Raw genomic sequence first — 88971 nt, 5'->3', positions numbered from 1 at the left:
CCCCGCCGCGACATCCCGAGGACAGACGATGACCAGTCCTTCCGGCCACGCCGACGACCCCCGACCCGCTGCGGTCCCCCTGCGCCCCCACCGATGGAGCGACGCGGTTCGCAGTCGGCTCCTGCCATGGGCGCACAGCTACCGGCGCAGCGGGCCGGCCCTCCTGCGCGTCAGCGTCGGGATCGTCTTCTGCTGGTTCGGAGTCCTCAAGTTCTTTCCCGGCGCCAGCGCGGCGGAGACCGTCGCCGCCAAGGCCATGGCCGAGCTCACGCTCGGACTGATCCCCGACGGCCTGTGCCTGCCCTTGCTCGCGTTACTCGAGACGGCCATCGGCGCGTGCCTGTTCACCGGCCGGCTGCTGCGCACCGCCCTGACCGCCTTCTTCTGTCATATGGCCGGGGTCTTCGCATCGCTCATCCTCCTGGCCGGCGACATGTGGCACACCTTCGGTCTCGTCCCCACCCTCGAAGGCCAGTACGTCATCAAGAACATCGTCCTCATCACCGCAGGCCTCTTCATCGCCGCCGACCACCTCACCCGGTGAACCCGCAGCCTCATCACCCGACCGCACACAGCACCCACCAGGAGCCCGCGTGGGCAGCACCATCACCCTGCACAACGTCGCCAAGACCTACCCCGGCGGCCGGCCGGCCCTGCGGCACCTCTCCCTGAGTGTCGCGGCCGGCGAATTCCTCGTCCTGCTCGGCCCGTCCGGCTGCGGCAAGTCCACGCTCCTGCGAATGATCGCCGGACTCGAGGCCATCACCGAGGGTGAACTCCACCTCAACGGAAGCCTTGCCAACGACCTCGATCCCAGCGAACGCGACACAGCAATGATCTTCCAGAGCTTCGCCCTCTACCCGAACATGACCGCCGCGGAGAACATCGCCTTCCCCCTGGCCGTGCAGAAACAGGACCCTGCTCGGGTCTCCCAGCGCGTCGAATCCGAAGCGCACGCCCTCGGGATCAGCCACCTCATGAACCGCCTGCCCAGCCGCCTGTCCGGCGGCGAGCGACAGCGCGTGGCCATGGGCCGTGCCACCGTCCGGCAACCCTCGGTCTTCCTCCTGGACGAACCACTTTCAAGCCTCGACGCAAGACTGCGCACCCGCCTGCGCATGGAGATCCTCTCCACCGTCCGCAGGAGTGGCGCGACGACGATCTACGTGACCCACGACCAGGCGGAAGCCATGGCCCTGGGCGACCGCGTAGCAGTCCTGCGAGACGGCATCCTCCAGCAGGTCGACACACCCCGAGCCCTCTACGCCCTGCCGGCCAACGCCTTCGTCGCCTCCTTCGTCGGCACACCACGCATCAGCCTCATCCACGGCACCGTCTACGCCCCCATCGACGGCGCCATGGCCATCAGCCTCGGTGCCCAGCAACTCAGCCTTCCCATGCCCCTGTCACCCGACCACCAGATGCTCCGCGTCATGCAAGGAAGCCCCCTCTTGATCGGACTGCGCCCCGAAGCAGTCCGCATCGCGGAACACACAAAGGCCGCCCCCTTCGAACGCCCCCTGACCGGCATCGTCGCGCACGTCGAATTCCAGGGACACGAGACCCTCCTCCACCTCACGGTGGGAGGGCGGCCCGCCGACGTACCGGACCAGACGGTGCCCGAACCCTCTCCCCGGCCGATCCGCGGGGGTGCCGCAGGCCTCGCACGCCGGCTCGTCCAACGCGCCGCCGACCTCTCACCGTGGCACTGCCGCCCCGCAGGACCGCACCACCCACCGGCCACGGCCGTACCCGCCAGAGCCAGCGGTGAACTCGTCGTCCGCGCCCACAACGGCAGCTTCCACCAGCGTGGTCAGCACCTGCCGCTCCTCATCGATGTCCGCAACCTCTTCGTCTTCGACGCCCACGGCGAGCGAGTCAGCCCCGACCCCACCCACATACCTGACCTGTAGGAAGGTGCCGGTGTCGAGGAGCGCCCGGCTGGGACGCGTCTCTCGGATTCGACGTTCCCGGGGCGGCGAGCCGCGGAACGCCGCCAACGCCCTCGCCCGGCATGCCGTGCTCTACCCCGCCGATGACGAGCTCGACGAATCCAGGGTCGACGGCAGCAGGGAGGGCGTCGCGAGAGGCGTGGTGATCGGCGGTGCCACCATGACCGCCGTCTCGGTCGGCGCCATCACCGAGCGCATCCGCGCGCGGATGGGAGACCGAGCGTCACGCCGTCACCTCAGCGTCCTACGGGTCGCACGCCGCGCCGAGTGAGGCAGGCGAGACGGTCCGCGGCCCGGTGACCTGGGCCTGGTCGGCCACTACCGCACAGCTGTCGTCGAGGCCATCCAGGCGAAGGCCGAACACCGCGAGCCGAAGCTCTTGGGCGAAGAAGCCGCACCAGCTGGAAGGTCGCCGTGCTCCCCCACCACAGCGGACCGTCCCCATGAGAACGAAGCTCTCAGCGCGGCAAGAGCGTCCGCGCCGAACACTCGCCCCCGTAGACCCGCCGCCGCAACTCTCCGTATCGCGCAGGCTCAGCGGGTCTCGTACCGGTCCTGCGCCTCGAGCACGTCGTCGGCGTATCGGGCGGCCCACGCGCCCATCGCCCGCATCGGCGTGAGCAATGCCGTGCCGGCCTCGGTCAGGGCGTAGTCGACGCGCGGCGGGGCTTCGGCGTACGCGTGGCGCTCGACGAGGCCGTTGTACTCCAGCCGTCGCAGCGCCTCGTTGAGAACCTTCGGGCTTATCCCGCCGATCCGCGCCACCAGCGCGCGCGGCCGCATCGGGCCGGTCACCCCGAGCGTGAAGACCACGACGCTGTCCCAGCGGTTCGCCAGTACCTCGAAGGCGACGCGCGCCCGACAGTCCGCCGTGTACGCGAGGTCCGGCAGGCCCCCGGCCGGATCGGTCGACTTCTCCATGCCGCCCATTCTGCCGCCGCCGATGGACACCAGACGGTGCGCATCGGCGTCCGTAGCGTGGGACCACCGAACGGAACGAGCAGGACGAGACAGTGACGAGAAGGAACACACGATGATGCGCATAGGCGTACTGGGTACGGGGGGCATGGCGGCGGCACTGGGCGGTGCGTGGGTACGCGCCGGGCACGAGGTGTTCATCGGCGGGCGGAACCCGGCCGCGGCCGAGGCGCTCGCCGGGCGGCTCGGAGCGGCCGGACACGGCACGCCCACGCAGGCCGCGGAGTACGGGGAGGTGGTGCTCCTCGCCGTCCCGGCCGGGGCGGCGCCGGCGCTGGCCCGGGAGCACGCCGGAGCCCTGGCAGGGCGAACGGTCGTGGACTGCACCAACCCGCTGGCGCCCGGCCCCGGCGGGGTGATGCTGACGACCGGCGCCGGGGAGAGCGTGGCCGGCCTGATCGGGACGGCGGCGCCCGGAGCGCACGTGGTGAAGGCCTTCAACGTGGCCCACGTGAGCATGTGGCACCACCCGGCGGGCGCCTTCGGCCCGATCCCACCCGCGGTGCCGTTCTGCGCGGACGACCCGGGAGCGGCCGAACACGTCACGGAGCTGATCACCGGGATGGGATGGAGCCCGATGCCGGCGGGCGGCCTGGACCGGGCCGCGTACGTGGAGGCCACGGCCGCGTTCGTGATCGGCGTGTGGTGGGCGGGAGGCTCACCGGCCCTGGCCTTCCCGGAACCCCCACAGGCCGCGTAGGGCCTGGTGCGAAGCTGGCTGAGGAGGCAGTCGCATCCGCCCCCGTCGCTACCCCGGATACGGCCGCGATGCAGGGTGGCAGCGATGGGACAACAGGCACGACGGGCCGCGGGGACGCATTCCTTCACGGATCTGCTCCGGCATCCGAGTCGCCTGATCGAGCAGCTCACAGGGGACGCTCGGCATCGGGGTGAGCAGCGGCGGCGCGCGGTTCGACGGTCTCGTACGCGGTGGCCACCGTTTCCGGCAGGGGCCACCACTTCTGAATGCTGCCGCAGCGTCGCCAGTGATGTGGCAGCCGTTTCGCCGCAGTGAGGAGGTCAGTCGGCTTCGCCGCCCGCCAGGATCACATCGCGTCCCACAAGCACCTCGCCGTAGGCCGGGTTGTTGGCAGCCGCCCCGGAAAGCGTTCGCCCCCGCGGGCCACCCGGGCGCTGTACTTTCCGCAATGTGACGTGCTTGGACTCCGTGCCGGGCCGTTCGAAAGGGCCGGCACGCGTGGGCCCTCCCCTGCCTCGGTGCCCCACGCACAGGGCGAACGGCCCGCGAAGGGCACCCTCGGCATGGCTGTTGCAATCGTCGCCGCGATTCCGTGCGCCACTGTCATGTGCCCCTTCTGTACATCGCAGAGACCGCCGGAAGGTCACCGCCTGACACGGGCTGGGTGCTGGGAAGTACCGGGATTCAGTAGGGCAGCCGGGTCGAGGGAACCAAGCGGAAGTGCACTCTCCGGGGACGAGGGCTTCGCTACGGGCCCCGCAGAGTGCACGCCGCTGGTGCCTGCTGACGGTGGAGTTGGCTACACGCCGGAGGAGGGCGCCTCCTTCAGGACATCGACGGCCCGGCGGAGAGTGATGGCTTCGGTGTAGATGACGGTGCCCGGCGTGATGAGGCCCGAGTCGCCGCCGTTGGGGCGTATCTGGACGGTGCGCTCGCCGAGGTAGGTGTATGTCTCGGGGTCGAAGACCCACTCAGTACGGGCGCCCGAGGTCTCGTCCAGGCGGGCGACTGCGATGCCCCGGCGGCCGATGGCGTCCACCGCGTTCTCGACCTGGACGACGCCGGGGATCTTGGCGGCGGCCTTGAACAGGGCGGTGTTCAGTTCGGCGGGCGGGAGGGTCTCGCCGAGCATGTCGCCGATGGTGGTGAAGGCCTGCTGGTCGGGGCTGTTCCCCATCCCCTCGGTCTCCTTGTAGATCTTCGCGAGGAGGACGTCGGGGTCGGTCGGCAGGGTGGCGAGGTAGTCGTACGTCGGAGCGTTGAGGGAGGCCGGTTCGCTCGTGCCCTTCTCGTTGGTGCGGTCGAGCTTCTCGCCTCCGGGCGGGGAGACGGCCGGGTCGATGAGCCAGCCCTCCGTGCCGTCGGTGGAGTTCCAGATCTGGCGGCGGTGGATGCCGTCGCTGGCCAGAGTGGTCTTGTCACCCACCGTCTTCTCGTAGGTGTTGCCGACCTTGCTCTCGATGTAGATGTACTGGCCCGGGTTGACCTTCGCCAGGGGCTTCTTGGAGGAGGCGAGGGAGATCCGGTCCAGGAGCTGCGGGAGGCCCGCGCTGGTGCCGGTTCCGATCGTCGTGGTGAGAGGCGGCCCGGCGACCGGTTCCTTGCCGGCGTCGCCGCCGGTGAAGGTGACGGCGCCCGCGGCGAGAACGGCCAGCGTGCACGCGGCGGCGGGCAGGATGATCAGAGGACGCAGGAGCCTGCGGCGGGCGGGCGCGGCGGCGGGAGTGGGCGTGGTGGCAGCCTCGGCCCGGGTGTCCTGCTGGATGAAGGTCATGAGTTCTTCCTTGTGGAAGGCGTGGCGGTCCGCAGGGAGGTCGGCTTCCTCGAAGAACAGCAGGTGCTCGCCCTCGTGCCCTTCATCAGGGGTGCGGCGGGAGTCGCTCGGACGGGGCTGACGCATGTTCACCGGGTTCCTTCCTGTGCGGACCGGGCCGCGATCGTGCGGTTGCCTCTTATCTGTCGGTGAACCGGCCGGGGTTCCCGGAATTCGTCGCGAAGTTGCGCGTCGGCGAGTTTCCTCAGCTTCTTGCGGGCTCGCGAGAGCCGGGAGCGCACCGTTCCGACCGGGATGTCGAGGACCTGCGCGGCTGTGACGTAATCCAGGCCCTGCCACAGACACAGGCTCAGGACCTCCCGTTCGGTGCGCCGCAGTCCCGCGAGCGCGCTTACGGTGGCGGCCAGGTGCTGGCGGTCGTCCAAGCGCCCGGCCACGTCGTCGGCATGGTCGGCGACCACTGCCTCTCCCCTGATCCCCGCGGCGGCCGCCGTCGCCGCGGCCGCGGCCTTGTACCGTCGGTCGCCGCGCGACTGGGCGCGCACCAGGTTGGTGGCGATGCCCAACAGCCACGGGCGCACGCTCCCGCCCTCCGCCTGGAGGCGCAGGCGGCTGCGCCATGCCTCCATGAAGGTCGCCGACACGATGTCCTCGGCGGCCGCCCAGTCGGCGGTCAGCCGGTAGGCGTGGTTGTAGACGGTTCTCGCGTACTCGTCGAAGAGTTCCGCGAACGCCTGCGGATCCCCGGCTCTGATGCGCGCGCGCATGGTTGTCATCACCTCAGTCAGCTGTCGGTCCGAGGGCCCGAGTTCCCGAGACCTACGTCACATCCCGACCCGGCAAGGACGTCCGGGTGAAGAGAGACCGACGAATCCCTGGCCGGTGAGCGGGCGACCGATCCGTGCGATGACCCTTGGAGAGCTGATCCACGCCCGCCACGCGGACGCCGGGTTCCGGTTACCCGGCGCTGTGGTCGACCGCGGCGAGGAACGACCGTACGCATGCGGCGAAGGCGTCGGGCTGGTCGTGGTGCACGACATGTCCGGCCGGCAGTTCGACGAGACGGATCGGTCGCCTCGCCGCCATGTCGCGGGCGTGGGCGGCCGACAGTTCGTCGCTGCGCGTGCCCCGGATCAGCAGGGTCGGGCAGCGAACGCTCGTCCAGTCGTGCCCATGGTCGCCGGACAGTGCTTGCTGGGACCGGACCGTGTCGGCCGCGTCGAAGGAGAACCCCCAGCCTTCCGCTCGTTCCCTGAAGGTCCGCTCCAGGTACGGCGCGGCCGCACCCAGGGCCTCGACGAGCCCCTCTCGGGTCGGGACGCGGTCGGGCAGTTTCCTCGCGAAGGTCAGGTCGATGTCGCAGACCGCTCCGATGTCCTCGACGATGAGCGCGGAGACGCGGTCGGGATGCCGGGCGGCGAACTGGTAGGCGTTCACGCCACCCAGGGAATGACCGAGCAGGGCGACCTCCGCCGCCCCGAGGTGGTCGAGGAGGGCCGTGATGTCGCCGACGTAGCCGCCGCGCTCGTAGTCGGCGGCCCGATCGGACTCGCCGTGCCCCCGCTGGTCGAGCGCGATCACACGCCGCGAGGCACCCAGCCGTTCGGCCAGCGGGGCGAAGTCCGCGCCCTCGCTGAAGTGCCCGTGCAGAGCGATCAGAACCGGGCCCGGCCCGCCGAAATCAAGGTAGGAGAGTCTGCGCCCGTTCACCTCGAAGCTGCTCCGTACACGGTCGTCCATGGCCGGCGAGTCTACGTGATCACGCATGCGCGGCAGCTCCGAGACGAGTCCCGCTGCGCCGCCGACAAGTCAGCGAGCTCAGTGGCCGTGGACGGGAAGGGCGGTGGCGGCCGACGGCACTCGGCCAACCAGGGTGAGCTCGTCCACGGACACACGCGGAGCCTGTACGTCTCGGGGCAGACGGCGATGAGTGCCGAGGGCGTGCCCTTGCACGACGGTGACGTGGCGGCGCAACTGGCCCTGTGCGTCGACAATCTGGAGGCCCTGCTCGGCGAGGCGGGCATGTCACTCGCGAACCTCGTCCGGCTCAACGTCTACACGACCGACGTCGATCTGCTGTCCCCGCACTACGGGGTGCTGGCGGGCCGGTCGGGCGCCGCCCCGGTGGCATCGGCCACCGCCATGCTCGGGGTGACGCGGCTGGCGATCCCCGGCCAGATGGTCGAGCTGGAGGGCACCGCCGTCGCGTGACGGCCCCCGCCCCCGCTTCCTGACGGCGGATTTCGTTGGCCGGGCCGGGGACGTGCCGGTTAGCATCCGGCGATGTCAACGCCCTGGGACCACACTGTCGACGACGCGCTGCGTGGGGCCGACGCCGGTCGGCTGTCCAGCCGTCTCGACGCACGGCTGTGCCCCCCGGCTGTCTTCGGGCGGCTCATCCGGCACGAGGATCCCCGCCTGCGGCACCTGGGGCTGCTTCTCCTGGAGGAGCGGCTCACGGGGGGAGGCAACGGCGGCGACACCAACGGCGGCGGCGACGAGCAGGAGACGGCCGAGCTCGCGCGACTGCTGCCGACAACGTTGGAGGGGCCGCCTGAGGTGCTGCTCGTCCTGGCTCGCCTCCACGCCCGCCTGGGTCCTCATCTGCGAGAGCCCCACCGGCCGTCGTGGCGTACGGCCGAGATGCCGGAGCGGGTACGGGTCGCCTGGCTGCAGGCCGATCTCGTGAACGACCCGACGGTGATCCGGCGTGAGCCTCCGGGTGAACTGCTGTACCAGGCCGTGCAGGAGACGACCATCCACGGGGCACACAAGCCTCAGCGCCTCGTGCAGGAGCTGGTGGACAGCGGTGACCCGGTGCTGCAGGCGGCGGGGCTGCGGCTGGCCCGGCAGGGACTGCACGCCGGACTGCTGGCGCCCGCACGGGTGCGCGGCCATCTGATCGGCCTGCTCGGTGCTGACGGCTCCGACGTCGTCGCTGCCGCGCTGGCCGAACTCGGAGAACCCTGGGCGGCGCTGGACCCCGTACCGCCAGGACGCCTGGCCCCCTTCCTCGCCGCCGGTCCGGCGGCGGCGAGGCCCGGGACGGCCGACGCGGCCCTGGGGGCCGCGGCCCGACACGGGCACCGGGGCCTGCTGTGGCAGGTCGTCGAGGATCCGGACCTGCCGCCGTCGCTGCGCCGGCGGGGGATGGAGCTGCTCGGCGACCTGGCGGACTGGGTCGACATCGGGCCGGTCACCACTCTCGCGGCACAGGACCCGCTGTTGTTCGGCGGCCCGGCGCTGGCGTGCCTGCGCGGGCTCCACCGGCGTGGCCACTTTCCGGGCGAGCAGCACGTCCCGTCCCTCATCGGCGCGGCCTTGGCCGATCACTCGATTCCGGTCCACGAGGTCGCGACGGTCCTGTTCACCTGCCGCGATGCGATGTTCCGCGTACTGCTGGACGCACCGGCCGACGATCCGAGCTGGCCCCGGCGGCTCGCGCTCCTGGTCGCTCTCGCGGACCAAGGATCGGCGGATCTCCCCATCGGCGACGCGATAGAACGCATCCTTCCCTCGGCACCCCGCCCCGAGCCCTTCCTCCGCGCGATCCGCGAGCTGCGCCACGCGCCGGCCGAGGCCGCCGTCCTCGCCCTCCTTGCGTCGTCCCCGACGGCGGCGCTGGAGGCCCTGGAAGCCATCGGCGGGGACCGGACGGTGGCGGCGCTGAGCGATGGACTCGGTCTCGGACTCCACCTCGGGCTCGACCTCGGGCTCGACCTCGTGACGGACGAGGGCCCGAGCACGGGCTCCGTTACGGGCGTGATCGCGCCGCACCTCCGCGCGGTACGACACAGGGCCCTTGAACTGCTGTGGCATCTGACCGAGGACCCGGCGCAGCGGCGTCGCCTGCTCGCCCGCCTCGATCCCACCGACCTGCCGGCCCGCGTCGCGGCGGACCTCGGAGGGCCGGACGAGCGGGAACTGGCCCTCCTGACGACCCATCTGGACCCGGACGAACCGGTGGCTGCACTGCGCCGTCTGGCCACCCACGGCGGCTCCGGCACCCTTCCGGTCGTCACGGACCTGCTCCTGCGCATCGTGGCGAAGGTTGCGGCGACCCGGGAGCCCGGCGCGGCCGCCGTGCCGCCCGACGGCGGGCGGCCGGCCGGGGAGCCGGTGGTGCCCCAGGAGGTTCTGGACGCCCTCCACGGCCTCGGGCGGCATCTTCACGCGCGGAGACGTATCAGACCGTCCTGCCTGCTCGACGCGGAGAGCGCGGAAGAGGCCGGACACGCACTTGTCGCGACCCTGGCCCTGGACCTGCTAGACCGCCCCGATCTGTCGGACGGCGAGCAGGCGGTCCTCCTCGAAGTCCTGCTCAGAGCGCCGTACGCGCGTACCCGTGCGCGGATCCACCGCTTTCTGCGGCACCGCGACCGGCACGTGCGCAAACACGTGATCGCGCTGCTCGCCCGGGACGCCACCGGGGACGACGCGCAGGCCCTGTCGGCGTCCCTGATCGCGCTGGTCTCCGCCCGCCGGGACATCCAGACCGTCCGGCAGGCGCTGCTCGCCCTCGGCCATGCGGGAGCCCACTGGGCTGCGCCCACGATCGCCGCCTGCCTTGGCCACCCGAACATGAACGTCAAGAAGACCGCCGCCGAGGTCCTGGCCCGCGCGGGAACGCCCGCCGCGGTGCCGGCCCTCCTCTTCCGGCTCGGGCACGACGACAACCCCGGCCTGCGCCGCAGTCTGGTCAAGTCGTTGCGCGCCATCCTCGGCGAGGCGTACCCGGCGGCCGTGCTCGCCGCCGCCGAACGCCCCACCCTCGAACTACCCGCACGCCCAGAACGCACCGAACGCACCGAACGCACCGAACGAGCCAAGCGAGCCAAGCGAGCCAAGCGAGCCGAACGCACCGACCGAGCCAGCGGGGAACGCCATGCGGGCCGCACCCGCGAGCTGCTGCTGGAAGGGCTCGACCGGGCCCTGTCGGCACGGTCGGTCCTCGCCCTGGAGGAGCAGGGGTCACCGGTCGTACCGACCCTGCTCGCCCTGGTGGCGGCCGGCCGCGTCGGCCTGGCCGCCGGGACGGTCGAGGACCTGTGGCCCGCCATGGCCGGACACGGCATCACCCGGCCCGCCGCAGCCGGTCCGACCGCACATGCCGAAGCGGCCCGCGACCTCACGATGCTGACGGTGGACGGCTGGCATCCGGCCGTCGCCCTTCGCCTCGCCGGAGGGGACGAACTCCCGCACCCCTCCCGACTCCGGGCCCTGCGGCCGATGCTGCCGGACTGGCTCCGCCTGGCCGAGGCCGAACCCACCGCCCGGAGCCGCGTAGTGCGCCTCGCGCTCCGGCTCTGCCCCCTCCCCTGGACCTCCGGGGAGCTGACGTCCTTCGCCCGCCATACCGGCGTCCTGCTCGACGGACTCGCCGAAGCCTCGTCGCCCGGAGACCGGCACGCCCTCCTGGCGGCGCTCGAAGCGGTCGCGCCGACCCTGACCCCGTTCGAGAAACAGACCGCCACCGACGCGGTACGCGCCCTCTCCCCCGCACCCGCCGGACACCGGTCCACGCTGACGCTGCTCCGCGCCCTGGACGCCGTGCTGGTGCGCGCCGACCTCGAACGGGCCCTCGCCTCGGCCCGGCTGGACGCCGACCCCCGGCAGGCCGAGACCGCCGTACTGCGCGAGGCGTTCACCCCCGCGGATCCGCCTTCGGACGGGGCCGAGCCCGCAAAGGAGTCCCGGATGTGGCGCGCCGCGCTGGACGCCGCCGTACACACAACGGCCGCCTTGGACGCCTTCCGACGCGCCCCCCACGACGGCACAACGCCTCCCTCCCGGGAACGCCTCGACGCACTGATCGACGCCTACGCCTCGGCCGGCCGGGAGGTCCGTCGCGCCCTCATCGACTGGATGACGGCCCTCCAGCCCCTCGACGTACCGCCGTGGACGCTCACCGAGACCGCCCAGGTCTCCCCGGACTCCCCCTCCCCCACCGGGGCGCCCCGCCCGCGGACCGTGCATGACGACGACCTCGACCAGCCCCGTTCCCGCGCGCTGCGGGACCGACTGCTGGCCATGTTGGGGGCCTCGGCTCGGGACCGCCGGCAAGCGGCCGCCCTGCTGCTCGCGGAATGGCCCGAGCCGGAGGCCGGGCTCCCCGTACTCCGCGCGTACCTCCATGGACACGTCGAGATGCCCGGCACCCCGAAGCCGGCCCGCTTGCTCGGCGCGCTCGACGAGGCAGAGCTCCGCGCGGACGGCGTCCGCCACGACAGGGTGGCCCTTCTGGCGGCCAAGGTCGCCCCGGAGACGCTCGCACGGCTCGTGCCCCTGCTGCTGGACTGGTGGGAACACGACCCGCCGGCCGACAGCGCCGCGGCCGGCCGGGCGCTGCTCGCGTTGCCCGCCGACACTCTGGCGGAACGGCTCGGCGACCGCCTCGACGCCGGCGCGTGGGGATTCCTCGACCTCCTCGTGGACCGCCCCCTCTTGCGCACCCCCGCACTGACGCGGACCTGCCTACGGCTGCGTGCCGAGGGACGCGACGACCTCGCCGGCCGGCTGCTCCTCGTCGAGGGACCGCTGCGCCCACCGGCCTCCGCTCGGCAGGAGGAGGTCGCGTCAGCGGCGCTCCGAGCCCGTACGGCGGCGGCCTCTTCGACGTCTACGGCGTCCCGGGCAAGCTCGCCGCCGACCCGGGAGGAACTGTTCCAGCTGGCCCGTACCGGAGACCCCGTCCAGATCGGCCAAGCACTGACACGACTGTGCGAGGAGGACGGCGGTCCGATCGCCCACCGAGGCCATGGCCCGGCGTCGGACGAAGACCCAGGGCTGCGCGAACTGATCGGCGCATTGCTGCTCCACCCCCGGCCCGGAGTACGCCTGCGCGCTCACCGCGCCTCGCGGGCCGTGCTGGACCGACAGACCTACCTGCACCACACGTCGATCCTGCTGCGGGACTCCGAGCCGAGCGTCGTACGTACGGCGATCCGCACGCTGTGCCACGCCGGCTGGACGCCCGCGATCCCCGCCGTGACCAACCTGCTCGAGCACTCCCACCCTGCCGTACGCAAGGCCGCGGCCCAGGGACTGGTCGACATAGGAGCGCGGGCCGTCCCCGCTCTCCGGCATTCCGCCGTCCGCGCCCGTCCCGACAAGCGGAATCTGTACACGGACGTCCTCACGCAGATCACCGCCACGAGCACGACGACCGATGCCGGGTAGCAGCGCCGAGATCCGACCACCGGCTGCGGGGACCGTCCTCTCTCCGCGCCATCGTCACCGTCGCCGTCACGGACGGATGGCTGACGGGGACACCGCCGTCCCACCGGACAGGGGCCCCGCACCTTTGGCCACGGGTATTCTGCGGCGATGTCGAATCAGTCAGTGGCGGCGGGAGTCGGTCTCGCCGGTGTGATGGCGCACTGCGGCGGAAGCCCGTTGCGCGCCGTGGAGCTTCTGGTGGGGGCCATAGCCTCGGCGCCGGAGGCTCCGGAACCCTATGAGGCCCTCGCCGAGTTGTGGCAGGGCCGACGCTCGGAACTCGCGGAGAGCCTCGCGGAGGGCTGCTCCTTGAGCGCTGTGCCGGCGCAGGCGTACTTCTTCTTCCTCGATGGAGACATGGACGACGCGGCCATGGCCCTGGGATCCGTCACGGGCGTGCGGCCTGACGTGGCGTGGGGGGCCGCACCCTGGTTCGGTGATGCGCGCTTCCTCGGGACGGTGAGTGCCGAGGCGCTGGCCGAGGCGTGTCTGCGGACGTTGGACTACGGCCTGGACCTGGACACCGACGCGATGCGAGAGCGGTTCACGCCCTGGTTCCATGCCCTGGACGTGGTGTCCGCACGGCATCCCGTACCGGAGTCGCTGGCCGCCATGGCCCGGCTGCCCCGGGCCTGCGGCCGGTACGAGCTGTCCTTCGCTCTGTGCGACCGCGCCGATGCCGTCGATCGGGTCATGTGGACCGCCGTCGCGCGGGCGACCACCTGGCGCGTGATGGGCGACCTGGACCAGGCTGCCGCGGCCCTCGAAGGCGCCGTGCTCCTGGACCCCGCCAACTGGTCCCTCTACCTGGACCTGGCGGACGTGCGCGCCGAGCAGGGCGACTTCGCGGCGGCCGCGAGCCTCGTGGAGCAGGGCATGGCGTACGAGCCTCGCGAAGTGTCCCTGCGCGCGGCGGGCGCCGCCTACCGCGCACGCCTGACCGGCTCGTGCGACGATCTGCGAGCGCTGATCGCCCTGGCTCCGGAGCTTGCGAACACGACCTACCGGAACCAGCTGATCGACTACGCATGCGCAGGGCCGAAGCTGCCTCCGGAACTCGTCGCAGAGGCGCACCGCATCCGTACGAACTGAACGGCTGGCGAGCCAACCGGTGCCAGAGCAGCAGGCGTTCGGAAGAAGCACACCGAGCGAGTGCCCCGGCTCTCCGGTCTTCCTACAGCGCACGACGGGGATGCGCGCGCACCCGTACGAGTCCTACCTCTGCTTCGTGATGTCCTGGACCTCCTGCGCGATGTCCTCCAGCACGGCCTTCGGGTCGGCGGAGGGCGCGACGGCCTTGCCGATGTTCCGCTTGATGGTGTTGCTGACCTGCAACCAGGACGGTTCGTTGACCGGGTAGAGCTCGGCGCTGCGCAGGGCGTTCAGGAACTGCGCGCCGCTCGGGTCCGCCGCCGCGTCCTTGGATGCCTGGCTGGCGGTCACCGTCGAGGGCAACAGGTGGTAGCGGCCGGCGAATTCGTTGAGGTTCTTGTCCTGGTACACGAATTCCAGGAAGGAGGCGACCAGGTCACGGTTGTCGTCGTGCTTGAAGGCCATCATCCAGTCGGCGACGCCCGCCGACGGCAAGGCCTGTCCGTCCCTCAGTGTGTCCGACACCGGCATGCTGAGGGTGCCGACCTTCATTCCCTTGGCCCTCGCCTGGTGGAGGAGTGAGGGGTAGCCGTTGAGCATGCCGACGTCTCCGCGCAGAAAGGCGGCGAAGGCGTCCTGCCGGTTGAGCTGGGCCGGCGGAACGGGACCGGTCAGGCCGGGGTCGACCAGGTTGTCCTTGATCCAGCGGAACGTCTGCGTGTTCTGCTCGCTCGCGATGCTGTAGCCGCCACTGCCGCCGGCGTACCCGCCGCCGTTGCTCAGTTCCCAGATCAGGGCTTCGGCGTGCGCCTCCTCGGGCCCGAGCGGCAAGGCGTACGGGTAGACCACGTTCTCCTTCTTGAGCGCCTCGGCCGCGTCCTTCAGGTCCGACCACGTCTTCGGCGGCTCCGCTCCGGCCCTGTCGAACAGCTCCTCGTTGTAGAAGAGCAGTCGGCTGCTGGCGACGAAGGGCAGACCGTAGAGGGTGTTGTCCACAGAACCGGCCTCCGCGAGCGGCCGCAGGAAGTTCGCCTCGGCCCTGATCGACAGCAGGTCGCTGGCAGCGTAGAGGCGGCCCTCCGCCGCGAAGTCGGAGTACGCGCCCATCAGCGCCACGTCCGGGGCGTTGCCCTCCTTGACCAAACGGGTGACCTCGCGGTCGACATCGGCCCACGGGTAGAGGGTGACCTCGACCTTCTTGCCGGGGTGGGCGGCGCTGAAGGCTGCGGTCAGCTTGTCCCAGTACGCCTTGGAGCTGGTCGCCGGGCTGTCGCCGTACTCGGCGGCCACCATGCGCAGCGTCGTCCCGTCACCGCTCTCGGACGAGCCGCAGGCGGCGAGAAGGGAGCCCAGCAGTCCGAGTGCGGCCACGGAGGCGGTGGCGCCGAGAATTCTTGGTCGCACGGATCGTTCCTCTTGATCTTTTGAACAGTACGTCCGGAATTCTCTCCCGGCGCGGGACGAATTGCGCCCCTGGCTCGAAGATTGTGGCCATTTCTCCAACTGCGTGGCTCACGAATGGTGTTTTCTTATATGCCGACGCCGTCGGTCCCTCCGCCCGTGGAGCCCCAAGCGGCTCGACGCGACTCCCTGACGGGCAGGCGGGCCCTTGCAGGTACCGGGGCCAACGCTCTCGGTACCCGGCTGCTTTTTCCGTTCGACTACCAGCTCTCGACGATGTCAGGCCACCGGGAGCGCTCTTCTGTTTCGACGTACTCGCTCATTTTGCAGCCATCCTCAGGGCATGAACGGTGCGAGCATTCAGCCACGACAAAATCGCGTCGCTCACGCTCAGCGGGTCATCGGATTCCTATGCGCCGATCTCGTACCGGCCATGATCCCCGACGTACCGCAGCGCCTCGGGCGTGCCGTCTTCCAGGGCCGCTCCGCACAGTCCGGCCGCCGCCGGGGCGTGACGCCGTACCGCCCGCGCCCACCCCCGTGGGTTCCAGGACCAGGTGACCGAAGAGCGGCATCGGGAATGGCTCATCTTCGTACTGTGCGGACTCGCGACCCTCGTTAGCCTGCCGTCGCACAGTCTTCACAGGGGGAGGGATCATGCAGGTCACTGAACGGCGTCGGCACGCCGGAATAGTGCGACGCACCTTCTCGGCGCTCAGGCGTCCCATGGTGAGAAGCGCGGCGACCGTCGCCGCTCTCGCCGTCGGGTCGATCTCTCTGGTGGGCTTGGGCTCGCCCGCGTACGCGGCCACCACATGCGGATCCCCGGTCTCCAAGCAGCTGGTCGCGCACATGGACTTCAATTACAGCTTCAACGTCAGCCAGGTGCAGTATTGTCCGATCTGGAAGTCGAACACGCCCGTCTACAACAACCCGTACAACTCCAGGCAGCTCGTGGGCAACCTCGTGATCGCCGGCAGCAGCAACTGGTTCGTCTGCCGCTCGAGCAGCCACACGGACCCCTATTCGGCGCACGGGTACAGCACGAGGGACTGGGCGATCACCATGGCCGACAACGGGCGATGGGGTTGGGTACCGGCGGTCTACTTCGGCGGGTCCGAGAACTACTGGGCGGGTCTGCGACAGTGCACGACGTACGAGTACCCGTAACCCTCACCGCCGTGGCGTAGTCCGACGGCCCGTCGCGAAGGCAGGGACGTCATGGCCGCCCCATCGTCCGAGAAGGGGTGCGATCACGTGCGGAATCTGCATAGCCTGTGATCAGAACCCCAGGGGGGCTCCTGGAGGTGCTGATGCCCGGTCGTCCTGTCTGGTCCGGAGCGGTGTCGTTCGGCCTGGTCACGATCCCGGTGAAGCTGGAGCCTGCGTCCGAGTCGCACGGCATCTCCTTCAACCAGGTCCATGTGAAGGACGGCGGCCGGATCCGCTACCGCAAGGTGTGCGACATCGACGGCAAAGAGCTCTCCCAGGACGAGATCGGCAAGGGCTACGAGGTCAGCAAGGACAACGTCATCCCGATCTCCGACGACGAGCTGGCGCAGATGCCGCTGCCGACGGCGAAGGCCATCGACATCGTCGCGTTCGTCGACCGGGACAGCATCGACCCGATCCAGCTCGGCGACGGAAACTACTACCTCCGGGCCGACGGCCAGGTCGCGGCCAAGCCGTACGTCCTGCTCCGCAAGGCGCTGGAGCGCACCGACAAGGTGGCCATCGCGAAGTTCGCCCTCCGCGGCCGGGAACGGCTCGGGATGCTGCGGATCAAAGGTGACGCGTTGCTGCTGAACTCGATGCACTGGCCGGACGAGATCCGCTCCTCCGAGCCCGTCGCCCCCGACGAGGTGCAGCTGACCGAGCAGGAGATCGAAGGCGCGCTCGCGCTGCTGGAGACGATGAGCAACGAGCACCTGGACGAGCTGGAGCTGATCGACCACTACCGCGAAGCGCTCGTCGAGGTCATCGACGCCAAGGCCGAACACCGCGAACCGAAGCCCATGGGCGAGGAAGCCGCGCCGGCCGGAAAGGTCGTCGACCTCATGGCCGCACTCGAAGCGTCCGTCGCCAAGGCGAAGGAGTCCCGGGGCGAGACCACCGCCGGCGGGGACGCGACCGTCCACGAGATGCCGAAGCCGAAGAAGAAGGCGACCGCCAAGAAGACGACCGCCAAGAAAGCGCCTGCCAAGAAGACCGCCGCCAAGAAGACCGCAACGCGAAAGCGCTCCGCCTGAGTCACTCCAGGCGGGGGTGAGGTACGTATACGGCGATCACGGGACTGGCCCACCCTGGCGGCAGCATGTCATCGGGCTGCAAAGAGCCCACGCGAGTCGTCAGTTCTTGGCGTTGGGGCAGGACCTCAGAGCCGGCATGGGTGGTGTGAGTCGTCCCGAGCCGGGAAGCCGCTGGTCATGACAGTGATGGCTGACCTTCGGGACGCGGACCGCTCTCTGACCAGACGAGCTATTTCGTGGGAGTCGCCCTGGGTGCGGCGTGTTCTTCCGGCGGTGGAGGAGGCTGCTGAGCACACCAAGCTGTGGTGGGCGGCGGCCGTGGTCATGGCCGCCGCCGGGGGATGGCGCGGCCGGACGGCTGCCGCCGCGGGAGTGGGCGGGATGGCGGTGGCGCAAGTGCTGTCCAACGGGATCGCCAAGCAGCTGTACCAGCGGCGTCGCCCGCCCGAGGAATGGGTCCCGGCCGAAGATCTCGAGGACCGCCCCGACAGCTCCTCCTTTCCGTCCGGACACACGGCCGCCGCGTTCGCCTTCACCGGTGCCGTCGCACCGGTATGGCCTGCGGCGGGCGTCCTCTGCGCGGTGCCCGCGGTGCTGGTGGCCGCGGAACGCGTGCACAGCGGTGCGCACTACCCCTCCGACGTGGCCGTCGGCGGAGCAATCGGCTTGGCAGCGGCCGCACTGGTGCGGGCCGCGCCGCGCCTGCTGTGGCGGCACGCGCTGTAAGGCCTGGTTTTGCGTAGGGCGCCTCGCGAATCCCCGGCTGACACGAGGGCGTGGACGCGGTCACGGTGGGTTCTGATGTGGGGAGCGGGGCGGCTCGGCGTCCGCGTCGCCCCCGCTTCACCCCTGCTTCGTGCTGTTCGTGTCCAGCATCGGCGGCGGCAGCGCGCCCGGCGAGGCGGTGCGGTCGGTCTCATCCTGCACGAGCAGGGAAAGAAGGGAGGCCACGGTCAGCCCCGCTTCGGCGGGATGACGCAGCACCTTGTCCGGCTGTATGCGATACGTGTTGCTGCGCCCGTCGCGGGTGTGGGAGAGGTAACCATCCTGCTCAAGATCAGAAATGATCCGCTGAACGGCACGCTCCGTGAGCCGACAGTGGGCAGCGATGTCGCGGATCCGGACGTTCGGGTTGTCGGCAATCGCCGCCAGCACGCGCGCATGGTTGGTGACGAACGTCCAACCGGTGTGAGGTTCAGGCACTCCGATCATGCCGATCATTCTACGGAGCACCCTTGCCGGATGCTAATTACGTGACATACTTTTCGTGTATCAGGAAGCAGGAACCTGTGGGTAAGCCATGGAGGGATCAAAGGTGTCTTCGGAAGCGACCGTCACACCTCGGCGCACGAGCAACGCCGACGGGCGCAGAGAGGAGACGATCCCGCCGACCGGAGGGCACGTGGACGGAGCAGCGGTGGAGCAGTACGAGCGGCACGGCGCCTGGGTCGTCGTCGCGCGGGGCTCCTACGACATGGACTCGATCACCCCCCTGGCGACAGCGCTGGAAACCGCAGCTCAGACGCACCGGAAGATAGTCCTGGACGCCTCGGGCATCACCTTCGCGGACTCGACGTTCCTGAATCTGCTGATCCTCACCCACCGCATGACCGACATGCGCGTGGCCGCGCCGACGCATCAGGTCCAGCGCATCCTCGAGCTCACGGGAGTCGACACCGTTCTGACGGTGCGAGCAACGGTGGAGGACGCCGCCGGCTGCTGACAGCCGCGACCCCTGACCCAGTTCCGAGCACCGGCTCCGAACGCTCGCGTCCCGCTCTCCTCCCCAGGCCGCCGCGATGACGAGTCCCGCCGGCCGGGACGCGCACAACGGTTGGCGCACCTTCCACGTTTCCGAGGAAGGGCGGCAGACGACCGCAGCGGCCGCCCTGCGGGCTTGTCGGGAGCGACCGCCCACCCGGTGTCACCTCGGCCGCTTCTCCTCCCTCGTTCGAGGGGTTCCCTCGGCGAGGCCCGCCGGACGCGCGAGGCTTTGCGGGAGGGTGGCCTCATGATCCACACCCAGGTCGATACCGTGCGCTTTGCCACCTCGACGGCACGGCGCACGACCGCGCTCGTCGCGGCCACCGCCCTCGCATCACTCCTCGCCGCCCCCGTCGGCGCCCACGCGGCCCAAGCGCAGCTCAGGGGCACCGCGCCCTCCTGCGTCAAGCGGGATGTCATCAAGCACGAGAACTACGTGAAGGTCACCAACGGGTGCGACGAGACGATGCACCTGAAGGTCGTCATCGACTGGGGCCCCGACTCGCGCTGCCTGACATATCAGCCGCGACAGTCGTGGGAGTGGAACTGGGGGCGCGGTTCGTACGGCAAGGTCGTCACCTGCTGAGCCCGGCCGCCCGCGCCAGCGCCGGGCCCCTTAGGCGATAGCTCTTGGCCGCGCTCTGAAGCCCTGGCGGTCGTTCTCGCTGGACTACGCGGCGCCCGCCGCTGCCAGTGCCGCGACCGGCAGGAGCAGAATCCACTGCGGCAGGCGGAGCAGGGGGCGGGGCCAGCCGACGGACAGCGTGACGACCAGGAAGGCCGCCGCGTACGCGAGGAAGTGCGCGGCCACGAACCACGCCACCAGGCCCGCACCCGCCGTTCCGTCCCTCAACGCGAGGTAGAGGAGAGCGAGTCCGGAGAGCACGAGGTCGACGCTCACCATGTGCCAGACGGCGTGCAGGACACGCTTGGGTTCGTCCGCGAGCCCGCAGGACAGTAGCGGGCGCACCACATCGCGGTGCCCGGCGACGATGTGGACCGCGGCCACGCCGAGCGCGGTCACCCCTGCCGCGAGAAGCCAGCCGTTCATCGGACCTCGATTCCTTTGGCCACGACAGCGGCCAGCAGTGCGGCCAGCTGCGGGGCAGGGTGCTCCCCGACCAGACCCACGTGGAAGAACACGGCCCCCGCCAGCGTGTCCAGGACCAGGTCCACGGGCGTTTCGGCCGCGATCTCCCCGCGCACCACGGCGCGTTCGAAGACGACCAGCAGCCGTTCCTTCGACGGGGCCAGGAAGTCGCCACGGATGCGCGCCTTCAGTTCCGGATCGGCCGCGAAGTCGGCGAGCAACCCCGGCAGTGCCGCCGCGGCGGCAGGCGCGCGAAACTCGTCCACCAGGCCCTGCAGCAGCACGGTCAGGTCCCCGGCCAGTGTTCCGCTGTCCGGAGGCGGGACATCGTCGGTGGTCGTGAAGACCGCCTCGAAGACCAACTCCGGCTTGCCCGCCCACCGCCGATAGATCGTGTCCTTGCCGACACCCGCCCGCGCGGCCACGGCCCCGATCGACGTCGCCGCATAGCCGACCTCGACCACCAGCTCTGCCGTCGCACTGATGATCGCCGAGTGCGATCGCGGATCCCTGGGGCGCCCTCTGGAGGACGGAGTGGAACTCATGGCATTTACCTTACGGGTCGACCCGTAAGGTAAACAAGGGGCCGACGGAGGGCGGTCGCTTCGTGGCGTCGAAGCCCGAGTTCGGATCGTGGGGGTCATGACTCCCACTGGTCGCAGTACTCGATGTGGATTTCACGTGCGTCGCCGAGGATGCCGGCGTTTGAGTGCAGCTGGGTGCAAAAATGCGGGTAGCCCGGATGGACGGGGACGTGCCCGGGGCCATGGCGGGCGACGTCGAAGAAGTGCTGGGCGGTGTCTTTGAACACCTTCGCACTGCCTGTCATGAACAGGGTCTCCGCGTGGAGATGCTGGTGAAACAGATCCCGGTTCTCCTGGTAGTGCCGTGCGGCGGGGTCAGCGGCTTCGCCGGCATGTTCGGGGCCAGTCAGCGTCACGGTCTGCGGACGGCCCCGGCCGAGTCGCCCTCGCACTTCTTTCCAGCGCGACGGCGCGAACTGCAGGGAGTGGTGCATCAGCACGAGATCAAGCTGCCGCGTACCCTCGTTCGGCGCCTCTCGGGACGGGGGCCGGTTGGCCCGCATCGGCAGGTGGACCAGGGAGCGCGGCGAAGAAGCCGCGAGCTTCCACAGCCCGCCGATTCGCTGGGCGGCGTCCTGATCGAGGTACGCGTCCAAGTGTCGATCGCAGTCGATGAGCACCGCGTGTGTGAGGGGCCGGGCTGGTCGTATGACCTTGAACTCCGTGGAGCCGAGGCGTGCTTGGTGGATGGTGAGGGGTAGCTTCATCGGTTCTCCGGGTAATGGCGGCTGCCACGGGCGGCGCAAAAGGCCGAGTCTTCGGCTGATGCCTTCTGCGATGGGGCGGGGGCCTGGAAGGTTTGCCGTACCTTCGCGAGAGGCGCGTGCCCATCATCGATCCAGCCAGGCGAGGGTTCGAGGCGAGGCCCTGTTGCGAGGTCCGAGCCTACGAGGGTCGAAAGAGCGGCGGTATCCAATTTCTCCTACGAGCCGACGAGGAGGTCTGCGCCTTCCGCGCCTCGGATGGAGACAGGTTCGAGCTGTTGGAGGCTGGGCGGCGCAGGCGCTTCGAAGCGCGCGGGGCGGTTGCCTCAGGACTGGTGGACGCAGCCGCGATGCTCATCGGCCCCTCCCGTACCCCTTCTGTCTGATCGTCAGCGTCCGCCCTGGCCGACCCGGTGGCGGCCCTCAACCCGGTTTCAGGCACCGGGCGATGGCCCCCGTTTGCGTCTGCAGTCGCCACCACGAGAGGTCGATTAGCTCACCGACGAACACAGGAAAATCTATGTCGGTGAGAGTAGACATTGGGTGGCGCCGTCGCTATGGTTTCTCTCGTAGCCCAGAGAGACAGCAGGGCCCGGCAGGGATGAACTGCCGGGCAGCAGTACCGCAGTAACAGTAAGCAGAGCGGTTCGGTGGTGGAGTCTCGAAGCCAGGGTTGTTGCAGGGCGGCGACGGGACTGACGACCGGACCGGGTGGCCCGCAGTGATCAGGGGCCGCCGCGAGCAGTACCGCAGTTGCTGCAGTGGCAGTACCTCGGTGAAGGCGTCGGGCTGCGGACGCGCGCACCGGGTGAGCAGCAATTCGATCAGCGAGGAAGAACGGAGGGACCCGCGCCATCAGGATCGCCCGGGCGGAAGCCTTGGGCCCGGGTACCGCAGGACATCGATAGTGAGGTGGTCTCCGGTCAGGCATCCGCGATCCCCGCACTCCCGACAGCAGCCAGGTCGAGCGCGCGGACTCAGAAGGCCGGCGCAGTATCAGGGTCGGCAGATGGTGTAGCAGTTCCTTCGGGGCCCTGGTGCCGTATGGCACCGGGGCCCCTCCATGCACTCGCCAGCGGTCTCACCGAGGACCACTCCGCTCACTTCACGGGCCGGGCCGTCGACATGCTCGAGGCACGCGCCACCGCACGCCGGGGTCCAGCGCCGCGCCCTCCCGTGGCCACAGTCGAGCTTCTGGCGGGAATTGCTCGAACGGTGTGGAGGGGCTGTTGTACTGCGCGTATGGCAGATCACAAGCAGTGCACGGTGGTCCGGACCGGGCAGTACGAGGGACTTCAGGGCGGCACGTTCGGCGCGGGCATCAGTGCCCAGTCGGCGGGCGCGGAGCGGCTGTGTCTCCACCGCCTGGTCATGCCCGCCGGGACCAGAGGCCGTCCTCACCTGCACGAGGGGCACGAGTCGGCCATCTTCATCCAGTCCGGTCAGGTCGAGGTCTGGCACGGAGAGGGGCTGACCGAGCACGTGACGCTGCGGGCGGGCGACTACATCCACATCCCGGCGGACACCCCGCACATGCCGGTGAACACCGGCGCGGACGACATGGTGTGCCTGGTCGCGCGGACCGATCCCGACGAGCAGGAGGGCGTCCGACTCCTCGACCTCCCGGTGTGGTTGGAGTCCAGGGTCGGCCCGCTTGCCGTCGGCGTCGGATGAATCGAACGCCGGCATCCTCGGCGTGGTGGCAGAGGGATCGGCCGACCCCTCCCCCGGCCCGCCGCCTCGCCGAGGACCCTCATCGAACCCCGGCCCCCAGCTTCCTGACGTCGAGGTTCTCCTGCGGTCGCTCCCCCGCCGTCTACGTCCGTAAGACGGCCGAGGCGCGAAGAGCCCGGGGCGCGGACTGTGTGTCCGCGCCCCGAGAGTTCAGGACGTGGCGCAGGCAGCACCGTTGAGGGTGAAGGCGGCCGGGGACGGGTTCGTCGCACCCTTGGTTCCGATGAAGCCAACGGTGACGGAACCGGAAGGGGCGATGGTGGCGGTGTAGGAGGCGGGCGTCACCGCGACCGTGCTGCCTGTCTGCGCGGCGGTGCCGCCCCAGGCCTGGGCGACGGTCTGACCGGCGGCGAAGGAGAAGCCGAGCGTCCAGCCGTTGACGGGGGTGGTGCCGGTGTTCCGCACGACGATCTCGCCCTGGAAACCGCCCGGCCAGTCGCCGACCACCCGGTAGCCGACGGCGCAGCTTGCGCCGGGGACGGGGGTGCCCTTGTCGGTGGTGACATCGATGGAGGCGGAGCGGGCGGAACGGTTCCCCGCCGCGTCTCGGGCGTAGACGGCGAAGGTGTACGTGGTGTCGGCGATGAGGCCCCTCACGGTGGCCCCGGCAGTGGTGGTGGAAGCGACCGGGGCCTCTGTGGTGCCGCTGACTCGGACGATGTCGTAGCCCGTGACTCCGGTGTCGTCGGTGGCTGCCGGCCAGGTCAGGGTGGCGGAGTCGGCGGTGACGTCGGTGGCCGAGGGTGCGCCGGGGGCGGTCGGGGGCTGGGTGTCCTGAGTGCCGCCGCCGAAGACGGTGGCCTCCCGAGAGGTCTGGGCGATGCCGTTCTCGCCGTGGAAGATCCGCTCACCCCAGCCGCTGAGGCGGCTCGGGTCGAAGTCGATGGCGAGGTCGAGGACAGGGTCGGTGTTCCCACTCCAGGACCACGCGAGGTAGCCGAGGCGGAGCTCCTCGGCCGCGGCCATCATGGTGTCCTCGTCGGGGTCGCCCCACTGGTCGGCGGGTCCGCCGAACTCACCGATGAGAATCGGGAGCCGAGCCGCGGCGAACGCCCCCAGGTAGTCCCGGATCTCCTGCGCGGTGTCGAAGACGCTGTACATGTGGATGGAGAAGACCAGGTTGCCGGTGGTGTCGGCGGCGTACACGGACTGCGCCTGGGCCTTCATGACGCCTTGCCAGTCCTGGCCCCAGTTGGGCGCGTCCACCATGATCGCGTGCGCGAATCCGGCGGCACGCAGCTTCTTCACGGCGGCGATGGTGGGGGCGGTCCAGCCGGCCGGGTCGGCGTTGCCCCACGGCTCGTTGCCGATGTTGACGATGATGTAGTCCTCCTGGCCGGCGAGGACGCCCTTCAGGCCGATCCAGTAGTCGGCCGCCTGGTCGAGGGTTCCGGCGGCCGCCTCCTCGCCGTATCCGGTGGTGTCGTGGACCTCCAGGACGCAGATCAGCCGGTTGGCCTTGCAGTCGGCGACGACCGACTGGACGTCGGCGGGGCTGTTCGCGGACCAGCGGTGGCCGCTGGCGAGCACGACCCGGACGCTGTTGGCCCCGAGGGCCTTGATGTCGCCAAGCGACTGGGTCTCGCCCGGATACCAGGTGTGGGCGTGATTGACGCCCCGCATCACGAAGTCGTTGCCGTTCGCCTCCAGCAGCCGTCCGTCGCTGACGTGGAGTCCTGTCGCCACGGCGTCGGCGGTCCGTGCCTGGGCGGTGGCCGCCCCGAGGAGGACGTACGCGAGCAGGGTCGCGATCCCCGTCACGAGGGCGAGGACGGCATGGGGCAGGGGCGCTGCTCGGGTATTCACGGGGCCTCCAGTCGACGGGTGCTGCTGTGGTGTGGGAGCGCTCCCATACAAGTCAGCGCGACGCGGGGGCGTCAAGACCCGGGGCCGCAACTTCGTTCCACGACGGCCTATTTGACGAGCAGTCAGGCATCCGAAACTGCCCGGCATGCCGACATGTCCGGTGCGGGCCCGACGTGCGAACCAAGCCCGACGCACGACACGATCCATGGCCGATCCAGCGCGGCCGTGAAGGGTGAGGCGTTGCGAGGCCGCACCCTTCACCGGCTTCCTCAGAGTCGAAGGGGCTCAGGCCGCGAGAGGAGTGCCGGGGTCGGTCTCGCACGTCCGCAACCCCGTTACGTAGTTGAGCTGCGGACCGTAACCCGCGAAGGTCGCCGACGCTCCAGGCTCGATGACACGGCAGGGGGCGACCTGACCGTCCGCGTACTCGACTGCGACGGCGACCGTGAGGGCACAGCCGTTGACGACCGAGGTGTAGCGCCAGCTCGCGTAGTACTGCACGCACTCAGGAGGCGCGGACGAGGCTGCCGCTTGGGCGGATGAGGCGACGGTCAGAGGAGCCAGCAGGCCGAGCGCAACCGCGGCACCGAGGGCGACGAAGCGCGATGTGCGCGCCGTGAGGGTCAGGTTTGTCATGCATCCATCCTGACGACCATGGAAGAACTTGCGCAAACCAATGAATGACTTTTCAGCCATGGAACGTCGTCGCCGACAAAACTGCACGTCAGATGCCGATGAAGACTCGCTTTTGCTTGCAAGGCCTTGCAGTCTGGTAGCAAATCGCTCGACTGGACGGGAGGAACAGTGACCGCGCTGACCTCACTCCAGGCCCCAGGCTGACCGAAGACGGACTCACCGCGGTGCTGGGGCGGCGGCGTCCGCCCTGTGGCTGACAGAAGCGCCCCGACAGACCGTCCCTTGCCACGAGAGGCGGTCAGCTACTGGCGCCGTCTTCGTGCGGGCGGTGACAGGACGAGTGCGCAGGTCGATGGCACGGTGCGGCGTGGCGCACGAATGCGCCAGAGCGGGGCGCGGGCCTTGTCCTCCGGCTGGGGTGGGCAGCGCGCAGGAATAGCGTCACTGTCGCCGACCATCCGGAGGGCCGACAGTGCCGGCTTACGCTTCCGCCGGGTCAGAACCGGCACAGTCGCCACGAAGGACCTCATCAACCCTTGGCGCCGACCTTGCACCCGACGGCCGGCCGATCAAGGTGGTGCAATCAGTGGTGCCATCACAGTTGGCGGCCGGTGACGTCGCCGCCAGGATCGTCGGCCAGCGTGACGGACGTGGCGATTCGCTTCCCGACCGGTTCACGGTGGACCGCGAAGGTCTGACTCACCGCCATGACGATCTCCAGGCCATGCTGCCCGATGCGGCTCGGGTCGGGCCCCAGGATCGCCGGCGGCGTGGGATTGCTGTCCCATACGCTCACCTCGATGGCGCCGCCATCGACGGTCAGGGTCAGCAGGCACGGGCCGGGCGCGTACTTCCGGGCGTTGGTCACCAGCTCGCTGACCACGAGCTGCACCATCCCCATCGCACGCGCGGACACCGGCAGCCCGTGCACGGCTTGCACGTCAGCAAGAAAACGACCGGCCAGATCGCGGGCTGCGGCGATGTCCTCGCTGCCCTCGAAGGCCCCGGTCACCGAGATGTCGTCACTCATCAGCATCGGTTGCCGGTGCTCGCCGTGCGCTGTCTGTTCCATGTCCATACCCGATCCGCCCCCGTGCCCGCGCGTCTGCCGCGTCCCGCTTACCCCAAAAACCTGCTCTCATTCCCACCGAAAGCCTGCGGGCTCGAAAAGCGCCTACCTGCGCTGGCCGGCTGTACGAGCAGAGAGGGGCATCCGTACGCGACACGACCCGCGGCCCAGCCGCGGCCGAGGTCAGTGACGGCGTCGGACATCAAGACGCTCGGCCGAAGCGTCGGGGCGGGGCGCGGTGTGGTGGCGTTCCACAGGGAGCTGCCGGGCGGCTGATGATGCCGGAACCGCGCCGCTCGCACCGGTCGGCCGTTGCCGGCTCTTCAGCGGGGGACTTTGAGGTCAGACGGAGTCTCTCCGGCTGTGGAGCGACATGCGGAAAGCACCGGGCCGCGGGGGAGGCGAACTTCATCGCCTCCCCCGCGGCCCGGTGCGAACGTCAGACGCAGCGTCCGTCCATCCAGTCGGTGAGGCCCGGCGTCCACGAGGTGGCCAGGCGGGTCGCATCGGCGTCCAGCGCCCGCTGCCAGGAGGCGTAGTTGCCGGAGGCCGGCGGGGGCGGCTCCTGCCAGTCGACGACGTCGTACCAGTCGGGCAAACCGGTGAGGGCCGCGGAGAGGCCTGCGGCGCTGACCCGGCTCCGGAGCACCGGATCCAGGTCCTTGTCACCTGTGTAGATCATGATCTCCTGGGACGCGATGCGCTCCGCGATCGGTGCGAGCACCTCGTTCCAGGCCGTCTCCCGGATCGACGAGTCGCTGCTGAGGAGAGACACCTTCGTTTCCGGCTTCACCTCCACCAGCACGACCATGCCGAGGGCCTTGGCGCTGTCGAGCCACTCGCGGAACGTGTACACGGTCTCACCCGTGTAAGGGCCGCGCGTGATGGTGCGTCCATTGAGCGGGTTCGTCCCGCTCGCCCACGAGAGCTCCGAGATGGGATCGGACGATCCGGTCAGCCCGTAGGTGGTGTTGTTGTGCCACATCACGGCCTTGGCGCCGTTCTTGGTCAGCCGCAGATCGGCCTCCACCCCGGCCGCGCCCCAGCTCTTCTCCTGGGCGAGGCCCCTGGGGTGGTTCGCTGCACGGATCTGGTCTTCTTGCCAGCCTCCCGGCTCTTGGGGCCACCCGCCGTGCCCGAACACCGCGGGACAGTAGGGCAGCAGGGTGGGGCTGGTGTACCCCTCCATCATGTGGACCTGGCTGAAGGTCCAGTTGCCGGGCTCGGACTCCCAGCTGTGCAGGGGACTGTTGAGGGCACCGTCGGACTTGGCGGTGAAGGTGATCGTCTTCACCCGTCCGTCGGCGTAGCCGTAGAGAGTGGCCAGGTCGTCGCGGCCGTCCCCGTTGAAGTCACCGGTGACGATCTTCATACGCGAACGATCGTACGATCCCACAGGGAGGGCCAGCATGTCCCGCCGCGCGCCGAACGTTCCGTCCGTGCCGAGACGGAAGCCGATCACCGCGTCGTGTCCGTCCGCGTAGTCGTACCAGGCAGCCAGTTCGTCACGGCCGTCACCGTCGAAGTCGCCCGCGTGCAGACTCGCCTGCCGGAACGTCCAGCCCGTGGACTCCCAGCCGTGCACGGGCTCGGCGAATCCGCCATCGGTCCGCCCGGCCCAGTACAACAGTTTCACACTGCCGTCCCGGTACCCGTACAGCGCCGCGAGGTCGGCACGACCATCCCCGTTGAAGTCACCGGTGGCGAACTTCATGCGATTGACGTGCCAGCCATCCCCCGGGGCCCGCTGGAAGGAGGAGAAGTGCGCGCCGAAACCGCCGTCCGGGCGGGCGAGCATCGTGAAGAGTTTGTCGCTGCCGTCTCCGTAGGCGTACCAGACGGCGACGTCGTCACGGCCGTCCCCGTTGAAGTCGCCGGCCTGGGCGGTCATGGCGTCGAAATTCCAGTTGCCCGGCGCCGCGGTCCAGGAATGAAGAGGACCCGCGAAGCTGCCGTCTCCACGGCCGAGCCAGGTCAGCAGGGTGACCCGACCGTCCTCGTAACCGTAGAAGGCCGCGAGGTCGCCCACACCGTCCCCGTTGAAGTCGCCGGTGAGGCGCTTCATGTTCTCGACCCAGTAGTTGCCCGCGGGGGTCTCCCAGCCCAGCCCGGGCGCGGCGAAAGCGCCGTTTGAGCCCGCGAGGAAGGTACGTACGGCGTCGTGCCCGTCCGCGTAGTCGTACCAGGCGGCCAGATCGCTGCGGCCGTCACCGTTGTAGTCGTGACGGGCACCGGTGCCGGCCAGCCGGACGCCGGTGCCCGGTTCGGCCGCCTCCATGGTCGGCGCATCCGCCGTGCCGGCGAATGCCGTGGCCGCCCCTGCCGGTTGCCCCGGCGCGGCGGTCGCGCTACCGGCGCCCGTGGACAGGCCGAGCAGCGCGAAGCACAGCGCGGCCGAGCCCACTGCTATGGAAGGTCTCCTCATCCAGCTCTTCACATCCCTTGCCGTCGAACGAGAGAAATGCACCCCTCGGCGGGGGTGCATGGGGAGCGAGCCTCGCCCGGCCGGATCGTTCATCTCGCCACAGCCATGGCAAAGACGACGACCGAGCCTGCGGGGCCGTCGATCATTAGATCATTCAAAATCCTTCTCTGAACTGCTATTTCAATTGGCTCGGTGGCCTGCGGAGCGTGGCAGGGAGCGTTCAGCGGCTGGTGCCGCATGAGTTGTTGGAGCTGTTCCAGCGGGTGGTTCCGAAGGCGCCGTCACGGCACCAAGGTGGTGGCCGGCGTCGGCATGGTGACCCGTGAGGTGCCGGCCGCGCTCGTGTTCGTGGCGAACTCGTAAGCAGCTGCGCTTCGGTGCCGGTCGTAGCCTGGGGCGTACCGGCTCCGGAGCCCGCAGGCGGGAGAAGCGAACCGACACAGGCAACAGCCGCGTCCCATGCCGACGGGGCAGGGCGCTGCTGCGCCTTGCCGGCGCCGAGACATCTGCTCGTGCGTGTATCGATTCGCCGGACAGTTCAACAGACAGACAGCCACTACGTCAGTGAGACCCGGAGTCAGCCTCCCGAACGACGCCCGGCACATCCTCACTGTCAGACCCAGAGGTAAGAATGAGCGGCATGACGAAGACCGGGGCGGACTACGCATGGTTCGAGAACGACTTTCCAGACATCGCCGAGGCGTACTGCTTCACCCTGGTGCGGGGCCTGTCACCGACTGAGCTGATCCTCCGGCTCGAAGGACGTGAGGAGGCGCCCTTGCAGGGCATAGCCGCGGTCGTCGATGCCACCTTCGCCCAGTACGAGCTCGGGGATGGCGACCGTCAGCTGGTCGCCATGACGACCGTCGGCCCTTGGACGCTTCTGATCGAGGCCAACGGCTACCTCGGGGTCACCGAAGAACGAGCGCTTCCGGCCTCCGCCGGTACGAGCTGGATCTCTCACTTCGTCAACATCAATGCCGTCGGCACGTTTTTCTGGGCCGAGGACCAGGCCCTGCGTCTTTGCTTCGACCCCATGTTCCCTGAGGAGCGGTGGGGCACCACACCCGACGAACTCCTCGACGTCATGGTTCGTATCGGCTTCCACGTCGATGACGACGCACCTGAATCCGAGACGGACCTTTCCTCACCAGCCGCCTTCGCTCTGGCGGAACACCTCACCGGCGTCGCCATCACCCCCGAGCTGCTCCAGGACACGACCTTCACCTGTGCCACCGTGCAGATTCGATGATCTCGTCCGCCTTCCTCGGCTGCCGCCTCAAACCGGCGCCGACCAGGGCGAAGCAGCCTCCGGTCGCCAGGGCCGTAGCCTGGGTGCGGGGTCTTCCGTTCACTGGGCGCCGGCGACTTGTGCTTGCCGTGGCTTGCGGAGTCACATGCCACGGTCCGGACCTCTCCACGGCTCCGGACGTTCGTCGGCGCTCATCGGGAGCCTGAGCAGCTCTACCTGACCTGGGTAGAAAGCCGAGCTGTTGGGGCCGGCCATGTCTTCGCCGACGAGGTAGCGGTAGAGCCACTCGGCGAAGCTCATGTCGTACCGTGCCCAGCCACCCTCCCCGTCCTCGACCAGGAGCCACGGGGCGTTGCCGTACGCCGCGACGAGGAAGAGTGTTTCGCCCCGATCGGTACCGGCGATCGGCCACAGTCCGTCGCGGGTGCCGAAGCTCAGTTCCGCGAGCCCGCACAGCACGCGCGGGTCCTCGTCCGGGTCGAGGTCCTCCCAGGGCACCTCGGACCAGGCGCGGACCTTGGCCCGTATCGACTGGCCAAGGTTCCAGCGTTCGGTCCCGGGGTGGTTTAGGTACAGGTGGCCGTTGAGCTTGATGGGAGCGTAGGCGTCTACGAGGGTCCGATAGTCGGACGGGAGCCGGAATCCGAGTTCCGTGTGGAGCTGTTCCCAGGCGGCCGGCTCCGCGTAGCGGTTCTGGGCTGGACCGAGCATCGCCATGGCCGCGGTCAGGTAGTCGGTCACAGCGTTCCTCAGTGGTGTACGAGCCCGTCTCGGAGCGAGCGGCACGAACGGCCTCGGGCAGGGTGCCTCGGATACGGCGTGCATCATTTCGGTTCGGAGGCACTGAGTCGGCCAGTGCGGCAGCCCGCCTTGGGCTGCAGGCTATGACAACCCGATCGGTGCTGCCCTCAGCGGGTGACCGTGGAGCTCCTCGCAGCCTTCTTCGTCCCACCAGAGATCACCTTGAGTGGTGAGGTAGGGATGCAGCCCGCGGACGTCACCACCTTGGTCGAGCGCGTGCGCCACTGCGTGGAGAAGGCTCGCCAGACCGGGCCATGAGTCGGTGAAGTCGCCGCCACCGCTGTGGCCCGCCCAGCCGAGGCGGCCCGCGTGCGGGCCAGGACGTTGGTCGATCACATGGACCCCGCCGTCGGCGCTCTCGGCCCAGGGAACCCAGAGCGGCTGCCACCAAGGCTCGTCCTCCCAGGATCGACGGGACAGGCCGTCGTTCTCCGCGGCGACCTGCATGCACATCTGCCAACGATCCACGATGTCGCTCACCGTGAGCGGTGACTGCTCCGGCAGGAAGGTCGACCAGGCACTTGCTCCGTTATGGCATCTCAAAGACTCAACGAGATCGCTGGGGAACGGGATGCCGAGAAGCCGCTCCGCCTGCTGAATCTCGCCCTGTGTCGCCGGTGGATTGAGCCGTGCGAAATCGGACGGCGCGTGGGTCGCCAGCCATGCGGAGATCCGGCGCCAGGCTTCCGACGGAGACGAGATGTTCTGGACCATGACGCCATCCTGCCCGAGGCGTGTGACAAGGCGGATCGGACTGCGCCTGCGGCGAGCGCGTGCGCACCGCGGACAGCGCCGCTCACGCTCGTACGACTACTTGCACGAGGCCCGGCAGGGCAAACAGACGTAGACGTACGAGGTCTTGCCGTAGCTCAAGCCAGGGATACGCACGATCCGGCCGCCGCGCCATTTCGCGACCCGTTCGTCCTCGCGCGGGAATTCGGTCCCGCTGACTGACTCCGTGGCCGTCCCCTCCCCCTGCACGCGGATGGCGCGCGAGACCCCACTCGACGGACGGGGCGAAAGCCGCTTGCAGGGGTGCCCAGGGGGTCTCCCCGCGGTGCTACGAGAGGTCGGCAGCATGCTGCCGCAGGAAGGCTCCGGCGTGAGCGGCGGCCTCTTCCTTCGTCGCGTACCAGATGCCGTCCTGGGCGGCGCCGCGCGTCTCGTCCGCGCCTTCGCCCGCCCAGGCCCAGCCACCGGACCGCGGGTCCTGCACCAGTTCGGCTGTGCCGCCGAAGAGTTCGAGCACCGCGCCCGCCCGAGCCGACGCGGACGCGGGGCGAGGGACCGCGTCCGGCCACTTCTTGCGCGCGCCCTGGCGGGTGATGCCCCAGACCGCGCCGATCTGCTCGTAGCTCGCGCCGTAGGAGCCCGCTGCGGCCGCCGCGATCGCCGTCAGCCGTTTGACCTCCGTGTCCACCACCTTCCAGGCGGCGAGGACGGACAGGGTCACATCAACCAAATCCGCGTCCCATATGCGGGCCGCGGGCCGCCCGGACTCGCGGGCGCGAATGGATACCGCGTGCGAGGTGGCAGTCCTCGGCACGGTGCCGGCGGAAGCCGGACAGGATCCGGTTGCGCTCACCACCGCGTGTCGGTTCGTCAGCGGTCGATCGGGAGCACGCGGTCCAGGCCGCTCTCGCGCAGGATCTGCCGGATGGTGCCATCCAAGGTGCTCGCCGCGTCGATGACGGTTTCCAGGGCCTCGGGCAGCAGGTCCTTTTCCCGGTACCAGTCGCGAAGGTGGTCGGCGGTGACCTGCTTGCGGCACTCGGCATCGGGCTTCGTCGCGTGCCGCAGCACCGTCTGCACGTAGGGGACGTGGAGGTAGTAGCAGCGCGAGACACCGCGGTGGGCGCGCACCAGGTTTTGGAGCATAGTGCCGTAGCGGTCGGCGTACAGGATGCCCTCCACAACGACGTGGAAGCCGTGGTCCAGGGCGTAGCGGGCGGTGAGGTCGATCAGCCCGATGTTCGCGGCCCCGGGCCGGTCGTGTTCGCGCAGCACGATCCGGCGCAGGTTGTCCTGGCCGACGATCGCGAGATTGCGGCCGAACCTCTCTCGCAGCCCGGCCGCGACGGACGACTTCCCCGAGGCGCTGTTGCCGCGGACCACGATCAGGCGCGTGTCCTGCGTTCCCACGGCGCCCGGGACACTCTCGGTCATGCGCCGCCGATCTCGCGGCTCAGGTACATCCGGGTCTCGTTGAAGTGGTCCCAGTCCATCACCAGGCGGAAGCGCTGATGCGCCTCCAGCCTTTCAACCTCCGCCGGCTCCTGCCCGCGCCGCACCCGGGCGTCGCCGGACTCCACGAGCTCCGTGAGGGCGAGCCGGACATCGTCGGCATCCTGGCCCGTGGCGACCGCCAGGCGGTCGAGCGAGGTGAGGACCTCCTGCGGTCCGCCCAGCCCGTCGACCAGGTGCGTGATGAGCCTGTCGACGAGCGGGCCGATGCGCATCGACCAGCGGATCCAGTCGAGCCGCTCGGTGAGTTCGGCGTCCAGGGGCAGCAGGTCTTCGGGCAGCGGCAGTGCGGCGGGCATCGACCATTCGGTGCCGTCCGGCCCCTCCTCGCGGCGCGCCAGGCCCCAGGTCAGGTAGAGCTCGGACAGATCCCGGACGGTCGTCGGCACCGGGAAGCCGGCGGCTGCGAGCATGGCGCCGAAGTTCTTCCAGCGGTCGGCTTCGAATGCCTCACGTCCCTCCGGCGCGTCCTCGTAGTCCCATTCCTCGTCGGGCCACGAGAAGGTGAGCGCGCTGTCGAGGTCGCCCCCGAACATCCTCCAGTGGCCGTCGAAGGCCTCCTGCAGGAGGTCGTCCAGGGAGCCGGTGAAGCCGGGCTGGCTCGCGGTGCCGATCAGCATCGTCAGTGGGAAGCCCTGGCGGGGCAGGACGTGGTCCCAGCCGGAGGCCCACCAGTCGTTGTGCATCGCCAAGTCCCGGCGCGGCCCGGGCACAGGCGCGTTCTCAGTCATCCGTAGCTCTTCCTCAAAGAGGCGACCGAACGCTGGCAGCGTACGCACTGTGGTGCGCCGAGGCTCTCGAAAACGTCCGATCATGCCTGATGGTGGTACGCGACGACGCATGCATGAATCGCGACGACGCCGACAAGGTCGTGAAGCATGGCCCCGCTTGGTCAGCGCGCTGTCGTGCGATCAGCGGGACGAGTTGCTCGCGTGGGCCACCGGGTAAGCAGCTGATCGGTGGACGGGCGCCGAGGGGCCTTCGGGGTGCGTGGCCGCGTGACAGAACCCGGCAGCCGAACTGGCAGCCGGCCTCCCCCAGGGTGGGGTCATCCGTTGGGTGGCGGGTGAGACAGACTGGGCCGGCCCCGGAACGACTGAGCCGCCCCGGGAACGCAACTACCCTTTGGAGCACGTCGGATGAGCAGCAACGTACTGACCATGTACGGCGGGCCGAGACGGGTCGACGGCCAGGGTCCGGCGAGGGTGTCGGACATGGTCAGCTTCTCCGACGGGTCAGGGCCGGCGCCGTCGGTCGTGTACGTGGAGCGCGAACTGCCGCCGGGAGGCACATCGGCGTATCTTGCGACCCGGCGCGGCGGGGCCCGTTCCTTCGCCCTGTGGGCCGACGACCAACGCCTGCAGCGCGTGGCCACTGTGGTGACCCTGTCGGCCGGTGGCGGCGTCGCGAGGTTTCAGGTGCTCGGGCCCGGCGGCGAGGTCATCGGCACGGTGATGCGCGAGAAGGCGCTACGGGGCAGGGGTCTGCGCACCCGCTGGACCGTGCAGCAGCCCGGGGGCTTTGAAGCGGTCGGCTTCAAGGGGAGGATCGTTTGGTGGTGGATGTGGTGGCTCTTGCTGCCCCTGATGACGATGGCACTCGTGATCAGTGTCTTCGACAGCGTCCCTGGCAACGAGGGCGGCTTCGCACGCGCACCCCGGCGTATCCGGTGGCGCGCGAACGGACAGGTCCCGCTGGAGTTCAGATCCAAGGGCGACGCACTGCACCTTCACGCCCCCGGCGTGGACCGGCGGCTCGGGGCCGCGCTGATCGCTCTCCTGCGCAGCTTCCACGCCGGCGCGTGGGACTCGGCGAAGAAGTGACCTACGGCCCGTCGTTGGGATCATCTGGTAGTTGGCCAAGGCTGCTGCCTGGAGAGTCGATCGCGGTGCCGATGTGGCGTGGTCGTGGCGTCTCGGTGTACTTGGGCGCCGGGCTTGCTTACGGGACCAGCTCGATGTGGGGGTGGGACGGGTGGGCCGGGCAGGCGTGGAGCTGGAGGTTGTAGCCGCCGACGATGTCGATGAGCGTGAAGTTGCCGTACCGGGCGCCCAGGGGAGGAGGAGCCGGGTTCGCCGGTTCCTCCTCGGCGATCCAGGTTTCGCTGCCGCCGTCCCACTCCGAGGAGGCGATGGTGAGCAGCGGGACCTCCTCGGTGCCGCACTCGGGGCAGGGGCGGGGCTTGGGGTCGGTGAGGCCCCGGCGGGTCCAGCCGCCGGTCTTCCAGCCGGGGGCGGTGGAGAGGTTGTTCAGGTAGAGCTCGCCCGGGTCGTCCGCGTACGCGTTGTAGCGCGCGGGGTCGATCGACTCCCAGCGGCTCATGTCGTCCAGCTGGTCCTGAAGTTCCTCGTCCAGTTCCGAGGGGTGGGGGTACTCGGTGACCTGCTCCGGTGAGAGCAGGCACGGCTCCGGGAGGTAGCAGTCGCGCTGGACGATGGGCGGCTCGGGTGGTGCTTCGAGGACGTCCCTGACGGTCACGGAGGAGCGCCAGAACAGTGCGGTTTTGGGGCTGGCATGTTCCGCGTGGTCGAAGGGGCACCACAGGACCTGGAGGAGGTCCGCGTCGGGCGGGCACGGGAAGGGGACGTCACGGGCGTAGAGCTGGGCGACTGGGAGGAGGGGGATCGGGCCGTCGAACCACGGGCGGTCCGCGAGCCGGTCCCAGGTCGCTCGTTCCTCGGGAGTCCACTGAGGTGCCTCGGGGTCGAGGCGCCGCCGCTCGGCCGCCGCGGCGCGGTCGTGACGGAGGAGCCGGACGTCGTCCGGGGAGTGGACCACCGGCGCGGCGCGGCTGTCGTGCGGCTCGTCGCAGTACGGCCACGGCGCGTCGGCGGGCCACAGCAGCGGCCCGCCGACGGAGCTGTCGTGCACGGTCGGCGACCCCGGCCTCGGGTGCAGCCGGGTCGCCGTGCGCGCCAGCGGAGCCAGCTGAGGGAAGAGCGCGGTGATGTCGAACGGCCGCGGCGGGGTGGCAAATATGGCGTTCATAGCGGTGATGCTGCCAGCAGCGTCTGACAGTGGGTGCACCGATTCACGTCAGCTGACACCACACAGCTTCCCTGAGTCAGCAGGCAGACCAGAGGAAGACGCCGGCGAGATGGAGTCCGGCCAGGTAGATGGTCGCGGTCTTCTCGTAGCGAGTGGCGATGCCGCGCCACTGCTTCAGGCGGTTGATGCATCGAACCTCACCATGCGACAGCTCGCGCCGCTGTTTTGGCTGCTCGCCAGCGACGGCGTGCCGGGTGGTCCAGCGGCTGCGGACGCTGCTCGCGATCGAGCCGGCCACACGTCCCGCCGGCGCGGTCGAGCGGCTGTGGATCGTGGATGGCACCCTGATCCCGGTCCGCGTCCGGAAGTTCGGAGCGACCTCACGCAACTACCGGTTCTCGGCGAACGTGCAGGTCATCATCGACGCCGGCACCCGGCTGGTGATCACCGAAGTCCGGCCGGTGCCCGGCAACACCACCGACGCCAAGGCCTGGCGCCACTCGGGCCTGGCCCGGCACTGCGAAGGCGTGACCGTGCTGGCCGACGGCGCCTACATCAACACGGCCTCGTGGTGCCGCACCGCAAACGGCCCGGACGAGCCCTGTCGTCGGGTGAGGAGGAGAACAACGCCGAGCACCGGCGCGTCCGGGCCCGCGTTGAGCACGCCTTCGCCCGCATGAAGCACTACAAGTTCCTCCGTGACTGTCGACAGCGCGGCAGCGGCCTCCACCAAGCGGTCCAGGCCGTCGCCCACATGCCCAACCTCGCCCTCGCCGCATAACCAGACCGGCCACGACCCCGGGCCTGGCCTACGGCGGAAGTTGGCATTCCGGGCCGCGCACCGTAGAACTGGGCCCCATGTCTGACCAGTGGCCGACCCCACGCCCGGCGCCAAGGCCCGTGCCCGGGCCGCCCGGCGGGTACGGGTCGCCGCGGTTCCAGCAGGTCAGTGACGGTTACCGGCGTTTGGCCAGGATCCTGTGCTGGCTCGCGATCACCGTCGCGAGCCTCATGGTGGTTGCTCTCGCACTCAGCATCGTCTTCCTGGTGAAGGCGGACGCCGACGTGGACGACGCCGCCTACGGCTATCTGGCGCTCTTCCTCTGGTTCGGGATCGCCGCCGCGATCCCGGTCCTGCTGGCCCTCGGCATCCCGGCGGTCGTCATGAAGCGGCGTGTACGGCAGCAGGAGCGGCCGGGACACGATGCGGCGTTCCGAGGACCCGAGGCAGGCAGGCAGGCAGCAGTCGAGCGGGGCACGGGCCCGTGAACAATGCCGGCCTCCCCGACGGCCTGTCGATGAAGCCATTACGGAACTGTGGGCTCTGCCCTAGCCCTTGAGGTCGCCGGGTGATGGGATCTGCGGATGATGATCCTCGCACTCCTCGTCGCCGCGGCCCTCGTGTGCTTCGGGCTCGCCGGATACGGCTTCGGCCGGCTCGGACAGACCGGCGTGGGACGGGCCGACCGGCGGACCAGGCTGAGGTGCGCGGCCGCGCTGGCGGGTGCGGGCGCCGCGGCCGTGTACGCGTGGGGGCTGCTGAACCTCGGCCTGGCGCTGCTCGCCACGGACGACAGCGGCACCGACGCCTTCCCCGTCCGGCCCTGCCGGACGGCAGGCGCCCCGGAGGCGGCGGACGTCGTGGGCCACCGGGTCGAGTACCTGCCTCCCCGGTACGTCTGCCTGCGGCGAGGCGGCGGGACGTACGCGACCGACGACGTACCCGGCTTCGTCGGCCCAGCCGTGGTGGGGCTCACGGTGATCGCGGCCGTCTGCGTCTTCGTCGCTGAAAGGACACCGCCGGTCTCGGCCCGGATGGCCTCCGAAGAATGACCCGGGCCGGCCGACGCAGACCCGACTGCGGCCAGTCGGTTCGCGCGTGGTGGAGCTGGACCGGAGCTACCCGTACCGTCGTGGAATGAGGTTCGGGGCCGTGCCGCAGAACCGGCCCAGCGGAATGCGGGAGTGGGTGGTGACTCGAAGAAAGCTCGAAGGTTTGGCCTCTGGACGTGACCCTCTGGGACGTCCCGACGGGTCTCAAGGGCTGATCCATGAAGTCGGCCCGCACCAGCGGTTGACCCGTGGAGCGTGGCGGCCTGCCGGTTTCTCTGGCCGGGAAGCCGTCGTGTTTCCCGGAAACGACCGTGGATGGGGTTGCAGCGTCTCCCCCGGCCCGGACCGGAAGGTCAGGCCGTGGGTCACTCCAGTATCCGGCCCTCGTGGACGGCGGGTCGGCGGCCCAGCGCGGCCAGAGGGGTTCCGTCGCGCATCGCCTTGGCCAGGTCGTCGAGCATGACCCCCAGGTCTGGCCACGGCCGCCGGTGGTCCGGGGCGCCGAAGGAGATCTCGCAGACCGTCCCGTACACGTCCTCCGTGTCCTCCTCGTCCTCGCGATGGTCGACGAAGAGCAGATCGCCGGTGAGCGCCTACCCGAAGGGGACCCAGCGCTCGTGCGCGGTCCGCCCCACCTCGTCCTCGTACCCCTCATCGACGGCGTCTTCGGCGCGGGAGGCGAGATAGCGCTGCCACTCCAGGACCTTCTGGGTGTCCAGGAGGCCGTACCCGAGGAGGAACGACCCCGGCTCGTCGCTCGCCCTGCGCGGCACGACGCCGTCATTGGCCGAAAGCAACGCCCGCAGGGCGGGGTGCAGGGGGAAGCCGAGTCCGTCCTCACGTGCTGCGAGAGCGGCATCGGAGGCGCCCGGGCGTAGTGCCGCACGGTCGCCCGGGGCGTGCTCCTCGAGCCAGTGGGTGATCCTGGACCAGGCCGAGAGTACCTCGTCGGTTCGGGCCATGGGTGACTCCCGTCAGTGCGCGGATGAGGCGGCCACCGTGGTGCAGGACTGCTCGGGTCCGTGGGCCGTGACCCGGGGCGGGGCCTGGTCGGTCTCCGGAACATCGATGGTGAAACAGCGCGTGGCCATGGTGTCGGCCGGGCCGAACAGGGCCAGGGTCCGTTCGTACGTACGGGAGAACTGAACGAAGACCCGGGTGCCGTGCTTCGCGGGACGCACGTCGACGAGCGCCCCGTTGCGCGGGCCGTCGCCGGCCGGCCGGTCGAGGAGGTCCCGCACCTCCCGGTCGGACGGCGAGCGGCCTGTGGCCACGAGGGCGTCGGCGAACCGCTCCGCGTCCGCCCGGGTGGCCTCGAAGGCGTCCCGTTCCCGCGCCGTCTCACGGAAGTGGGCGACGGTGAGCAGGACGACGATGGCCACGACAGGAAGGATCAGGACTGCCCCCAGGACCTTCGCCCAGGGTGCGGACCCGCCTTTACGTTGGGCCTTCACTGCTTCGTGACGCTTCTCGGGAAGAGTCCGACGAGGACGCGGTGGAAGGCGGCGGAGCGGGCGGAGGCGCCGGTTCCTCGTGACAGGGTGAACGGGCACTCGAACCGCAGAGGGGCCACCGCGTCACCGCCGGCTGTCGGGTGTCCGGTCTTCTTCGTGCCACTCCTCGTCGAAGTCCTCTGCAGCGGCACAGTCGCTGTAGACGGGTTCGACGAAGACGTGCCGGAAGTCGGGCAGGGGGGCCACCGGAGGCTGCCGGTGATGTGGAATCGACTCACCCGTGCGTGGGATCGGTGTGGTGGTCAACGGTGCTCCTGGTGTCGTGGGTTGCACTGGGTGACGGTGGCCGGCATACGGCTCAGCTGTCGGTCGGGAAAGCGTGGCGAGCGAGATCTGCGGCGCCAACGACATTGTGCCGTACAAGCGTTCGACATGTGACACGGCACGGCACGATCGACCAGTCGGCATACGGCGAGTCGGCGATTCGGCGAACGATACGGCGCGCAGCCAAGGGTCCGGGCGCCGACGCGCGAGTGGGAGCAGGGGCCGCACGACGGAGGGCCGGGGGGCGGGCGGCTGACGCGGCGGAGGAACCAGGGGCCGCGTCACTGGGGGTGCGGGGTGCGCAGGTCGGCGGTGAGCCGGGTGAGGGCGTCCTCGGCGGTGGGGGCGGGGCCGAACAGCTGAGCCTGGCGGGTGGTGTCGGCGACGTAGCGGCCGGTGTCGAACCAGCGGAACATGGCGGCCATGTCCTTGACCATCGGCACGAAGCGGCCGACGACGGCGCCCGCGGCCCGGGTGATCGCGGGCGGCACGGCCCGTACCTTGATCGTCTTCCCGGCGGGGCCGCTCATCAGACGGGCGACCGCGCGCATGGTGACCGGCCGGTCCCAGCCGATGTCGACGCGCTCGCCGGGCGTGACGTCGACGTCGACCGCGGCCGCCAGGTAGGTGGCGAGGTCGGAGGTCAGGACGAACGTCAGGGGCACGTCGGTCTTGCCCATCCACATCACCCACCCCTTGGCGAGGGGGTCGCCCCCCTTGGTGGCGACCTGGTCGAGGAACGCTCCCGGACGCAGGGCGACGAACGGGACGCCGAGCTGTTCGAGCTTGTCCTCGGCCAGCTTCTTGTGCCAGAAGTGGGTGACGCCGGGGGTCTGGTCGCTGGTGAGGATGCTGGTGAGGACGAATCGCCTTACGCCGGTGCGGTGGGCGGCTTCGGCAAGGTTGGCGTTGCCGAGGGTGTCGATGTCGCGTGCCTTCTTGTCGCCGCGGGTGTAGCCGGCTGCGGTGGTGATGACGGCGTCGGCACCCTGCATGGCGGTGATGAGGGAGTCGAGGTCGAGCATGTCGCCGCGGGTGATCTCGACGCCCTTGGCGCGGAGCTCGCCGGCGTCGGTTGCGGGGCGGACCAGGGCGCGGACGGTCTTGCCGCGCTTGCGGAGTTCGTTGACCACCTGGCCGCCGAGCGCGCCCGTCGCGCCGACGACGAGAACCGGGGGTGCGGGGGTGCTCATGGGTCACTCACTCTCGTCGGGCCGCTGGGGGTGGGTGTTGCGAGGGGTGCAGCGGGTGGCTGCGAGGATCATCGTGGACGCGCGCCGGCTTGGGATCGTTGTCGCCCCACCGAGGGAACAGCTGTCAGCCGGCTACGACGAAGCGACGCCGCCGCACCAAGCCGGCCTTCCTGATCGTTGCAGAATGAGGAGCGTAGGTGGTGGAGGCCGCCGAGACTGTCGGCGGTTCGACGGGGCCGTGGGCGCGTGGGGCTCCGCGTAGCTCGGCGGCGACCAGGTCTTCGAGGGGCTCGCGTCGTACGTCGCCGCCGGTCACCGGTAGGTCGAAGATCAGCCCGCCGATGCAGGTCAGCGGTGCGGGGGGCGCGGCGCGCTTCCTGGGGCAAGGTCGCCTGTGCCGGGCGAGGGGAAGCCCCTGGCCTGGCTGCGGTCCGGGGCGAGAGGATTTTCCAGCCGCTGCCTGATGTGGCAGCACGAAGTCGTCCGCCTCAGAAGGCTCGCGACAACGTTGCGGGGCCACCAAGCCGAGGAAACCTGATGGCAGGCCGTCGGTGGCCGGGCGAGGATGCGGACGTGGGGGCACAGGTCATGAGACACCTGGCGCCAAGCCCGCGAAGACCGCACTCCTCCCTCAGCGGTCTTCGAAACAACGCCCGGAAACGCAGGAGGACACCGTGATCACGGCGCAGCACTGGATCGACACCCTCGGCCTGGAAGCCCATGTGGAAGGCGGCTACTTCCGTCGGACCTTCCAAGCGGACCACCGCCCGCGCATCCCGACACCCGCTGGTGAGCGGTACACCCTGACCTCGATCCACTACCTGCTCACCCACTGGTCACCGGTCGGCCACTGGCACCTGAACCGGTCCGACATCCTGCACTTCCACCACCACGGCGCATCCATCACCTATCACCTGCTCCACCCCGACGGCCACTACAGCAGCGCCGTACTCGGACAGGACACCGGCCAAGGACAGCTCCTCACCCTGGCCGTGCCCGGAGGAGTCTGGAAGGCCTCGCACCTCACCACCGGCGACCACGCCCTGATCAGCGAGGCGGTCGCGCCCGGATTCGACTACGCCGACATGACCCTCGGCCGGCCCGACGACCTCATGACGCGCTTCCCCGCGCACGCCGAACTCATCCAGCGCTACTGCCGACCGACCCGCTCATAGCCAGGCCGTCCGGGTCCATGCGGAAGCGGCCTCGCAGGCCTCCACCGCCGTCTCGTACCGCACGTGGGTAAGCGAAGGCCTCCGCCCGAGCCGGAGCGTCGGCGGATGGCCACTGCCCCGCCCTGCCGCGAGGCGACGGCCGCATGGATATCGGTGGCACCCGTGTCCTACTGCGCGCCGGCGCCGCCCGTGTGCTTGTAGTGCGACGCCACCTCATCGCGGTACGCGACCTCGTCGAGGTGCTTCTCGCGGTGGAACTCGGGTGCGTTCTCGATCTGTTCCTTCGAGAGGTCCAGGTGGATCCTCCGGTCCTGCTCGTCGATGCGTGAAATCGTGTTCGCGGGCAGCAGTACCTCCTTGCCGAAGATCCACACACCGGTGTCGACCACGACGTAGGAGTCGTCCACTTCCTCTGAGTGCTTGTCGACCTTGCCGATGCTTCCGTCGACCGCCTCCACCTTGTAGCCGGTGAGGTCGGTGCCGACGGCGTAGTTGAAGGACGGCCGGTAATTCCACGCGTTCTCAGTCACGAACGAACAACTCCTGATTCGCCATCGATGGCGGTCTCCTCGGACCGGGTTCGCGGTCTCTCATCGTTTCTTCGGCCGCGCCCGGTCTTGTGCGGGACCGCTGTTTCGCTCGGGTCCACATGCCCTAGGGGAACGAGTTCCAGCAGGACGAGTCGACCCGTGAGGGAATGTGCGTATCCACATCCGGCATTCGAGTGCCCCGTTCCGCCGCCCCTATACCTGGAGCTTGACGCACGGCGGAGTCTCCCGTCGCCGAGTGGCGCGCGGCACGCGGACCCGCCGGAAATCACCTCAGGGCTGTCCGGCGGGCCCAGCGAATGGCCCCGCTGCCGCAGATGGCGGGCGAAGAAGGTCCCCACCCTGCGCCGTACCTCGGCGAGTGTCACCATCGGGTCGCACGTGCCGACGAGCGCGTCCCGCGCCGTCGGTGTCACGAGCCCGGCGGCCTGAAGCTGCGCGACGAGGGGGCCGTAGTCGGTGAACGACCCGTGGTGGGCATCGGCGAGCAGTGCGCGGCGGCCGGGGAGGTGGGACCAGGAGGAGTCGATACGGGCAGCGCCGTCGAATCCGTCGGTGCGGAACAGCAGCAGGGGTTGCTCGATCCCGTCCGGTGTCGGGTACAGGTCGAGACAGCCCTCGAGGTTCGCCACCGCGCCGACCCGGCGGTCGCCATGGGCCGCGTACATCGCCGCCGTGCCGCCTGCCCGCGTCCTCCGGGCCAGCGACGCGACGGCCTCGTCCCACGCGGCGGCGCTCCGAGCGGCGGGCATGGCGACGACAACCCGCACGGGTCGCTCGGTCACCCACCAGCGCACGGCTCTCGGCGCGCTCATCGCGGGCGAGGCCCTGGTGCCGCTCAGGCCTCGACGTACGCCACGATCGTGATGCTGCGCAGCGCGGTGACGTAGTAGATGACCCGTACCGCGTCGATGTCGTCCGCGTAGTCGCGCAGAAGGGTGTCGGGCACGGGGGCACCCAGGTCCGGGTTGACGCTGATGGCGACGATCGCGCGGTCGAGGCGGTGCGTCTCGGAGGCCGTGAGTTTCGCCAGCTGGCTCAGCGCGGGCTCGACCATGACGACTTGGGCCCGGCGCGGGCCGCGGTCAGGCGACACGGGGCCGCTCCGCGGCGAGGCGCTCCAGGCAGGCGTCGCGGGCGTCCTCCGACAGAACTCCGGACTCGGTGGCAGGGTGACCGTTCGGTGCGGTGTCCCGCGGTAGGGAGGCGAGGAGGTCGACCTTCGCGCGTAGCTCGGCCGCATGGGTGCGGGCGAGCGCGGGGGCCGGCTGGTGGCTCATCCGGAACTCCTGGACTCTGCGGACATGGCCCCTCACGTTAGCGCCCGGCTCGGGGGGCGGGGGCAGTCCGGGCGGACCGGGGCCGACACCAGCTTGAGGGCGCGCGCCAGAGTGGTCGTCGGAGCTGAGCTGCTGCCACCACAACGACGGACCCGACCATCCCTGATGAGCGCTCGGCGGCTACTCCCCCCTCGCCGGACGGCGGTTGTCTACGGCAGTGTGACGGTCTGCCCCGAGAACGCTCGGTCGGGTCGCTCCTCGGCGGGCCCGCGAGAACCGGGTCCGCCTGTGACCTTCCTCGACCGGGTCAACGCCGAGGGCCGCTTGAGCGAAGCCTCGTGCGGGGTGGCGCGAAGAAGGCCGGGGTCCGCGCGCCTGCCTCAGGGTCCACGGCTCGTCACAGCCGAAGCCCGGCGTGTTCGAGAGCGGCGGTGCTGAGGTCGGTGATGGCTTGCCGGTCCCCCTGGCGCCAGGCGTCGCCCCACCCGCCGGGAGGCACCGGCAGTCCGGCGAACGCGGCAGGAGGACCGGTGAGGGCGCGCAGGGCGAGCAGGTCGGTACCTCCGGGAGCCTCGGCGAGGCGCCGCAGGGTGCTGCTGCGCCGCATCCAGAGCAGGCGCGGTGGGAGCCACAGCAGCAAGACGAAGAGCACCGGAATGGCGATGAGAGCCGTGGTGGTCACGTCGGCGACCTGATCGACGGTCTCCTGAAGTGACACTCCCGCATCGGCGAAGCCGGAGCCGGCGTCGGCCGCAGACTGAAGCGGCTTCTCCAGGACGCCGCCGATGAGCGGCACGTCCGACGCCGCGTCTCCGGCCTTGCCCAGCTCCTCGGCGAGACGGTCGCCGGAACTCTCCACCCTGCGCCCAGGTTCGGCCAGCAACATGATCGTCTCGCGGACTGCAAGGGCTGCCCACACCGCAGCGGCGATCAGAGCCACCGCGATCAGGTCCACGAGAACCTGGCCGTTCCGACGTGCGGGTGTCTGGGCGTAGAAGCGCAAGGGAGCCCTCCCGTTCGGGTCTGGGCGGCCAGGAGGTCCGGCCGCGGCCGATCGCGACTCGGCCGACCAGCCATCGGACTCAACTCTTCCACTGCGCCACACGGACAAACGCGTGAGACACGAGGGCACGAACCGCGCGACGCGGCGAGCGCCCGGTGTATCCGCTACTCGAAGTCGGTGGCTCGGGCGGGACGGGCCGGGCCGGGGATGCGACACCGACGGGTCGTGTCTGCGGTCCCCAACGGGCGTGCGTCGACGCATGAGCCGGTCTGCCGCATGGCGCTGCGCAGTGGTGACCCGAACCCCCGTGCGGGAGCGCTCCCATTCTGGGATCGTGACAGGGATGGAGACAGAACCTTTCATCCGCCGCTATCGGCCGTCGGACCGTGGCCGGCTCGCCGACATCTGCGTCCGCACGGCCCACGAGGGCGGCGACGCCTCCGGGCTCTACCCCGATCCCGAGCTGATGCCCGTCATCTTCGCCTATCCCTATGTGGAGCTGGAGCCGGACTTCGCCTTCGTCCTGGACGACGGCACCGGCCAGGCCGTCGGCTATGTCCTCGGGACACCGGACACCGTCGGCTTCGCCGCCCGGTTCCGCGCGGAGTGGCTGCCCCGGGTGGCGGAGCGGTTCCCGGCGCCCGCAGGAGAGGCCGCTACGCCCGCCGAGTCGATGGCGATCCTCCTGCACACGCCGGAGCGCATAGTCCAAGAGGAGCTGGCCGAGCACCCCGCACATCTGCACATCGACCTGCTGCCCGTCTGGCAGGGCCGGGGATACGGACGTGCCCTCATACGTACTCTCCTCGCGGCGCTGCACGAGCACGGCGTGCCTGCGGTGCACCTGTGCATGGTGAGGTCGAACACCCCGGCCCGGGCCTTCTACGACCGGCTGGGGTTCACGCAGCTGAACGTGCCGGACCCGGGGCCGGTCTGGTACCTGGGCCGCCCCACGGCACGGGCTCAAGCCGTTTAACAGGGCGTGACGGCGGGGGTAGACGTGCGCTGACGGTCGAGCTTCTCCGCGACGCGGTCGCGGAGAAGCTCGTACTCCTCGCGGAGCCTCTGCCAGTCGCTCGCGGGTGGGCGGGGTATGACGATGCCACCGGTGACGATCTCGTGCGGCCCGAACTGTTCGCGGGTGAGGTCGATCTCGATGCCCATGCCCAGGCGGTTCCACCAGTGGTAGTCCACACGCTCTCCGTCGACGTGGACCTCACCCCGGATCAACTCACCTCCCAGCAGGTCATGGAGCACCATCGCGGTCACCCCGCACTGGTCCCGCGCAGGGTTGTCCTCGGTCCAGCGGGACCGGAACTCAGGCGTGCACGTCTCGGCACTCCAGCTGCTGCGAACGGCTCGTTCGATGTCGGTCAGAAGCAACGGCGTCATACCGGTGATTCTGCCGGCGAGCACTGACAACGGCCTGACGGGCATGCCAGACGCGGCGATTGGCCGCTGCCTTCGCGACGGAGGTCCCCGCGCTCTGTTCGCCCTGCCCAGTCGCACGGCCCCGTGTCCACCCGAGGCCCAGGCCCTCGGGCAGAGCACAGGCGCGCATCCGACGAGCGCCCTACGGCCGTCGCACGCTCGTCGCCTGCGGCGGACGCGCCTTGGTGAGGGTGCAGACGCCGTCCGCGCACTGGCGCTCCAGTCGGCCGCGAGAGATGGCCTGCGCGAGGCCCACCATCCAGCAGGTCGGGCAGCCGCGGAAGGGGATCAGGGCCAAGGGGGCCGCCAGCAGGGCGGCCGGGCCGAGGACGGGTATCAGGGCGATCGAGCCGATGATCAGCCCGAAGCCGATGGCTCCGCGCGCCAGGTGGCGTGGGACGGACGCGGCGGCGGGGTTACTGCCGGCCGCCGGGGGCGGCGTGGTGGCGCCGCCCTTCCCGTCCTGCGTGCTCTTCACGGTCTTCACGGTGCTGAGTCCCCTCCGGCGGGTGGGTCGTCGGATCGGTCGAGTGCATGGACCGGCGGTCGGTCGGTCGCGTCCAGCGCGTCGCGCAGTGCCGCACGTGCTCTGTGCAGCCGCGATTTCATCGCGGCGTTGCTCAGACCGAGCGCATGCGCGACGGTCCTGCCGGGCAGGCCCTGTACGTCCCGCATGATCAGGACCCGCCGCTGGTCCGGGGGGAGGGAGCCGACCGCGGCCGCGATCCGCTCCGCCTCCAGCCTGTGGAGCACCGCGTCCTCGGCGGACGGTTCCGCGGGGGGCTCCTGTCCGGTGGGCGCCTCGTCGCCGCGTGAGACGAGCAGCCGGACCTGCCGCAGGCATTCGTTGCGCACGATCCGGAACATCCACGAGGCGAGCGCGCCGGTGGCCCGCAGGGTGCCGATCTTCCGGTAGAGGATGATCAGCGCCTCCTGCGCCGCGTCCTCCGCGTCCTGCGGGGAGGCGCACAGCGACAGGGCGAACTTGCGCACGTGCGGCTGCGATTCCATGACGACGGTGGCGAGCGAGGTGACGTCGCCGTTCTGTGCGGCCTTGATCAGCCGCTCGTCCGGCCAGGCGTAGCGTCGGTTCATCTGCTCTCCATCCTCGGAAGGCTCCCCCGCCCACGGCCGGTCAGCCTCGGCTCTTGTAGCGCCGCACCAGGTGCCAGCTGCACGCGCCCACGAGCAGGGCTCCGATCACTACGAGGCCGGTGACCATCATTCGCGTTTCCTCCTGGTTCTGCCGGCCGTTCGGCCGGTACACACACAAGAGGCGGGGAGGCCCGGAAAGGATTCGCCCCAGTCGGAGCCTTGCCGTAAGCCTGGCCGTACGCGCTGCCGCTACGAGGTGCTGTCGGGGCCGGGGCGATCTCGACACGGACCAGAGGACGCGATTCCAGCGCGTGAGGCTGTACGAGGTGCGCGCGGCGGCGGTCGTCGTGGGTGCGCTTCTCCTGTGCGGGCCCGGCGCCGCGTGTCGGCTCGCACCTGTCGGCCCGCCTCAGGTCAGACCCAGGTGTAGTTCGCGTCGGTGACGGGGCCCAGGGCCGCGTCGGTGACGGCGGCGCGGGGGTCGGCGAGGGCGGCGAGGGCGGGGCCGATGGGTGGGAAGAGCGGCAGTTCGGCGGTCTTGCGGTGGTCGATCCACTCGATCACGCCGACCTCGTGACTTCCGTCCGGAAGCTCGTCCAGCTCCCGTTCGGCGAGTGTCGCGCGGACTTGAGGGCTGATGTGGAAGCGGTAGATCAGGTGGAGCTTGCGCGGAGGTGGGGTGGGGCCGGGCCGGGTGACGCGCTGGTCGATGACCCACAAGAGGTCCCCGCCCTCGGCCAGGGCGGTGTCCAGACGGAGCTCCTCGGAGAGTTCACGGGCGAGGGCGGCGTCGAGGTCCTCGCCGTCCTCGACGTTGCCGCCGGGCGGTGTGTAGTGGGTGGAGTCGGCGCGGTCGCGGCGGATGAGGGCGACGTCGGCGCCGCAGAAGACCAGCGCTCCGGTCCGGATCTTGATCCGGGAGAACGGGACGGGTGCCGCAGGGGTGTTCGTCATGGCCGCCAGTATCCCGGCGTGCTGGGCCGGGCGGCGGGGCCGACGGTCGGGGCCGTGGTCGTGCGGTCGCGCGAGGGTGGGGGGTGCTTGTGGTCAGGGGGTGCGGGATCCTGCTCCTCTTGGTGCCACCAGACCCGTCTCATAGGCCAGTACCACGACCTGGGCCCTGCTGGTCAGGTCCAGTTTCGCCATCGTGCGGTTGAGGTGTGTTTTGACCGTGGCCTCGGAGATGAACAGACTCCGCGCGATCTCTGCGTTCGATCTGCCGGTGCCGGCCAGGCGCAGCACCTGCGTCTCGCGGGCTGTGAGCTGCTCGAGCTCCGGTCGCCGGGCGACGGGTTCGCGGGGTGCTGCCGTGCCGGTGAAGGCCTCCACCAGTCGCCGCGTCACGCTCGGTGGGAAGAGGGCGTCCCCTCCGGCGACCGCCGCCACCGCGGCGAGCAGTCGCTTGGGGCCCGTGTCCTTGAGGATGAAGCCGCTCGCGCCCGCGCGTAGGGCGCGGTAGACGTATTCGTCGAGGTCGAAGGTGGTGAGCATCAGAATGCGTGGCGGCGGTTCGGCTCCTTGCGAGGCGTCGGCCAGGATCCGCTGTGCCGCGTCGATGCCGTTCATGCGGGGCATCCGAATGTCCATCAGGATCACGTCGGGCCGCAGCAGGGCCGCCTGGGCGATGGCTTCGTCGCCGTCTGCCGCCTCTCCGGCGACGCCCATGCCGTCGGCTGCCCGCAGCAGCCCGACGATGCCGGCGCGTATCAGGTACTGGTCGTCGACCACGAGTACGCGGGTCGTGATGGCCGACCGCCCCCCTCAGCTGTCGGCCGGCGCCTCTCCCCCTGTGGTGGTGGAGGTCGGCAGTGTCAGCCGTACGTGAAAGCCCCCTTCGGGGCCCGGGCCCGTCGTCACGGCACCGCCGTAGAGCTTGGCGCGTTCGTGCATCCCGATCAAGCCATGGCCACCTCTGGCGTCAACTATGGCCGGATTCATGCCTGGCCCGTCGTCCGTGATGCTCACCAGGAGACGGTCCGGCTGGTAGCGCACCCTCACCACGGCACCGGCCGGCCGGGCGTGTTTGAGCACGTTGGTGAGGGCTTCCTGTACGACCCGGTACGCGCAGAGCTCCATTCCGGGCGGAAGCGTCCGGGGTTTTCCCTCCACGATGAGTTCGACGGGTACTCCCCCGGCGTGCATCCGGGCGGCCATGTCCGCCAGCCCGCCCAGCGTGGGCATGGGAGCGTACGACTCGGGGGCGTTGTCCCCCGCCCGGAGCAGGGTCAGCATCCGCCGCATCTCCTCCAGTGCCTCGCTGGAGGTGTCGGCGATGGTGCCGAGCGCGGTGCGAGCGGTGCGGGGATCGGTGTCGAACACGTAGTCGGCCAGCCCCGACTGCACGGCGATCACCGAGATGTGGTGGGCGATCACGTCGTGGAGTTCGCGGGCGATCCGCGCCTGCTCCTCGGCCACCGCGCGGAGCGCCTTGGCGTCGCGTTTCTCCTGGAGTTGGGCGGCGAGTTCGGCCAGTCGCTCCCCGCGGCGTTCGGACTCGCGCGCGGACTGGCCGAATCTCACCAGCACCGCCGGGACGACGACTCCCAGCGCCGCGGCGGCGGCCACCGAGCCGGCGGGGGCCGCGAACCCCGCGTACACCCAGATGGCGCCGAGTCCCGCGCCGGCGGTGACGGCCGTGCGCAGTGGTCGGGTGGACGCGACGGTATAGAGGGCCAGTTGGGCGGCGAGGCTGTTCACCACCGGCCAGTAGCCGAGCGTGATGTACACCGTCCACAGGGCGAAGACGCCTCCTGTCACCGCCTCCGGGTACCGGTGCCGCCAGCACAGCAGCAGGTGGACGGCGAGCGTCAGCAGGCATCCGGACGCGTCGAGGGGAGGGTAGCCCTCGCCGGTGTCCTGGCGGCCCAGCAGGAGCGCGCAGCCCAGGACGGCCGCGGCGATGCCGGTGTCCAGGGCCAGGGAGGGTCGGGCTATCGGCACCCGCGGACGCTGCATCGGCGCAGCCTACCGGCGGACCGCCGGGGCGGCGTCAACCGTGCGCGGTAGGACGGAAGGCAGGGTCAGCTGCTCCTTCGCGCCCTGCCGCGCGGGGCCTACCGCCAGGGTTTACCCCGGGTCCACCGGCGGGTTGACGCCGGGGACCACGGCTCGCGCGTAGCGTCACGGCATCGCTTGGCAGCCTCCGACAAGCAGTCGGTGGTGTCGGCCCCGAGCCTGGTCGGCACAGCGGCCGCCACGCCGGCTTCGGCACCCCAACCAGAAGGAGACTGATGATCAACGCGCGTCAACCGAACCGCACTCGGTCCGGCAGCAGGACGGTCCGCAACGCCCTCCTCGTCACGGCCGCGGCCGCCTCGGCCCTCGTCCTGGCCGCGCCCTCCGCCGGGGCCGCGGGCGTACCGGGCGGGGCGGGCAGCGCCACCTGGTACTCCAACGGGGACAAGCTCACCATCTGCGACAACGCCTCGGACGGGAAGTCCGTGGTCGTGCAGGTAAGCTTCACGAGCACCTTGAAGTGGCACACCAGCGGAGCCGGCAAGTGCACCGACCGCTCCTACGGAGATCTCGCCGAGGGCTTCAGCTTCTCCTTCAGGGTCTGCCTCGGCGACTACAGCTCCGCGATCTACTACCCCGCCACCTGCAGCGGTTGGGCTCCGGCCGTCGCCTGACGCGGACAGCGGCCGGGCCCGGCGCTCTTCCAACGGCACGGGCCCGTGTCGAGGGGCGCGGGCAGGCATCTTCTGCGCCCCTCTGCCGCAACACAGGGCCATTCCGGCCACTGGCACCACGAGAATCCAACGGGGAGCACCATGCACATCGCCCGCACCACCTGGAAGACCTACGTCCTTGGAAGCGTCGCCGCCTGGGCGCTTCTGTCGTCCACGGGCTGCCAGGCGAGCGACGCGTCCGAGGGGGCGGGGACACCCGCGCCGACCGCCACGAGCGCCTCGGCCGGCCCGGGCAGGTCCAGCACCGGCACCCCCGCCGACGGCGAGACCGGTAAGGAAGGGACCGAGACCACCCGACCCCCTGCCGACACATCGCCCGCAGCCGGCAACGGCTCCGGGACCGTATCCGGCGACAAGAGCACGGCCTGCACCGACGAGAACATCTCGGTCACCGCGAAGGCCGAGCCGCACGACTCGCTCAGGCACCTCACGCTCACCGCGACCAACATCGGCGACAAGACCTGCACCCTCTACAAGTACGCGCTCGTCCGCTTCGACGACGGCTCCTACGACGAGGTCGGTCCGCTCGAATCCCACGCGAAGGCCGTAGCCACGCTCGCACCGGGCGGGAAGGCGTACGCGGGCATGCGGCTCTTCATCGCCGGCGAGGAGACCCGCGCGGTGGAGACGCTGACCCTGGGCTTCCAGGGGCGTGAATCCGCCGACGAGATCGGCTCGCCGATCGACGTCCCGCTGCCCGAGGGGAGCCCCTTCCTGAACATCGGCCCCGCCCCGGGGGTGACCTTCTGGGACACCGACCTCGCGTCGGTGCGGAGGTTCACGTTCGCCCGGTGACGACGCGGGTCGGCGAACGGCTCCCGGGAGAGAGGCCGCCGAGAGGGCGGGATCGACGCACGCACGCGACGGGATGTCCGTACGAGGGAGCGGCCGATCAGGGGGCGTCTGCTTTCGCCGCTGTTCGCAGGTGACTCGACCAGCCCCCAACGCAGCCGCGGCCCGTACCGGGTTCAGGACACCGGGACACCGGTACGCCGGTACGCCACCGCGGTGGACTCTCCAGCTACGGAATGCGCATGGGCCCCCCAACAGCCGGGGCCCCATTTCTTCGTAGCGGGGGCGGGATTCGAACCACGCGACCTCTGGGTTATGAGCCCAGCGAGCTACCGAGCTGCTCCACCCCGCGTCGGTGACACCACCCTGTACAGCGGCACCCGCGCGGCGCTGCCCATTTTCCGGCGTCAGTCGCGGATAACGGCCCGGGTGTGGGGACCGGATGGGCGGTGAAGCCGGCCCGCCCCATGCGTCCGGTCAGTCGGTGGCCGTGAGTGCTGCGCGCGCGGTGGTGAGGATCTCCTCGGAGAGCGGGGAGCCCTTGGTGGCCCGGGACAGGATGAGAGCGCCGAGCATGGTGCACAGGCGGGTCATGCCGTCTTGCTCCTCGGTGGTGAGCCAGTCGGCGAAGTCGCCCACTCCCTGGGTGTAGACGCGGCGCGCCTCGTCGCCGGCGCCGGTGCGAGCGATGTCGGTGGCGAGTGCGGCGACGGGGCAGCCGTCGGCGGGACTGTCGCGGTGCTCGGTGGAGAGGTAGGTGTCGATCACCGCCCGCTGGGCGGCGTCGCGCTGCCCGGCGTACCGGTCGAGCCCGGCCTGGTGGTGCCGGGTGAGTTCGGCGAACGCGTGGGCGGTGGCTTCGTCGACGAGCTCCTCCTTGGACGCGAACTGCTTGTAGAAGCCGCCGTGGGTCAGACCGGCTGCCTTCATGAGGTCGGCGACGCTCAGGTGGATTCCCTGTTCCCGGAGCAGCCGGGAGGCGGTTTCCACGACCCGTCGGCGGTTCTCCTGTGCCTGTGCCTGCGATACGCGGCCCATCGGTCGCCCTCCCGTTTGGATGTCGAGTGAAATCTATTCTAGACTCCCACTTAGATGATGGACATAATCTATTGCGGCGGCCGAAGTGCTGCCCGCAACGGAGGGAGTACTCATGGAGCTGAAGGACGCGGTCGCGGTGGTCACCGGCGCCAACAGGGGGCTCGGGCGGCATCTGGCCGCTCAGCTCGTGGAGCGTGGGGCCAGGGTGTACGCGGCGGCCCGCCGCCCCGAGACGGTGGACGTCCCGGGTGCCGTCCCGCTGCGGCTGGACGTGACGGACGCGGAGTCGATCCGGGCGGCGGCCCGCACGGCCTCCGACGCGACACTCCTGATCAACAACGCGGGCATCTCCACCGGAGCGCCCCTGATCGCGGGCAGCCCGGACGCGGTGCGCCAGGAGATGGAGGTGAACTTCTTCGGCCCGCTGGCCGTGACGCGGGCCTTCACCCCGGCCATCGAGGCCAACGGCGGGGGCGCCGTGCTCAACGTGCTGTCGGTCCTCTCCTGGATGCACCCGGCCGGCCTCGGTTCCTACGCCGCGTCGAAGGCCGCGGCATGGGCGCTGACCGACGCGGCCCGCGAGGAACTGGCACCCCGTGGCATCACCGTGACAGCTCTGCACGTCGGATACATGGACACCGACATGGCCTCCGGCGTCCCCGCCGAGCAGAAGGCCGACCCCGCCGAGGTCGCCGCCCAGGCGCTGTCCGCCATCGAGACGGGCCTGCCCGAAGTCCTCGCCGACGAGATCACCCGGTACGTGAAGCGGAGTCTGGCGACCCCGCCGAACGCGGCGTGAGTGCGCCCGGCCCTCCCCTGGTGTGTCGTCATCGCATCCGCGTCGCACGCCATGGACCAGTGGTCGGGGCCAGAAGTGCTCACACCCCGGCCGAGCCCGGACCGGGCGGAGATCCCGTCCCCTGGGGACGAGAAGCGGAGTGAAGGCGATGAAGACCTATCTGATCGAGAAGTACGGCGACCTGTCCGCGGTGCGCGCCGCCGAGATGCCCGACCCGGAGCCGGGCGCCGACGAGGTCCTCGTCAGGATCCACGCGGCGAGCGTCAACCCGCTCGACTTCAGGATCCGCGACGGTGACTTCAAAAGGATCCTGCCCTACCGCCTCCCCCTCGTCCTGGGCAACGACCTCGCCGGCGTGGTGGTCCGGGTGGGCTCGGCCGTCACCCGGTTCACGGTGGGCGACGAGGTCTACGCCCGGCCCGACAAGGACCGGATCGGTACCTTCGCCGAACTCATCGTCGTCCACCAGGACGACCTGGCCCCCAAGCCGGCCACCCTCTCCATGGCCGAGGCCGCCTCCCTCCCCCTGGTCGCACTGACCTCCTGGCAGGCCCTGGTCGACAGGGCGCAGGTCCGGCCGGGACAGAAGGTCCTGGTGCACGCGGGCTCCGGCGGGGTGGGCACCATCGCCCTGCAGCTGGCCAGGCACCTGGGTGCACAGGTGGCCACCACCGCGAGTGCGGCCAACGCCGACCTGGTCAGGGATCTGGGTGCGGACGTCGTCGTCGACTACCGCACCCAGGACTTCGCGGAGGTCCTGGAGGGCTACGACGTCGTCCTGGATTCCCTGGGCGGCGAGACGCTCGAGAAGTCCCTGCGGGTCCTCAGGCCCGGCGGGAAGGTCATCAGCATCGCCGGGCCCCCCGACGCGGCCTTCGCCCGCGAGCTGGGCGCCCACCCCGTTCTGCGCCAGGCCATGAACGCGCTGAGCTTCCGGACCCGGCGCCGCGCCCGGCGCCGGGGCGTCACGTACTCCTTCCTGTTCATGAAGGCTCACGGCGACCAGTTGCGCGAGATCACCCGGCTCGTCGACGCCGGGGAGATCCGGCCCGTCGTCGACCGCGTCTTCCCCTTCGCCCAAACCCGCGAGGCGATGGAGTACGCCGAGAAGGGCCGGCCCAAGGCCGGCAAGGTCGTCATCGCGATGGTGTGAGGACCGGCCCGGCACGACAGGGCGGGGACCGTACATCTGAGGGCGCCGACCGACCGTCCGCTTCGGGCAGGCGCGCCGCTGCGGCGAGCGAACGGCGCCGGCGCGGGCGGTCAGCCGCGGCCCGGCGGCACCGGGTCGCGAAAGCCCCGGCGGCGGGCCGCACCGGGCCGGCAGCGCAGCAGGCGCCCCAGGATCAGCCGGGCGCCGCGCAGGGCGCCGTGGCGGTGGAGCGCCTGCACCGCGAAGGTGGAGCAGGTCGGGGTGTACGGGCAACACGCCGGCCGGGTCGGGCTGACCGCGACACGGTAGTGGCGTACGGACCGGTACATCACGGCGGCCACCCGCCCGGCCGGAGGCGGCGCAGCGGGATCCGTGCCGTGGCCGGCAGCCGTGAGCGAGGGGCGCAGAAGGGCCAGCAGCAGAGCTGCCTGCGTCCCCACGCCGCCGCAGCAGCAGGGGTGCATCAGCGTGTCGAGCGTGCTCGCGCAGCAGCCCTCGCCGTCTTCGTTCTTCCCCCGACCGCGCACATCGCTTCGCGCCACTGCCTGCCCCCGTCCCGATGGAGAATGATCATACAAAGGGACGGGGTCACGAGGCTGCCGGTTCCGGGCCCGAGCGCGGTGACGGGGTGGCGGCCGGTGTACGCACTTGGCCGCGGGCCGCTTCCCGCTCGAGCAGCTCAAAGCGCTTCTGAGAGAGCGCGACGACCCCCGCCACCTGGAACGCTTCGACAGGCGGGGGGAGGCACCCCGAGCCGGCGCAGCGATCCCTCGTAGCCGAGCCCCGAGCGTCCATCCCACCTGAAGAGCGCCTCTCGCCTCGCGTGCCCCTTCCAGGGCGGCGCGGGCGGTGGTGAGCGCCGCGGTGTCGTCGTAGGCGCGGTGGTTGGGAGACCAGGCGAGGAAGTTGAGGTGGACGGCCTCGTCCCGCCTGTTGCCGAGGGGCCACCCTGGAAGTGATGTCACATCCATCATGACAGGTCAGAGGGGGTTTTCGTAGGAGGAACGGCACAGGTGACCAGCCTTGTTCGGTCCACTCCGGAACACTCAGAATCAGCGACATGAATCACTCGAGGAAAGTCGATCAGGACGACATCGCGCGGGCCCGGACCGTGCTGCTCGCGTCCGGACGCCGCACGCCGCGCGAGGAAGTCGACGCCTACCGGGTGCTCGCCCAGGTCAGCCCCACCTCGTACCTGCCGCTGCTGGCCAGGGCGCTGCAACGTCTCAGCTACGAGGGAAGTTTCGCCAAGGATCATGCGGCCTCTCTCCCGCTGCGCGAGGAGGCGGTGGCCGCAGCGCGGTCCATCGATCCGGCTGAAACGGCCCGTGGCGATGTTCTGTACGAGGCCCTCAACACGTGTCAGAGAGCGCTGTACGGCCTGGGGCGACGCGCCGAAGGACTCGCCATGCGCGCCGAGATGCTCGCCATCGGCCGTGCACAGGCCGAACTGTCCGGAGACCTTGAGGTCAAAGGCCTTCACGAGTGGGCTGCCGGTCTCTCCGAGGAAGGCAGGTATGCCGAGGCTGCCGATGCCATGACCGAGCTCGTCGCAGCGATCCCGCCCGACGGGCCCGGCAGTTACGGTCGTACGTGGTCACTCGTGGAGTGGATCGCCGCTCTCCATGACGCCGGCCGGTCCGACGAAGCACTCGCCGGCTACGAGAGCCTCGTCGGCGGAAAAGGGGCCGCAGCCGCTCACGACCGTTGTCTGAGTGCCGGCCATCTCTACTCGCTCGTCGGGTACGCACACATGCTCGACATCCATGGCCGAGGCAAGCAGGCGGCCCTCGTGCGGCAAGAGGCGCTCGCCGTTCTGACGCATGCGGCCGCTCACGGTGAGGGGAAGTCGTGCGGTAGTCATGACACGTCGTTCTGGGCGGTGCTGCTGTCCTTGTCGGGCGCCGAAAGCGACCGGCCGGCGCCCGATGGGCCGCGTCCACCTTCGGGGACGGCACCTACACAATGGTCGCCCGATGCCAAGCTGCGCTGCTTCGACAGCCGCCATGCTCTCCGTACAGAGGTCGATGCACTTCTTCCGCTGGCCACCGAGGATCCGGACCAGCACCTCGCCGAACTGGTCCGCCTGCATCGCCTCCTCACCGTCCGCTCCGCGGTCTACTGGGAGAACTGCACCCACCTGTTCGCGGGACACGTGCGCTCCCGGTTCGACGACGGGGTGGACCTGGCCCTCGGGCTGGCTCGACACGACCCGGCACACGGAACGCGAACACTGGCGAGGATCCTGATCGACCGATCGACCTTCCACACCGCCACCGGCGAGCACGGACGCGCCCTCGATGACTTCCGTCAAGCCCTGGCCTGCCTCGGCGAGGCCAGCTGAACTCACGTCACCCCACGAGGCTCCCTGCCGACTCCACCGACGCTTTGAACACAAGCCAGACCACTCCTCCGTCTACCGACGACTCACCTAGTGAAACGACGCCCAAGGAGCCTCCGGAAAACCCGTTGGCGGAGCACGGCGACCGTTGCTAATCTCCCCGAGGCCGTGCGAGAGAACAAGGAGGTGGTACCCGTGAACGCTCCATCGACATGGGTGCTCCCCTCCGGGGTCACGGTCGGGCGATAGGTCGTCCGGGAGCGCCCTTCCAGGGCACTTCCGAAAGGCACGACCATGCTCTTCACCTCCGAACAGCGCCTCGACGACGGCGTCATCGAGCGCGAATTCACCCTCGGCGACACCCCCGGCACCTTGTGGAGACCGGCACCGGAATCCGCCGCACCGGTGCCGCTGATCCTTATGGCTCACAACAACGGCCTGCCGAAGGCGGATCCCCGGCTCGTGGCCCGGGCCCGGTACACCGCGGCGCGCGGGTACGCGGTGGCCACCATCGATGCCGTCGGATGCGGTGACCGCCCCCGTTCCACGGCGGAGGAGCGGGCCCGCGCCGAGTTCCGGCGGGCGATGCAGGCCGGTGGGCCGGTCGACGAGGTCTTCGAGTCCTTCATCGGCCCGCTGGTCGAGAACGCGGTCCCGGAGTGGCAGACCGCGCTGGACGCCCTTCTTGAGCTGCCCGGGATCGGTGGCCCGGTCGGCTACTCCGGAGGGTGGACCGCCCTCGGCATTCGGCTGGCGGTGGTCGAGCCGCGCATCGCGGCCGCGGGCTTCTTCGCCGGGGGTTACGTGCCCCGTGCCCAGCGCGACGAGGCCCGGCAGCTCACCCTTCCGGTGCTGTTCCTGTTGCAGTGGGACGACGAGGGCAACCCCCGGCAACGGGCCCTGGATCTGTTCGACGCCTTCGGCAGCAAGGAGAAGACGCTGCACGCCAATCTGGGAGGTCACACCGGAACGCCGTGGTTCGAGCTGGAGGACGGGTGCCGGTTCCTGGACCGGCACCTGAAGTGAGGCACTTCGAGCCCACCGCAGGACGGGGGTGCGGAGGACGGAGCGGTGGCCCAGCCGGTGTTCGCACTGGTGCCACGGTCGTTGTGACGTGGCCTCGGCGCCCTCGACCGCCGGCTGTCCGATCGCCCCTGCTCCCCCGCCCTCACCCGGTGGGCGAACAGCGCCTACGACCGCGACCGCAACGCGCTCGACCAGTACGGCCCGCACTGGAGCGGGGGCAGCGGGACCACCCACTACCGCTGCCAGCACAGCGCCCTCGACCTCTTCAACGCCGCCACGGGTGAGCAGGGCGCCGTCCCGCCTTCTCGTTGCAAGGAGGCGCCCTGTCCGGAACAGGGCGCCTCACCCTCACGCAGGCCGACCACACCCTCCTGATCGGGCGCGTACGCGCCGAGAGAAGACGATCAGTGCTCGCAGAGGGAGAATTCTCGCTCGTAAAGCTGCTCGTTGTGTTCGTCGACGAAGAACTTGCGTTCCCGCATGAGCTGTTCGCGGTATTCCTTGGCCTGTTCCAGCGTCATGGTCGAGGTTACGGCCCATGGTTGCTGCGGAGGAACATCCGAGGTCGAAACGATCTTTTCCGACGGGTCGACCAGGAAGAACGCCACTATCTTGCGATGTCCGGGGCGGGTGGGGTCCGCGAGGCGGAAGGAGCCGACACGGTGCTGCAGGATGTTCGGCCACGCCAGGCAGCGGCCGGCCGGCGTCGACGTCGACCCCAGCAGCTGGTTCAGCGCGTCTTCGTCCTCCAGGCCGTAGACCTCACGCAGACCGTTGTCGTCGTTCTGTTCGTAGTTCGGATCGTCGAGTGCCGCCCGGAAACTCAGTCGGCTTTCGGTGATGTTCTCGCTGTCCCAATAGTAGATACCGGTCGAGACGATCCGCTCGTTCAGCATTCCCTCGATATGCCAGGAACCGCCGGCGTACTCGGGCTTTTCCGGGGTGAGGTGAATAGTGGCGAGCTTGACGATGACCTGGAGACCGCGGCCTCGCAGGTCGACGCGGGTGGACTCGTCGGGCAACTCGGGCGGTGTGAAGACAGGGGCGTCCGGGACGACCGGGCGGCGGTTCTCCCACCAGTTGTCGTGGGCCTCTTCCCATGCACGGAGGGCTTCCTTGTAGGCCTCGTCCTCACTGTAGGAGTCTTCGTCCGGATACTCGGGTTCCGAGTCGTACCATCCGTAGGGATCGGCCTCGATCCGCGGGGGCCTCGGATGGCGCAGATCGGTGAGCACGTTCTCCAGCAGCGGGCGCATGCGCGCGAACACGTCCGGCAGGACGGAGGTCAGTGCGTGATGCTTCTCGGGGTGGACGTTGTTGACGTACGAACGGAACACGACATCGCCGACCTCACTGACGTCGACGTCCGTGGGGAGCCACTGGAACTTCTCCGAGAATTCGTACTTCGAGTAGCGGTTCGTCGGGTTCTGCCACACGCGCTCGGGCGCACCGCTCACCTCTCTCACCAGACAGAACAGTGAGGGATGCACCAGATCCAGCACTTGGCCGTCGGATCCGGGATGCCAGTCCCGCTCTGCTTCGGGGACCTGTTCCAAATCCCGAACCGCCTCGCGCAGCCGGGATCGGAGCTTCTCGTCGATCAGTGCGTCCGACTGCCACACCCCGTCGACGGAGGAGACCTCGACGCCGGTTCGTGCGTCCCGGAGCGCGGCATAATGCACGAGTTCGGCAAGCACGTAGCGAACCTGTGCTTCGGTGAGGCCCTGGTCGACCGCTTCTTGCGTCCACCTGGCGACGATGTCGGCATCGTTCATCTTCTCGAACCATTCCGGCTTGGCCCGAATGTGTGCGCTGCACTGCATCATCTGCAGTTCCCTCAGCGTTCGGTGAGTCGCGAACGAGAGGGAGCGGGAAGCGTGGAAGGGCAGCGGGAAAGCAGACAGGCTGGTCAATTCTCTGGATCCTCGTCGTCGGTGCGCGGTGGCGGGAACGATACGTCAGCGGGCTGACACCGCAGCCGTGGTCCCTGCCATCGCCGGTGCGCCGCGAGCCACCTGACGGCCCGCCCGCTCTCCCGGGAGCGGCACTGGTCACCGGCCGCCCTCTCGCTCCTGACTTTCGGTCGGCTGTCAGCCGTCGGCGGATACCTGGCGTCGCGGACCTCGGCGGGAAGGTGGGCACGGCGGGCGGCCGCTGCGGGGGGGGGAAGGAGCCGTGCGACAAGCCCTCGGCGGAGGGGGCCCGGACCCATTGTCACTGGGGGCGCCTAGAGTCTCTCCCACTCGTCACGGTGCGTTGCCACGGACGGGTTTCATCAGCGTGCCGCCGGTTCGGCGGCCGTCCGGGACGACGGGGAGAACAGCGCATGGAGTGGGTTTCGGCGGGCGACTATGAAGTCGCCCTGGAGGCGGGCAAGGTGGTCTGCCGCAACGGGAAGGGCCGACGGCTGAAGTCCGTCCCGGCCGCACTGAAGGACGACCCGGCGGTCGTCGGGCTCCGGCAGTTGGTCGAGTGGCTGGAGCGGCACGAACGCCGGTGCCTGACCGACGTCGAGCAGTGGATGGTGCGTTCGCTGCCCGTCCCCACCGCTGTGCTGGCCCGGGTCTGGCCCGACCCGGCGTGGCAGGCCGCGCTGCGGGACGTGGTGGTCACCGGTGCGGACGGTGGGGTCGCCGGGTTCCTGCGCGATGTCGACCCCGACCGCGGCCTCGGCCTGGTCGACCTCGACGGCGACACGGTCCGCATCACCCCGGACGTCGTGAGGGTGCCCCACCCCGTCCTCCTCGACGACCTCGACGACCTGAGGGAGTTCGCGGTCGAACTGGGGGTGAGCCAGAACGTGGAGCAGCTGTTCCGCGAGGTGTGGCGCCGCCCGCCGGGCCTCGCCCCGGACACGACGTCCGTGGACACCTACGCCGGCGGCACGTTCAAGGAACTGCGCTTCCTGCACGGCCGCGTCACCCAGCTCGGGTACCGGTCGCGCGGCGGCTACGCGGTCTGCCCGGTGGTGGAGGACGGTGCCACCGCCGAGGCGCGCATCTACATCGGCGAGCACGACGGTTACGACGAGTACGGCACCGAGACGGGCCCCCTGGGCTGGACCGACCCCGCGGGGCGCGCGCTGACGGCCGCCGAGGTCGGCCCCGTCGCGTGGTCCGAGGGTATGCGCATGGCGGCGGCGCTCTATGCCGGCCGCGACGTGGAGGACGAGGAGCGGGCGGCATGAGCATCACGACGACGAACACCCCCATGAAGACGACGGCAGCGGGCCCGGCGTTCCTCCCCGCCCAGGCGCCGGGCGAGGGCACCTCCGCCACCGAAGCCCGCGCGGCGGCTCTGCTCGACGCGGGCGGGATCCTCCCGGTCGGCACCACCGACCGGGACGATGCCGACGCGCTGACCGCCCGCACCTACACGCACACCGCCCTCGGTGACCGCCCTGTGGTCCGGCTGGTGCCCGGCACGCTCGGCGAGGCCGAGGACCTGGCCCTGGAGTTCCTTGGGCTGGCCCGGACGGGCGGGGCTCCCGTCGTGGGCCAGGTGCGCCGCGAGACGCTGGGATTCCCCGCCTGGGCACTGGTCAACGACCCGGCCAACGGGCACCACGCCCTGGCCCTGGTCAAGGACATCGAGCGACTGGGCCGTCAGGCCAAAACCCGCGCGGGAGCGGCCAAGGAGGGCTTCGACGCACTCGGTACGCGGCTCGGCCGGGCCGTGCCCCACTTCCTCCCCACGTACTACGAGCAGGTGGCACGCCTCTTCCTCCAGGCCGAGAACACCACTTACGCCGCCTCCTTCTTCGGCAAGGCGCGCGAGGCCGAGCGGGTGCACGGGCTGGTCGTGGACGAGGACCGGCAGCGGGCCGTCTTCCTCGAATTCGCCTTCGCCGGCGCGCTGACCGTCAAGGCGCTGCGGCAGTACGTGCGGGACCTGGTGGCCCGGCTCGCCCCGGCGGACGCCTGGGCGCAGTTCCGCCGTCTGCTGGTCGAGCGGTGTGCGGCCGGCATGCCGCCGTACGCGGCGCTGCCGCAGGACGTGCGCGCGCTGGTCAAGGCTGCGGGGCTGGACCGCGACGCCGCCGAACGCGAGCTGGTGGCCGATCTGATCGGCTCTCCGGGAGTCGTCCGTGCTCCCGTCTCGTTCTGGGCGACCTACCGCTCCGCGCTCGTCGCCCTCGCCCGGGGGGACGCGGCCGTGCGGGCCCGCCTCCTCGGCTTCTTCCCGGAGAGCTTCAGCGAAAGCGGCGAGGACACGGACGGCGAATGCGGCTGGCTCGCGTTGCTGGCCGAGTCCGGAGCCGAGGACCTGCTGACCGCCCTCCCGGACGCCTCCGGCGACGTCCCTTCCGACTCCACGTCCCCTGCCGACCCGGTCGTCTCCCCTGCGGACTGGCTGTCCCGCTGGGAGGCACACCGCCGGCGCAGCCGGGTCACCTCGGGCCGCAGCCCGCAGACCCTCGACCTGGCCGCCCGGATGGCGGACCGGCTGCGCGCCGACGGGCGCCCCGTCGAGCTGTTCCAGGGCCGCTGGCAGCCCACCGCCGACCTGGATCTTCTCGACCTCTGCCTCGCCTCCGGCGTCCCCGTCGCCGAGCCGGACGACCAGGACACGGGCACCGCGCAGGCCCCCGGTGTGGCGGTCGGCCCGTGGCTGACGGACACCGCCCCCGGTGCGCGGGATCTCGCCGCCGTCGCCGAACGGCCGGCCTTCCGCGCTCTGCTGAGCCGGAACGTCGGCGACCTCGGCTACGGACACGGCCAGCGCCTGAGCGACGCCGGCATGGCGAAGCTGGCGGCGCACCCGGTGCTCTCCGGGGTCCTGCGGGAGTGGCTGACCGCCCGCGCCGAGGAGTACACGGCCGCGCGAGGACTCCCCGCGCTGCACACCACCCTCAACAGGCTCTCGGCGTTCCGCACCGTGATCGCGGACGTCGCCCCGGACGCCGTGCGTCTCCTCAAGGCCCACGATGTCGTGCCGGTGCTGGCCTCCACCCTGCGCACCGGCGTCCTCGACGAGCTGGGCTGGCCCGCGCTCGACGAGACCTACGCCGAACTGGCCGCCGAGGCCGCCGCCGCCTCGCGTCAACAGCGCCACCGGTCGGAGAGCGTCGGTGTCACCGGTGCGTGGCCCGCGCTGATCCTGAGCACCCTCGAACGGGTCGTCGTCGTCGGCCCGGAGGGCGTCCTGCTGCGGCACACCCTGCGGGTCCCCGTCACCGTCGACCACTGGCGGACGCTCGCCTTCCGTTACGTCGACGACGAGTTGCTCGTCATCTGGTGGGAGGACGGCAAGCAGCGCGGCTACTGGTCTCACCGCCCCACCGAGGTGTTCACCGTCGGCGGCGAGCAGATCCCGCGCTGGGGCCGCTCCGGCCCCTCCGACGAGGTCTGCCTGCCTCTGCCCGGCGGCGGCCGCGCCACCGGCGCCAAGGCCCTCCACGCGGGCGACACCTCGCTCCCGCCTCAGCGCGCCGTCATCTCCGACGGCACCGGTCACTGGCGGGAAGGCCGCCAGGGCACGCAGCGCGTGTGGCTGGAGTACGACCCGGTGGGCGGCACCCACGGCCGCGCGTCGCTCCCCGCCTTCCTGCGCGCCGGGGTGCAGGACGGCACCCGGCTGCTCGCCGAGCACTGCCAGGTGCTGCCGCTGCAGCCCGGTCTGGAGACCACCCCCTTCGGCACGGACGGTACGGTCCTCGGCCGCTGGGTCCGCCGCACGGTCGGCGAGCCCGGCACCGCCGCCCCCGCGGACGGGCACCGGATCGTCGCCGGCACCCCCGACGGCCACACGGTGACCCTGCCGCACCGGCTGCCCGACGGCGGCTCCCCGGTGCCGCTCGGCGCCCTCACCCTGCCCGGCGGGTCACGGCCGGTCGCGGCCCTGCACCACCGCTCCGTCGAAGCGCACCCGGCGGACACGGACGGCACCGGTGGCAGCCTGTGGTCCGTCACTCCCGGCTCCTCCGGGGGGAACGACGCCGCGGGCACCCCCTACGTGCCTCCCGTCGCCTACTGGCACGCCCTGCGCCCGAGGGACGAGCAAGGCTCCGCCGCCCTGCGGACCCTCACGGACTCCCGGGCGGGAGAGCTGGTCAAGGAGGTGGCCGCTGCGGTCGCCCGGCACCTGGAGGCGTTCCGGGCCGTCAAGGAGTACACCGGGCCCTCGTCTCGGGAGCTGAGCCAGGAAGCCGTCGCCCGGGTCCTGCCCGAGGTGTCCGACGCACGGCTCCTCGCGGGCGTGACCGCGCTCGTCCGGAACGCGGTGGACCGGGCGGCCGCGGCCGCCCGGTACCTGGAACCACCCAAGCCCGTACAGCCGGCCACGCCCCGCACCACCGCCCGTACCCAGGGCATGTTCTTCGATCACGCGCCCGAACACGCCGACGACGCGACCCTGCGGCACGCCTCCGCCTGGGGCTCCGAGCAGATGCACGGCGGCTGGTGGGGAACCGTGAGCCGGTGGACCGCGATCCGGCAGATCCTCGCCGTCAACCACGTCCTCGCCGGCGAGCCGGCGTTCGGCCCACCCGTCCCGTCCAAGGTCCCGTTCGCCACCGGGGACGGCTGGCAGCGGGACGAATACACCGTGCCCGGCGACTCCCCGAACTGGACCTTCCTGCTCGACATGCTGCCCGAGCTGGCCTACCGGGCGGCGTCGGCGACCACCTCCCCCGAGCACCGCACAGGGCTCCTCGTCCTCCTTGACACGCTCGCGGCAGGCCCGCTGGTCGATCCGGCAGGCACCGTCCGGCAGGTGGTGCTCGTCGAGCCGTTCGCCGGCGGGACTGCCGGGCAGGGACAGCACGAGGCCGTGCACCGCCTCGGACAGGTGCTGCGCAGGGGCGCCCGTACCGTCGTGGTCATCGCCGACCGCGGCCGGAACTCGCGGAACGACGCGGCACGCTGGCTCGCCCTGGACCACGACCCGACCGGCGCCTTCGGCCCCGTCCCCGGTTTCACCCTCGCCCACGACCACGTGCACCGGCAGGGCATCGCCCACGACCGGCTCACGCGGCTCACCGCCCTGGTGCGGAAGCAGGGCCCGGCACCCTGGCGGCCGGAGGCGACCGAGGCGTTCCACGCGGCCACCGGAATCGGTCCGCTCCAGTCCGTCGCCCTGCTGTCGGCCGCCGTGCGCGAGCCCGGCGCCGAGGCGCTCGCACTGCTGGGGGTGAAGACCCGCGCCTTCGAGGCGGCCCAGGCCAGGCTGGACGCCCTGCCCCGCGACGACCGGCACGCCCTGGTCCAAGCACTGCTGCCCGAGGACCCCGCCGAGCTGTGGTCGACGGGTCCGGACGTACGGGCCGCCGTCGAGGTATGGCAGGAGCGCCTGGCCTCCCTCGTCCGCGTCCCCGAGGACCTCGACCTCGACCTGTCGGGCACCACCCCTGACGCCGTCGACCTGATCCTCAACACGGGCTCCCGGACCTGGCTCGCCCACGGCACCGATGTCCAGGACGGCACCGGCCGCCCGGGCCTGCGCCGGGTGGGCGCGCGCGGTGCGGTCTCCTCCGCCCTGACCGCCTTGCGCACCCTCGCCTACGCACTGCCGTACGGGCATCCCCTCCGGGCGCACCTGCCGGTCGGACTCGCGGCCCTGCGTGACCGCCTCGCCGACCCCGCCCTGGTGCTCGACCTCGGTCTGGACTGGGCCGAATCGGGCGGCTCGATCGGCGATGCGGTCCGCGCCGCCCACGGACTGCCCGAGTCCGGCGGCGCCGACGCCGACGGCCTGGTCAGGGCCGGCACCTCGCTGCTCCTCGCCCCCGGCTACGGCACCAACGAGAAGCTGCTGATTCGCCCCGCCGGCCTGACCGGCCCCGACGATCCTGCGTTCGGCCTCGCCGAGGGCACCGTCAGCCGTCACAGCACCGGCGATCTACTCGCCCTGCGCGCACTGCTGGGCGAGGAGACGGCCGCGCTGGCGACGGCGGGGGCCCCCGACGGCTCCCCGCACCACCCGGTCCAGGACCCGGCGCGTGCGGTGCCGGAGCTGGTGGCCGAGGCCGCCGAGACCCTCGGCCTGAGCGCGGACGCCGCCGCCCTGTACCTGATGCTGCTCGCCCTGCCCGACCCGACGGACCGCAACTGCGTCCGCTGGACCGAATGGAAGCCGGCACGGATCAAGAAGGCCCGCGCGGAACTCGCCGCCACCGACCTCGTCGTGGAGGCGAAGCGCTCCCGCGCCGGCCGCACCCTGTTCCTCCCCTGCGGCTGGCTCGAACGCGGCGCACCCGGACTGCCGCTGGAGACCTGGAAGGAACGCCTCTATCCCGTGGAGGGATACGCCCGGACACTGCCCCACCTCCCCGTGCCCGCGCTGTTCGCAGCCGCCTGGGCACGGGTCCGGGGCGGCGACGCCCCCGCCTTCGAAGAACTGGACACCCGCGCACCCCGGAAGGGCCGCCGCCGATGACGAGCGACACCACGACCACCATGGACAGCACCACCACGGGCGGCGTCCCGGGCCAGGCGACGGCGCCCGGCGGGGAGCACCGCCAGGTCACCCCGCCCGAGGACCGGTACGCCACGGAGCTGGCCTTCCTCGCCGCCCACGACGCGGGGCCGCGCCCACCCGGCTGGCTCCTCACCCCGCGCGCCGTCGTCACCTTCGTCATGGGCAGCGCGGGCGAGGCACTGGGCCTGCCGAAGGGGGCCCGGCCCGCGGCCGGGGTGCCGCGCCGCCTGGTGATCGAGCAGAAGTTCGTCGGCGACCGCGCCCTCGTCGAACGGTGCGTGGTCACCCTCGCCGGGGAGCGCGGGCTTCTCCTGGTGGGCGAGCCCGGTACCGCCAAGTCCATGCTCTCCGAGCTGCTGTCGGCCGCCGTCTGCGGGACCAGCGCGCTCACCGTGCAGGGCACTGCGGGCACCACCGAGGACCAGCTCAAGTACGGCTGGAACTACGCTCTGCTGCTCGCCCAGGGCCCCACCGAGCAGGCCCTGGTGCCCTCCCCGGTGCTCACCGCCATGACCCGGGGGGCGGTCGCCCGGGTCGAGGAGGTCACCCGTTGCCTGCCGGAGGTCCAGGACGCCCTCGTGTCCCTGCTCTCCGACCGGCGGATCGCTGTCCCCGAGCTCGCGGGAGGTGACGGCGCCCAGGTGCACGCGGCCCCCGGGTTCACCCTCATCGCCACCGCCAACCTGCGGGACAAGGGCGTCTCGGAGATGTCCGCCGCGCTGAAGCGGCGCTTCAACTTCGAGACCGTGGGCCCCATCGGGAACGTGGACGCCGAGACCGCGCTCGTCCGGCGCCAGTCGCGGGCGGCCGTCGAACGCGCGGGCGCCGCCTACCAGGTGGACGACGCGGTCCTCGAAGCCCTCGTCACCGCCTTCCGGGACCTGCGGGAGGGTCGCTCCGTGGAGGGCTGGGAGGTCGAGCGCCCCTCCACGGTGATGAGTACGGCCGAGGCGGTCTCCGTCGCGGGCTCCCTGGCCCTCGCCGCCGCCTACTTCCCCGGCGACCGGGACGTGCTCTCCCTCCTGCCCGGCCATCTGCTCGGCGTCGTCCGCAAGGACGACCCCGCCGACGCGGCACGGCTGCTGGGGTACTGGGACGGTCCGGTGCGCAGGCGCGCGGAGCAGGGGTCGGCCACCTGGCGTGCCCTGTGGGACCTGCGCGCGGTGCTGGAGAACTGACGGATGAGCGAGTCGACCACTCCCGAGACTCGGTCCGCCGCCGAGGTCTCGCCCACCGCGGGGCCGCCGGCCGCCGACGAAGCGCGAGGCCCGGCGGCCGGGCCCGCCACCCCGGAAGCGGCGGTGGCGGCCCTCGCGGCAACGGGACCCGGGCTGCCGTTCCTGATCGGGGTGCGCCACCACGCGCCCTCGCTCGCGGCCGCCCTCCCGGCACTGCTGGACGAGGCCGCCCCCGACGTCCTCCTCGTGGAACTGCCCGCCGAGTTCCAGCCCTGGCTGGGCTGGCTCGCCCACGAGGAGACCGAGGCCCCGGTGGCCCTGGCCGCCGTACCCGCCGACGGGCCAGGTCCCGGCCCGGCAGGCGAACGGGGCCCCGCGTTCTACCCGTTCGCGGACTTCTCGCCCGAGTTGGTCGCCCTGCGCTGGGCGGCCCGCAACGGTGTCCCGGCCGTGGCCTGCGATCTGCCGCTGGCCGACCGGGCGTGGGCGGGGGGCGGTCCGGGCATCCCCGCCCCCGCCCCGGGCGCCGACTCCGGGCCCGTGCCGGGCGACGGGCACGGGCTGTCCGCCGCGCTCCGGTCCCGGCTCACCGGCCGGGACGGCGACGACCTGTGGGACCGGCTGGTGGAGGCTCCCGCACCCGGTTCGACACCCGAGGCACTCCGCCGCGCCGCCCTGCTCACCGGCTGGGCGCTGCGGTACGAAACCGAGGCACGGGGCGAGGTGACCGGCACGGACCTGCTGCGCGAGGCCTGTATGCGCCGCCATGTCGCCGAGGCCCTGGCGAGCGGTCGGCGGCCCGCCGTGGTGGTGGGTGCCTTCCACACCCCGGCGCTGCTGCCGTCCGCAGCCCAAGCCGTCGGGAGTCCCGCGCCGGATGCGGCAGACGCACCGGACGCCTCCGGGCCGGGCGCGGGCGGCCAGGCGAACGGTGCAGCCGGGACGGCGGCGTGCACGGTCTCCCTGGTCCCGTACACGTACCCGCTGCTCGACTCGCGGTCCGGCTACCCGGCCGGTATCCGGGACCCGGAGTGGCAGCACACCGTCCTGGACGCAGCCGGGGACCCGGCCGCGCTGCACGAGGCGCTGATCCGCACCGCGGTCCGCGTCTGCGCCGCCCTGCGCGAGCAGGGCCATCCCTACGGCCCGGCGGACGGCCGGGAGGTCGTCAGGGTGGCCGGTGACCTGGCCCGCTTGCGCGACCTGCCCGCCCCCGGCCGCGGTGAACTCCTGGAGGCCGTGCAGACGGTGCTGGGGCGCGGCGAGACCTACGGCACGGGCCGCGCCGTCGCCCGCGCCCTCGAAGGCGTGCTCGTCGGAGCCCGGACCGGACGGCCCGCGCCCGCCGCTCCGCGCAGCGGTCTCGGCCCCGCCGTCGAGGCCGAGACCGCTGCGCTCGCCCTCCCCGGTCCGGAGGACGCGCACGAGAAGACACCGCGCGACCTCCGGCTCGACCCGGCGCGCTCCACCCTGGACCGGCGCCGCGAACTGCTGCTGCGCAGGCTGACGGTGTGCGGCATCCCTTACGCGCAGGAACAGCAGGTGACCGGCACTGCGGGCACGGAAGGACTGACCACGCGCTGGCAGGTGCGGTGGACCCCGGCGACGGCCGCGATGCTCACCGCTGCGGGCGCCCGCGGCGTCACTCCGGCCCAGGCGGCCGAGGGCGTGCTGAGACAGCGGCACGGGGCCGAGCGCGCGGAGGGCGGCCCGACGGCCGCCCAGGTCGTCCGGGGCCTCACGGCGGCCGCCGAGTGCGGACTGCCCGCCTTGGCCGACGAACGGCTGACGGAGCTGGCGGCCGTACTCCCCGCGAGCGGCACCCTTCCCGAGCTCCTCGCCGGGCTCGACCTGCTGGACCGCATCGACGCCGGCCACCTGCCGGGCCTCGCCGCGCCCGACGGCCCCTCGGCGCCCGAAGCCCCGAATGGCACCGCCGGCGTCTCCGCCCGTGCCGCCCGCACCGCGCGAGCGGCCGAACTCCTGACCTCGGCCGCGGTCCGCCAGGTCGACGGCCTGGCCGGCTCCGAGGAGCCCGAGGACGCCCGGGCGCTGCTCGAACTGGCCCAGCGCGCCGACCGGGTGGGCGGCATCCGGCTCACCGACGCCCTCGCCCGCCTGGCCGCCGGCGGTACGCCGCTGATCGCCGCGGCCGCCGGAGCGGTCAGGGTGCTCACGGGCCACGAGGATTCCGAGGCCTTCGGGGTGCGCGTCGCCTCCTGGGTGGACGGAGCCGTGGACAGCACCTCCCGGGCCGCGCTCACCGCCCGCCTCACCGGCGTCCTGACGGTGGCGGGCCCGCTCCTGACCGTCGGTGTCGAGGCCCTGGACCCGTTGCTGCACCGGGTCGTCGAGCTGGACGACACCGCGTTCCTGACCCGGCTTCCGGCCCTGCGCGGTGGCTTCGACACCCTGAGCCCGGCCGCCCGGGAGCGACTGCTGGACACCATCGAGGAGCGGCTGGGCGAACGGGTGGACACCCTCGACGCGGACGACCCGGCCGACGCGGCCCGGCGAACGGCCGCCGACCTCGCGGCCCGCGAGCTCCTGACCGGCCTCGGCCTGCCCGTCCCGCCGCCCGCGCAGGACGACCGGTTCCCTCCGCCGTCCGGACACCCCGCCGCAACGCACCCCACCGCCGCCCCGGCCGCCACGCCCTCCACCGGGGCCGCACCCGCGCGGATCCTCGCGCCCGCCGACCGGTGGCGGCTCGTACTCGGCCGGCGTCCCGACCAACTGCCGTCCGACGCCGCCCGCCTGGCGACCGCCCTGGACGAGCTCTACGGCACGGGGCGCGGCGAGGGGTCCCGCGGCGGCCTGCCCGGCGGCCACGGGGGTGGTTCCGGACCGCGCGGCGGCCGGGAACCGTCGTTCCCAGGCGTCCGCGAGTGGTCCGAGGAACTGGCGGCGCTGTTCGGCCCCGGCGTCCGCGAGGAGGTCCTCGCCGCCGCGGCCGCGACCGGCCGGCAGGACGTCCTCGCCGAACTCGACCCGGCGGCCGCCACTCCGTCCGTGGAACTTCTCCGGACGGTCCTGCGGTATGCCGGCGGCCTCCCCGAGGCCCGCCTCGCGGCGCTGCGGCCCCTGGTCCGCCGCCTGGTCGACGAACTGACCCGGCAGCTCGCCACCCGGCTGCGCCCCGCCCTCACCGGCACGATGCTGGCCCGGCCCACCCGCCGCCCCGGTGCCCGGCTGGACCTGCCGCGTACCCTGCGCGCCAACCTGGCCACCGCCCGCCGGACGGCCGACGGCACGGTCCAGGTGATCCCCGAGAGGCCGGTGTTCCGCAGTCGCGCCCGCCGGTCGGCCGACTGGCGCCTGATCCTGGTCACCGACGTCTCCGGATCCATGGAGGCGTCCACGATCTGGTCCGCGCTGACCGCCTCCGTGCTCGCCGGGGTGCCGACCCTGAGCACCCATTTCCTGGCCTTCTCGACGGAGGTCGTCGACCTCACCGGCCATGTGCACGACCCTCTGTCCCTCCTGCTGGAGGTGAGCGTGGGCGGGGGTACTCACATCGCCGCCGGGCTGCGGCACGCCCGCAGCCTGATCACGGTGCCCACCCGCACCCTCGTCGTCGTCATCAGCGACTTCGAGGAGGGCGCGCCGCTCGGCGGACTCCTGGCCGAAGTACGGGCCCTGGTGACCACCGGTTGCCACGTCCTCGGATGCGCGAGCCTCGACGACGCCGGCCGGGCGCGCTACTCGACGGGCGTCGCCGGGCAGCTCGTGGCCGCCGGCATGCCCGTGGCGGCCCTCAGCCCACTCGAACTGGCCCGCTGGATAGGGGAGAAGACCGCATGACCGCCGCCCAGTTGCCACCCGTCGCGCCGGAGGTCACGGCCACGCTGGTGGAGGACCTCTCACCGCGGCTACGTAAGAGGCTGGACGCCGCGGTCACCAAGCTCGGCGCCCGCCCGACGCACCGCGACGGGGACACGGTGACGATCGCGGTCGACGACGAGACCGCCCTGCGCCTGCACGCCCCGGGCGGCGTGGTGGCGACGGCTGACGCCATCACCTGCGGCTGCCTCCTCGCCCCGGCGTGCGTCCACCGCGCTGCCGCCGCCTGCGCCGCCCCCGCGGCGGACCCGGCGCCGGAGCCCGCCGACCAGCCCACCCGCGCGGTCCCCGATTCTGCCGCCGCCACGGACACCGCCCCGGACACCGCCGCCTCTCCCGAAGTCGCGAGCCCGGACCAGCGTGCCGCGGCCCACGCCCTGTGGTCGGCGGGTGCCGCCGTGCTGGAGGCCGGCGTCGACGGGGCCGGCGCCGTCACCCAGTCGGCCCTCCTCCGCGCCTCGCACACAGCCCGGCTGCGGCACCTGCCACGCGCCGCGGGCGCCGCGCTGTCCGTCGTCACACTGCTGCGCGCGGCCCGCGCCGGGGACCCGTCCTACCGCACCGCCGACCTCGTCACGGCCCTGGCCGAACTCCTGGGCACCGCCCACCGGGTGGGGACGGCGTCCGGGACGGAGCTGGAAGCGGTCAAGGGCCGCGCGCGCCGCCCGTACAGCCCGGACGGCTCGCTGCGCCTGTACGGCCTGTTCACCGAACCCGTGGTCACCGACTCGGGGCACGGCGGCGTCCGCACCTGGGTCGCCGGACCCGACGGCCGGCTGTTCACGGTCGGCGACGTGGCACCCGGCGGCGTCGGGCGCGCCCTGGGCGTGGCCGACCGGGCCGTACGCCTGGGCGACAGCGCGCTCACCCACCGGGAGCTGGGCCGGGCCGGCCTGGCGGTCTCGGGAGCGACGGTCTCGCCGGACGGCAGACTGGGCGCCGGGAAGGGCGTCAAGGCCGTCACCGCCCGGGGCGCGGCGTGGACGGAGCCGCCGCTCGCCGCCCTGTGGGAGACGCCACCGACCGAACAGGCCGCCCGTGCCCTGCGGGTCACCTCCCGCTACGCCGACCCGGACGGCGGTGGCAGCGATCTGCTCTTCCTGGACGTCGAACTCCTCGGCGCGGTTCGGGAGTCGGGCGGCACCTGCCTGGTCGCACAGTGCGACGGAGGCATCCGCGTTCGGCTCACCGTCGCCGACGACGACCCCGCGCTCGCTCACCGCGACAACCTGATGCTGCTGGCCACGGCGCCGGGAACACGGCTGAGGATCATCGGCCGCCTGGTGCCCGCCCTCCACCCCCGGCTCACCCTCCTCGCCTGCTCGCACCCCGCCGGCGAGGGCACGATCGACCTCGGTCTCGACCGCCTGCGCCGTGCCGACCTCCCGGATCCGGCTGCGCCCGTGCATCTCGCCCCGCCACAGCCCGGGGGGTCCGGCGCGCACTCGCCCCTGTACCTCCTGGAGCGCCGGGTCGAACAGACGGTCCCGGCAGGCCGCGCCGCCCTCGGCATGCTCGGCGACGTCACCGCCGAGTCCCGCCGCCTCCGCCGCGCGGGCCTCCCCACGGCCGGCGGACTCCTCACCGCCCTGTGCGCCTCGGCGGCCCAGCGCGATCGCGACCACTTCGGCCGCCTCCTCCCTGCCGACACCGACGGCTTCGCCACCCACTGGCTCACCGCCGCCCGATACACGGCCGCCGTCGCCGAGTCCCTCTGCGCGGCAGCCTGGCAACCGACGCACGAGCACGCGACCGAAGCGCCATCCGTCCCGGAGCCGTCCCACTGACGGGCGCGTCGAGCTTGTCAGCCTCCAGGGCCGCGGAGCCCCCGCTGCGCGGCCTCCGCGGCGCAGCCAATCAGGCCAACAGTGGCGTGATCACTCTTCCGGTCGTACGGATGAGCCGTGCAGGGAGTGGGGCTCAACGCTGCCGCCGAGACCCGGTAGGCGGCAGAGGGCGCAGAGGTTGATCTTCGGCCGGATCATGTGAATCCTGGGACCTCCGACGAACGCACCCCTGCCCGCCACGCGCAGCGGTTCACCGCAGCCGGCCGCGCGACACGGCCCGCGCAGGGAACAACGGCGTGCCGCGGGCGGGGGGGCTGTTCCCTTCCCTGAGCCGGCCGCTTGCGCCGGGGCACACCATGGCCGACGCCGAACCGCGGCGGGGCCGGAAAGTGAGTACAGAGATGCAACCTACGTACGTACTGGTGCACGGAGCCTTCGCGAACTCCTTCTCCTTCGCGCCCTCCAGGCCGAACTCGGCCTCCTGGGACACCGTTCGGTCGCCGTCGACCTGCCGGGCCACGGGTTCCAGGCGACGTTCACCCACGCCTACCAGTCACCGCAGGACCCGGAGGGGCTCGCCACGGCGCCCGGCACGATCAAGGGCGTCACCCTCGCCGACAACGTCGCGCATCTCATAGGGATCCTCGAGCGGGCCAAGCGCAACGGCCCGGTGATCCTCGTCGCCCACAGCCGGGGCGGCGCCACGGTCACGGCCGCGGCCAACGCACGCCCGGACCTGATCGACCGCATCGTCTACGTCGCGGCCTGGTGCCCGGTCCGTCTCGACGTCAACGACTACTACAGCGAACCGGAGATGGCCACGGTCGACCCCGCCGCCTTCGCCTCGGCACTGGCCGGTAATCCTGCCGAACTCGGCTTGCTCCGGGTCAACTTCCGCACCGCGGACCCGGGCGCGCTCGCGGCGTTCAGGGCGGCGTTCTTCGCCGACGGCACCGACGAGCAGTTCCTCACCTTCCTGAACACCTTCCAGCCCGACGAGAACCTGGACGTCGGCGGCTCCGCGGACCGGGCGCAGGCCGCGACCTGGGGCCGCATCCCGAAGACCTACATCCGCCTGGCCGACGACGCGAGCCTGCCTCTCGCCCTCCAGGACCGCCTGATCCGCGAGGGCGACGAGCTGACGCCCGACAACCCCTACGACGTCCGCACACTGGAAGGCAGCCACCTGAAGTGGCTGGTCGACCCGGCACCGGCGGCCCGCGTCCTGAGCGAACTCGCCACTCTCCCCGGCCCGTCCGGTAGGGCGTGACCGACAGGGTGTGAACGGCCGCCGCCGAGGCGCCGTCGGGCGGCACGACGGTGGCGCCGAACGGCGAGCGGACCGGGCTCGGAGCGCCCGGCGTGCCCCCGGACCCGGCCGCAGTGTGACGAGCGGCCGGCGGTGGCGCGCGGCCCATCGGCGGGACGACGGCAGCACGACGGCGTGGCGGCAGGCGCGCTCTGCTTCACGGACACAGAATGCAGTGCCCTCAGCCGAGGAGCACGACCAGCAGTACGAAAACACGTCGTCCCCCCACCAAGGAATAGATGATGCGCCCCATGACATACACCGTGGCCATCGAGCTCGCCCTGCCACGAGAGAAGGCGGCCCGGCTGCTCGCCGACCCGGCGCACCTGCCGAAATGGCTGCGGGGCCTGGTGCTGCACGAGCCGCTGAGTGGGGAGCACGGACAGCTCGGCACCACGTCGCGGGTCGTGATGCAGATGGGCCGGCGGCAGGTCGAGTGCACCGAGACCATCACACGCCGGGAGCCGGCAGACCTGCGCGAGATCCCGCATACAAGCGTCGTCCATTTCGAGCGCGAAATCGTCGGCGAGGGCATGTGGAGTGCCGTGCGCGACCGGCTGACCGAGGCCGGCCCGGAAACCACGCTCTGGGAGAGCGAGAACGAATACCGGTTCAGCGGCTTTCTGATGAAGCTGCTGGGACTCCTGATGCCCGGCGCCTTCCGCAGGCAGTCACACCAGCACATGCAGGACTTCAAGGCGTTCGCCGAGCAGGGAAGGGACGTCCGCGAGACCACGGACTGATCCGCCGTCTCTCTTCGTTCGTGGACGACCGCTGGGGCGGCTCCACCGGCGCTGTCGGGAGATGACCATGGCCGAAGGCGGCGAGCGCTGCGCCCCACCGGAGAGCCGGCCCCGCGGCACCCCTCCGCGTATTGCGGCCGAAATCGTCGCCGACTACGTCCGTTTCCTGGCCTCGGCCGCGGTCCTGGCGCTCATCGGGTCCAGTCCTTCAGGACAGCCGCGATCTCGCGCACGCCGGTACGTCCGTCCGCGACCTGCTCGACGAGGTCGCCGGCCTCCTTCGACGTCACGCTGACCGGATGCCCCGAGGCATGCAGGTAGGCCGCGGCCACGGCCAGGGCGTAGAGCTCGTTGGAGTGCTCCAGCGCCGGTACACGCGCGAGCTGTTCCAGCAGTGCGGCAGCACGGTGGTGCGGCTGGCCATAGACAGGGGCGTCCATGACACGGAAGGCATGACGGGCCCGCGCCGCTTCGAGGGAGCCGAAGTCCACGATCTCCGGGTCACCGGGGAACTCCCGCTGCGCGATGTCGAGCAGCCAGGTCAGATCAATCTGCAAGAACACGGCTCAGCCCCCGGTTCAGGCCGCGTCGGCGCCGCGCCCCGGGCGGCCGAAACGCTCGGCGAACGCGGCCCCGTGCTCGGCGACGAACAGCCGAGCGCCCTCGAGGAAACGGGCGCGGGTGAGATCGGCGTCCAGCACCTGGCCCGCGTACGCCTCGGCAGCCACGTGCCGTGCGGCGGCAGCACGCTGCAGCGCCTCGTATGCCTCGTCACTGATCTCGATGCGGATCTCCCGTGCCATACGACCACGGTAGCGGCCCGGACGCCCGCAGGGGGCGCGCGGGCGGAAACCATCCTGGCGGGCTTCGGAGTGCCGGAACTGGGCGACCGCGCCACGAGAGCCCCTTCACCTGCTTCGCCGGGACGTGGCGAGCGGTATCTGTCAGCGGCCCAGGCCTTCGCGGCACTGTGTCTCGACACCGGCGGAGGGCTGTGGCTGCTCCTGGCGCGGCCCGTCGGCATCCTGGTCCTGGTCGTGGACCGGTGCCGCCCGGCAGGGGCAGATCAGGAGGACCGTGGGGCGGGGGCGGCGCATGCCCGCGTCCCGCCCGGCAGCCGTCCTCGGTTGTTCGCGACGATCCGGTAGACGGCGTGTGCGATCCAGCGCACCGGTGCCAGTTGGAGGACCGCTCCCAGGACCGCCCACCCTCTGCCGGCCCGAAGCAGCAGTTTCGCCACGGCCTGGGCTCCGCCGTACACGGCGCCGTCGGGGGTCACCCAAAGCGCTTCGTACGCGGCGCGCTCCCGAGTGACGCCGAGGGAGTCCAGGTCGGCCCTCTGCCACGCGGTGATCTCACAGGCGGCGTGGAGCAGGCGCTGTGCGACCGGGGCCGATGCCGTGCAGAAGCCGCAGTCTCCGTCGTAGACGAGCACCGGGTGCGTTCTCATGACCCCATGATGCCCCGCGCGCACTCCCCCGCCCCGGCCGAGGGCCGGTCACATCACCGGTCTGGGCGGTGATCAGACATGCGTGGCGGGTACGGCCCTCGATGAGGATCAGCAGGCCGCCGGGGCGCAGGCGCCCGGCCCACTAGCGATCAGTTCAAAGAGTGACCCACTGCCGCCGTCGACGTCCGGCACGGCGGCCGGGTGGTGGGCAGCCAGGCGGTCAGCAGTCAGCAGGTCCTGCGCGGCTGCTGATGGCGGCGGATCTGGTGCCCCCTGTGTCGCTGATGAGCTGATGCTCCGGTGGGATAGGTACGGCTACTCATGTGGGCGGTGATCCGCAGCCTGCATCGTACGGACATGCGATCAATCTTCCTCCCGAAGTCCTTGCTGGCGGCCGCGCTCGGCGGCGTCGTCGTCCTGACCGGGTTCGGCGCGCAGAACGCCACCGCCGCTCAGACCTCCGCGGTCAGCGCCGTCGTGGCGAGCGACGACGAAGCGGAGGTGCGGTTCCTCGAGATGGCGGACCTCATCTGGCAGGGCTGTGCCCCGGACGTGTCCGACAACTTCGATGGCGTGGCATCGGCCTTTGCGGCCGACACCACGACAGCGGAGCCCACTCCTGACTCCACCCTGCCCGTCCTGGTCGACGCGGTGCCGCTCGATCCCACAGAGGAGTGCATCGCCGAAAGGCACCGACTGCGCATCAGCAGCGCGTTCTCGAAGACGGACACGGCCACGTACGAGGAACTGCGGAACAAGCTGGCGGCCCTGAACTACCCGGCGGCGCGGATCCACCGCATGCCGGACTTCAACGGCGAGCCCGTGGCAAGGCTCGATCTGCGCGTGGGGGCCGAGCGCTTGGCCCTGGAGGTCACCGACATCGGCTACGGCGTGATGGTCGAGGCGTTCGGCGCTCCGGACGGCGTCAGCGTGACCGAGGTGCGGTTGGAGCGGCCGCTGGACGGGCCCTCATCCTGAGGCGCTGTCAGCGGGCCGCGCTATGCGGAACGTGCGAGGGGTGCCACCGGACGGTGCGCGGCCGGCCCCATGCAATGCACGGCGGGGGGACGACCACGCTCGGCGGCGGCCGATCCCAGCCATCCGGATCCGCCGAGCGGAATGCTCACGCGACCTGGGCAACTGGTTGAAGGCCAGGACAGCCATGCTTCGAAGAGGATGAAGCGGACGGTGGCGGCGTGTGGAGGGGCCGCAGGGGAACGGCGCCGCCAAGCGCGCGGCATCCACTCCTCACCTCGCAACAGGCGGGCGGGCTCGGCCGCTGCTCGTACCGCCGATCCGGAACCTGTCGCGGGCGCGAGAGCGCGCGGGGTGGCGGCCGGACACGGATAAGCGTTCCGCCGGTGGATCTTGACAGACCCGCGGCGGCTGCGTCTAACCTCCGAGCTGTACTGCGCCAAGGAGCCGCCGCCCGTGCGATGCACGGATGCGGCTGTCCACGGGGGGAACGTGCGTATGGCGATCTGTGCTGTCCAAACCGCAGCCGCGGCATGCCTTCGAAGGAATGCGGTACCGCGCGGGAGCAGCGCCGGGTCCGGTCCGGCCTGATGCGCGTCACGTCACCTCCCCACTGGTCAGTCATTCCTTTCCGAGCCCGGCCCCATGGGGGAGAGCGGGCTTTCCCTTGTCGAGAGAAGGCACGATGTTCAGACACAGGCTGCGGCCGGCGCTCACCGCGCTGACCGGCGTCTTGCTGGCCGGCGGGCTGGTGGCGACGACGCCCCAGGTCGCGCAGGCCGATCCACCACCCCTGCCGCTCCCGGTGTCCTGCGGGCCGACCGCCTGGAAGGTGAGCAAGCACTACGAGGACTTCAAGGCGTCCGACGGGCCGTGGCGGGTGGCGCCCGGGGACAACCTCGAGGTGACCGTCACGAAGTCCGACACCGTCGAACTCAGCACCCAGTTCACGGCCGGCATGTCGGTCGACTACGTCGTGGCCAAGGTCAACGTCGAGCTCCAGATCGGGGCGAAGGCCTCCTGGACGAGTTCGGTGGGCCTGAAGACCAACACCGTCTCCCCGTCCCACGAGATCACCTATGTCTCGTACGGCATCTTCACCGAGCGCGTCTTCCTGACGCGCGAGTGGCTGCCGGCCGGATGCAACTCCGGCATGGAACACTTCGTGGGCCACGAGTCCGCGCTCTGGGTGAACCTGCCCAAGAGCGAGGGGTTCAAGAAGGTCACGCAGGGCACGGGGCGGGGCGGCGGCACGGCGCCCGGTCCGACCAACCCGCCCGCTCCGCCGCAGCCGCAGCCGGTGACGTCGGTCCACGGCCTGGCCGACGGCACGCTCCTGCACACCACGGACACCCGGCGCATCTACAAGATGGTCGGCGGCGCGCCGGTCTGGCAGGCCACGTGCGACGGTGGGATCTGCGACTCCCCGCCACGTCCTACGTACCAGTCGGTCATCGACGCGGGTCCGAAGACACCGCGCAACGGCTCGTCGGCCATCGACCAGCGCGGCCGGGTGTACATCTTCGCCGGAGGCGCGCCCCTGCACCAGTCGCACTGCAACTCCCCTGTGAACTGCGGCCGTCCGCCCAAGATCTCGGACTGGTCGGTCGACGCCCGCGACCACATGAACCGGGTGCCCTCCGACGGGACGCTGGTGCAGGGCTGGAACGGCGGCAACGGCACGCCCGTCGCGCAGGTCGTCGGCGGGGCGCGCATCAACTTCACCTCACCCCAGGAGGTCGTCGACACCGGCCACGGTACGGACTGGCCCTCCAAGGTCGTCATCGTGTCGGACTTCTCGTTCAACAACCTCGGCACCGTCCCGGCGGACGGCACGCTCGTCCAGGGCACGGGTGGCGGTTCTTCGACGCCGGTGGCGATGTTCGTGGCCGGGTCGCGCATCAACTTCGCCTCGCCCGAGGAAGTCGTCGAGACCGGATACGGAACGAACTGGCGCGAGAAGGTGCGCGCGATCCCCAGCCGCGCCTTCAACGAGTTCCACGCCGACATCCCGCCGGACGGCTCGCTCATCCAGGGCATCGCGAACGGCGTACCGACGCCTGTGGCGATGATGCTCGGCGGCGCACGGGTCAACTTCGCCTCCCCGCAGGAGGTCGTCGACGCGGGGTTCGGCACCGACTGGGCGAACAAGGTCCGCACGGTCCCGACGCGCGCGTTCAACATGATCCGGGCCGACGTGCCCGACGACGGCATCCTGATCCAGGGCACCGGCGGAAGCACTCCCGTGGCGGCGATCATCGGCGGCGCACGGGTCAACTTCGCCTCCCCCCAGGAGGTCATCGACTCCGGCTTCGGTACGGACTGGGCGTCGAAGGTCCGCTCGCTGCCGGGCCGGGCGTTCAGCCTCATCCCGGACCGGATCGCGGACGGCACGCGCGTGAAGAAGGCGGGCAGCAGCTCGCAGGCCGGCATCGTCGGCCGGGCGAAGGTGGCGTTCGTGTCGATGGACGAGCTGATCGCCTGCGGGTTCGGCGAGAAGCGGATGTGGACCATTCCCGACCGTGTGTGGGACGCCCTCCCGACCAAGATCGCGGACGGTACCCGGATCGCGAAGAGCGGGTCGACATCGGAGGCGGCGGTGGTCGGCGGCGCCCGCGTCGACTTCCACACCGAGGCGGAGCGCAACGACGCCGGGTACGGCGGCAAGGCGCGTGAGGTCGTCCCCGTCCGCGTGTGGGACGCCATGACGACGAAGATCGCCGACGGCACCCGCATCGCGAAGAGCGGCTGGTCGTCGGAGGCCGCGGTGGTCGGCGGTGCCCGCGTCGACTTCCACACCGAGGCGGAGCGCAACGACGCCGGGTACGGGGGCAAGCCGCGCGAGGTCGTCCCCGCCCGCGTGTGGGACGCCATGACGACGAAGATCGCCGACGGCACCCGGATCGCGAAGAGCGGCTGGTCGTCGGAGGCGGCGGTGGTCGGCGGCGCCCGCGTCGACTTCCACACCGAGGCGGAGCGCAACGACGCCGGGTACGGCGGCAAGCCGCGCGAGGTCGTCCCCGTCCGCGTGTGGGACGCCATGACGACGAAGATCGCCGACGGCACCCGCATCGCCAAGAGCGGAGCCACCTCGGAAGCGGCGGTGATCGGCGGCGCCCGCGTCGACTTCCACACCATGGACGAACTCCAGCAAGCCGGCTACGGCGCCAAGACCCGCCTGGTCGTCCCCGCCCGCGTCTGGGACGCCATGACCACCAAGATCGCCGACGGCACCCGCATCAAGGACGCCGGCTCGCTGAGCCAGGCGGCGGTCGTGGGCGGGGCGAAGGTTCCGTTCCAGAGCATGGAGGAGCTGACGGCGAGCGGGTACGCGAACGTGCCCATGCAGGTGGTGCCGAACCGGGTCTGGCAGTCGCTGTCCACGGAGTTCGCCGACGGCACCCGGCTGAAGTCCCCGGACTCCCCGGCTGTCTGGCTGATCACCGAGGGACGCCGGAGTCCGACGGACACGGCCACCAAGGTGTGGACGGTTCCGCAGCGGGTGATCGACGCCGTGCCTCTGGTCTGATCCCGTGCGATGACACCGCGACGGAGGGCCGCTCGGGGGCACCCTGGCGGCCTTCCGCCGTCGTCCCCTCCCCCGACGGCTCGGTGGCCCGGGGGCCCGGGGCGACAAACAGCAGGGGCGCGGTCCACGCCTTGCACCTGCACAGCTCAACCGCTGCCGCCCTGTGGGCGCTCCCCCGTGGCGGCCGGCGGACGAGCCGCGGCGTGCGGCGAGGCACAAGGTCGTGGCCGGCGTCCCGCCGGTATCCGTCGCCGCCGGCAGGTTCTGGTCTCGCCGTCATGCGGGGCCCGGCCCTGGTTTCGTCCACGGTCGCGGGCCGCGCACACCCGGTGAGAACCCCTCCGGTGCCGGGCCGCTCGTGGGCATGACTGGTGATTCGCGCGATGCGAAAGGCGCCGCGGGCGCCGAGACTGCGGTGCCCCTGTCACCGACTCCCGCACGGAGGTACCGATGCCCGGTCCGTACACGAGGCACAAGGCAAGGACGACGCGACGATCGCCGTCGTGGAGGCGCCGCTTACGGGGCGTGCTGGCGAGCGCGCTCCTGCTGTCGGCGGCCGGGCTGGGCGCCGTGCCCGCCGCGGCCACTGCGGCTACCGACGACACGACCGTCACCACCCGCTACGGGCAGGTGCGGGGAACGGCGGGCGAGAGGGCCGACGACTACCTCGGCATCCCCTACGCCGCGCCGCCCGTCGGCGGCCTGCGCTGGAAGCCGCCCGCCGCACCCGCGCGCTGGACGGGCGTCCGGGACGCCACGGCCCCCGGCAACCCCTGTATGCAGACGGGCTCGTCGACCCCCTGGGGTGATCTGGCCGGGCCGGGCACCCCCAGCGAGGACTGCCTCTACCTCAACGTCCACAGGCCTGCCGAGCGCTCCCTGCGCGACAGGCCCGTGATGGTCTGGATCCACGGCGGCGGCTTCACCATCGGTTCCGGGGCCTTCTACGACGGCGGAGAACTGGCCGCCCGGGGCGACGTGGTCGTCGTCACCCTGAACTACCGTCTCGGCGCCTTCGGTTACCTCGCCCACCCGGGTCTGACGGGAGAGTCGGCGGAGGGCATCTCCGGCAACTACGGCCTCCTCGACCAGCAGGCGGCCCTGCGCTGGGTGCGGCAGAACATCGCCTCCTTCGGCGGTGATCCCGGCAACGTCACGGTCTTCGGCGAGTCGGCGGGCGGCGGCAGCGTCTGCCAGCACCTCGTCTCCCCCCGCGCGGCCGGCCTCTTCGACCGTGCCATCGCCCAGTCGGGCTGTGCCTTCCCGCTGCCCACCCAGGAGTCGCAGCAGCGCACCGGTGCGACCTGGGCCGACTCCGTGGGCTGCGCCGATGTCGCCTGCCTGCGCGGCAAGCCGGCCGGCGAGCTGCTCACGGCCTCGACGAGCCCCACCGCCCGCTGGCTTCCGAACGTCGACGGCCGGGTCGTCCCGCTCCAGATCGCCGACGCGCTGGCAAGCGGCAGGTTCCACCGTGTGCCCGTCCTGCAGGGCACCACCGCCGACGAGGGCCGGCTCACCGTGGCATCCACCTACGACCTGGCAGGCCGCCAGCTCACCCCGGCCGGGTACCCGGTGGCCGTCCGCGCCCTGTACGGCGACCGTTCCGACGCGATCCTGGCCCGCTACCCGCTGTCGGACCACGGCTCCCCCGCCGAGGCACTCGGCGCGATCCTCACCGACTCGCAGTTCGCCTGCCTCCAGTCCCGCGCGGCGCGGCTGATGGCCGGCTACACCCGCTCCTACCAGTACGAGTTCGCCGACCGCGGCGCCGTGGACTACCTCGACCTGCCGGTCGGCTTCCCCTTGGGCGCCCCCCACGGCTCCGAGATCCGGTACGTCTTCGGCGGCGTCGCGGGCACCCCCGCCCAGAACGCCCTGGCCTCCAAGATGCTCGGCTACTGGACCGCCTTCGCCCACACGGGCGTCCCGTACGCGGCCGACGCCCCCCGCTGGAACCAGTATCCGAAGGTGCAGGTGCTCGCGCCCGAGGCGATCACGGCGTCGACGACGTTCCCCGAGAACCACAAGTGCGACCTGTGGCTCCCGCAAGGAGTGACCGCCCGGCGCTGAACGGTGCCGGGAACGTGCGACGGCTCCGGCGCCCGGAAGTCCGGGCGCCGGAGCCGTCGCGGCGTTGTCACGAGAGGGCCATCGCGTACGCGCACGGAAACGCCTTGGGCGTCGTCCGCGCCGTGCTCTACGCCCGACCGGCACACCGCCTGCGCGACCTGCTCGGGCACATCGCAGCCGGGGCCGCGGCACCGCTCATCCCGTGAAGTCCGGGCGTCAGACGAGGTCGCGGTGGCGGCCTACCCCGGTGGAGAAGAGGTAGAGCGGGGGCAGGAGGGCTGCGGCGCAGACGGTCCACAGGGCCGTGTGGGCGCCGACCCACGTGGCGAGGAGGCCGGCGGTCAGCGCGCCGAGCGGCAGCGCGCCCCAGGAGACGAAGCGGACCGTGGCCATCACCCGGGACAGCAGCTCGGGGGGCGACTGGGTCTGCCGGTAGGTGCGGGTGGTGATCGAGCCGATGACGGTGCCGAAGGCGAAGCCGGCGTTGCCCAGGGCGAACCAGTACGCGTTGCCCGCCGACGTGGTCAGCGGGGCGAGCAGGAGCAGCGCGCCGCCGGCCAGGTCGGCCGCGATGATGCCCCACGCGGTGCCCATGCGTGTGGTGACCCGGACCGCGACGGCGGCGCCGGCGAGCGCGCCGACCCCGTCCATGGCGAGGACGAGACCGAGTTGTACGGGATCGAGGCCGGCCTCGCGGACCAGGTAGAGGGGGGTGAGGGCAACGAGGGCCGCGTTGAGGAAGTTCGCGGCGGTCGCCCAGATCATGCACGGCCGCATGACCGGGTGCCCGGTGACGTACCTCCATCCCTCGCGCATCAGCCGGAGCACGCTCTCGCCGGTACGGGGCGCGGGGCGGCTCTCGGGGAGGGTGCACAGGAGCACCGCGGAGGCCAGGTAGCTGGCGGCGTCCACGACGAGCGCGCCGACCGGGCCGGTCGTTGCGATCAGGACGCCGCCGAGGGAGGGGCCGCCGGTGTCGGTGACGGCGTGCGTGCCGGACATGACGCTGTTGCGGGCGGCCAGTTGCCGGGCCGGGACGACGGCGGGCAGGAAGGTGGAGTTGCCGATGTCGAACAGCACCGTCGCCGCGCCGGTGACGAGCGCCGCGAACAGCAGGTGCGGATAGGTGAGGGTGCCGAGCCACCAGGCGAGCGGCAGAGATCCGAGCGCGGCGAACCGTACGAGGTCGAGCGCGACTTGGAGCCGGCGAAGCGGTACGCGCTGCGCGACGACACCTGCCGGGAGGCTGAGCAGCAGCCACGAGACCTGTCCGGCGGCGGCGAGCAGGGCGACCTCGAAGGCGCTGGCGTCGAGGACGGTGAGGGCGACGAGCGGCAGGGCGAGGGCGGTGACGGCGGTGCCCGCGCCGCTGACCGTGGCGGCGGCCCAGAAGCGCCAGAAGACACCCGGCGGCGAGGTCTCCCGCACGTCGTCGCGTCGGTCGTGCTCCGGGATCGCTCGTGTCCCGCTCATACGGCGCCCACCCCCTGGGTCTAGTCAGTCTCTTTTGGGAACTCAGTTCTTCCGAGTGAGTTTCTATCGGGAACCGACGGCATGGCGCAAGATGGATGTGACGAGCGGCCGCGGCGCGCGGAGAAGTGGAGACGCTGTGATGAGGTCGGTGCCCGAGCGGGACGCGGCCTGCGCGATCGCGCAGGCCGCGTCGGTGGTCGGCGACTGGTGGAGTCTGCTCCTGATCCGGGAGACCGCGCGCGGGCACCACCGGTTCGACGCGCTCCAGGAGGAGCTGGGCATCTCCCGGAAGGTGCTCACCGAGCGCCTGGCGCACCTCGTGGAGACGGGGGTCCTGGAGAAGGTCCCGTACCAGGACAGGCCGGTGCGGCACGAGTACCGGCTGACGGAGAGCGGCCGGGGGCTGCTGCCGGTACTGCTGTCGATGCAGGACTGGGCGGACCGCTGGATCTTCGGCGACGGCTCGCTCAGCGGCACCGCCGACGAGGCGAGCGCGGAGGCGCGGCGCGTCGCGGGCCTGTCGGGCGAGCGGCTGCCGCACCTGGAGCTGCCGGGCCACCGGGACGGCGCACCGGTGGACCCGGTGGCCGGCGGCGTGGCCACCGTCCTGTTCTGCTATCCGGCGACCGGGAGCCCCACCCCCCTGCCGGACGGCTGGTCGGTCATCCCCGGCGCCCTCGGCTGCACGCTGGAGAACCAGCTCTTCCGGGACGCGTACGAGGACTTCCGCGCGGCGGGCGCGGAGGTGCGCGGCGTGAGCACCCAACGCTCGGACGAACAGCGGGTGTTCGCGGTCGAGGAGGGCCTTCCCTTCACTCTTCTCTCGGACGTCGACCTGCGCCTCGCAGCCGCCCTGCGGCTGCCCACCTTCCGCGCCGGGCAACTGCTGCGGCTGAAGCGAGTCGTCCTGGTCGTGGACCGCCACCGCGTGGTGCGGCACGCGCGCTTCCCGGTGACGGACATCCCGGCAGCGGTGGGCGAGGCCCTGACGGAGGTACGGCGCCTGGCGTCGGAGGACTGACGAGCCGCGCCCCGAGAATGGCCTTCTCCTGCCTCGTCGCAGGCTCGGCGCCGGAGGGCTCTCACTGCCCGGGACGTGTCCTGGTGAGCCCGGCGCCGACCTTGGTCAGCGTCTGGCCGAGGAGGGGGAGGGCTCGTGCCCGCGTCGGCCCTCCGCGCGCGGTTCCCGTCCAGGGGGAGTCGGTGAGAGCCTCTGCCATGGTCTCGTCGTCCTGGGCAGCCGGCACGAGGACGAACCGCACGTAGTCGCCGATGTCGGTTCCCCGGGCATGCTGGTGCGTGAAGCACCGCAGGCGCGGTGTCAGGGCGGGAAGGGTGCGGTCCGTCGGGAAGACGACGGCAAGTCCGGCGAGGGCGAGACGAACCGCAGGGCATTCGGCCGACCAGCGGTTCAGCAGATCTGGAGTGCGAGCCTGGACAACGCCGCGGGTTCGGGCCTCGCTGTCGGGATCGGCATGTCGCGGGGTGGCCGGCCACGTCTCGGCGAGGCGGCGCTCGGCGACAGTGGCAGCGCCGAACAGCAGGCTGGCCGCTTGGAACCGGTGCCGGGCGGGAATCCGGTCGTCGACGGCCAGGGCCGCGACCAGGGCGAGGTCGACTGCGTGGGCTTCGCAGTCCGTGGGCGGCTGACGGAATCAGGGTGACCGCGGTGCCGGGAGTGTCGGTGCGGTATGTGAGGCTGCGTGCATGTCGTGGAGCAGTGAAGTCCCCTCGTGGCAAGACGTGGTGCAGGCGTTGCAGGAGGCCTCGGACGCCGAGGAGAGTGTGTGGCTGGGTGCAGGGGTGAGCGATGCGGAGATGGACGGCTGGGGGGTTCCGGTGCCCGAGCCGGTCCGGGAGATCTGTCGCCGGGTCGGAGTTCTGCACGTAGGCGGCCACGGCGAGTTCGGGGCCCCGTACCGTTCTGCGGCCGTGAGCGGTGGGGCCGCGTGGCGGTGCGGCGAGCCCGGCTCGTTCCGCATCGTCCACACCAACGCAGGCGCGGAGACCTATTACGCGGATGTGGATCCCGTGACGGGCGCGTGGGGCCCGGTCTTCGCATTCTGGGAGACCCACGGCGCCGAACTGGTCGCGCCCTCGCTCCAGCACTGGCTGGTGACCGTGGCCGGGTTGGTGACGTACGCCGCGAGGGACGCGGAGCACTTCGACAGCTTCTCCACCGCGTTCCTCAACTGGTTCTCCGGAGACTTCGCCGATGCCGGCGACGACTTCCCCGAGGACTCACCGGAAGCTTTGGCCTGCGCGGCCGCGCCCGCGAGCGTGGCGCCCGTCACCGTCATGGAAGCGCGTGCCTCGGGTGACCCGGCGCTCGCGGGCCTCGGCTCCCGGCTGCCCGAGGGTGCTCTCGTGGCCGACCTGCGCGGGGCGACCGGGCGTACGAGCGTTCCGTTCGGCCGCCACCCGAGGTGGCCTGGGGGCACTCCCGTCTACGGACGCTTCCACGGTGGCACCATCCTGACAGCCGGCAGCAGAAAGTGACCCACCCGGTCCGCCATGACCTACAGGTCGCGCCCGGGCGGCATGTCGACGTAGACGCGGTAGACGCTGTTCGGCGGCCACCGGGGTGACGCCTTCGTCGGACACTGTCGATCTGTGTCATGTTCGGTAGGGCAGGAGCGGTGGCGGGGAGCAGCAGGCGACCGATGCGGCGGCGCGCGGCGGATTGGTCAGGTGGTGCGTGGCAAGGGCGTGGGCGACGTGGTGGGATCGGGACGGTGGTACGGCGACCCGGTCAGTGAGGAACCCTTCCCGCTGTGAACCCCTCGCCGTCCTGGAACTCGATCAGCACTTCACTGTCGGTGAGATAGATCCAGCTCTCAGGAGAGCACTCCAACACTGTCTCTGCATGCTCCGCTACCAACGCGGCCTCCAGAGCGACGGAGGGCGTTGCGAGATTGCTCCAGAACACGACCGCGAGTTCCTTCGCTCCAGTGCAGGAGGCCATCAGTCTGCGCAGTTCGTGGGCGTCGAACGACTCACTGCGCTCGATCACTCCGGCCCCGGACCAGTCCAAGCGTGTGGATCCCACAGCCCTGAAGCGTCCCACGCTCATTGCAGCGAAAGCACGGTCCTCCTGGAACGACAACACCATCGTCCCTTCGCCGGCGACTTTCAACAGCGCTGCGATCTGCTCCGGGTGCGTTCCGTACATCTCGCTGACGCTCACAGTGGTCCCCAATCCGTCGCCACGAGGTGCTGCCTGGTCAGCAGGCTGTAGCGCCCCGGGCCAGAAACGCTGCGCCGTCTCACCGCATCACTGAGCCTTTTTCATCCTGAATAGTTGCAGGTCAGGAGCGTGTGGACGGCTTGGACGATGGTGCCGATGCGGCGTGTGGAGCATCGGGCTCGGCGAAGGATCCGCCAGGACTTCAGCTGTGCGAAGGCGCGTTCGCCGGGAGCTCTCAGGCGGGCGTGGTCGCGGTTGAACTGCTGGTAGTGCTCGGGTTGTTCGCGGTGGTTCTTGTACGGGGTGCGGACGGTGGCGCCGGCCCCCTGGTAGGCACGGTCCGCCAGGACAAGGATCTCTCTGGTGAGGCAGGC

82 protein-coding genes, 1 tRNA gene and 3 pseudogenes are annotated in these 88971 nt (G+C 71.1%); 39 read left to right on the top strand and 47 right to left on the bottom strand.

Going from position 1 to position 88971, the window contains the following annotated elements; all coding sequences use genetic code 11:
* The first annotated feature begins 28 nt into the window (after nt 1-28).
* Genes ACZ68P_RS32945 through ACZ68P_RS32935 form a run of 3 tightly spaced genes read left to right on the top strand, consistent with a single transcriptional unit; the run spans nt 29 to nt 2223 of the window.
* Entirely contained in the window at nt 29-544 is a 516-nt protein-coding gene (locus ACZ68P_RS32945) for a hypothetical protein (RefSeq protein ID WP_471012671.1), read from the top strand.
* 49 nt (nt 545-593) lie between these two features.
* Nucleotides 594-1913 carry an ABC transporter ATP-binding protein gene (locus tag ACZ68P_RS32940; RefSeq protein ID WP_471012670.1) on the top strand — a complete coding sequence of 440 codons (1320 nt, stop codon included), beginning with the start codon at nt 594-596 and terminating at the stop codon, nt 1911-1913.
* Between the two features lie 10 nt (nt 1914-1923).
* The gene (locus ACZ68P_RS32935) at nt 1924-2223 is read left to right on the top strand and encodes a hypothetical protein (protein ID WP_471012668.1); all 300 of its coding nucleotides are present in this window, start codon (nt 1924-1926) and stop codon (nt 2221-2223) included.
* A gap of 263 nt (nt 2224-2486) precedes the next feature.
* Here ACZ68P_RS32935 and ACZ68P_RS32930 read toward each other — a convergent pair whose 3' ends face one another.
* Complete coding sequence (locus ACZ68P_RS32930) at nt 2487-2873, bottom strand: winged helix-turn-helix transcriptional regulator (protein WP_471012665.1); 387 nt, start codon at nt 2871-2873, stop codon at nt 2487-2489.
* Nucleotides 2874-2985: 112 nt separating this feature from the next.
* Here ACZ68P_RS32930 and ACZ68P_RS32925 point away from each other — a divergent pair, with 112 nt between their 5' ends.
* Nucleotides 2986-3630, top strand: a complete 645-nt coding sequence (locus tag ACZ68P_RS32925) for an NADPH-dependent F420 reductase (RefSeq protein WP_471012663.1) — start codon at nt 2986-2988, stop codon at nt 3628-3630.
* 799 nt (nt 3631-4429) lie between these two features.
* Here the strand turns inward: ACZ68P_RS32925 and ACZ68P_RS32920 are convergent.
* The 3 genes from ACZ68P_RS32920 to ACZ68P_RS32910 all read right to left on the bottom strand — a co-directional run bounded on the left by ACZ68P_RS32920 (nt 4430) and on the right by ACZ68P_RS32910 (nt 7144).
* Nucleotides 4430-5530: a CU044_5270 family protein gene (locus ACZ68P_RS32920; protein ID WP_471012662.1), complete on the bottom strand. Its 1101-nt coding sequence runs from the start codon at nt 5528-5530 to the stop codon at nt 4430-4432.
* A gap of 2 nt (nt 5531-5532) precedes the next feature.
* Nucleotides 5533-6171, bottom strand: coding sequence for an RNA polymerase sigma factor (locus ACZ68P_RS32915; RefSeq protein ID WP_471012661.1), 639 nt, complete (start codon nt 6169-6171; stop codon nt 5533-5535).
* Between the two features lie 190 nt (nt 6172-6361).
* Nucleotides 6362-7144 carry an alpha/beta fold hydrolase gene (locus ACZ68P_RS32910; protein ID WP_471012660.1) on the bottom strand — a complete coding sequence of 261 codons (783 nt, stop codon included), beginning with the start codon at nt 7142-7144 and terminating at the stop codon, nt 6362-6364.
* A gap of 81 nt (nt 7145-7225) precedes the next feature.
* Here ACZ68P_RS32910 and ACZ68P_RS32905 point away from each other — a divergent pair, with 81 nt between their 5' ends.
* From ACZ68P_RS32905 to ACZ68P_RS32895, 3 genes are all read left to right on the top strand, one after another.
* Entirely contained in the window at nt 7226-7615 is a 390-nt protein-coding gene (locus ACZ68P_RS32905) for a RidA family protein (RefSeq protein WP_471012674.1), read from the top strand.
* 72 nt (nt 7616-7687) lie between these two features.
* Nucleotides 7688-12583 (top strand): HEAT repeat domain-containing protein, encoded by a 4896-nt coding sequence (locus ACZ68P_RS32900; protein WP_471012658.1) that lies wholly within the window; start codon nt 7688-7690, stop codon nt 12581-12583.
* A gap of 147 nt (nt 12584-12730) precedes the next feature.
* Nucleotides 12731-13714, top strand: coding sequence for a tetratricopeptide repeat protein (locus tag ACZ68P_RS32895; protein ID WP_471012657.1), 984 nt, complete (start codon nt 12731-12733; stop codon nt 13712-13714).
* A gap of 123 nt (nt 13715-13837) precedes the next feature.
* On the opposite strand, the gene ACZ68P_RS32890 is transcribed toward ACZ68P_RS32895, so the two are convergent.
* On the bottom strand, nt 13838-15118 hold the full coding sequence (locus tag ACZ68P_RS32890; RefSeq protein ID WP_471012656.1) for an extracellular solute-binding protein: 1281 nt from the start codon (nt 15116-15118) through the stop codon (nt 13838-13840).
* 406 nt (nt 15119-15524) lie between these two features.
* On the bottom strand, nt 15525-15704 hold the full coding sequence (locus tag ACZ68P_RS32885; RefSeq protein ID WP_471012655.1) for a hypothetical protein: 180 nt from the start codon (nt 15702-15704) through the stop codon (nt 15525-15527).
* A gap of 137 nt (nt 15705-15841) precedes the next feature.
* Between ACZ68P_RS32885 and ACZ68P_RS32880 the strand changes: the two genes are divergently transcribed.
* The 3 genes from ACZ68P_RS32880 (at nt 15842) to ACZ68P_RS32870 (ending at nt 18090) form a co-directional block, all read left to right on the top strand.
* A complete protein-coding gene (locus ACZ68P_RS32880; protein WP_471012654.1) occupies nt 15842-16285 on the top strand; it encodes a hypothetical protein in 444 nt (147 codons plus the stop codon).
* Nucleotides 16286-16428: 143 nt separating this feature from the next.
* Nucleotides 16429-17364: a non-homologous end joining protein Ku gene (gene ku, locus ACZ68P_RS32875; protein ID WP_471012652.1), complete on the top strand. Its 936-nt coding sequence runs from the start codon at nt 16429-16431 to the stop codon at nt 17362-17364.
* A gap of 252 nt (nt 17365-17616) precedes the next feature.
* Nucleotides 17617-18090, top strand: a complete 474-nt coding sequence (locus ACZ68P_RS32870) for a phosphatase PAP2 family protein (protein ID WP_471012650.1) — start codon at nt 17617-17619, stop codon at nt 18088-18090.
* A 117-nt stretch (nt 18091-18207) separates the two neighbouring features.
* Here ACZ68P_RS32870 and ACZ68P_RS32865 read toward each other — a convergent pair whose 3' ends face one another.
* The gene (locus ACZ68P_RS32865) at nt 18208-18576 is read right to left on the bottom strand and encodes a helix-turn-helix transcriptional regulator (protein ID WP_471012673.1); all 369 of its coding nucleotides are present in this window, start codon (nt 18574-18576) and stop codon (nt 18208-18210) included.
* Nucleotides 18577-18766: 190 nt separating this feature from the next.
* Here ACZ68P_RS32865 and ACZ68P_RS32860 point away from each other — a divergent pair, with 190 nt between their 5' ends.
* Nucleotides 18767-19087, top strand: a complete 321-nt coding sequence (locus ACZ68P_RS32860) for an STAS domain-containing protein (RefSeq protein ID WP_471012649.1) — start codon at nt 18767-18769, stop codon at nt 19085-19087.
* Nucleotides 19088-19375: 288 nt separating this feature from the next.
* Entirely contained in the window at nt 19376-19714 is a 339-nt protein-coding gene (locus ACZ68P_RS32855) for a hypothetical protein (protein ID WP_471012648.1), read from the top strand.
* 84 nt (nt 19715-19798) lie between these two features.
* Here ACZ68P_RS32855 and ACZ68P_RS32850 read toward each other — a convergent pair whose 3' ends face one another.
* The 3 genes from ACZ68P_RS32850 to ACZ68P_RS32840 all read right to left on the bottom strand — a co-directional run bounded on the left by ACZ68P_RS32850 (nt 19799) and on the right by ACZ68P_RS32840 (nt 21398).
* The gene (locus tag ACZ68P_RS32850) at nt 19799-20179 is read right to left on the bottom strand and encodes a hypothetical protein (protein ID WP_471012647.1); all 381 of its coding nucleotides are present in this window, start codon (nt 20177-20179) and stop codon (nt 19799-19801) included.
* Complete coding sequence (locus tag ACZ68P_RS32845; RefSeq protein WP_471012646.1) at nt 20176-20763, bottom strand: TetR/AcrR family transcriptional regulator; 588 nt, start codon at nt 20761-20763, stop codon at nt 20176-20178. Before ACZ68P_RS32845 ends, ACZ68P_RS32850 begins: the two co-directional genes overlap by 4 nt.
* A gap of 95 nt (nt 20764-20858) precedes the next feature.
* Nucleotides 20859-21398, bottom strand: coding sequence for a hypothetical protein (locus ACZ68P_RS32840; RefSeq protein WP_471012645.1), 540 nt, complete (start codon nt 21396-21398; stop codon nt 20859-20861).
* A 1350-nt stretch (nt 21399-22748) separates the two neighbouring features.
* Here ACZ68P_RS32840 and ACZ68P_RS32835 point away from each other — a divergent pair.
* Nucleotides 22749-23180: a cupin domain-containing protein gene (locus ACZ68P_RS32835; protein WP_471012644.1), complete on the top strand. Its 432-nt coding sequence runs from the start codon at nt 22749-22751 to the stop codon at nt 23178-23180.
* Between the two features lie 210 nt (nt 23181-23390).
* Here the strand turns inward: ACZ68P_RS32835 and ACZ68P_RS32830 are convergent, their stop codons facing one another.
* From ACZ68P_RS32830 to ACZ68P_RS32815, 4 genes are all read right to left on the bottom strand, one after another.
* On the bottom strand, nt 23391-25046 hold the full coding sequence (locus tag ACZ68P_RS32830; RefSeq protein ID WP_471012643.1) for a cellulase family glycosylhydrolase: 1656 nt from the start codon (nt 25044-25046) through the stop codon (nt 23391-23393).
* 285 nt (nt 25047-25331) lie between these two features.
* Entirely contained in the window at nt 25332-25682 is a 351-nt protein-coding gene (locus ACZ68P_RS32825; RefSeq protein WP_471012642.1) for an alpha-amylase, read from the bottom strand.
* Between the two features lie 595 nt (nt 25683-26277).
* Nucleotides 26278-26754: an ATP-binding protein gene (locus tag ACZ68P_RS32820; RefSeq protein ID WP_471012672.1), complete on the bottom strand. Its 477-nt coding sequence runs from the start codon at nt 26752-26754 to the stop codon at nt 26278-26280.
* 436 nt (nt 26755-27190) lie between these two features.
* On the bottom strand, nt 27191-29176 hold the full coding sequence (locus tag ACZ68P_RS32815) for an FG-GAP-like repeat-containing protein (RefSeq protein WP_471012641.1): 1986 nt from the start codon (nt 29174-29176) through the stop codon (nt 27191-27193).
* 640 nt (nt 29177-29816) lie between these two features.
* Between ACZ68P_RS32815 and ACZ68P_RS32810 the strand changes: the two genes are divergently transcribed.
* Nucleotides 29817-30428: a DUF6461 domain-containing protein gene (locus ACZ68P_RS32810; protein WP_471012640.1), complete on the top strand. Its 612-nt coding sequence runs from the start codon at nt 29817-29819 to the stop codon at nt 30426-30428.
* A 141-nt stretch (nt 30429-30569) separates the two neighbouring features.
* On the opposite strand, the gene ACZ68P_RS32805 is transcribed toward ACZ68P_RS32810, so the two are convergent.
* The 5 genes from ACZ68P_RS32805 to ACZ68P_RS32785 form a co-directional block, all read right to left on the bottom strand.
* Nucleotides 30570-31169: an SMI1/KNR4 family protein gene (locus ACZ68P_RS32805; RefSeq protein ID WP_471012637.1), complete on the bottom strand. Its 600-nt coding sequence runs from the start codon at nt 31167-31169 to the stop codon at nt 30570-30572.
* Between the two features lie 141 nt (nt 31170-31310).
* On the bottom strand, nt 31311-31943 hold the full coding sequence (locus tag ACZ68P_RS32800; protein WP_471012636.1) for an SMI1/KNR4 family protein: 633 nt from the start codon (nt 31941-31943) through the stop codon (nt 31311-31313).
* Between the two features lie 346 nt (nt 31944-32289).
* On the bottom strand, nt 32290-32682 hold the full coding sequence (locus ACZ68P_RS32795; RefSeq protein ID WP_471012635.1) for a hypothetical protein: 393 nt from the start codon (nt 32680-32682) through the stop codon (nt 32290-32292).
* Between the two features lie 149 nt (nt 32683-32831).
* The gene (locus tag ACZ68P_RS32790; RefSeq protein ID WP_471012634.1) at nt 32832-33395 is read right to left on the bottom strand and encodes a P-loop NTPase family protein; all 564 of its coding nucleotides are present in this window, start codon (nt 33393-33395) and stop codon (nt 32832-32834) included.
* Entirely contained in the window at nt 33392-34204 is an 813-nt protein-coding gene (locus ACZ68P_RS32785; RefSeq protein WP_471012633.1) for a DUF6042 family protein, read from the bottom strand. The genes ACZ68P_RS32790 and ACZ68P_RS32785 overlap by 4 nt, the downstream gene beginning before the upstream one ends.
* A gap of 408 nt (nt 34205-34612) precedes the next feature.
* Here ACZ68P_RS32785 and ACZ68P_RS32780 point away from each other — a divergent pair, with 408 nt between their 5' ends.
* Nucleotides 34613-35296 (top strand): hypothetical protein, encoded by a 684-nt coding sequence (locus ACZ68P_RS32780; RefSeq protein WP_471012632.1) that lies wholly within the window; start codon nt 34613-34615, stop codon nt 35294-35296.
* 118 nt (nt 35297-35414) lie between these two features.
* Here the strand turns inward: ACZ68P_RS32780 and ACZ68P_RS32775 are convergent, their stop codons facing one another.
* On the bottom strand, nt 35415-36461 hold the full coding sequence (locus ACZ68P_RS32775; protein WP_471012631.1) for a hypothetical protein: 1047 nt from the start codon (nt 36459-36461) through the stop codon (nt 35415-35417).
* A gap of 76 nt (nt 36462-36537) precedes the next feature.
* Nucleotides 36538-36654, bottom strand: a pseudogene (locus ACZ68P_RS32770) (IS5/IS1182 family transposase); the annotation flags it as partial.
* On the opposite strand from ACZ68P_RS32770, the pseudogene ACZ68P_RS32765 reads away from it, so the two are divergent.
* The 3 genes and pseudogenes from ACZ68P_RS32765 (at nt 36620) to ACZ68P_RS32755 (ending at nt 38294) form a co-directional block, all read left to right on the top strand.
* Nucleotides 36620-37242: pseudogene (locus ACZ68P_RS32765) on the top strand (transposase family protein). The pseudogenes ACZ68P_RS32770 and ACZ68P_RS32765 overlap by 35 nt on opposite strands.
* Nucleotides 37243-37427: 185 nt before the next feature.
* Nucleotides 37428-37730, top strand: coding sequence for a hypothetical protein (locus ACZ68P_RS32760; protein ID WP_471012630.1), 303 nt, complete (start codon nt 37428-37430; stop codon nt 37728-37730).
* A gap of 96 nt (nt 37731-37826) precedes the next feature.
* Nucleotides 37827-38294: a hypothetical protein gene (locus tag ACZ68P_RS32755; RefSeq protein WP_471012629.1), complete on the top strand. Its 468-nt coding sequence runs from the start codon at nt 37827-37829 to the stop codon at nt 38292-38294.
* A gap of 365 nt (nt 38295-38659) precedes the next feature.
* On the opposite strand, the gene ACZ68P_RS32750 is transcribed toward ACZ68P_RS32755, so the two are convergent.
* The 5 genes from ACZ68P_RS32750 to ACZ68P_RS32730 form a co-directional block, all read right to left on the bottom strand.
* On the bottom strand, nt 38660-38827 hold the full coding sequence (locus ACZ68P_RS32750; RefSeq protein WP_471012628.1) for a hypothetical protein: 168 nt from the start codon (nt 38825-38827) through the stop codon (nt 38660-38662).
* Between the two features lie 60 nt (nt 38828-38887).
* Nucleotides 38888-39256, bottom strand: a complete 369-nt coding sequence (locus tag ACZ68P_RS32745; RefSeq protein WP_471012626.1) for an SMI1/KNR4 family protein — start codon at nt 39254-39256, stop codon at nt 38888-38890.
* Nucleotides 39257-39268: 12 nt separating this feature from the next.
* Nucleotides 39269-39676 (bottom strand): hypothetical protein, encoded by a 408-nt coding sequence (locus ACZ68P_RS32740; RefSeq protein WP_471012625.1) that lies wholly within the window; start codon nt 39674-39676, stop codon nt 39269-39271.
* A gap of 195 nt (nt 39677-39871) precedes the next feature.
* Nucleotides 39872-40054: a hypothetical protein gene (locus ACZ68P_RS32735; RefSeq protein ID WP_471012623.1), complete on the bottom strand. Its 183-nt coding sequence runs from the start codon at nt 40052-40054 to the stop codon at nt 39872-39874.
* Nucleotides 40055-40353: 299 nt separating this feature from the next.
* Entirely contained in the window at nt 40354-41265 is a 912-nt protein-coding gene (locus ACZ68P_RS32730; RefSeq protein ID WP_471012621.1) for an SDR family oxidoreductase, read from the bottom strand.
* A 674-nt stretch (nt 41266-41939) separates the two neighbouring features.
* Here ACZ68P_RS32730 and ACZ68P_RS32725 point away from each other — a divergent pair.
* Entirely contained in the window at nt 41940-42440 is a 501-nt protein-coding gene (locus ACZ68P_RS32725; protein ID WP_471012620.1) for a cupin domain-containing protein, read from the top strand.
* Nucleotides 42441-42607: 167 nt separating this feature from the next.
* On the opposite strand, the gene ACZ68P_RS32720 is transcribed toward ACZ68P_RS32725, so the two are convergent.
* The 4 genes from ACZ68P_RS32720 to ACZ68P_RS32705 form a co-directional block, all read right to left on the bottom strand.
* Entirely contained in the window at nt 42608-42970 is a 363-nt protein-coding gene (locus ACZ68P_RS32720) for a PRC-barrel domain-containing protein (RefSeq protein WP_471012619.1), read from the bottom strand.
* An 856-nt stretch (nt 42971-43826) separates the two neighbouring features.
* On the bottom strand, nt 43827-44084 hold the full coding sequence (locus ACZ68P_RS32715; RefSeq protein ID WP_471012617.1) for a hypothetical protein: 258 nt from the start codon (nt 44082-44084) through the stop codon (nt 43827-43829).
* Entirely contained in the window at nt 44074-44268 is a 195-nt protein-coding gene (locus ACZ68P_RS32710; protein WP_471012615.1) for a hypothetical protein, read from the bottom strand. Before ACZ68P_RS32710 ends, ACZ68P_RS32715 begins: the two co-directional genes overlap by 11 nt.
* 397 nt (nt 44269-44665) lie before the next feature.
* Nucleotides 44666-45271: a hypothetical protein gene (locus tag ACZ68P_RS32705; RefSeq protein ID WP_471012614.1), complete on the bottom strand. Its 606-nt coding sequence runs from the start codon at nt 45269-45271 to the stop codon at nt 44666-44668.
* 343 nt (nt 45272-45614) lie between these two features.
* Between ACZ68P_RS32705 and ACZ68P_RS32700 the strand changes: the two genes are divergently transcribed.
* Nucleotides 45615-46247, top strand: coding sequence for a GNAT family N-acetyltransferase (locus ACZ68P_RS32700; RefSeq protein ID WP_471012613.1), 633 nt, complete (start codon nt 45615-45617; stop codon nt 46245-46247).
* On the opposite strand, the gene ACZ68P_RS32695 is transcribed toward ACZ68P_RS32700, so the two are convergent.
* The 6 genes from ACZ68P_RS32695 to ACZ68P_RS32670 form a co-directional block, all read right to left on the bottom strand.
* On the bottom strand, nt 46244-46663 hold the full coding sequence (locus tag ACZ68P_RS32695) for a YunG family protein (protein ID WP_471012612.1): 420 nt from the start codon (nt 46661-46663) through the stop codon (nt 46244-46246). The genes ACZ68P_RS32700 and ACZ68P_RS32695 overlap by 4 nt on opposite strands.
* A gap of 181 nt (nt 46664-46844) precedes the next feature.
* A complete protein-coding gene (locus ACZ68P_RS32690) occupies nt 46845-47180 on the bottom strand; it encodes a hypothetical protein (protein WP_471012609.1) in 336 nt (111 codons plus the stop codon).
* A gap of 5 nt (nt 47181-47185) precedes the next feature.
* Nucleotides 47186-47797, bottom strand: a complete 612-nt coding sequence (locus tag ACZ68P_RS32685) for an RNA polymerase sigma factor (RefSeq protein ID WP_471012607.1) — start codon at nt 47795-47797, stop codon at nt 47186-47188.
* Nucleotides 47798-48211: 414 nt separating this feature from the next.
* Entirely contained in the window at nt 48212-48751 is a 540-nt protein-coding gene (locus ACZ68P_RS32680; RefSeq protein ID WP_471012606.1) for an NUDIX hydrolase, read from the bottom strand.
* 93 nt (nt 48752-48844) lie between these two features.
* A complete protein-coding gene (locus tag ACZ68P_RS32675) occupies nt 48845-49525 on the bottom strand; it encodes a response regulator (protein ID WP_471012604.1) in 681 nt (226 codons plus the stop codon).
* Between the two features lie 33 nt (nt 49526-49558).
* A complete protein-coding gene (locus ACZ68P_RS32670; protein WP_471012603.1) occupies nt 49559-50752 on the bottom strand; it encodes a sensor histidine kinase in 1194 nt (397 codons plus the stop codon).
* A gap of 275 nt (nt 50753-51027) precedes the next feature.
* On the opposite strand from ACZ68P_RS32670, the gene ACZ68P_RS32665 reads away from it, so the two are divergent.
* Nucleotides 51028-51426 (top strand): hypothetical protein, encoded by a 399-nt coding sequence (locus tag ACZ68P_RS32665; RefSeq protein WP_471012601.1) that lies wholly within the window; start codon nt 51028-51030, stop codon nt 51424-51426.
* A gap of 141 nt (nt 51427-51567) precedes the next feature.
* A complete protein-coding gene (locus ACZ68P_RS32660; protein WP_471012599.1) occupies nt 51568-52281 on the top strand; it encodes a DUF4232 domain-containing protein in 714 nt (237 codons plus the stop codon).
* 274 nt (nt 52282-52555) lie between these two features.
* On the opposite strand, the gene ACZ68P_RS32655 is transcribed toward ACZ68P_RS32660, so the two are convergent.
* Both ACZ68P_RS32655 and ACZ68P_RS32650 read right to left on the bottom strand, forming a co-directional pair.
* A tRNA-Met gene (locus ACZ68P_RS32655) sits at nt 52556-52630 on the bottom strand.
* Nucleotides 52631-52755: 125 nt separating this feature from the next.
* A complete protein-coding gene (locus tag ACZ68P_RS32650) occupies nt 52756-53316 on the bottom strand; it encodes a TetR/AcrR family transcriptional regulator (protein ID WP_471012597.1) in 561 nt (186 codons plus the stop codon).
* A gap of 112 nt (nt 53317-53428) precedes the next feature.
* Between ACZ68P_RS32650 and ACZ68P_RS32645 the strand changes: the two genes are divergently transcribed.
* Nucleotides 53429-54115, top strand: coding sequence for an SDR family oxidoreductase (locus ACZ68P_RS32645; RefSeq protein WP_471012593.1), 687 nt, complete (start codon nt 53429-53431; stop codon nt 54113-54115).
* A 148-nt stretch (nt 54116-54263) separates the two neighbouring features.
* Entirely contained in the window at nt 54264-55268 is a 1005-nt protein-coding gene (locus ACZ68P_RS32640; RefSeq protein ID WP_471012591.1) for an NADP-dependent oxidoreductase, read from the top strand.
* Nucleotides 55269-55378: 110 nt separating this feature from the next.
* Here ACZ68P_RS32640 and yidD read toward each other — a convergent pair whose 3' ends face one another.
* Nucleotides 55379-55810, bottom strand: a complete 432-nt coding sequence (yidD, locus tag ACZ68P_RS32635) for a membrane protein insertion efficiency factor YidD (protein ID WP_471012589.1) — start codon at nt 55808-55810, stop codon at nt 55379-55381.
* 518 nt (nt 55811-56328) lie between these two features.
* On the opposite strand from yidD, the gene ACZ68P_RS32630 reads away from it, so the two are divergent.
* On the top strand, nt 56329-57612 hold the full coding sequence (locus ACZ68P_RS32630; RefSeq protein WP_471012588.1) for a hypothetical protein: 1284 nt from the start codon (nt 56329-56331) through the stop codon (nt 57610-57612).
* Nucleotides 57613-57903: 291 nt separating this feature from the next.
* Entirely contained in the window at nt 57904-58635 is a 732-nt protein-coding gene (locus ACZ68P_RS32625) for a dienelactone hydrolase family protein (protein WP_471012587.1), read from the top strand.
* A gap of 404 nt (nt 58636-59039) precedes the next feature.
* On the opposite strand, the gene ACZ68P_RS32620 is transcribed toward ACZ68P_RS32625, so the two are convergent.
* A complete protein-coding gene (locus ACZ68P_RS32620; protein ID WP_471012584.1) occupies nt 59040-60548 on the bottom strand; it encodes a DUF4246 domain-containing protein in 1509 nt (502 codons plus the stop codon).
* 413 nt (nt 60549-60961) lie between these two features.
* Between ACZ68P_RS32620 and ACZ68P_RS32615 the strand changes: the two genes are divergently transcribed.
* The 7 genes and pseudogenes from ACZ68P_RS32615 to ACZ68P_RS32585 all read left to right on the top strand — a co-directional run bounded on the left by ACZ68P_RS32615 (nt 60962) and on the right by ACZ68P_RS32585 (nt 75913).
* Complete coding sequence (locus ACZ68P_RS32615; protein WP_471012582.1) at nt 60962-61822, top strand: DUF4132 domain-containing protein; 861 nt, start codon at nt 60962-60964, stop codon at nt 61820-61822.
* Nucleotides 61819-67011 (top strand): hypothetical protein, encoded by a 5193-nt coding sequence (locus ACZ68P_RS32610; RefSeq protein ID WP_471012580.1) that lies wholly within the window; start codon nt 61819-61821, stop codon nt 67009-67011. The genes ACZ68P_RS32615 and ACZ68P_RS32610 overlap by 4 nt, the downstream gene beginning before the upstream one ends.
* Complete coding sequence (locus ACZ68P_RS32605; RefSeq protein WP_471012577.1) at nt 67008-68231, top strand: ATP-binding protein; 1224 nt, start codon at nt 67008-67010, stop codon at nt 68229-68231. Before ACZ68P_RS32610 ends, ACZ68P_RS32605 begins: the two co-directional genes overlap by 4 nt.
* A 3-nt stretch (nt 68232-68234) precedes the next feature.
* The gene (locus ACZ68P_RS32600; protein WP_471012576.1) at nt 68235-72035 is read left to right on the top strand and encodes a vWA domain-containing protein; all 3801 of its coding nucleotides are present in this window, start codon (nt 68235-68237) and stop codon (nt 72033-72035) included.
* Nucleotides 72032-73861 carry a hypothetical protein gene (locus tag ACZ68P_RS32595; protein ID WP_471012575.1) on the top strand — a complete coding sequence of 610 codons (1830 nt, stop codon included), beginning with the start codon at nt 72032-72034 and terminating at the stop codon, nt 73859-73861. Before ACZ68P_RS32600 ends, ACZ68P_RS32595 begins: the two co-directional genes overlap by 4 nt.
* A 401-nt stretch (nt 73862-74262) precedes the next feature.
* Nucleotides 74263-75131 (top strand): annotated as a pseudogene (locus ACZ68P_RS32590) (alpha/beta fold hydrolase).
* Between the two features lie 302 nt (nt 75132-75433).
* On the top strand, nt 75434-75913 hold the full coding sequence (locus ACZ68P_RS32585) for an SRPBCC family protein (RefSeq protein ID WP_471012574.1): 480 nt from the start codon (nt 75434-75436) through the stop codon (nt 75911-75913).
* 191 nt (nt 75914-76104) lie between these two features.
* Here the strand turns inward: ACZ68P_RS32585 and ACZ68P_RS32580 are convergent, their stop codons facing one another.
* The 3 genes from ACZ68P_RS32580 to ACZ68P_RS32570 all read right to left on the bottom strand — a co-directional run bounded on the left by ACZ68P_RS32580 (nt 76105) and on the right by ACZ68P_RS32570 (nt 77363).
* The gene (locus tag ACZ68P_RS32580) at nt 76105-76476 is read right to left on the bottom strand and encodes a fic family toxin-antitoxin system, toxin component (protein WP_471012572.1); all 372 of its coding nucleotides are present in this window, start codon (nt 76474-76476) and stop codon (nt 76105-76107) included.
* Nucleotides 76477-76491: 15 nt separating this feature from the next.
* Nucleotides 76492-76716 (bottom strand): hypothetical protein, encoded by a 225-nt coding sequence (locus ACZ68P_RS32575; protein ID WP_471012570.1) that lies wholly within the window; start codon nt 76714-76716, stop codon nt 76492-76494.
* 263 nt (nt 76717-76979) lie between these two features.
* The gene (locus ACZ68P_RS32570; RefSeq protein ID WP_471012568.1) at nt 76980-77363 is read right to left on the bottom strand and encodes a thiol-disulfide oxidoreductase DCC family protein; all 384 of its coding nucleotides are present in this window, start codon (nt 77361-77363) and stop codon (nt 76980-76982) included.
* A 357-nt stretch (nt 77364-77720) separates the two neighbouring features.
* Here ACZ68P_RS32570 and ACZ68P_RS32565 point away from each other — a divergent pair, with 357 nt between their 5' ends.
* The 3 genes from ACZ68P_RS32565 (at nt 77721) to ACZ68P_RS32555 (ending at nt 83937) form a co-directional block, all read left to right on the top strand.
* Entirely contained in the window at nt 77721-78341 is a 621-nt protein-coding gene (locus ACZ68P_RS32565) for a hypothetical protein (RefSeq protein WP_471012567.1), read from the top strand.
* 682 nt (nt 78342-79023) lie between these two features.
* Nucleotides 79024-81867, top strand: a complete 2844-nt coding sequence (locus ACZ68P_RS32560) for a hypothetical protein (protein ID WP_471012566.1) — start codon at nt 79024-79026, stop codon at nt 81865-81867.
* Between the two features lie 525 nt (nt 81868-82392).
* Nucleotides 82393-83937: a carboxylesterase/lipase family protein gene (locus ACZ68P_RS32555; protein ID WP_471012564.1), complete on the top strand. Its 1545-nt coding sequence runs from the start codon at nt 82393-82395 to the stop codon at nt 83935-83937.
* Between the two features lie 216 nt (nt 83938-84153).
* Here ACZ68P_RS32555 and ACZ68P_RS32550 read toward each other — a convergent pair whose 3' ends face one another.
* Nucleotides 84154-85410, bottom strand: a complete 1257-nt coding sequence (locus tag ACZ68P_RS32550) for an MFS transporter (protein WP_471012562.1) — start codon at nt 85408-85410, stop codon at nt 84154-84156.
* 139 nt (nt 85411-85549) lie between these two features.
* Between ACZ68P_RS32550 and ACZ68P_RS32545 the strand changes: the two genes are divergently transcribed.
* A complete protein-coding gene (locus ACZ68P_RS32545; RefSeq protein WP_471012561.1) occupies nt 85550-86431 on the top strand; it encodes a winged helix-turn-helix transcriptional regulator in 882 nt (293 codons plus the stop codon).
* 61 nt (nt 86432-86492) lie between these two features.
* Here ACZ68P_RS32545 and ACZ68P_RS32540 read toward each other — a convergent pair whose 3' ends face one another.
* Nucleotides 86493-86630 (bottom strand): hypothetical protein, encoded by a 138-nt coding sequence (locus ACZ68P_RS32540; RefSeq protein ID WP_471012559.1) that lies wholly within the window; start codon nt 86628-86630, stop codon nt 86493-86495.
* Between the two features lie 69 nt (nt 86631-86699).
* Between ACZ68P_RS32540 and ACZ68P_RS32535 the strand changes: the two genes are divergently transcribed.
* Both ACZ68P_RS32535 and ACZ68P_RS32530 read left to right on the top strand, forming a co-directional pair.
* Nucleotides 86700-87074 (top strand): hypothetical protein, encoded by a 375-nt coding sequence (locus ACZ68P_RS32535; protein WP_471012557.1) that lies wholly within the window; start codon nt 86700-86702, stop codon nt 87072-87074.
* A 268-nt stretch (nt 87075-87342) separates the two neighbouring features.
* Nucleotides 87343-87909: a hypothetical protein gene (locus ACZ68P_RS32530; RefSeq protein WP_471012556.1), complete on the top strand. Its 567-nt coding sequence runs from the start codon at nt 87343-87345 to the stop codon at nt 87907-87909.
* A 253-nt stretch (nt 87910-88162) separates the two neighbouring features.
* Here the strand turns inward: ACZ68P_RS32530 and ACZ68P_RS32525 are convergent, their stop codons facing one another.
* Complete coding sequence (locus tag ACZ68P_RS32525) at nt 88163-88597, bottom strand: hypothetical protein (RefSeq protein ID WP_471012555.1); 435 nt, start codon at nt 88595-88597, stop codon at nt 88163-88165.
* A 101-nt stretch (nt 88598-88698) separates the two neighbouring features.
* Nucleotides 88699-88971, bottom strand: a 273-nt coding sequence (locus ACZ68P_RS32520; RefSeq protein WP_471012554.1) for a transposase family protein, incomplete at its 5' end; no start/stop codon positions are given.

Source organism: Streptomyces sp. NPDC036822 (assembly GCF_055609145.1).
Note: the sequence above shows the minus strand (reverse complement) of the source record. Positions and strands in the feature narration are given on the sequence as shown.

What these genes read in the sequence shown, in the direction of transcription:
- ACZ68P_RS32545 (WP_471012561.1), top strand. Translation starts at nt 85,550, where the DNA reads ATGAGGTCGGTGCCCGAGCGGGACGCGGCCTGCGCGATCGCGCAGGCC.
- ACZ68P_RS32645 (WP_471012593.1), top strand. Translation starts at nt 53,429, where the DNA reads ATGGAGCTGAAGGACGCGGTCGCGGTGGTCACCGGCGCCAACAGGGGG.
- ku (WP_471012652.1), top strand. Translation starts at nt 16,429, where the DNA reads ATGCCCGGTCGTCCTGTCTGGTCCGGAGCGGTGTCGTTCGGCCTGGTC.
- ACZ68P_RS32855 (WP_471012648.1), top strand. Translation starts at nt 19,376, where the DNA reads ATGATCCACACCCAGGTCGATACCGTGCGCTTTGCCACCTCGACGGCA.
- ACZ68P_RS32790 (WP_471012634.1), bottom strand. Translation starts at nt 33,395, where the DNA reads ATGACCGAGAGTGTCCCGGGCGCCGTGGGAACGCAGGACACGCGCCTG.
- ACZ68P_RS32880 (WP_471012654.1), top strand. Translation starts at nt 15,842, where the DNA reads ATGGTGAGAAGCGCGGCGACCGTCGCCGCTCTCGCCGTCGGGTCGATC.
- ACZ68P_RS32925 (WP_471012663.1), top strand. Translation starts at nt 2,986, where the DNA reads ATGATGCGCATAGGCGTACTGGGTACGGGGGGCATGGCGGCGGCACTG.
- ACZ68P_RS32680 (WP_471012606.1), bottom strand. Translation starts at nt 48,751, where the DNA reads ATGACGAACACCCCTGCGGCACCCGTCCCGTTCTCCCGGATCAAGATC.
- ACZ68P_RS32910 (WP_471012660.1), bottom strand. Translation starts at nt 7,144, where the DNA reads ATGGACGACCGTGTACGGAGCAGCTTCGAGGTGAACGGGCGCAGACTC.
- ACZ68P_RS32560 (WP_471012566.1), top strand. Translation starts at nt 79,024, where the DNA reads ATGTTCAGACACAGGCTGCGGCCGGCGCTCACCGCGCTGACCGGCGTC.
- ACZ68P_RS32610 (WP_471012580.1), top strand. Translation starts at nt 61,819, where the DNA reads ATGAGCATCACGACGACGAACACCCCCATGAAGACGACGGCAGCGGGC.
- ACZ68P_RS32920 (WP_471012662.1), bottom strand. Translation starts at nt 5,530, where the DNA reads ATGCGTCAGCCCCGTCCGAGCGACTCCCGCCGCACCCCTGATGAAGGG.
- ACZ68P_RS32895 (WP_471012657.1), top strand. Translation starts at nt 12,731, where the DNA reads ATGTCGAATCAGTCAGTGGCGGCGGGAGTCGGTCTCGCCGGTGTGATG.
- ACZ68P_RS32565 (WP_471012567.1), top strand. Translation starts at nt 77,721, where the DNA reads ATGCGATCAATCTTCCTCCCGAAGTCCTTGCTGGCGGCCGCGCTCGGC.
- ACZ68P_RS32700 (WP_471012613.1), top strand. Translation starts at nt 45,615, where the DNA reads ATGGAGACAGAACCTTTCATCCGCCGCTATCGGCCGTCGGACCGTGGC.
- ACZ68P_RS32540 (WP_471012559.1), bottom strand. Translation starts at nt 86,630, where the DNA reads ATGGCAGAGGCTCTCACCGACTCCCCCTGGACGGGAACCGCGCGCGGA.
- ACZ68P_RS32775 (WP_471012631.1), bottom strand. Translation starts at nt 36,461, where the DNA reads ATGAACGCCATATTTGCCACCCCGCCGCGGCCGTTCGACATCACCGCG.
- ACZ68P_RS32650 (WP_471012597.1), bottom strand. Translation starts at nt 53,316, where the DNA reads ATGGGCCGCGTATCGCAGGCACAGGCACAGGAGAACCGCCGACGGGTC.
- ACZ68P_RS32800 (WP_471012636.1), bottom strand. Translation starts at nt 31,943, where the DNA reads ATGGTCCAGAACATCTCGTCTCCGTCGGAAGCCTGGCGCCGGATCTCC.
- ACZ68P_RS32930 (WP_471012665.1), bottom strand. Translation starts at nt 2,873, where the DNA reads ATGGAGAAGTCGACCGATCCGGCCGGGGGCCTGCCGGACCTCGCGTAC.
- ACZ68P_RS32825 (WP_471012642.1), bottom strand. Translation starts at nt 25,682, where the DNA reads ATGACAAACCTGACCCTCACGGCGCGCACATCGCGCTTCGTCGCCCTC.
- ACZ68P_RS32695 (WP_471012612.1), bottom strand. Translation starts at nt 46,663, where the DNA reads ATGACGCCGTTGCTTCTGACCGACATCGAACGAGCCGTTCGCAGCAGC.
- ACZ68P_RS32945 (WP_471012671.1), top strand. Translation starts at nt 29, where the DNA reads ATGACCAGTCCTTCCGGCCACGCCGACGACCCCCGACCCGCTGCGGTC.
- ACZ68P_RS32730 (WP_471012621.1), bottom strand. Translation starts at nt 41,265, where the DNA reads ATGAGCACCCCCGCACCCCCGGTTCTCGTCGTCGGCGCGACGGGCGCG.
- ACZ68P_RS32885 (WP_471012655.1), bottom strand. Translation starts at nt 15,704, where the DNA reads ATGAGCCATTCCCGATGCCGCTCTTCGGTCACCTGGTCCTGGAACCCA.
- ACZ68P_RS32780 (WP_471012632.1), top strand. Translation starts at nt 34,613, where the DNA reads ATGAGCAGCAACGTACTGACCATGTACGGCGGGCCGAGACGGGTCGAC.
- ACZ68P_RS32660 (WP_471012599.1), top strand. Translation starts at nt 51,568, where the DNA reads ATGCACATCGCCCGCACCACCTGGAAGACCTACGTCCTTGGAAGCGTC.
- ACZ68P_RS32745 (WP_471012626.1), bottom strand. Translation starts at nt 39,256, where the DNA reads ATGGCCCGAACCGACGAGGTACTCTCGGCCTGGTCCAGGATCACCCAC.
- ACZ68P_RS32710 (WP_471012615.1), bottom strand. Translation starts at nt 44,268, where the DNA reads ATGAGCCACCAGCCGGCCCCCGCGCTCGCCCGCACCCATGCGGCCGAG.
- ACZ68P_RS32810 (WP_471012640.1), top strand. Translation starts at nt 29,817, where the DNA reads ATGACGAAGACCGGGGCGGACTACGCATGGTTCGAGAACGACTTTCCA.
- ACZ68P_RS32850 (WP_471012647.1), bottom strand. Translation starts at nt 20,179, where the DNA reads ATGAACGGCTGGCTTCTCGCGGCAGGGGTGACCGCGCTCGGCGTGGCC.
- ACZ68P_RS32900 (WP_471012658.1), top strand. Translation starts at nt 7,688, where the DNA reads ATGTCAACGCCCTGGGACCACACTGTCGACGACGCGCTGCGTGGGGCC.
- ACZ68P_RS32845 (WP_471012646.1), bottom strand. Translation starts at nt 20,763, where the DNA reads ATGAGTTCCACTCCGTCCTCCAGAGGGCGCCCCAGGGATCCGCGATCG.
- ACZ68P_RS32755 (WP_471012629.1), top strand. Translation starts at nt 37,827, where the DNA reads ATGATGATCCTCGCACTCCTCGTCGCCGCGGCCCTCGTGTGCTTCGGG.
- ACZ68P_RS32670 (WP_471012603.1), bottom strand. Translation starts at nt 50,752, where the DNA reads ATGCAGCGTCCGCGGGTGCCGATAGCCCGACCCTCCCTGGCCCTGGAC.
- ACZ68P_RS32630 (WP_471012588.1), top strand. Translation starts at nt 56,329, where the DNA reads ATGAATCACTCGAGGAAAGTCGATCAGGACGACATCGCGCGGGCCCGG.
- ACZ68P_RS32600 (WP_471012576.1), top strand. Translation starts at nt 68,235, where the DNA reads ATGAGCGAGTCGACCACTCCCGAGACTCGGTCCGCCGCCGAGGTCTCG.
- ACZ68P_RS32820 (WP_471012672.1), bottom strand. Translation starts at nt 26,754, where the DNA reads ATGGAACAGACAGCGCACGGCGAGCACCGGCAACCGATGCTGATGAGT.
- ACZ68P_RS32915 (WP_471012661.1), bottom strand. Translation starts at nt 6,171, where the DNA reads ATGCGCGCGCGCATCAGAGCCGGGGATCCGCAGGCGTTCGCGGAACTC.
- ACZ68P_RS32535 (WP_471012557.1), top strand. Translation starts at nt 86,700, where the DNA reads ATGCTGGTGCGTGAAGCACCGCAGGCGCGGTGTCAGGGCGGGAAGGGT.
- ACZ68P_RS32605 (WP_471012577.1), top strand. Translation starts at nt 67,008, where the DNA reads ATGACGAGCGACACCACGACCACCATGGACAGCACCACCACGGGCGGC.
- ACZ68P_RS32835 (WP_471012644.1), top strand. Translation starts at nt 22,749, where the DNA reads ATGGCAGATCACAAGCAGTGCACGGTGGTCCGGACCGGGCAGTACGAG.
- ACZ68P_RS32550 (WP_471012562.1), bottom strand. Translation starts at nt 85,410, where the DNA reads ATGAGCGGGACACGAGCGATCCCGGAGCACGACCGACGCGACGACGTG.
- ACZ68P_RS32625 (WP_471012587.1), top strand. Translation starts at nt 57,904, where the DNA reads ATGCTCTTCACCTCCGAACAGCGCCTCGACGACGGCGTCATCGAGCGC.
- ACZ68P_RS32640 (WP_471012591.1), top strand. Translation starts at nt 54,264, where the DNA reads ATGAAGACCTATCTGATCGAGAAGTACGGCGACCTGTCCGCGGTGCGC.
- ACZ68P_RS32815 (WP_471012641.1), bottom strand. Translation starts at nt 29,176, where the DNA reads ATGAGGAGACCTTCCATAGCAGTGGGCTCGGCCGCGCTGTGCTTCGCG.
- ACZ68P_RS32570 (WP_471012568.1), bottom strand. Translation starts at nt 77,363, where the DNA reads ATGAGAACGCACCCGGTGCTCGTCTACGACGGAGACTGCGGCTTCTGC.
- ACZ68P_RS32665 (WP_471012601.1), top strand. Translation starts at nt 51,028, where the DNA reads ATGATCAACGCGCGTCAACCGAACCGCACTCGGTCCGGCAGCAGGACG.
- ACZ68P_RS32865 (WP_471012673.1), bottom strand. Translation starts at nt 18,576, where the DNA reads ATGATCGGAGTGCCTGAACCTCACACCGGTTGGACGTTCGTCACCAAC.
- ACZ68P_RS32595 (WP_471012575.1), top strand. Translation starts at nt 72,032, where the DNA reads ATGACCGCCGCCCAGTTGCCACCCGTCGCGCCGGAGGTCACGGCCACG.
- ACZ68P_RS32615 (WP_471012582.1), top strand. Translation starts at nt 60,962, where the DNA reads ATGGAGTGGGTTTCGGCGGGCGACTATGAAGTCGCCCTGGAGGCGGGC.
- ACZ68P_RS32575 (WP_471012570.1), bottom strand. Translation starts at nt 76,716, where the DNA reads ATGGCACGGGAGATCCGCATCGAGATCAGTGACGAGGCATACGAGGCG.
- ACZ68P_RS32685 (WP_471012607.1), bottom strand. Translation starts at nt 47,797, where the DNA reads ATGAACCGACGCTACGCCTGGCCGGACGAGCGGCTGATCAAGGCCGCA.
- ACZ68P_RS32785 (WP_471012633.1), bottom strand. Translation starts at nt 34,204, where the DNA reads ATGACTGAGAACGCGCCTGTGCCCGGGCCGCGCCGGGACTTGGCGATG.